At 60.7% G+C, this 93,455-nt stretch carries 89 protein-coding genes; 42 read left to right on the forward strand and 47 right to left on the reverse strand.

The window, feature by feature from the left end; translation table 11 throughout:
* Positions 1-46: 46 nt before the first annotated feature.
* Positions 47-1,291 carry a lytic murein transglycosylase gene (locus ACTZWY_RS09250; RefSeq protein WP_444790414.1) on the reverse strand — a complete coding sequence of 415 codons (1,245 nt, stop codon included), beginning with the start codon at positions 1,289-1,291 and terminating at the stop codon, positions 47-49.
* Between the two features lie 264 nt (positions 1,292-1,555).
* On the opposite strand from ACTZWY_RS09250, the gene ACTZWY_RS09255 reads away from it, so the two are divergent.
* From ACTZWY_RS09255 to ACTZWY_RS09265, 3 genes are all read left to right on the forward strand, one after another.
* Entirely contained in the window at positions 1,556-2,785 is a 1,230-nt protein-coding gene (locus ACTZWY_RS09255; RefSeq protein ID WP_444790415.1) for a lytic murein transglycosylase, read from the forward strand.
* Between the two features lie 75 nt (positions 2,786-2,860).
* Positions 2,861-4,072, forward strand: coding sequence for a zinc metallochaperone GTPase ZigA (gene zigA, locus ACTZWY_RS09260; protein ID WP_444790416.1), 1,212 nt, complete (start codon positions 2,861-2,863; stop codon positions 4,070-4,072).
* A 3-nt stretch (positions 4,073-4,075) separates the two neighbouring features.
* Positions 4,076-4,345, forward strand: coding sequence for a DUF6525 family protein (locus tag ACTZWY_RS09265; protein WP_444790417.1), 270 nt, complete (start codon positions 4,076-4,078; stop codon positions 4,343-4,345).
* Between the two features lie 289 nt (positions 4,346-4,634).
* On the opposite strand, the gene ACTZWY_RS09270 is transcribed toward ACTZWY_RS09265, so the two are convergent.
* The 4 genes from ACTZWY_RS09270 to ACTZWY_RS09285 all read right to left on the reverse strand — a co-directional run bounded on the left by ACTZWY_RS09270 (position 4,635) and on the right by ACTZWY_RS09285 (position 9,729).
* Positions 4,635-5,894 (reverse strand): glutamate-5-semialdehyde dehydrogenase, encoded by a 1,260-nt coding sequence (locus ACTZWY_RS09270; RefSeq protein WP_444790418.1) that lies wholly within the window; start codon positions 5,892-5,894, stop codon positions 4,635-4,637.
* Positions 5,891-7,006 carry a glutamate 5-kinase gene (proB, locus tag ACTZWY_RS09275; protein ID WP_444790419.1) on the reverse strand — a complete coding sequence of 372 codons (1,116 nt, stop codon included), beginning with the start codon at positions 7,004-7,006 and terminating at the stop codon, positions 5,891-5,893. The genes ACTZWY_RS09270 and proB overlap by 4 nt, the downstream gene beginning before the upstream one ends.
* Positions 6,994-8,019 (reverse strand): GTPase ObgE, encoded by a 1,026-nt coding sequence (obgE, locus tag ACTZWY_RS09280; protein ID WP_444790420.1) that lies wholly within the window; start codon positions 8,017-8,019, stop codon positions 6,994-6,996. Before obgE ends, proB begins: the two co-directional genes overlap by 13 nt.
* A 168-nt stretch (positions 8,020-8,187) precedes the next feature.
* The gene (locus ACTZWY_RS09285) at positions 8,188-9,729 is read right to left on the reverse strand and encodes a helicase HerA-like domain-containing protein (RefSeq protein ID WP_444790421.1); all 1,542 of its coding nucleotides are present in this window, start codon (positions 9,727-9,729) and stop codon (positions 8,188-8,190) included.
* 512 nt (positions 9,730-10,241) lie between these two features.
* Between ACTZWY_RS09285 and ACTZWY_RS09290 the strand changes: the two genes are divergently transcribed.
* The 3 genes from ACTZWY_RS09290 to ACTZWY_RS09300 all read left to right on the forward strand — a co-directional run bounded on the left by ACTZWY_RS09290 (position 10,242) and on the right by ACTZWY_RS09300 (position 13,763).
* On the forward strand, positions 10,242-10,847 hold the full coding sequence (locus ACTZWY_RS09290) for an invasion associated locus B family protein (protein WP_444790422.1): 606 nt from the start codon (positions 10,242-10,244) through the stop codon (positions 10,845-10,847).
* Positions 10,848-10,987: 140 nt separating this feature from the next.
* Positions 10,988-12,481 carry an L-piperidine-6-carboxylate dehydrogenase gene (gene amaB / locus ACTZWY_RS09295; protein WP_444790423.1) on the forward strand — a complete coding sequence of 498 codons (1,494 nt, stop codon included), beginning with the start codon at positions 10,988-10,990 and terminating at the stop codon, positions 12,479-12,481.
* The gene (locus ACTZWY_RS09300) at positions 12,471-13,763 is read left to right on the forward strand and encodes an NAD(P)/FAD-dependent oxidoreductase (RefSeq protein WP_444790424.1); all 1,293 of its coding nucleotides are present in this window, start codon (positions 12,471-12,473) and stop codon (positions 13,761-13,763) included. The genes amaB and ACTZWY_RS09300 overlap by 11 nt, the downstream gene beginning before the upstream one ends.
* Positions 13,764-13,869: 106 nt before the next feature.
* Here ACTZWY_RS09300 and ACTZWY_RS09305 read toward each other — a convergent pair whose 3' ends face one another.
* The 10 genes from ACTZWY_RS09305 to lepB all read right to left on the reverse strand — a co-directional run bounded on the left by ACTZWY_RS09305 (position 13,870) and on the right by lepB (position 23,142).
* Complete coding sequence (locus ACTZWY_RS09305; protein ID WP_444790425.1) at positions 13,870-15,132, reverse strand: amylo-alpha-1,6-glucosidase; 1,263 nt, start codon at positions 15,130-15,132, stop codon at positions 13,870-13,872.
* On the reverse strand, positions 15,129-16,166 hold the full coding sequence (locus tag ACTZWY_RS09310; protein WP_444790426.1) for an ABC transporter ATP-binding protein: 1,038 nt from the start codon (positions 16,164-16,166) through the stop codon (positions 15,129-15,131). The genes ACTZWY_RS09305 and ACTZWY_RS09310 overlap by 4 nt, the downstream gene beginning before the upstream one ends.
* A 12-nt stretch (positions 16,167-16,178) precedes the next feature.
* Positions 16,179-17,018, reverse strand: a complete 840-nt coding sequence (locus tag ACTZWY_RS09315) for a carbohydrate ABC transporter permease (RefSeq protein WP_444790427.1) — start codon at positions 17,016-17,018, stop codon at positions 16,179-16,181.
* On the reverse strand, positions 17,015-17,857 hold the full coding sequence (locus ACTZWY_RS09320; RefSeq protein WP_444790428.1) for a carbohydrate ABC transporter permease: 843 nt from the start codon (positions 17,855-17,857) through the stop codon (positions 17,015-17,017). Before ACTZWY_RS09320 ends, ACTZWY_RS09315 begins: the two co-directional genes overlap by 4 nt.
* 122 nt (positions 17,858-17,979) lie before the next feature.
* A complete protein-coding gene (locus ACTZWY_RS09325) occupies positions 17,980-19,239 on the reverse strand; it encodes an ABC transporter substrate-binding protein (protein WP_444790429.1) in 1,260 nt (419 codons plus the stop codon).
* Positions 19,240-19,272: 33 nt separating this feature from the next.
* Positions 19,273-20,313: a LacI family DNA-binding transcriptional regulator gene (locus tag ACTZWY_RS09330; RefSeq protein WP_444790430.1), complete on the reverse strand. Its 1,041-nt coding sequence runs from the start codon at positions 20,311-20,313 to the stop codon at positions 19,273-19,275.
* A gap of 99 nt (positions 20,314-20,412) precedes the next feature.
* Positions 20,413-20,739: a DUF1491 family protein gene (locus ACTZWY_RS09335; protein WP_444790431.1), complete on the reverse strand. Its 327-nt coding sequence runs from the start codon at positions 20,737-20,739 to the stop codon at positions 20,413-20,415.
* Positions 20,736-21,674 (reverse strand): GTPase Era, encoded by a 939-nt coding sequence (gene era / locus ACTZWY_RS09340; protein ID WP_444790432.1) that lies wholly within the window; start codon positions 21,672-21,674, stop codon positions 20,736-20,738. The genes ACTZWY_RS09335 and era overlap by 4 nt, the downstream gene beginning before the upstream one ends.
* A complete protein-coding gene (gene rnc / locus ACTZWY_RS09345; RefSeq protein ID WP_444790433.1) occupies positions 21,671-22,357 on the reverse strand; it encodes a ribonuclease III in 687 nt (228 codons plus the stop codon). The genes era and rnc overlap by 4 nt, the downstream gene beginning before the upstream one ends.
* Entirely contained in the window at positions 22,354-23,142 is a 789-nt protein-coding gene (gene lepB, locus ACTZWY_RS09350) for a signal peptidase I (RefSeq protein ID WP_444790434.1), read from the reverse strand. The genes rnc and lepB overlap by 4 nt, the downstream gene beginning before the upstream one ends.
* Before the next feature lie 325 nt (positions 23,143-23,467).
* Here lepB and ACTZWY_RS09355 point away from each other — a divergent pair, with 325 nt between their 5' ends.
* The 9 genes from ACTZWY_RS09355 (at position 23,468) to ACTZWY_RS09395 (ending at position 33,793) form a co-directional block, all read left to right on the forward strand.
* Positions 23,468-25,033 carry a 2-isopropylmalate synthase gene (locus ACTZWY_RS09355; protein WP_444790435.1) on the forward strand — a complete coding sequence of 522 codons (1,566 nt, stop codon included), beginning with the start codon at positions 23,468-23,470 and terminating at the stop codon, positions 25,031-25,033.
* A gap of 212 nt (positions 25,034-25,245) precedes the next feature.
* Positions 25,246-26,283: a rod shape-determining protein gene (locus ACTZWY_RS09360; RefSeq protein ID WP_444790436.1), complete on the forward strand. Its 1,038-nt coding sequence runs from the start codon at positions 25,246-25,248 to the stop codon at positions 26,281-26,283.
* A gap of 25 nt (positions 26,284-26,308) precedes the next feature.
* Entirely contained in the window at positions 26,309-27,244 is a 936-nt protein-coding gene (gene mreC / locus ACTZWY_RS09365; protein WP_444790437.1) for a rod shape-determining protein MreC, read from the forward strand.
* Entirely contained in the window at positions 27,237-27,821 is a 585-nt protein-coding gene (locus ACTZWY_RS09370) for a rod shape-determining protein MreD (RefSeq protein ID WP_444790438.1), read from the forward strand. Before mreC ends, ACTZWY_RS09370 begins: the two co-directional genes overlap by 8 nt.
* Positions 27,818-29,755, forward strand: coding sequence for a penicillin-binding protein 2 (gene mrdA, locus ACTZWY_RS09375; RefSeq protein ID WP_444790439.1), 1,938 nt, complete (start codon positions 27,818-27,820; stop codon positions 29,753-29,755). Before ACTZWY_RS09370 ends, mrdA begins: the two co-directional genes overlap by 4 nt.
* Positions 29,752-30,900 carry a rod shape-determining protein RodA gene (rodA, locus tag ACTZWY_RS09380; RefSeq protein WP_444790440.1) on the forward strand — a complete coding sequence of 383 codons (1,149 nt, stop codon included), beginning with the start codon at positions 29,752-29,754 and terminating at the stop codon, positions 30,898-30,900. The genes mrdA and rodA overlap by 4 nt, the downstream gene beginning before the upstream one ends.
* Positions 30,897-31,829: a 2-hydroxyacid dehydrogenase gene (locus ACTZWY_RS09385; protein ID WP_444790441.1), complete on the forward strand. Its 933-nt coding sequence runs from the start codon at positions 30,897-30,899 to the stop codon at positions 31,827-31,829. Before rodA ends, ACTZWY_RS09385 begins: the two co-directional genes overlap by 4 nt.
* An 84-nt stretch (positions 31,830-31,913) precedes the next feature.
* Positions 31,914-32,471 carry a hypothetical protein gene (locus ACTZWY_RS09390; RefSeq protein WP_444790442.1) on the forward strand — a complete coding sequence of 186 codons (558 nt, stop codon included), beginning with the start codon at positions 31,914-31,916 and terminating at the stop codon, positions 32,469-32,471.
* A 68-nt stretch (positions 32,472-32,539) separates the two neighbouring features.
* Positions 32,540-33,793: an NAD(P)/FAD-dependent oxidoreductase gene (locus ACTZWY_RS09395; RefSeq protein ID WP_444790443.1), complete on the forward strand. Its 1,254-nt coding sequence runs from the start codon at positions 32,540-32,542 to the stop codon at positions 33,791-33,793.
* On the opposite strand, the gene ACTZWY_RS09400 is transcribed toward ACTZWY_RS09395, so the two are convergent.
* The 3 genes from ACTZWY_RS09400 to ACTZWY_RS09410 are packed head-to-tail and all read right to left on the reverse strand — an operon-like array spanning position 33,772 to position 35,841.
* The gene (locus ACTZWY_RS09400) at positions 33,772-34,575 is read right to left on the reverse strand and encodes a metal ABC transporter permease (RefSeq protein WP_444790444.1); all 804 of its coding nucleotides are present in this window, start codon (positions 34,573-34,575) and stop codon (positions 33,772-33,774) included. The two genes, ACTZWY_RS09395 and ACTZWY_RS09400, sit on opposite strands and share 22 nt — an antisense overlap.
* Positions 34,565-35,326, reverse strand: coding sequence for a metal ABC transporter ATP-binding protein (locus tag ACTZWY_RS09405; RefSeq protein WP_444790445.1), 762 nt, complete (start codon positions 35,324-35,326; stop codon positions 34,565-34,567). The genes ACTZWY_RS09400 and ACTZWY_RS09405 overlap by 11 nt, the downstream gene beginning before the upstream one ends.
* Positions 35,323-35,841, reverse strand: coding sequence for a Fur family transcriptional regulator (locus tag ACTZWY_RS09410; RefSeq protein WP_444790446.1), 519 nt, complete (start codon positions 35,839-35,841; stop codon positions 35,323-35,325). The genes ACTZWY_RS09405 and ACTZWY_RS09410 overlap by 4 nt, the downstream gene beginning before the upstream one ends.
* A 70-nt stretch (positions 35,842-35,911) precedes the next feature.
* Between ACTZWY_RS09410 and ACTZWY_RS09415 the strand changes: the two genes are divergently transcribed.
* From ACTZWY_RS09415 to ACTZWY_RS09440, 6 genes are all read left to right on the forward strand, one after another.
* Positions 35,912-37,033 carry a zinc ABC transporter substrate-binding protein gene (locus ACTZWY_RS09415; RefSeq protein WP_444790447.1) on the forward strand — a complete coding sequence of 374 codons (1,122 nt, stop codon included), beginning with the start codon at positions 35,912-35,914 and terminating at the stop codon, positions 37,031-37,033.
* An 89-nt stretch (positions 37,034-37,122) separates the two neighbouring features.
* Positions 37,123-38,076, forward strand: a complete 954-nt coding sequence (gene ispH, locus ACTZWY_RS09420) for a 4-hydroxy-3-methylbut-2-enyl diphosphate reductase (protein ID WP_444790448.1) — start codon at positions 37,123-37,125, stop codon at positions 38,074-38,076.
* Positions 38,073-38,525, forward strand: coding sequence for a DUF3429 domain-containing protein (locus tag ACTZWY_RS09425; protein WP_444790449.1), 453 nt, complete (start codon positions 38,073-38,075; stop codon positions 38,523-38,525). The genes ispH and ACTZWY_RS09425 overlap by 4 nt, the downstream gene beginning before the upstream one ends.
* A gap of 37 nt (positions 38,526-38,562) precedes the next feature.
* Positions 38,563-39,186: a glutathione S-transferase family protein gene (locus ACTZWY_RS09430; RefSeq protein ID WP_444790450.1), complete on the forward strand. Its 624-nt coding sequence runs from the start codon at positions 38,563-38,565 to the stop codon at positions 39,184-39,186.
* A complete protein-coding gene (rnhA, locus tag ACTZWY_RS09435) occupies positions 39,183-39,650 on the forward strand; it encodes a ribonuclease HI (RefSeq protein ID WP_444790451.1) in 468 nt (155 codons plus the stop codon). The genes ACTZWY_RS09430 and rnhA overlap by 4 nt, the downstream gene beginning before the upstream one ends.
* Complete coding sequence (locus ACTZWY_RS09440; protein WP_444790452.1) at positions 39,647-40,270, forward strand: trimeric intracellular cation channel family protein; 624 nt, start codon at positions 39,647-39,649, stop codon at positions 40,268-40,270. The genes rnhA and ACTZWY_RS09440 overlap by 4 nt, the downstream gene beginning before the upstream one ends.
* A 126-nt stretch (positions 40,271-40,396) precedes the next feature.
* Here ACTZWY_RS09440 and ACTZWY_RS09445 read toward each other — a convergent pair whose 3' ends face one another.
* The 3 genes from ACTZWY_RS09445 to ACTZWY_RS09455 form a co-directional block, all read right to left on the reverse strand.
* Entirely contained in the window at positions 40,397-40,633 is a 237-nt protein-coding gene (locus ACTZWY_RS09445) for a GlsB/YeaQ/YmgE family stress response membrane protein (protein WP_444790453.1), read from the reverse strand.
* A gap of 1 nt (position 40,634) precedes the next feature.
* Positions 40,635-41,825 carry a 23S rRNA (adenine(2503)-C(2))-methyltransferase RlmN gene (gene rlmN, locus ACTZWY_RS09450; protein ID WP_444790454.1) on the reverse strand — a complete coding sequence of 397 codons (1,191 nt, stop codon included), beginning with the start codon at positions 41,823-41,825 and terminating at the stop codon, positions 40,635-40,637.
* Positions 41,826-41,917: 92 nt separating this feature from the next.
* Positions 41,918-42,457, reverse strand: a complete 540-nt coding sequence (locus ACTZWY_RS09455) for an invasion associated locus B family protein (RefSeq protein WP_444790455.1) — start codon at positions 42,455-42,457, stop codon at positions 41,918-41,920.
* A gap of 173 nt (positions 42,458-42,630) precedes the next feature.
* Here ACTZWY_RS09455 and ACTZWY_RS09460 point away from each other — a divergent pair, with 173 nt between their 5' ends.
* The 5 genes from ACTZWY_RS09460 (at position 42,631) to ACTZWY_RS09480 (ending at position 49,421) form a co-directional block, all read left to right on the forward strand.
* On the forward strand, positions 42,631-43,653 hold the full coding sequence (locus tag ACTZWY_RS09460; RefSeq protein ID WP_444790456.1) for an asparaginase: 1,023 nt from the start codon (positions 42,631-42,633) through the stop codon (positions 43,651-43,653).
* A gap of 98 nt (positions 43,654-43,751) precedes the next feature.
* On the forward strand, positions 43,752-44,054 hold the full coding sequence (locus ACTZWY_RS09465) for a hypothetical protein (RefSeq protein WP_444790457.1): 303 nt from the start codon (positions 43,752-43,754) through the stop codon (positions 44,052-44,054).
* A 147-nt stretch (positions 44,055-44,201) separates the two neighbouring features.
* Positions 44,202-45,494, forward strand: coding sequence for an O-acetylhomoserine aminocarboxypropyltransferase/cysteine synthase family protein (locus tag ACTZWY_RS09470; protein ID WP_444790458.1), 1,293 nt, complete (start codon positions 44,202-44,204; stop codon positions 45,492-45,494).
* 243 nt (positions 45,495-45,737) lie between these two features.
* A complete protein-coding gene (locus ACTZWY_RS09475; RefSeq protein WP_444790459.1) occupies positions 45,738-48,752 on the forward strand; it encodes a hypothetical protein in 3,015 nt (1,004 codons plus the stop codon).
* Positions 48,753-48,821: 69 nt separating this feature from the next.
* Positions 48,822-49,421: an inner membrane-spanning protein YciB gene (locus ACTZWY_RS09480; protein WP_444790460.1), complete on the forward strand. Its 600-nt coding sequence runs from the start codon at positions 48,822-48,824 to the stop codon at positions 49,419-49,421.
* Between the two features lie 58 nt (positions 49,422-49,479).
* Here ACTZWY_RS09480 and ACTZWY_RS09485 read toward each other — a convergent pair whose 3' ends face one another.
* From ACTZWY_RS09485 to ACTZWY_RS09510, 6 genes are all read right to left on the reverse strand, one after another.
* Positions 49,480-50,181, reverse strand: coding sequence for a glutathione S-transferase N-terminal domain-containing protein (locus tag ACTZWY_RS09485; RefSeq protein ID WP_444790461.1), 702 nt, complete (start codon positions 50,179-50,181; stop codon positions 49,480-49,482).
* A gap of 121 nt (positions 50,182-50,302) precedes the next feature.
* Positions 50,303-51,091, reverse strand: a complete 789-nt coding sequence (locus ACTZWY_RS09490) for an FAD binding domain-containing protein (protein WP_444790462.1) — start codon at positions 51,089-51,091, stop codon at positions 50,303-50,305.
* A 13-nt stretch (positions 51,092-51,104) separates the two neighbouring features.
* Positions 51,105-53,477, reverse strand: coding sequence for a xanthine dehydrogenase family protein molybdopterin-binding subunit (locus tag ACTZWY_RS09495; RefSeq protein ID WP_444790463.1), 2,373 nt, complete (start codon positions 53,475-53,477; stop codon positions 51,105-51,107).
* Positions 53,478-53,533: 56 nt separating this feature from the next.
* The gene (locus ACTZWY_RS09500; RefSeq protein ID WP_444790464.1) at positions 53,534-54,019 is read right to left on the reverse strand and encodes a (2Fe-2S)-binding protein; all 486 of its coding nucleotides are present in this window, start codon (positions 54,017-54,019) and stop codon (positions 53,534-53,536) included.
* A gap of 71 nt (positions 54,020-54,090) precedes the next feature.
* Entirely contained in the window at positions 54,091-55,104 is a 1,014-nt protein-coding gene (locus ACTZWY_RS09505; RefSeq protein WP_444790465.1) for a molybdopterin-binding protein, read from the reverse strand.
* Complete coding sequence (locus ACTZWY_RS09510; protein WP_444790466.1) at positions 55,101-56,090, reverse strand: XdhC family protein; 990 nt, start codon at positions 56,088-56,090, stop codon at positions 55,101-55,103. The genes ACTZWY_RS09505 and ACTZWY_RS09510 overlap by 4 nt, the downstream gene beginning before the upstream one ends.
* Positions 56,091-56,254: 164 nt before the next feature.
* Here ACTZWY_RS09510 and ACTZWY_RS09515 point away from each other — a divergent pair, with 164 nt between their 5' ends.
* Positions 56,255-57,016, forward strand: coding sequence for a glycerophosphodiester phosphodiesterase (locus ACTZWY_RS09515; RefSeq protein WP_444790467.1), 762 nt, complete (start codon positions 56,255-56,257; stop codon positions 57,014-57,016).
* A 2-nt stretch (positions 57,017-57,018) separates the two neighbouring features.
* Here the strand turns inward: ACTZWY_RS09515 and trhA are convergent, their stop codons facing one another.
* Positions 57,019-57,681, reverse strand: a complete 663-nt coding sequence (gene trhA / locus ACTZWY_RS09520; protein ID WP_444790468.1) for a PAQR family membrane homeostasis protein TrhA — start codon at positions 57,679-57,681, stop codon at positions 57,019-57,021.
* 168 nt (positions 57,682-57,849) lie between these two features.
* Here trhA and ACTZWY_RS09525 point away from each other — a divergent pair, with 168 nt between their 5' ends.
* The 6 genes from ACTZWY_RS09525 (at position 57,850) to ACTZWY_RS09550 (ending at position 61,721) form a co-directional block, all read left to right on the forward strand.
* Positions 57,850-58,461, forward strand: coding sequence for a ribonuclease D (locus ACTZWY_RS09525; RefSeq protein ID WP_444790469.1), 612 nt, complete (start codon positions 57,850-57,852; stop codon positions 58,459-58,461).
* A gap of 12 nt (positions 58,462-58,473) precedes the next feature.
* A complete protein-coding gene (locus ACTZWY_RS09530; RefSeq protein WP_444790470.1) occupies positions 58,474-59,097 on the forward strand; it encodes a hypothetical protein in 624 nt (207 codons plus the stop codon).
* A gap of 13 nt (positions 59,098-59,110) precedes the next feature.
* Positions 59,111-59,611: an LptA/OstA family protein gene (locus tag ACTZWY_RS09535; protein ID WP_444790471.1), complete on the forward strand. Its 501-nt coding sequence runs from the start codon at positions 59,111-59,113 to the stop codon at positions 59,609-59,611.
* Between the two features lie 7 nt (positions 59,612-59,618).
* Positions 59,619-60,419 (forward strand): LPS export ABC transporter ATP-binding protein, encoded by an 801-nt coding sequence (gene lptB / locus ACTZWY_RS09540; RefSeq protein ID WP_444790472.1) that lies wholly within the window; start codon positions 59,619-59,621, stop codon positions 60,417-60,419.
* A gap of 196 nt (positions 60,420-60,615) precedes the next feature.
* Positions 60,616-61,185, forward strand: a complete 570-nt coding sequence (hpf, locus tag ACTZWY_RS09545; protein ID WP_444790473.1) for a ribosome hibernation-promoting factor, HPF/YfiA family — start codon at positions 60,616-60,618, stop codon at positions 61,183-61,185.
* A gap of 71 nt (positions 61,186-61,256) precedes the next feature.
* Entirely contained in the window at positions 61,257-61,721 is a 465-nt protein-coding gene (locus tag ACTZWY_RS09550) for a PTS sugar transporter subunit IIA (RefSeq protein WP_444790474.1), read from the forward strand.
* Between the two features lie 195 nt (positions 61,722-61,916).
* Here the strand turns inward: ACTZWY_RS09550 and ACTZWY_RS09555 are convergent, their stop codons facing one another.
* The 6 genes from ACTZWY_RS09555 to cysQ form a co-directional block, all read right to left on the reverse strand.
* Positions 61,917-63,344 (reverse strand): nodulation protein NodH, encoded by a 1,428-nt coding sequence (locus tag ACTZWY_RS09555; protein WP_444790475.1) that lies wholly within the window; start codon positions 63,342-63,344, stop codon positions 61,917-61,919.
* Between the two features lie 22 nt (positions 63,345-63,366).
* Positions 63,367-65,055 carry a DUF5927 domain-containing protein gene (locus ACTZWY_RS09560; RefSeq protein ID WP_444790476.1) on the reverse strand — a complete coding sequence of 563 codons (1,689 nt, stop codon included), beginning with the start codon at positions 65,053-65,055 and terminating at the stop codon, positions 63,367-63,369.
* A complete protein-coding gene (locus tag ACTZWY_RS09565) occupies positions 65,052-66,065 on the reverse strand; it encodes a glycosyltransferase family 2 protein (protein ID WP_444790477.1) in 1,014 nt (337 codons plus the stop codon). The genes ACTZWY_RS09560 and ACTZWY_RS09565 overlap by 4 nt, the downstream gene beginning before the upstream one ends.
* A 149-nt stretch (positions 66,066-66,214) precedes the next feature.
* Positions 66,215-67,195 carry a glycosyltransferase family 2 protein gene (locus tag ACTZWY_RS09570; RefSeq protein ID WP_444790478.1) on the reverse strand — a complete coding sequence of 327 codons (981 nt, stop codon included), beginning with the start codon at positions 67,193-67,195 and terminating at the stop codon, positions 66,215-66,217.
* 178 nt (positions 67,196-67,373) lie between these two features.
* Positions 67,374-68,267, reverse strand: coding sequence for a UTP--glucose-1-phosphate uridylyltransferase (locus tag ACTZWY_RS09575; protein ID WP_444790479.1), 894 nt, complete (start codon positions 68,265-68,267; stop codon positions 67,374-67,376).
* Positions 68,268-68,426: 159 nt separating this feature from the next.
* Positions 68,427-69,233 (reverse strand): 3'(2'),5'-bisphosphate nucleotidase CysQ, encoded by an 807-nt coding sequence (gene cysQ / locus ACTZWY_RS09580; RefSeq protein WP_444790480.1) that lies wholly within the window; start codon positions 69,231-69,233, stop codon positions 68,427-68,429.
* 145 nt (positions 69,234-69,378) lie between these two features.
* On the opposite strand from cysQ, the gene ACTZWY_RS09585 reads away from it, so the two are divergent.
* Positions 69,379-70,200 carry an ABC transporter permease gene (locus ACTZWY_RS09585; RefSeq protein WP_444790481.1) on the forward strand — a complete coding sequence of 274 codons (822 nt, stop codon included), beginning with the start codon at positions 69,379-69,381 and terminating at the stop codon, positions 70,198-70,200.
* A 28-nt stretch (positions 70,201-70,228) separates the two neighbouring features.
* Here the strand turns inward: ACTZWY_RS09585 and pyrF are convergent, their stop codons facing one another.
* From pyrF to ACTZWY_RS09630, 9 genes are all read right to left on the reverse strand, one after another.
* Entirely contained in the window at positions 70,229-70,933 is a 705-nt protein-coding gene (pyrF, locus tag ACTZWY_RS09590) for an orotidine-5'-phosphate decarboxylase (protein ID WP_444790482.1), read from the reverse strand.
* Between the two features lie 205 nt (positions 70,934-71,138).
* Positions 71,139-72,767, reverse strand: a complete 1,629-nt coding sequence (locus tag ACTZWY_RS09595) for a peptidoglycan-binding domain-containing protein (RefSeq protein ID WP_444790483.1) — start codon at positions 72,765-72,767, stop codon at positions 71,139-71,141.
* 36 nt (positions 72,768-72,803) lie between these two features.
* A complete protein-coding gene (locus tag ACTZWY_RS09600) occupies positions 72,804-74,021 on the reverse strand; it encodes a phenylacetate--CoA ligase family protein (protein ID WP_444790484.1) in 1,218 nt (405 codons plus the stop codon).
* A gap of 53 nt (positions 74,022-74,074) precedes the next feature.
* Positions 74,075-74,899: an ABC transporter ATP-binding protein gene (locus ACTZWY_RS09605; protein WP_444790485.1), complete on the reverse strand. Its 825-nt coding sequence runs from the start codon at positions 74,897-74,899 to the stop codon at positions 74,075-74,077.
* Between the two features lie 65 nt (positions 74,900-74,964).
* Positions 74,965-76,257 (reverse strand): ABC transporter substrate-binding protein, encoded by a 1,293-nt coding sequence (locus tag ACTZWY_RS09610; RefSeq protein WP_444790486.1) that lies wholly within the window; start codon positions 76,255-76,257, stop codon positions 74,965-74,967.
* Between the two features lie 50 nt (positions 76,258-76,307).
* The gene (locus ACTZWY_RS09615; RefSeq protein ID WP_444790487.1) at positions 76,308-77,384 is read right to left on the reverse strand and encodes a branched-chain amino acid ABC transporter permease; all 1,077 of its coding nucleotides are present in this window, start codon (positions 77,382-77,384) and stop codon (positions 76,308-76,310) included.
* A gap of 4 nt (positions 77,385-77,388) precedes the next feature.
* Complete coding sequence (locus ACTZWY_RS09620) at positions 77,389-78,375, reverse strand: branched-chain amino acid ABC transporter permease (RefSeq protein WP_444790488.1); 987 nt, start codon at positions 78,373-78,375, stop codon at positions 77,389-77,391.
* 32 nt (positions 78,376-78,407) lie between these two features.
* A complete protein-coding gene (locus ACTZWY_RS09625; protein WP_444790489.1) occupies positions 78,408-79,232 on the reverse strand; it encodes an ABC transporter ATP-binding protein in 825 nt (274 codons plus the stop codon).
* A gap of 17 nt (positions 79,233-79,249) precedes the next feature.
* A complete protein-coding gene (locus tag ACTZWY_RS09630) occupies positions 79,250-81,232 on the reverse strand; it encodes an AMP-binding protein (RefSeq protein ID WP_444790490.1) in 1,983 nt (660 codons plus the stop codon).
* Positions 81,233-81,503: 271 nt separating this feature from the next.
* On the opposite strand from ACTZWY_RS09630, the gene ACTZWY_RS09635 reads away from it, so the two are divergent.
* The 4 genes from ACTZWY_RS09635 (at position 81,504) to ACTZWY_RS09650 (ending at position 85,596) form a co-directional block, all read left to right on the forward strand.
* Positions 81,504-83,399, forward strand: a complete 1,896-nt coding sequence (locus ACTZWY_RS09635; RefSeq protein ID WP_444790502.1) for a PAS-domain containing protein — start codon at positions 81,504-81,506, stop codon at positions 83,397-83,399.
* On the forward strand, positions 83,396-84,100 hold the full coding sequence (locus tag ACTZWY_RS09640) for a response regulator transcription factor (protein ID WP_444790491.1): 705 nt from the start codon (positions 83,396-83,398) through the stop codon (positions 84,098-84,100). The genes ACTZWY_RS09635 and ACTZWY_RS09640 overlap by 4 nt, the downstream gene beginning before the upstream one ends.
* 98 nt (positions 84,101-84,198) lie before the next feature.
* On the forward strand, positions 84,199-84,660 hold the full coding sequence (locus tag ACTZWY_RS09645; RefSeq protein WP_444790492.1) for a universal stress protein: 462 nt from the start codon (positions 84,199-84,201) through the stop codon (positions 84,658-84,660).
* Between the two features lie 90 nt (positions 84,661-84,750).
* Positions 84,751-85,596: a fumarylacetoacetate hydrolase family protein gene (locus ACTZWY_RS09650; protein WP_444790493.1), complete on the forward strand. Its 846-nt coding sequence runs from the start codon at positions 84,751-84,753 to the stop codon at positions 85,594-85,596.
* Between the two features lie 206 nt (positions 85,597-85,802).
* On the opposite strand, the gene ACTZWY_RS09655 is transcribed toward ACTZWY_RS09650, so the two are convergent.
* On the reverse strand, positions 85,803-86,048 hold the full coding sequence (locus ACTZWY_RS09655; RefSeq protein WP_444790494.1) for a YdcH family protein: 246 nt from the start codon (positions 86,046-86,048) through the stop codon (positions 85,803-85,805).
* An 83-nt stretch (positions 86,049-86,131) separates the two neighbouring features.
* Entirely contained in the window at positions 86,132-86,674 is a 543-nt protein-coding gene (locus tag ACTZWY_RS09660; RefSeq protein WP_444790495.1) for a gamma-glutamylcyclotransferase, read from the reverse strand.
* Between the two features lie 66 nt (positions 86,675-86,740).
* On the opposite strand from ACTZWY_RS09660, the gene ACTZWY_RS09665 reads away from it, so the two are divergent.
* Positions 86,741-87,697: a DUF2125 domain-containing protein gene (locus ACTZWY_RS09665; RefSeq protein WP_444790496.1), complete on the forward strand. Its 957-nt coding sequence runs from the start codon at positions 86,741-86,743 to the stop codon at positions 87,695-87,697.
* Here the strand turns inward: ACTZWY_RS09665 and ACTZWY_RS09670 are convergent.
* Together ACTZWY_RS09670 and ACTZWY_RS09675 are read right to left on the reverse strand one after the other, a co-directional pair.
* Positions 87,656-88,060, reverse strand: a complete 405-nt coding sequence (locus ACTZWY_RS09670) for a VanZ family protein (protein ID WP_444790497.1) — start codon at positions 88,058-88,060, stop codon at positions 87,656-87,658. The two genes, ACTZWY_RS09665 and ACTZWY_RS09670, sit on opposite strands and share 42 nt — an antisense overlap.
* 61 nt (positions 88,061-88,121) lie before the next feature.
* Positions 88,122-88,982, reverse strand: coding sequence for an RNA polymerase factor sigma-32 (locus tag ACTZWY_RS09675; protein ID WP_444790498.1), 861 nt, complete (start codon positions 88,980-88,982; stop codon positions 88,122-88,124).
* A 142-nt stretch (positions 88,983-89,124) separates the two neighbouring features.
* On the opposite strand from ACTZWY_RS09675, the gene ACTZWY_RS09680 reads away from it, so the two are divergent.
* From ACTZWY_RS09680 to trpE, 3 genes are all read left to right on the forward strand, one after another.
* On the forward strand, positions 89,125-89,676 hold the full coding sequence (locus ACTZWY_RS09680) for a MarR family winged helix-turn-helix transcriptional regulator (RefSeq protein ID WP_444790499.1): 552 nt from the start codon (positions 89,125-89,127) through the stop codon (positions 89,674-89,676).
* A 139-nt stretch (positions 89,677-89,815) separates the two neighbouring features.
* Positions 89,816-91,678 (forward strand): SurA N-terminal domain-containing protein, encoded by a 1,863-nt coding sequence (locus ACTZWY_RS09685; RefSeq protein ID WP_444790500.1) that lies wholly within the window; start codon positions 89,816-89,818, stop codon positions 91,676-91,678.
* A gap of 6 nt (positions 91,679-91,684) precedes the next feature.
* Positions 91,685-93,211: an anthranilate synthase component I gene (gene trpE / locus ACTZWY_RS09690; protein WP_444790501.1), complete on the forward strand. Its 1,527-nt coding sequence runs from the start codon at positions 91,685-91,687 to the stop codon at positions 93,209-93,211.
* Positions 93,212-93,455: the final 244 nt, after the last annotated feature.

Below are 93,455 nucleotides of genomic sequence, written 5' to 3' on the forward strand. Positions count from 1 at the left end.
AGGGGGCATATGCCCCCTTTTTTGTCCATGTTCCATCTCGCGCGCCTTACATCCCGCGCCGCAACCGTTCCAGCAAGTCGCGCGACGGCTCGCCCGTCACCGCCAGCCCCCGCGCGCGCTGATAGGCACTGATGGCCGATTGCGAATTTGGGCCAATCACGCCATCTGCCCCTTGGGTATCAAACCCCGCCCGCGTCAGCAGGCGCTGAATTTCCTGCCGCTCGCCCAGGCGCAGGCCGTAGCGGTCTGGCTGGAACGTGCCGCGGATGGGTTCGCCCCCGCGCAACCGGTCTGAAAGGTGCCCGATTCCAATGACATAAAATTCGGAATTATTGTAACGCGTTAAGCTTGTGAAATTGCGAAATGTCATGAAGGCTGGCCCGCGCGGCCCATCGGGTATGATGATCGAGGCCGGCCCATGATCGGGAACTGCACGCCCGTCCATATTGCGCACCCCCAATCCTGTCCAGTCCGACACTGCGCGGGAACTGCCGCGCCCGGCCAGCGCGGTGTTGAACCCGTCTGGCAGGCGCACTTCGACGCCCCAGGGCTGGCCGCGTGTCCAGCCCATGCGCGCCAGATAATTCGCCGCCGATGCCAGCGCATCAGTGGGATCTTCCGCCCAGATGTCGCGCCGCCCGTTGCCGGTGAAATCAACGGCATATTCCTGATATGTCGTCGGAATGAACTGCGTATGCCCCATGGCGCCGGCCCATGACCCGCGCATATTGGCCGCGCTGGTGTCCCCGCGCTGCAAGATGCGCAGCGCCGCCATCAGCTGGCTTTCAAAAAACGCGCCCCGCCGCCCGTCAAAGGCAAGTGTGGCCAGCGCCGAAATAACCGGAATATCGCCGCGTTCTGTGCCATAGCGCGATTCCAGCCCCCAGATGGCGGTGATCACCTCGGCCTCGACACCATAGCGCGCCTCAATGGCGCGCAAGGTGGCGCTGTGGCGCGACAAGGCCGCGCGCCCTGCCGACAGCCGTTCATCAGACACGGCGATGGACAGGTAATCTTCCAGCGTGCGGGTGAATTCAGTCTGTCTGCGGTCGCGCGCAATCACATCAGGCAGGAATCCCGCGCCGCGCAAGGCAGGGTCCAGCACATTGGCGTTTATCCCGCCTTGCAGTGCGCGGGCGCGAAACTGGGCAAGCCATGTGTCAAACGCGGCATTGGGCTGTGGTTGCATGCGGCTGGCGGGTGTCGTCGTCATCGGCACCCCCCCGCCCATACAGGCAGAAAGCGAGAATGCGGACAGTCCCGCAATACAGAAACGGCGTGTAAATAGCATGGCACTGCTCAACCCTTGTTGTAGTCTTGGCTTCATGCGCTTTCGGTGTTTCACTGACTTGCCGAAATGCCCGAAGCGTTCGTATGTCACAATTTCACCCCGAAAAAACCTGTCAGCTTTTCCTGAAACTGCCCCAATGCTAGGGGAAAATGCACGCACAGAAAAGCGGCCATCAGCAAAGCCCCGCATATTGTGAACGCTGACACCTTGGTTCCCCCCGTCAGGGTCGTTAGCATGACAGCCAGCATCATATCGGGGAACGCAATGTTACGTTGGACACCTGCCGCAGCCTTGGCCCTTGCATTGCCCGCATGTGGTCTTGCAAATATCGAAACGTCGCCCCGCCCAACGGCGCGCCCCGCGACGTTAAGCGCCCCCGATACTGGCAATTTTGACGCCTGGGTGGCGGCCTTCGCCCCCCGCGCACGCAACCGCGGCATAAGCCAGGCCACCTTGGACCGTGCCCTTCCCACGCTGCGCCACTTGCCCGAAACTGTTGCGCTGGACCGCCGCCAAAGTGAATTTGGCGCGCGCATATGGGAGTATCTGGACAGCACGGTTTCGGCCACGCGCATTTCGCAAGGTCAAGCCGCGCTGCGCCGCCACGCCGATATCTTGGCCCGCATCGAGGGCCGCTTTGGTGTTCCCCCGGAAGTTCTTGTGGCAATCTGGGGCATTGAATCCAGCTATGGGGCAAACCGGGGGGGCACACATATTCTGTCATCATTGGCGACATTGGCCAAGGACGGGCGGCGCGGCGAATTCTTTGAAGAACAATTGCTGGACGCGCTGCGCATCATACAGGCGGGCGATATCAGCGCGCAGGCCATGATAGGGTCATGGGCGGGCGCGTTTGGACATATGCAGTTCATGCCGTCCAGTTTTCTGACCTATGCGGTGGATTTCACCGGCGACGGGCGGCGCGATGTCTGGGCCGATGACCCCACAGATGCGCTGGCGTCGGCGGCGAATTATCTGACGCGGCGCGGCTGGACACGCGGCCAGCCCTGGGCGCGAGAGGTTGTTTTGCCCGACGGGTTTGATTTACGCCTGACGGGGCAGGCCCAACCCGCCGCAGACTGGGCGCGCGCAGGCGTGCGCGTGGCCGCAGGCGCACCCTTGCAGTCAGGTCAGGCGCGGCTGCTTCTGCCAGGCGGCGCGCGCGGCCCGGCGTTTCTGGCATATGGCAATTATGATGTTCTGAAGGAATATAACCTGTCGGACGCCTATGTTCTGGCCGTGGGCCATTTGTCCGACCGGTTGCGCGGGGGTGCAGCGCTGCAGGGCAGCTGGCCACGCGGTGACAGGCCCCTGACAGGGGACGAACGGCGCGCCTTGCAGCGCCGCCTGAACGCCCTTGGTCATGACACCGGCGGGATAGATGGGCGCATAGGCCCTGCCACTGTTGCCGCTGTGCAGGCCTGGCAGAAGTCACAGGGCCTTGCCCCGGATGGCTATGTCAACGCGGATTTGCTGCGCCAGATTTTGCCGTAACCCCCTTGTCGGAAAGCGGGGGATGCGGTAGATCGGACATTAATGTTATAATATATCATAACTGAAAGGTCCCCCATGTCCGTTTCCGACCCCCGCCTGCCCGTCACTGTGTTGTCGGGGTTTCTGGGCGCAGGCAAAACAACGCTGCTGAACCATGTCCTGAACAACCGCGACGGCCGCCGCGTGGCCGTCATTGTCAATGACATGTCCGAAGTGAATATTGACGCTGACCTTGTTGAGGCAGGTGTGGACCTCAACCGCGGCGAAGAGAAGCTGGTGGAAATGTCCAACGGCTGCATCTGCTGCACGCTGCGCGATGATCTGCTGGCCGAAGTGCGCAGACTGGCGCAGGAAGGGCGCTTTGACTACTTGCTGATCGAATCCACCGGCATTTCCGAACCGTTGCCTGTGGCCGCCACGTTTGAATTCCGCGATGAACAGGGCGAAAGCCTGATGGATGTGGCGCGGATGGATACAATGGTCACGGTGGTGGATGCGGTCAACCTGCTGCGTGATTTTTCCAGCCATGATTTCCTGTCGGATCGGGGCGAAACACTGGGCGAAGATGATGAACGCAGCCTTGTTGATTTGCTGACTGATCAGATTGAATTTGCGGATGTCATCATCCTGAACAAGGTCACGGATGCAGGGGCCGCGCAAGCCGATGCGGCGCGCAAGATCATCAAGGCACTGAACCCTGACGCACGCCTGATTGAAACCGACCAGTCGCAGGTGGCCGCAGACCAGATTTTTGACACTGGCCTGTTTGATTTTGACACCGCCCATGAACACCCGCTTTGGGCGAAGGAGCTTTACGGTTTTGCCGATCATGTGCCCGAAACCGAAGAATACGGCGTCACCTCGTTTGTCTATCGCGCGCGCAGGCCGTTTGATCCCGCCAGGGTGCATGCGGTGCTCAATGGCGACCTGCCCGGTGTGATCCGCGCCAAGGGGCATTTCTGGCTGGCAACGCGGCCCAATTGGGTGGCAGAATTTTCGCTGGCGGGCGCGATGTCCAGTGTCACGCCGCTGGGGGGGTGGTGGGCGGCGGTGCCGCGCGACCGCTGGCCCGACCACGCAGGGGCATTGGAAAAAATGCGCGAAAACTGGGTAGAGCCATGGGGCGACAGGCGGCAGGAACTGGTTTTCATTGGCGCAGGCATGGATCACGCCGCGTTGAGTGCCAAACTGGATGCCTGCTTGCTGGACACAGACAGTTTTACGCCTGAATTCTGGGCCGATATGGCAGACCCGTTCCCCGGATGGGGCCAGCGCAAGGCGGCGTAAGCGATGGCGTCGAACCTGCAATCCACTTTGCGCAGGCGGTCCAGCCCGATGGCTGAATTCGACCGCCTGCCCCCTGAGTTGCGCCACTGGCTGGCGCATGCCGCGCTGCCATGGTCAGCGCGGTCCGCGCTGCGGCTGTGGCACAAGGCGGCGCGCCGGGTTGGGCGGGACCCGAAGGTAATTCTGGCCCATCTGGCCCGCGCTGAAGCGCGCAGTCTTGCCAGGGATAGTCGCGCCATCTGGGGGGACGGGTATCCGCTGATGCGGGAGTAGAGAGGGTGCGACAGCGGGGGAGTATTGGCCTGAAGGGGACGTTCGCGGGAATGACCCAGTGCGGAATCAAGGCCGCAGGCCGCCGCACTATCGGCGGGCCGTCCCGCGGCCTGCCGATGACCCGAAGCTGTGCCAGGCGATTGAAATCAGGAATATTCCGCGTGGATAAAGTGCATTCCTAATATGTCGGATCGGCAGACCCCGGCCCGCCGACAGCGCGGGCTTTATCCAAGGGCGAAGGGCAGCTTAAGGCCAAAAGCGACAACCACATACTGCAAGCCAGGCCGTGTCAGGCGCGCACAGTTCCGTCCCCTGTGACCAGATACTTGAAACTGGTCAACTGCTCGGCGCCGACCGGACCACGCGCATGCATCTTGCCCGTCGCAATGCCAATTTCCGCGCCAAGGCCAAATTCGCCGCCATCGGCAAATTGCGTGGACGCATTGCGCATCAGGATTGCACTGTCCAGACCTGCAAAAAACCGCGCGGCGACTGTGTCATCTTCGGTCAGAATAGCGTCTGTGTGCTGCGACCCATAGGTGCGGATATGCGCCATAGCGGCATCCACATCATCCACCACAGCGGCGGCCATGATCTTGTCCAGATATTCCTGCCCGAAATCATCAGGCGCTGCAGCCGTGACGCCGGGCAAATGCTGCAAGCCTGCGCCAACCCGCATTTCCACCCCTGCGCCAACCAGATCCGCAATAATCTGCGCGCCCAGCCCGTCCACAATGTCGCGGTGCAGCAACAGGCATTCTGCCGCGCCACAAATCCCTGTGCGCCGCGTCTTGGCGTTCAGCACCACGCGGCGCGCTTTTTCAGGGTCGGCATGGGCATCTACATAGATATGGCAAATCCCTTCCAGATGGGCAAAAACCGGCACGCGCGCTTCGCGTTGCACCAGCCCCACCAGCCCCTTGCCGCCGCGCGGCACAATCACGTCAATATATTCAACCATGCGCAGCATATCGCCCACTGCGGCGCGGTCCGTGGTCTGCACCAGTTGAATGGCATCTTCGGGCAGGTCTGCGGCGCGCAACCCTTGAACAAGGGCGGCATGAATGGCGCGCGAGGAATGGAAGCTTTCAGACCCACCGCGCAAAATGACAGCATTGCCCGCCTTGAGGCATAACGCGCCCGCATCGGCGGTCACATTGGGGCGCGATTCGTAAATCACCCCCACCACCCCCAAAGGCGTGCGCACCCGCGCGATGTGCAACCCTGTGGGCTGGTCCCATTCCGTAATGATCTGGCCCACCGGATCATCCTGCGCGGCAATTGTGCGCAGCGCATCGCACATGGCGGAAATGCGCCCGTCTTCCAGCATCAGCCGGTCCAGCATGGCAGGCGACAGCCCTTTTTGCTGGGCGGCGTCCATATCAATGGCATTGGCGGCAATCACGTCCGCGCGCTGCGCCCAAAGCGCATCTGCGGCCGATGTCAGCGCGCGCGCCTTCGCGTCTGACGGGGCCATGGCCAGCACTTGCGCGGCGGCGCGCGCGCGGCGGCCCATATACTGCATTTCGGATGAAATCTCAGTGCTCATAACGCCATCTCGTCCCTGTGAATAAGGGCCACGCGGCCCGGATAGTTCAGAATTTCAGCAATCTCGCGGGAATGATGGCCCGCAATGGCCGTGGCTTCAAGACTTGAATAGCCCGCAAGCCCCAAGCCCAACAGCCCTGACGGGCCGTGAATTTCCACCGGGTCCCCGCGCTGAAACAGCCCGACAACATGCGTAACCCCCGCTGGCAATAATGACTTGCCTTGCTGCAAGGCGCGTTGCGCGCCCGCATCGACATGCACCACGCCCTTGGGCTTCATCGCGGCAATCCAGCCCTTGCGGGCGGAACGCGGGTCGCCTTGGGGGGCGAAGACGGTTGCATTCGCGCCCTTCAGCACGCCATCCAGCGCATGCATGGCAGCCCCTGCGGCAATAATCATGGCGCAGCCTGCCGCCGTGGCAGTCTTGGCGGCCATGACCTTGGTTTTCATGCCCCCCTTGGACAGGCCCGACACCGGATCACCGGCCATGGCCTCAATTTCCGGGGAGATGGTGTCGACAAAATCGAAGCGGCGCGCGGTCGGGTCGGTCTGGGGGTTGCTGGTATACAGCCCGTCCACATCTGACAGCAAAACCAGCACATCCGCGCCAATGGTCACGGCCACTTGCGCGGCCAGCCTGTCATTGTCGCCATAGCGGATTTCATCAGTGGCGATGGTGTCGTTTTCATTGACAATTGGCACCACCCCCAACCCCAGAAGGGTGGACAGCGTGGCGCGGGAATTCAGGTATCGGCGGCGGTCATGGGTATCTTCCAGCGTCAGCAGAACCTGGCCTGCGGTAATGCCATGGGGGGCCAGCGCTTCTTCATAGGCGCGCGCCAGCTGGATTTGCCCGACAGAGGCCGCTGCCTGACTTTGCTCCAGCGCCAGTACACCACCGGGCAGGCCCAACGCCCCGCGCCCCAACGCGATGGACCCCGACGACACGACAACAACATCCGCGCCCCGCGCGCGTAGCGCGGCCACGTCCTGCGCCAGCGCATGCAGCCATGCCGCACGCAAACTGCCCTGTTCCACCAATAGCGCCGATCCGATCTTGACCACGACCCGGCGCGCCTGTGACAGCGTCGCCGCTGCGGTCAGGGTTGCCATGGCTCGTCATCCTGTTCGACATGTTTGCCCTTGTCGATCCGCGCCAGCAGCGCGCGCAATATGGCGGGCATGCCTTCGCCTGATACCGCTGATATCATATGCACCTCGCGCCCGCAGGCCGCTTCCAGCGCGGCGCGTTTTTCGGCGCGTTCCTCCTCATCAAGGGCGTCAATCTTGTTAAGCGCAATGATGCGCGGTTTCAGCGCAACATCATGGGAATAGGCGTCCAGTTCCGTATCGATGATGCGCCAGTCTTCGGCCACATCATCAGCGGTGCCATCAACAAGTTGCAACAACACTGCGCAGCGTTCGACATGGCCCAGAAACTGGTCGCCCAGCCCGCGCCCTTCGCTTGCGCCCTCAATAAGGCCGGGAATGTCGGCCATGACGAATTCGCGCCCGTCAATGCCCACAACACCCAAATTCGGGTGCAGCGTGGTGAAGGGGTAATCAGCAATTTTGGGGCGTGCATTGGACGTGGCCGCCAAAAACGTGGATTTCCCCGCATTGGGCAGGCCCGCAAGCCCTGCATCGGCAATCAGTTTCAGGCGCAACCATATGGTGCGTTCCACACCGGGCTGGCCGGAATTGGCGCGGCGCGGTGCCTGATTGGTGGCCGATTTGAACTGCAGGTTGCCCCAGCCACCATTGCCGCCCTTGGCCAGCAACAACCGCTGGCCCAGTTCGGTCAGGTCGGCAATCACGGTTTCCTGATCTTCATCCAGAATTTCAGTGCCCACCGGCACGCGCAAGGTGACGGACGCGCCGTCCTTGCCGGTGCGCCCCTGCCCCATGCCCGGCTGGCCGGAATTGGCGAAGAAATGTTGCTGGAACCGGAAATCGATCAGGGTGTTCAGGCTGTCCACCACTTCGACCCAGACATCGCCGCCGCGCCCGCCATCGCCGCCGTCAGGGCCGCCATATTCGATGAATTTTTCGCGCCGGAAGGACACGCAGCCCGAACCGCCCCCGCCCGAACGGATATGGACCTTGGCCAGATCAAGGAATTTCATGTCTTTCTCATGCGCCCCGTGTGTTGTCATGCCCAAAAGCGCGCCAGTCCTTCAGGACATTGCGGCACGCTTTGGCATTTTGCTTCAAGCAATCCCGCCATGGGGCTATGCCCCTTGCTGCCGGATTTGATGTAGCGCTTACAGGGAATCGCGCGCGGCCTCAAGCACTCAGCGCCCTTTGAGCAAACCGCCCAGCACCCCGCGCATCAGGGCCTGCCCCGAACGTGACCCGATCTGGCGCGCGAAGGATTTGGCGAAAGCGTCCACAACGCTGTCGCCGCGCCGTGCAGGGGCCGTGGTCGGACGCGGGCGCGCACTGCCCCCGTCATAGCGGCGCGCGGCGTTGAACTCGCGGGTTTTCGGCGCCTCGGGGGCTTGGGCGGCGGCGACATGTTCGGCCTCCCTTGCGGCGGCCTCGGCGCGGCGTGCCAGCATTTCATGGGCGCTGTCACTGTCGATCATCTGTTCATATTTTCCCGCCAGCGGCGATTGCACCATCACCATGCGCCGCGCGCCATCGTCAATTGGTCCCATGGCGGATGCGGGCGGGCGGATCAGCGTGCGTTCGGCCATGCCCGGACTGCCCTTGTCTTGCAAAAACGACGTCACAGCCTCGCCCACGCCGACATCGCGGATGGCATCGGCAATGTCAAAACGCGGGTTGGGCCGGTAGGTTTGCGCCGCACGGCGCAAGGCTTGCTGATCGCGCGCGGTAAAAGCGCGAAGGGCGTGTTGAATGCGGTTGCCCAACTGCCCCAGCACAGTATCGGGCACGTCATCGGGGTTCTGGGTCACGAAATAGACGCCCACCCCCTTGGACCGGATCAGCCGCGCCACGCGTTCAATCTTGTCCACCAGCGCACGCGGCGCGCCATTGAACAGCAAATGCGCCTCATCAAAGAAGAACACCAGCTTCGGCTTGTCGGGGTTGCCCACTTCGGGCAGGTCTTCAAACAATTGCGACAACAGCCACAGCAGGAAAGTTGCATATAGCTGTGGTGTGCGCATCAGCCGCTCGGCATGCAATATGCTGACATAGCCCCGCCCGTCGGGGGCATGACGCAGGAAATCCGACAAATCCAGCGCGGGTTCCGAAAAGAACGGCGCAGCGCCCTGATTTTCCAACACCAGCAACTTGCGCTGAATGGCCCCGATGCTGGCCGTGGTGACATTGCCATATTGCAAGGACACCGCGCGCTGATTGTCGCCCAGAAAATTCAGGATGGCGCGCAGGTCTTTCAGGTCCAGTATCGGCAGCCCTTCGTCATCTGAAATGCGGAAGGCCACGTTGATGACCCCTTCCTGCGCTTCGGTCAGCCCCAGCATGCGCGACAACAGCAAGGGGCCAACCTCTGCCAGTGTTGCGCGCACGGGGTGGCCGAACTCGCCAAAGAAATCCCAGAAAATCACAGGGCTGGCGCGGTAGCCATAGCCTGCCAGCGCGATCTTTTGGGCGCGCGCCTGCAAAAACCCCTTGTCGGTCCCCGCAAGCGCCATGCCCCCCACATCCCCCTTGATGTCGGTCAGGAACACGGGAACCCCGGCGTTGGAAAATTCCTCGGCCAGAATTTGCATGGTGATCGTTTTGCCGGTGCCAGTGGCCCCCGCGATCAACCCGTGGCGGTTGCCATAGGCCAGTTTCAGCACCTGCGGGTCGCGGTAATCCGTGCCCCCGCCCCCGACCAGAACCCGCGCCACGCCATCTACCATAATCTTTACCCCGTTTACCTGAACCGTGGCAAAAGATTATTCCGAAACGCCCGCCGGTGGAAAGGCTATCTTAACCATTTTGGCCCATTTTCAACCCTGCGCACCCGGCTTGATGATCGGCGGGTGCGCGTCCTCCCTGTCAGACTGGCCGCACCTGTGGGTGCGGCCTTTTTTATGGCCCGGGCGCATGGGGCCATTGCGCTGAAACAAGCCCAAAAAAACATGTCACATTGCCGCGGTGCAGATGACAATCCAGTGAGGATTTCCTGTTGACGCAGTGTTTCTTTCCCCCTACGGTATGCGCAATCGTCGGCCGGTCCGACAGGGAGATAAAAACAAGAACCAACACGAATAGGGGCCTTCGGGCCCTTATTTTAATTGGCCCCGTCCCCGTGCATTTCTTAGCCCCCTTATGCCTGTTCACTGCTGCGTGTCGCCGTTTTTTTTCGACTGACACAAGGTGTGTGTCGTGCTAGGACGCATCAAGAAAACGAGCATCCAAGGATCAAGGCATGTCCAGAACCCATACCCTTTTTTCGACCATCGCATCTGTTGCGGCGTTTGCGGCACTGATGGGCAGCCCCGCAGCAATGGCGCAGACAACCACCACCACGGATTCGCCAAGTTCGGCCTTGTCCACCGGAGAGGTGATTGGCGAGGAAATGGGCGATGGCAGCTATATCGGCAACACGCATGGCGACTGGGAACTGGTCTGTGTGGAAAACCCCGATGGCGAAGACCCTTGCCAGATGTATCAGTTGCTGCGCGACGGCGAAGGCAACGCCACAGCCGAAATCACGCTGTTCCCGCTGCCCCCGGGCCAGGAAGCTGCTGCTGGCGCAACCATTCTGACCCCGCTGGAAACGCTGCTGACCGCGCAACTGATCATGCAGGTGGATGAAGGGTCGGCCAAGCGCTATCCGTTCACCTTCTGCACGGTTGTAGGTTGCATCGCGCGTGTGGGCTTCACCGCCGAGGAAGTGGACGCCTTCCGCCGTGGGGCACGCGCAGTGTGGCAGGTAGTGCCTGTGGGCGCGCCCGACCAGCCGATTGATTTGTCAATGTCGCTGACGGGTTTCACCGCAGCCTTCAACGAACTTTCGGAACAACTGCCCTGATCCAGGCGCAGCTTCCCGCCCGCAGACAGGCCCGGTCCCCAAGGACCGGGTCTTTTTGCTGACACCCCCTTGGCTTCCGGCGGGCAGGCCCGCTACAGTCGCGCATAATCCAAACGTGCGAAGAACCTGAAGGGGGGGCCATGACCAGTTCTGAAATCCTGAAACGCGCCGGGCTTGCGCACATGACAACAGGCGGCGATCTGGCTGTCCATTCGCCGATTGATGGCGCCGAAGTGGCGCGCGTCCAGCAAACCCCGCCACAGGACATGCCCGCAATCCTTGCGCGCGCGGCAGCCGCGTTCAAACACTGGCGCAGCGTGCCCGCGCCGCGGCGGGGCGAGTTGGTGCGCCTGCTGGGCGAGGAATTGCGCAACGCCAAGGACGCACTTGGCGCGGTGGTCACCCTGGAAGCAGGCAAGATCACCTCTGAGGGGTTGGGCGAAGTTCAGGAAATGATCGATATCTGCGATTTTGCCGTCGGCCTGTCGCGGCAATTATACGGCCTGACCATTGCCAGCGAACGCCCCGGCCACAGGATGATGGAAACCTGGCACCCGTTGGGGCCAACAGCTGTTATCACGGCGTTCAACTTTCCAGTGGCGGTATGGTCGTGGAACACGGCCCTTGCGCTGGTCTGCGGCAATCCCGTGATCTGGAAACCGTCCGAGAAGACACCGCTGACGGCCATGGCATCGATGGTGGCAATGCGCCGTGCGCTTGCGCGCTTTGGCGAGGATGCGCCCGACGGGTTGGTGCAACTGGTCATTGGCGGGCCGGAGCTGGGCGCGGCCCTTGTCGAAAGCCCGGATGTGGCGCTGGTTTCCGCAACCGGGTCCACACGCATGGGCCGCATCGTCGCGCCGAAGGTGGCGCAGCGGTTCGGGCGGTCCATTCTGGAACTGGGCGGCAATAACGCCATGATCGTGGCCCCGTCTGCTGATCTGGACATGGCGGTGCGCGCGATTGTGTTTTCGGCGGTGGGCACGGCGGGGCAGCGCTGCACGTCCTTGCGCCGCCTGATTGTGCACCGCTCCATTCGCGCCGAATTGCTGGAAAAGCTGAAGCTCGCCTATGCGACACTGCCAGTTGGTGACCCGCGCGATGCGGGCACGCTGGTTGGCCCGCTGATTGACATGGCCAGCCGCGACCGGATGCTGGACGCGCTGGCGCAGGCCCGCGCGCAAGGGGGCATTGTCCATGGCGGCACCCCCTGCGAAGGCGTGGCAGGCGGGGCCTATGTGACCCCGGCCATTGTCGAGATGCCCGCGCAAAGCGCCATTGTGAAAACCGAAACCTTCGCGCCAATCCTGTATGTCATGGATTATGAGACGCTGGATCAGGCGATAGCGTTGCAAAACGACGTGCCCCAAGGGCTGTCATCGTGCATTTTTACCCTGAACCTGCGCGAAGCGGAAACATTCCTGTCCGCAGTCGGGTCCGATTGCGGGATTGCCAATGTCAATATCGGCCCGTCAGGTGCCGAAATCGGCGGGGCGTTCGGCGGCGAGAAGGAAACCGGCGGCGGGCGCGAAAGCGGGTCGGACGCGTGGAAAGCCTATATGCGCCGCGCCACGAACACGATCAATTATTCCGCGCATCTGCCGCTGGCCCAAGGGGTCAAGTTTGACATCTGACGGGCCGGGGCTGTGGGCCGACACCGCCCCGCCAGCCCCCCACACCCCGGCGCTGACTCATGCGGCCCACGCCGATATCGCCATTATCGGGGCGGGGTATACCGGGCTGTCGGCGGCAGTGCATGCGGCGGCGCATGGGGTGCGCGTTGTCGTGCTGGACGCAGCCCAGATCGGGGCTGGCGGTTCGGGGCGCAATGTGGGGCTGGTCAATGCGGGGCTTTGGCTGGCCCCAGATGAGGTGATGTCGCGCGCCGGTCCCGACCATGGCGCGCGCCTGTTGCAGGCGCTGGCCGATGGCCCCGCGCTGGTCTGGCAGATTGCCCGAACCCACGATCTGCCCTGCGAAGCCAGCCCGACAGGGACATTGCACTGCGCCCCCGACAGCGCGGGACACCGTGCGCTTCAGGATCGCGCCGCGCAATGGCAAGCAAATGGGGCGGATGTCTGCGTGCTGGATGGCGCGCAAACCGCGCATAAAACCGGCAGCAGCGCCTATTGCGCGGCCTTGTTCGATCCGCGTGCCGGGACCATTCAGCCCCTTGCCTATGCACGCGGACTGGCGCGCGCAGCCCAACGGACGGGGGCACAGATCCACACAGACAGCCCTGTCAGCGCAATCACGCGCAGCCGCGATGGCTGGCGCATTGCAACTGCATACGGGTCTGTGCAGGCCGCGCGCGTCATCCTTGCGACCAATGCGGCCTCAACCGGGGTGGTGGGCCAGATACGGCGGGAACTGGCGATCCTGCCCTATTTCAATTTCGCAACGCCCCCCCTGCCCGAAGACCTGCGCAACACAATCCTTCGGGATCGCGCAGGGGCATGGGATACGCGCAAGATCCTGACATCGTTCCGGCTGGACGCGGCGGGGCGGTTCATCATCGGGTCGGTCGGGCAATTGGGGCGGCTGGACCATGCGGCACATCATGGCTGGGCCATGCGGCGTATGGCGCAGCTGTTCCCACAGCTTCAGGGGCAACGTTTCACGCATGGATGGTGGGGGCGTATTGGCACCACCCCCGATGCCCTGCCCCGCCTGCACAAGATAGCCCCTGATATCTGGTCGATTTCGGGCTATAACGGGCGTGGCATCGCACCGGGCACGGTTTTCGGGCAGATGCTGGCCAATCTGCTGCGCGACGCAGTATCCGTGCAGGATATTCCGCTGCCCCTGACAGAATGCAGGCCTGACCACCTGCGCAGCCTGCGCGAAATTACCTTTCGGGCAGGATCGGCGGTGATGCATATGGTTCAGGCCCGCGGGCCGCGCACTGGCCCGTAAGGCTAGCGCATGTAGCGTTCATTGGCATTCACCCCATGTGCGCTAGCTTATTGATTTCGCTGGTTCGAGAAGCTCAGAACCGGTTCCCACTTCTGAGCAACCTGCTTTAGCTGTCATGGGCCAGAAATTCCAGCACCATGGCGGCGGTCCATGTGAACTGCCCCCCGCCCAGGGCTTCGCCGGTCATGGGGTCATAATACTCGGCAAAGCCGCCCTTATGGATCAATTCCAGACTGTCGGCGGAAATGCGTGCGGCGGTGCGCCCCTGCCCCGCACGCGCCAGCCCATCAGCGATCATGTAATTTACCACCAGCCAGACAGGACCACGCCAGTAGCGTTTGGCGTCAAAACGCGCATCCTGCGGGGGGTGACTGGCCACAGTGTAACGGGTGCCGTGGCCGTCAATTGTTGCGGCAATGCGCGCGGCGCGTTCGGGGGGAATGGCACAGAACGCCGCCAGAATTCCCCCAACGGATGGACTGTCAATCAACTGCCCGGTGATACGATCGCGGCACAGATACTGCCCATGTCCATCTGACCAAAGGCTTTCCATCGCAGCCAGCCCCCGCGCTGCATAGCGACGGTTTTCATCTGCAAGCGCGTCATCGCCCACTTGTGCGGCCAGGTCGGCAAGGTCTGCGCAGGACCGGATAAGAATTGCGTTGAACCCGGGGTCCACCACCTGAAACGGGGACGCGTCATGCATTTTTGACGTGTCCCAATCCAGACTGCGGAAATGTTCGACAAGCCACAGATAGCGGTCATATTGTTCCTTGGTGGGCCGGTGCGACGGGTCTGCGTGCAAGGTGTCGCGTCGTGTATAAGGCGCGATGCCTTCGGTAGGAACCCGCGCAAACGGGTCGTCCCAGTCCACGGAATTGTCGCGCCCCGCTTCCCACGGGTGCAAAATGGCCACCAGCCCTTCGCCCTGCGGGTCGCGGGTCGCATAGAACCAGCGGTGCCAGGCGGCCACTTTCGGCAACAGGGCACGCACACGCGCGGTTGCGGCAGCTTGGTCCTGCGCACGGTCAAACAACCGTTTCAGTGCAAACCCGGCAACTGCGGGTTGCGTTATCCCCGATGTGGGCACAGGCCGGTTCGTCCCCCAGACCAGCGGGCCAGGGAAATAGCCATCATCCATCTGGTGGAAAATAATATGCGGCACCATCCCGCAGGGCCATTGATGGCCAAACAGCGTTTCAATTTCCGTCCAGGCGCGGGCTTCGTCAAAATGGCACTGGCCAAGGGCCGTCAGGCAGCTGTCCCAGTTCCATTGGAACGGATACAGCCCCTTGGTGGGCACAGTATACTGGCCCCTGTCGTTGATTTTCAGAATATCGATTGCGGCAGTGCGCAGCGCGTCTGTCATGCGATGGCCTTTTGTGTTGCAGGGTCAAACCAGCGAATGCGGTCGGGAACGGGCGCAAGGGTGATCACCTGCCCCGGGGTGATGTGGCGGTCGCTGTCCAGCACGGCGCGAAACGGCTGGCCTGCCACTTGCGCGGTCACCAGCGTATGCGGCCCAAGGGGTTCAACCACGCGCACCTCGGCGCGCAGGCCCGTGTCGGAGGGGTGCAGGTCTTCGGGTCGGATGGCGAATTCGGCAGCTGGCCCCTGCGGCCCCGCGAAACTCTGGCCCGCCACCTGCCAGCGCCCTGCCCCTTCGGGTTTGGCAGGCAGGAAATTCATCGGCGGGTTGCCAATGAAACTGCCCACAAACCGCGCGGCAGGGTTGCGGTAGACTTCGGTCGGGCGGTCGGCCTGCACGATATAGCCGCCATTCATCACACTGATCCGGTCGGCCAGCGACATGGCTTCGACCTGATCATGGGTGACATAAATAGTCGTGGTTTTCGATTCCGCCAACACGCCCTTCAACTCGGCGCGCATTTCCAGCCGCAGCAGCGCATCCAGATTGGACAGCGGTTCATCCATCAAAATAACATCCGGTTCCATGGCCAACGCGCGCGCCACAGCCACACGCTGGCGCTGCCCACCCGACAATTCCCCCGAATAGCGCTTCAGCAACTGCTCGATATGCATCAACCCGGCAGTGCGGCGCACACGGCGGTCCACTTCGGATGACGCGACCTTGGCCATGCGCAACCCGAAGGCGATGTTTTCAAACACTGTCAAATGCGGGAACACGGCGTAATTCTGGAACACCATCGAAATGCCGCGCGCGCGCGGTGGCAAATGGTCCACCCGCCGCCCCCCGATCCAGACCTCGCCCTGACTGGGGGTTTCCAGCCCTGCGATGATGCGCAAAAGCGTGGTCTTGCCGCAGCCCGACGCGCCCAGAAGCACCATGAATTCCTGATCGGCAATGGTCAGGTCCACCGAATGCAGCGCCGTGAAGGCGCCAAAATCCTTGGCCACACCTTTGATGACAATCTCGGCCATCGGCCCTCCTTTTCAACGATTGGCGATGCCCCACATCGCAAACAGATATTTGCGCACCGCGAAGATGAAGATCAGCGCAGGCATGACCAGCGCCGCACCGCCCGCAAATTTCAGCGGCAAAGGCGACACATTCAGCGATTGCAACAAAAACGCCGTCAGCGTGCGGTTCTCAATGGTCAGCACGGCCGCTGCGAACACTTCGTTCCACGAAATGACGAAGGCAAAAACCGCACTCGCCATGATGCCCGGCAATGCCAGCGGCAACACAACCTTGATGAAGGCCTGCACCCTGTTGCAGCCCAACGTCCAGGCGGCTTCCTCCAACTCCACCGGAATGCCCGAAAACAGCGAAAACGTGATCAGCACCGCAAAGGGCAGCGCCAGCATCGCATGCACCAGCGCCAGCCCCAGCACAGTGTCATCCAGCCCTGTGCGGATGAACATCACCGCCAAAGGCAGCGCCAGCAGCGGCAGCGGAAATGCGCGCGTCATGATGACCAGCACGCGGAAGAATTCCTTGCCGGGAAAATCAAACCGCGACAATGCATAGCCCGCCGGTGCCCCCATGCCGATGGCCAAAATCATCGTCAGAACCGCCACCTTCACCGAATTCCACAGCGCCTGCGTGACACCCTGAAACTGCAAGAAGAACTGCACCGAGGCCAGATCGAAACTTGGCCATAGCCGTTTTGGAAACCCCGTCACCTCGGACGGGGCCGACAGCGCATTGACGAACAAAAACCAGATAGGCACCAACACCCATAACACCAACAGCGCAACGCCCGCATGAAACAGGAACCGGCCTGCGCGCCGCGCTTCAAGCTGCGGCGCAGTTGGGGGCAACTCACTCATATCCGCGCTCCTTTGGGAACATGCAACAGCCGCAGAACCACCAGCGAAAACGCCACCGACAGCCCCAGAATGACCATCGCATAGGCGGCCGCCACGCCGCGGTCCTGCAACTGGAACTGCCACTGGAATGTCTCGCCCATCAGCACCGGCAGCGTTGTCCCCCCCAGCGCCATGACCACGGCAAACACCTCAAATGCCATAAGAATACGCAAGATCAGCGCAGTTTGCAGGCTGGGGCGCAACAGTGGCAGGGTCACGCGCCGGAAGCGCTGCCAGCGGCTGGCGCCAAACACTTCGGCGGCCTCGCTATATTCCTTCGGGATCAGCCCCATGCCCGCCACGATGATGACCATCATGATGGCTGTCGCGCGCCAGATCTCGGCCAGACAAACCGCCAGAAAAATGACCCACATGTTCTGATAGCCCAGATACAGCGTCGGGCGGTCAATAATGCCGAAACTGTGCAGCATGGAATTCAGAAACCCCGATTGCTCGAATATCGCAAGCCAGATCAACCCCGCGGCCAGATCGGAAATTCCCAGCGGAATAGCGAAAATATACAGCAGCCCCGACCGCCCGGTTTTCAGCTTCTGCACCACCGATGCCATGGTCAGCGCCATGATCAGTTGCACCGGCACCACAATCGCCGTCAGCCAGATCGTGTTCCAGAACGCGGGCGCAAACTTCCAGTGGCCCACCATGCGCGTGAAATTGTCAGTCGTCCATTCCCCGCCGCGGGTCAGGCTTTCAATCACCACCAGACCAAACGGATAGAAAAAGAACACCAGCAAAAACACCGACGCCGGCAACAGCAACAAATAGGGCAAGGCTCGTGGCATCATCGCCTCCTTATGCGCGGGCGCGCGCTCGCGCCCCCATGATTTTCATCTTGCCAGAAATACTCGCGGGGGGGTCCGGTCCCCGCAGGGGGCCGGACGGGGGCGGCAGCCCCCTGTCACCCTCAGTTGACCGGGCAAGGCCCCGCTGATGGCGCATCCGGTGCCCAGCACGGGGCGCCCGCTTCCTCCAGGATGCGCCGCAAGACATCGCCCTGATCATCCAGCACCGCGCGCACGGGCTGGCCTGCCAGAACGATACGTTCAAACGTGTCAGTGTAGACTTGGTTGAACTGCCCGCCCAAATCCCCAAGGCCCACGGGCAACAGCGCAGGCAATGCGTCATCCGCGCCCGACATGGCCGCAATCGCAGCCCCCGCCGCCTGGACCGAGGCGGGCATGTCATCAGGGAAATCCACATCAATCACAGGAAAGAAATTCGTGGCGCGCAAAGTCGCGATCTGCGTTTCGGGGGCCAGCATATAGTCGATCAACGCTGCCGCCGCGTCCATGTCAGGCGCTGTCGCGGGCACAGCAATCCCCGCCAGAACCGGCATGAAGCCCCGCCCCGCCGGACCAGAAGGCGCAGGAAAGGCCACGAAATCGTCGGGTTGCTGGTTGAACGCATCTGCCAGACGTGCAGTGTGGTCAAACACCACCCAGGCATCGCCGGAAATCAGCTGTTCCTGCATGAAGCTGTAATTGGTGGATGCAGGGTTTGTATGCTCCCACAATTCCAGAAACGCGGTCCAGGCCTGTTCTGCCGCATCAGACCGGAATTCCGTCACCATGGACCCGGTATAGGATGGCAGCAGATACCCCTGAAAAAAGCGGTGCTTCAGGCCCTGTGGGCCTGCCGGAAACCCGAAGCGCGGCTGGCCTGTGGCGTCATGCATATTGGCGGCCCATGCGATCAGATCGTCATAGCTTAGCGCCATCAGGTCAGCGTCGTCCGGCAGGTAGTCCAGCGCATTCCTATGCGCGGCCATCACATAGGTGGCTTGCATCCATGGAATATATTTCTGCTCGGTGGTGCCAAGCGTGCCCAGTTCCATGAAACCCGGGGACACGGCGCTGGCATCCACCCCCGACAGGTCGGCCAGATTGTCTGACAGCGGGGTGAAATCCCCGTGCAAGGCCCCCAGCACCCCGATGCTGCCACTGCCCGCACTCAGTTCGGCCTGTATGCGCGTCAGCCATGGGCCGGGATCGGCGGGTTGAAAGGACACATCCCCGTCGAACCCTGACAAGACCTGCTCACGCATGGCTTGGGTTTCTTCAATGGGGGTGGCCTGACTGGACCAGAACAAGGTCTCGGCATGGGCGCTGATAGAAATTAAAGCGCTTGCAGTGGCAAGCAAGCTTAGTTTCAGCGTGGTTTTCATTGTCGTTCCTCCCGTTTGGCGGTGATTGCGCGGTCAAGCCGCGCGTTGGGGTGCAACCCCGTGTGTGCCCCGCAACACAAGTTGCGGACGCACAAGCCGCTGGTCATGCGGCGAATTTGGCGCTTTTATCCGCGCCAGCAACATTTCAGCCAGTTGTGTCGCACTGTCTGCTATGCATGCATCAAATGTTGTCAATCCCGGCGTGACATGTGCCGCCGAGGGGATATTGTCGAACCCGATAATCGACAGATCCTTTGGAACCGACAGGCCTTGTGACTGGGCCTGCGCAATCAGTTCAAGCGCCAGCCCGTCCGCAATGGCCAAGACCGCTGTGGGGCGGTCCGGCCCCGCCAGAATGCCTGCAACCGCCTTCGCGCGCGCCTGCGCGTCATAGCGCGAACACGACACATGCCGCAATGTCAGCGCAGGGTCGCCATTTGCACCATAAGCCTTGCGCAACCCTGCTTCGCGTTTTTCCCGAAAGGTCAGCGGGTCGTCAATGCTTAGCAGACCGAACCGCCGGTGCCCGGCTGCATAAAGCAGATCAAACGCTTGCGCGAAGGCAAGTTCGCCATCCGTGTCAAGCCAGCTATAGCCCGCCTCGTCCTGTGCAAGACGGCCATGGGCGACGAAGGGCACGCCGCGCGACTGCAAAAGCGCAATGCGCGTGTCGTTGCATTCAATCCGGCTGACAACCACACCATCCACCCGGCCAGAGGTGATCAGCCGCTCCAGATGGCGGTCTTCCGATCCGTCGCGCGGAACGGCGGATAGCAGCAGTTCCACGCCCTTGGCGCCGAACCCTTCGGTCAGGGCGCTGACAAATTCCCCAAGGAACGGGTCGGCCAGCCCGCGCCCGCGCATGGGCAGCAAAAACCCCGCAAACCCCGTGCGACCTGATGCCAATGCCTGCGCGGTGCGGTTTGGCACATAGCCCAATTCCTGCGCGGCTTTCGCCACCCGTTCGCGCGTTTTCAGCGCGATCTGTTCATGCTGCGCCAAGGCGCGGGACACTGTCGCAGGTGACAGGCCCAGATGGCGCGCAAGGTCAGACAGGGTGCGGGTTTTGGTCACGATTCCCTCCATTGCAAATGTGTTAAAGCGCATTAAATTATAATGCAAGCGCTTTAATTAATGTTTTGCGGGCTGCGTGGTTCAGGGCTGTTGGGGGGATCAGTCCATGCTGTCCAGCAGGCTGCGCCCGCGTGCATCCTCGATTTCGATGACCCACAGATCGGGGTCATAGCTGCGCTGGCGCGCAATTGCGTCATCCACCACTGCTTCGGGGCCTTCGGTCAGCACCTGCCAGACGCGCGCACCGCTGTTCAGGTCGAACCCGCGCTGAAAGGCGCGCGCGGTTCCATCCATCAGGGCCAGTTTCACCAGCACCGCGCCCGCCGTATCATCGCCGCGCGCCATCACATAGGCCGGTATGCCGTCAATCTGCAGGCGTCGCAAATAGGCCGACACCCATATGCCGGATGCCAGCCGCGCGCTCATGCGGTTCCGTCGCGGAAATCCAGCCCCATTTCGGAATAACGCGCCGCTTCTTCCAGCCAGTTTTCGCGCACTTTCACTTGCAGGAACAAATGCACGGGACGGCCCAGAAATTCCGTAATCTCGGTTCGGGCGGCTTGTGAAATGGATTTGATGGTTTCGCCCTTGTTGCCCAGCACAATGCCCTTATGCCCGTCGCGGATGACATAGATGATCTGGTCAATGCGCACGGACCCGTCCTTGCGTTCCTGCCACATTTCGGTTTCCACCGTCAGCTGATAGGGCAGTTCCTCATGCAGGCGCAATGTCAGCTTCTCGCGCGTCATTTCGGCGGCGATCATGCGCAAGGGCAGGTCTGCAATCTGGTCTTCGGGGTATAGCCACGGCCCTTCGGGCAGGCTTTGCGCCAGCCAATGGCGCAGATCATCGACCCCGTGCCCGCGTTCGGCGGAGATCATGAAGGTTTTGGCGAAGGGATAGGCCGCGTTCAGCTTTTCGGATAAGGCAAGCAGGGCTTCGGCCTTCACGCGGTCAATCTTGTTGATGGCCAGTGCAACTGTCTGTTTCGGCGAAATGCGGTCCTTCAGGGCATCGATGATGGATTGCGTGCCGTCGGTCAGGCCACGATGCGCTTCCACCAGCAGCACCACCACATCCGCATCCGCGGCCCCGCCCCATGCGGCGGCAACCATCGCGCGGTCCAGCCTGCGGCGCGGACGAAACAGGCCGGGCGTGTCCACAAACACCAGTTGCGCGGCCCCTTCCATGGCGACACCGCGAATGCGGGTGCGGGTGGTTTGCACCTTATGGGTCACAATGCTGACCTTGGCGCCCACCATGCGGTTGGTCAGGGTGGATTTGCCTGCATTGGGTTCGCCGATCAGGGCAATGAAACCGGCGCGGGTCGGGCCTGTTTCGGGGGTTGGGGTGTCGGTCATGTCTGGCCCTCCAGCCGGTCAAGAAGCAGATGCGCGGCTTTTTGTTCTGCCTGCCGTTTGGAACCGGCGCTGGCTTGCGCACGCGCACCGTCAGACAGCTGCACTTCGATGGTAAATACCGGCGCATGGGGCGGGCCGCTGCGGTCGCGTTCAACATAGACCGGCGGGGTCTGCCCGCGTGCCTGCGCCCATTCCTGCAATGCGGTTTTCGCGTCGCGGGCGTCATCCTTGACAGTGGCAATGCGCGCGCCCCAAAGCCGCAGCACCATGTCGCGCGCCGCATCGAAACCGCCATCCAGATAAACGGCGGCAATCACCGCTTCCATCGCATCGGCCAGCAGCGCGTCCTTGCGCCGCCCCCCCGACAGCATTTCCGACCGCCCCAGCTTCAGCACATCGCCCAGATCAATGCTGCGCGCCACCTCGGCGCAGGCTTCCTTGCGCACCAATGCGTTGAAACGCGGGGCAAGCTGGCCTTCGCTGGCGGACGTGTCGGCGCGCAACAAGGCTTCGGCCATCACCAGCCCCAGAACGCGGTCCCCCAGAAATTCCAGCCGCTGGTTGTCGGGGCGTGACGGCGATGAAATGGAAGGATGCGTCAAGGCCCGGCGCAACAGTTCGGGGCGGGCGAAATCATGCCCGATCCGATTTGAAAACACCTGTAATTCCTTGGACAGGGTCACGGAAGCCTCGCGAAAAAGCGGTCACTGCGCCATGTCCAGAAGAAAAACAGCGACCGCCCCTCGGCGGAGAAGACGACATGGCGCGCGCGTCCGATCAAATGATCAAACGGCACCATGCCCACACCGCCCACACTGCGCGGCATGCGGCTGTCCAGCGAATTGTCGCGGTTGTCCCCCATGAAGAAGAAATGCCCTTCGGGCACAGTGAATACAGGCGTGTTATCTGCAGCCCCGCCATCTGTGATGTTCAACACCGGATAGCTGACGCCATTTGGCAGGGTTTCAATCGCGCGTGGTTTCAGGCATTGCCCCCCCTGCCCCACGGGCGCATTCGCGCAGCGCGGAAACTGGCCAGCGCTGCCCTGACGGTCATAGGTTTCGGCAAAATCACCATCAGGGGCTTGCGGCACTTCCTCATCGTTCAGATACAGGACACCATCACGCATCTGCACACGGTCACCGGGCATGCCGATCAGCCGCTTGATGTAATCTGCGCCCGTGCCGGGGTGGCGGAACACGACAATATCGCCGCGCTCGGGATCATTTGCGAACAGACGGCCCGTGATGGGGCATGCCCCGAACGGGCAGGAATAGCGCGAATACCCGTAAGCCATTTTATTGACGAACAAAAAATCCCCGATCAGCAAGGTTTCCTTCATGGACCCTGACGGAATCCAGAAGGGCTGGAAAAACAATGTGCGAAACAGACCCGCAATGACCAAGGCGTAAACGATTGTCTTGATATTTTCCCAAAGGCCGTCTTTCTTGCCGTCACTTGCTGCCATGCGCCCAATCCGCCTGTTGCCGTTGATTTACCGGAGGTGTCGCGCGCTTCATGGGCGGGGGCGGGCATGAAGTCAAGCTGTTGGCACATGACCTGCACATGAAAGTGACGGCAGTTTCGGGGTTTCCAAGCCTGCGGAACCTGCGTATACACAAGACATGTCATTGAACGCACATATTCCGGCAATTGCCGCATCGGCCTTGCAAATGGGCCTGCTTCTTCTTAGGGGCCTCTGAGCGTGTCCTGAACGGGCGCGCCGCTCAGAGGTTGCAAGCGCCCGGAAACCGCATCAGATAAAACCACACTCCGCTTACAGGACTTCCACAATGACGCAAACCACCCCCAAACAGGACCATGTCCTGATATTCGACACCACATTGCGCGATGGCGAACAATCCCCCGGCGCCACCATGAGCCATGCCGAAAAGCTGGAAATCGCCAGTCTTCTGGATGAAATGGGTGTTGATATCATCGAAGCGGGGTTTCCCATCGCATCAGAGGGGGATTTTCAGGCGGTCAGCGAGATTGCGAAGAATTCGCGCAATTCGGTCATTTGTGGCCTGTCGCGTGCCAATTTCAACGATATTGACCGCTGCTGGGAGGCCGTGAAACACGCCGCCCGCCCGCGCATTCACACATTCATCGGCACATCGCCCCTGCACCGCGATATTACCGCGCTGGACCAGGATGCGATGGTTGCGCGCATTCATGACACAGTCAGCCATGCGCGCAACCTGTGTGACAACGTGCAATGGTCCCCCATGGACGCCACGCGCACCGAACATGACTATCTGTGCCGCGTGGTGGAAACCGCCATCAAGGCGGGCGCCACGACAATCAACATCCCCGATACTGTGGGCTACACCTATCCGCGCGAAAGTGCGGACCTGATTGCCATGTTGCTGGAACGGGTGCCCGGCGCCGATGAAATCATCTTCGCCACGCATTGCCATAACGACCTGGGCATGGCGACGGCCAATTCGCTGGCCGCAGTGGAAGCGGGCGCGCGCCAGATCGAATGCACCATCAACGGGCTGGGCGAACGCGCGGGCAATACCGCACTGGAAGAAGTGGTCATGGCGCTGCGCGTGCGCAATGACATCCTGCCCTATCGCACCGGCATTGACACAACCAAAATCATGGGCCTTTCGCGCATGGTTGCGGCCGTGTCGGGCTTTCCGGTGCAGTTCAACAAGGCCGTGGTCGGCAAGAATGCCTTTGCGCATGAATCGGGCATCCATCAGGATGGCATGCTGAAGAATAAAGAAACATTCGAGATTATGCGCCCCGAAGACATCGGGCTGGCGGCCACCAATCTGGTGATGGGCAAGCATTCGGGGCGCGCGGCCTTGCGCGCGAAACTGTCTGAGCTGGGCTATGAATTGGGTGACAATCAGCTGAAGGACGTGTTCGTGCGCTTCAAGGCGCTGGCCGATCGCAAGAAGGAAGTCTATGACGACGACCTGATTGCGCTGATGACCGAAGCCAGCCTGAATGATGAGGACGCCTATCTGCAAGTGCGCAAGCTGCGCGTGATCTGTGGCACAGAAGGGCCGCAGGAAGCGGAATTGACACTTTCCATTGGTGGGGTCGAAAAATTTGTGGATGCCACGGGCGACGGGCCGGTGGATGCCACGTTCAATGCCGTCAAGATGCTGTTCGCCCATGACGCGAAGCTGGAACTGTATCAGGTGCATGCCGTCACCGAAGGGACCGACGCGCAGGCAACGGTCAGCGTGCGTCTGGCGCTGGATGGCGTGGTGTTTTCGGGCCAGTCCTCGGACACTGACACGGTGGTGGCGTCTGCAAAAGCCTATGTTAACGCACTCAACCGCATGGTGGTGCATCGCCACCGGGGCAATCTGTCCGCCCTGATGAGCAGCGCTAGCTGATATTCCCCGGACAGGCCGGGGCGCGGCAGGCGGGGCACATCATGCCCGGCCCGCCGCCGAAATCGCGGCTTTGTGCGGGCGCAGAAGCCATTTCCCGCTTATCTTGCAACTGCCCCCCCTTTACCGCGCGCCCTGCCCCGCCCTATAAGGCACGGGCGGGCTAGGCCTGCGGTTCCCAGCGCCGATTCCAAGTGAAGGACGGAAATATCCACATGCCCTTGTTTCCCAGTCTGTTTTCATCTGACATGGCCATCGATCTTGGCACGGCCAATACGCTGGTCTATGTAAAGGGGCGGGGCATTATTCTGAATGAACCCTCGGTGGTGGCCTATCACACCAAGGACGGGCGCAAGGCCGTTCTGGCGGTGGGAGAGGATGCGAAGCTGATGCTGGGGCGCACGCCTGGTTCGATTGAAGCCATCCGCCCCATGCGCGACGGCGTCATCGCGGATTTCGATGTTGCCGAAGAAATGATCAAGCATTTCATCCGCAAGGTGCATCGCAACACCATGTTCTCGAAGCCCAAAGTGATTGTATGTGTGCCCTATGGCGCAACCCCTGTGGAAAAACGCGCCATCCGTCAGTCGGTTTTGTCCGCAGGCGCGCGGCGCGCAGGGCTGATTTCCGAACCCATCGCCGCCGCAATCGGCGCGGGTATGCCCATCACGGACCCCACAGGCAGCATGGTCGTTGATATTGGCGGCGGCACCACCGAAGTGGCGGTTCTGTCGCTGGGCGATATTGTCTATGCCCGTTCCGTCCGGGTGGGTGGCGACCGTATGGATGAAGCGATTGTCAGCTTCCTGCGCCGCAACCAGAACCTGCTGATTGGCGAGGCCACCGCCGAGAAAATCAAATGCACCATCGGCACGGCCCGCATGCCCGATGACGGGCGCGGCCAGTCGATGATGATACGCGGGCGCGACCTGCTGAACGGTGTGCCCAAGGAAATTGAAATCACACAGGCACAAGTGGCCGAAGCATTGTCCGAAACCGTGACCACCATTTGCGAGGCCGTGATGATTGCGCTGGAAATCACCCCGCCTGATCTGGCCGCCGATATCGTGGACCGTGGCGTTATCCTGACGGGGGGCGGCGCGCTGCTGGGGGAACTGGACCTGGCCTTGCGTGAACAAACCGGCCTGTCAATTTCGGTCGCGGATGAAGCGCTGAACTGCGTGGCCATTGGCACCGGCAAGGCGCTGGAATACGAGAAACAACTGCGTCACGCCATCGATTATGAAAGCTGACGCTGCAACAGGCCGGGTGTGAACTTTGGCATCGGATCGTCAGACAGACCAGGATTATGTTCGACCGGTCAGGCGTATTCTGATCGGGGTCATGGTTGTATTTCTGTCAGCGGTGTTTCTGGTCTGGCGCATCGACAGCCCAAGGGTGGAACAGCTGCGCACCGACCTGATCGACACGATTGTGCCATCGTTTGACTGGGCCATGCGCCCTGTCACCCGGGTGGCGGGTATGCTGGAGAACCTTCAATCCTATGCCCGCATTGTTGAACAAAATCAGGAATTGCGCCGCGAATTGCAGCAAATGCGCGCATGGCGCGAGGCGGCATTGCAACTGGAACAGCGCAACGCGCAGCTTCTGGACCTCAATCAGGTCCGCATCGACCCGCAATTAACCCATGTGACCGGCGTTGTCATGGCCGATGGCGGGTCGCCCTTTCGCCGTTCGGTTTTGCTGAATGTGGGCGCGCGCGACGGGGTGCAGGATGGCTGGGCGGTCATGGATGGTCTGGGGCTTGCGGGCCGCATTGCAGGGGTTGGCAACCGGACATCGCGGGTTGTGCTGTTGACCGATACAGCCAGTTCCGTTCCCGTGCTTATCCAGCCGTCGGGACAGCGGGCCATGCTGTCGGGGGACAATTCTGTGTTTCCGCTTCTGGAATTCATTGAAACCCCGGATGAATTGCGCCCCGGTGACCGGGTCATAAGTTCCGATGACGGCGGTGTGTTTCCCGCCGGTCTGCTGATCGGCGAAGTTGTGCAAACCCGCGACCGGCGCTTGCGCGTGCGCCTTGCGGCTGATTTTGGACGGCTGGAATTCCTGCGCGTCATGCGCTCGCGTCCGGTCGAACAGATTTTGCACACTGGCTCCTTGATCGTTCCTGATCCGCAGCGCCTGCCTGACCTGCCTGATGGCGTGATCGCGCCTGCCGGTCCGGGCGCAGAAAGCCCTGTGGATGAGTAAGCACCGCCCCGCCGGAAAAGCGCTGTATGTGGTGCTGTTTCTGTCGCTGGCGGCATTGGTCACATTCTTGCGCCTGCTGCCGATGCATGATTACGGCGCGTTGCCGTCTGTGCCCACCGACGGGGGGGGCTTGGCCAATGGTCGTGACTGGCCCCTGCCCGACTTTTTGCTATGCCTGACATTGGCATGGGTTGTGCGCCGCCCGGACCTGTTGCCTGCACCTGTCATTGCGGCATATTTTCTGTTCGAGGATTTGCTGCTGCTGCGCCCGCCCGGCCTGTGGGCGCTGGTTGTTTTGGTGGCTACGGAATTTCTGCGCACGCGCACAGCGTCCCTGCGCGGATTCGGCTTCTGGCTGGAATATGCGTTGGTTTGCGGGTTGATGCTGGCCATGTTTCTGGCCAATCGCGCCGTGATCGCAATTGTGATGATGCCACAAGCCCCGCTTGACTTGAGCTTTGCGCAGTTTCTGGGCACAGTCCTTCTATATCCCGCTGTGGTGGCGCTGTCGCATTATGTGTTCAAGCTGCGCAAACCCGCCACGGGTGAAGTTGATGTTCTGGGACAGAAATTGTGAAACGCACAGACCGCGACAAGGAACTCAGTCAGGCCACAATCACCCGCCGCGGCCTGATCATTGGCGGCGCGCAGCTTGCTTTTGCCGGCGCGCTGGTGTGGCGGCTGCGCGATATGCAGTTGATGCATTCCGAACAATTCCATCTGCTGGCCGAAGAAAACCGCATCAACCTGCGGCTGTTGCCGCCCACGCGCGGGTTGATCTTTGACCGCAACGGGGTGCTGCTGGCGGGCAATGAACAAAATTACCGTGTGGTCATAAAACGCGATGATGCGGGCGATATTGATCTGGTTCTTGACCGCCTGTCGCAGCTTATCGCCTTGACCGAAGATGATCTGGACCGCGCGCGGCGTGATTTGCTGCGCAACCGGCCCTTCGTGCCTGTGACGGTGGCCGAACGCCTGAGCTGGGAAGAGATAAGCCGCATTGCTGCAAATGCGCCAGCCCTGCCGGGGGTAACGCCTGAAATGGGGTTGTCACGCGCCTATCCGCTGCGCGAGGATATGGCCCATGTGGTGGGCTATGTCGGCCCCGTGTCCGAACGCGATCTGGAAGCGCTGGAAGCCCCTGATCCGGTGCTGATGATCCCGCGCTTCCAGATTGGCAAAAGCGGGGTGGAACGTGCGATGGAAGATCGCTTGCGCGGCACGGCCGGGTCCCAACGCGTGGAGGTGAACGCCGTAGGCCGTGTCATGCGCGAACTCGACCGCGCCGAGGGGCAACCGGGCAGCAACCTTCATATGACGATTGACGCGCGTTTGCAAAACTACGCCCTGGAACGCATGCGCGGCCAAAGTGGCGCGGCGGTTGTGCTGGACACGGCCACAGGCGATATTCTGGCGCTTGCCTCGGCGCCCAGTTTTGACGCCAACCTGTTCGTGCGCGGGATTTCCAGCACGGATTTCAACGCGCTTTTGGACAATGACTACCGCCCCTTGCTGAACAAGACCGTGCAAGGCATGTATCCGCCCGGATCGACCTTCAAGATGGTGACGGCCCTTGCCGCGCTGGAGGCAGGTGAAACGGATGGCGAGGAACGCGTGTTCTGTCCCGGTCACATGGATGTGTCGGGCAACCGCTTTCATTGCTGGCGGCGCGGCGGTCATGGGCGCGTGGGCCTTGTGTCCGCGCTTTCGGAAAGTTGCGATGTCTATTTCTATGAAATGGCGCAGCGCTGCGGCATAGACAGGATCAATGCCATGTCCGAACGTCTGGGCCTTGGTATCCGCTATGATTTGCCCATTCCGTCAATGGCGGGCGGCTTGAACCCGACACGGGACTGGAAACGGCGCAACCGTAACGCGGAATGGCTGGTGGGGGATACGGTCAATGCATCCATCGGTCAGGGGTTTGTATTGTCGACGCCCCTGCAACTGGCCGTGATGACAGCACGGCTGGCCACCAACACAGCCGTTCTGCCCCGCCTGCTGCGTGACCCGCTGGCACAGGCCACACCGCAGGCCGCATCGCTGGACCTGCGCCCCGAATGGCTGCGCATGATCCGCCGGGGCATGGTGGATACCGTCAACCACGCTCGCGGCACGGCTTATTCATCGCGCGTGGTGGCAGAAGGTCAGGAAATGGCAGGCAAAACCGGCACCAGTCAGGTGTTTTCCATCACCCGGGCCGAACGCGATGCGGGCCTCCGCCAGCAAAGCGACCTGCCATGGAACAGGCGCAACCATGCGCTGTTTGTCAATTACGCCCCCATTGACGCACCGCGCATTGCAGTGTCGGTTGTCATTGAACATGGGGGCGGCGGGTCTTCGGCGGCGGCCCCCATAGGGCGCGACATCACGCTTGCCGCCCTGAATGATGGTATCCCGCCGCTTTCGGCCTATCCGGCCCCGCAACGCAACCGCATTCGCGCAGAACAGCTGGAATTGGAAGACCGCCTGCGCGACCCGCAGCTTTTGCGGATAAGCCGCGCATGAGTTACCTTGAATACAACACCAAACGCATGCCTTCGGGACTGTCAAAAGTGCTGTATGTCAACTGGCCGCTGGTGGTGCTGCTGGTTGCTGTGGCGTGCTACGGATTCATCATGTTGTATTCCGTTGCAGGGGGCAACACGCGGCCATGGATGGAGCTGCAATTGCGCCGTTTCGGGGCCGGGCTGGTGCTGATGATGACGATTGCGTTTGTCCCGCTGTGGTTCTGGCGGTCGATTGCCGGTATTGCCTATGGCCTGTCCATCCTGCTGTTGCTGGGGGTGGAATTTTTCGGAACAATCGGGATGGGGGCCAAGCGCTGGCTTGTTGTCGGGCCTGTGCGGTTGCAACCCTCGGAATTGGCCAAAATCACCACCATTCTGGCACTGGCGGCATATTATGACTGGCTGAGCATCAAGAAAACATCCCATCCGCTTTGGGTGGGTGTAGGGATTGCGATTGCGGCGGTGCCCGCGTTTTTGGTCCTGCGGCAACCGGATCTGGGCACAGCGTTGTTGCTGACAGTGGGGGGCGGTGTGGTGATTTTTGCCGCGGGCGTGCATTGGGCCTATTTCGCGGCGCTGATCGGCAGTATGGGCGCGGGGATTACCGCTGTCATGTCCTCTCGCGGGACGGAGTGGCAAATTCTGAAGGATTATCAGTATCGGCGCATCGATTCCTTCCTTGATCCGTCGCTTGATCCTTTGGGCGCGGGCTATCACATCAACCAGTCGATGATTGCGCTGGGGTCTGGCGGCTGGTCGGGGCGCGGGTTCATGGAAGGAACACAGGCGCGGCTGAACTTCCTGCCCGAGAAACACACTGATTTCATTTTCACCACATTGGCGGAAGAATTCGGGTTTGTCGGCGCTGTGTCGCTGCTGGTGCTGTATCTGATGATCATCGGGTTTTGCCTGTTGACAGCGTTTCGCACATCCAGCCGGTTCGGGGCGCTGCTGGTCGTGGGTGTTGTGGGCACGTTCTTTCTGTATTTTGCCGTGAATATGGCCATGGTCATGGGGCTTGCGCCCGTGGTGGGTGTGCCCTTGCCGCTGGTGTCCTATGGGGGGTCGGCGATGATAGTTCTGATGGTGGGCTTCGGGCTTGTGCAATCGGCACATATTCACAGACCAAGGTTACCCTCATGACGCTGACAGTTCTATTCGCCGCAGGGAAGCAGTTGTTCAACAGCTATCAGGCACCGCTGGAACAAGCATTCCATATGCATGGGTTAAAGGTGCATCTGCTGATGGATGCGCCGCCTGAACAGGTGGATTACATCATCTATGCCCCGTCCAGCGCGTTGCAGGATTTCACGCCCTATACTGCGTGCAAGGCGGTTTTGAACCTGTGGGCGGGGGTTGAGAAAATTGTCGGCAACCCTACGCTGACCCAACCACTATGCCGCATGGTGGACCCTGCCCTGACCCAAGGGATGGTCGAATATGTCTGCGGGCATGTGCTGCGCTACCATCTGGGAATGGATGCGCATATCCACGCCCGCCCCGGTGACTGGCAACCTGTGGAACCGCCGCTTGCGCAAGAACGCAGCATCGGCATTCTGGGCTTGGGCGCATTGGGGCTGGCGGTGGCGCAGGCGCTGGGCCGTTTCGGGTTTGAGCTTCACGGCTGGGCGCGCAGTCCCAAATCCGTTCCCGGGATCACCTGCCATCATGGGCCGAAGGGGCTGGAAACCTGCCTGTCGCGCGCACAGGTTCTGGTCACGCTGTTGCCACTGACACAGGACACGGAAAACCTGCTGGATGCGCGCGCATTGCAGCGTCTGCCCAAAGGGGCCGCACTTATCAATCCCGGCCGCGGTGGGCTTGTGGATGACAGCGCGCTGATTGCCGCGCTGGACAGCGGGCAATTGGGCCATGCCACACTGGATGTGTTCCGCACTGAACCCTTGCCCGCAGATCATCCTTTCTGGGCGCATCCGCGCGTGACTGTGACACCCCATATAGCCGCCACAACGCGCCCGAACACGGCCGCGCAGGTGATTGCGGAAAATATTGCGCGCGGCGAGCACGGCCAGCCGCTGCTGCATCTTGTGGACCGCCCGCGCGGATACTGAGAGGCCGCGATATTCATCCTTCCGAAAGGGTCCTGTGGCATTGTCCAGACGTAGCCTTCAGGCTGGGTTTCGCGCGGGGTCGCAATGTCGCAAATTACGCAAGGGGCCCCCAACGGCCCCATACAGGCCTGTGCATGTCCTGAACATGCCCCCATTCCGGCATGGATCACGCTGCCCGTCGGGGTGGTGCTGACCTTGGCTGTATTGATGCTGGCCAGTGCCCATCTGGACCATTGCGCGCGCAACCCGTTATTTTGCGCAGCGCCCATTGCACTACCTGTTGAGGATGCGCCCGCAATACCCGCAATACCCGCGCGCCCGGTGCTGGGCCACGCGTTCAGCGCGTTGCCACTGTCGCTTGGGGCTGGCGGGGACGCGCCGCGCTACACGCTGCCGCCGGGCGCCAACATGCTGGATGTCGCCACCCATCCCGGCGCGATTGCGCTGGACAAGATCAATCTGATTGCCATCGTGCAACAGGGCGACACGCGGCAGGCGCTGGTCCGTCTGGAAAACGGAACAATCCTGCGCTTGCGGCAGGGCGACAGGCTGGAGGGGGGCACCGTGGCCGCGATTGCCGATAACGCCATCTACCTGCTGCAACCCGACATGACCCCGCGCGCGCTGGTTCTTGGCGGCTGAGGGGGCTTGCATCCGCGCGGTGACCGCGCGACAAACTGCTGACGCAAATTGCAACGCCGGACCCCGCCATGACCCGACCAACCCCAGCCGAGACTTTTGAAATTGCCGTCATCGGGGCGGGCATAGTGGGGCTGTCCATCGCCCTGCGGCTGGCAGATCAGGGCCATCAGGTCACGGTGATTGCGCCGCCTGACGACGAAAGCGGCGCATCCTATGGCAATGCGGGCGTTATTGCCGATTACGCGGTCATGCCCGTGGGCACCCCCGATGTGTTGCGCAACCTGCCCGCCTTGCTGTTTGACCGCGACAGCCCTTTGGCCATCCGCAAGGCATCGATTCTGACACTTGCACCATGGTTACTGCGGTTTGCGCGCGAATGCCTGCCTGCGCGCATGCGTGCCAATGCGCAGGCCATCGCGGCCCTGCTGGCCCCCACGCCGGCCGCATGGCGGACACTGGCGCATCATATCGGGGGCGCGCATCTGCTCAAGCCGCAGGGATCGCTCTATCTGTTTGAAACACAAAAGGACCAGCGCGGCGCGGATTTTGCCCTGCAGCGCAGCCTTGGGGTAACTGTGGACTGCCTCTCTCGTGCGGAACTGGGCCAGTTGGAACCGGGCCTGCCTGCGCATGTGGGGCACGGGGCCGCGTTTTTTCCCAACACCGTCACCCTGCATGACCCGCGCGCCATGTTGCAGCTGTTGCGCGCCGCTGTGGACGCGGCTGGCGTGCAGCATATTGAGGCGCGCGTCACCGGGCTTGCGCGCGATGCGCAAGGGCATGTCACGTTGACCGGCGCGCAGACCAGATGGCACGCGCGCAAGGTGGTGCTGGCCGCGGGCGCATGGTCGCGCAATCTGGCGCGTCAGGCGGGGGACAAGGTGCCGCTGGACACGGAACGCGGCTATCATCTGGAATATGACATGGCCGCCCTGCCCCTGACCCGCCAGATGACGCCGGTTTCGCGCGGGTTCTATTTCTGCCCCATGGCGGGGCGGTTGCGGGTTGCGGGCACTGTGGAACTGGGCGGGCTGAACGCGCCTGCCGCGCCCAACAGATGGGCCGTGCTGGAGCGCGGCGCGCGTGCCATCTTCCCCGACCTGCCCGCCCCCGACCGCCATTGGCAGGGTTGCCGCCCGTCCCTGCCGGATTCGCGGCCTGTCATCGGCGCATCGCAGCGGGGGGCGGATGTCATCCATGCCTATGGGCATGGCCATCTGGGGCTGACACTTGCACCGGTTACAGCGCAGATCGTGGCGGACCTGATTGCCGCACGCCCCCCCGCGCTGGATATCGCACCCTACCGGCCCGGCCGTTTCTGAAGCACTGTTGCCACCAGCGTAAGCAGCGCAAATATCAGCGCGGTCACCACCACGATGGACGGGCCGGACGGGGTGTCGTGCCACAGCGACAATTGCAACCCGCCCCAGACCGCCGCCCCCCCTATGGCCACCGCGCACAGCGCCATCATTTCAGGGGTGCGCGCAAGGTTGCGCGCAGCGGCGGCAGGAACAATCAGCATGGCGGCAATCAACAAGGCCCCCACGATTTTCAGCGCCACAGCCACCACCACGGCCAGCGACAGCGTAAGCACCATGCGTTCGCGCGCAGGGCTAAGGCCAGAGGCATGGGCGAGATCCTCGTTCAGGGTGGCTGTCAGAAGCGCGGACCAGCGCCACAGGATCAACCCCAGAACCAGCGCGGACCCGGCCAGAATGATGGTCAGGTCCATGCGCGACACCGCCAGAATGTCGCCAAACAAATACGCCGTCAGGTCCACCCGCACCGCAGGCAGGAACGACACCGCCACCAGCCCGAAGGCCAGCGCCGAATGCGCCAGCACCCCCAGCGTGGTGTCCATGGCCCAGCCCCGCCCCGCCATGACCGACACAACCATCGCCATCAGCAGCGCCACCACCAAGGTGCCTGCAAAAATGCTGATCTGAAACCCCAGCGCCAGCGCCACCCCCAGAATGGCCGCATGCGATGTGGCATCGCCGAAATAGGCCATGCGCCGCCAGACAACAAAACACCCCAGCGGGCCTGTGGCCAGCGCCACCGCCAACCCCGCCAGTAGCGCACGCATCATGAAATCATCCAGCATGGGACGCATCTTTCTTCTGGTCGTGGTGAGGGTTGTCATGGTGGTCATGGTCGTGGTCGTGCTGATGCTGGAACAAGGCCAGCGCCCCCCCTGTGCCCATGCCAAACAGGGCGCGATATTCAGGCGCGGCGCGCACCACATTGGGGGTGCCTTCGCAGCAGATATGCCCGTTGATGCACACCACGCGGTCAGATGCACTCATGACGACATGCAGATCATGGCTGACCGACAACACAGCGCAGCCCATATCCCGGCGCACATCATCGATCAGGCGGTAAAAACTGGCAACACCGGGTTGGTCCAACCCGGCAGTGGGTTCATCCAGCATCAGAATATCAGGGGTCATCAGCAGCGCGCGCGCCAGCAACACGCGCTGGAACTGTCCGCCTGACAGCGTGGACATGTTCTGCCCCGCCACATCCGGCACACCGACACGGTCCAGAACCGCGGCCATGTCCGCCGCGCTGCGCCGTTTGGGCAGCGACAGGAACCGGCGCACTGGCAGCGGCAGGCCGGGGTCAATATGCAGCTGCTGCGGAACATAGCCCACCTGCAACCCGGCCTTGCGGCTGACAGTCCCGCGACTGGGCGCAACCACCCCCAGAAGCGCGCGCAACATCGTCGTTTTGCCCGACCCGTTCGGCCCCACAATTGTGACGATTTCACCGCGATTGATACTGAAATCAATGTCGAACAGCACACGCCGCCCGCCATAATGAACGCACATGCCCTGCGCCTGTATCAATGTCACGAAAGGTCCCCTTGCTGCGTCGGGGTGCCCTGCCGGCAGTCACGGCATTGGCCGACAGCTTCGATTGTCGCGCGCGACAGGTCAAACCCCATATCGCGCGCAGCCTTGCCAAGGGCGGCCCCGACTGCATCGCTTGGCGCTTCGGTCACGCTGTCGCAGGTTTCGCAAATCAGGAACGCTGCGCGGTGGTCATGTCCGGGATGGGCGCAGGCCGTGAAGGCGTTCAACCGCCGGATGCGGTGCGCCAACCCGTGATCCACAAGAAAATTCAGCGCCCTGTAGGCCACCGGTGGCTGTGCACCGAACCCGTCAGCGGCCAGTTTTTCCAGCACATCATAGGCGCCAAGCGCGCCATGCGCCTGCAGCAGAATTTCCAGCGTGCGCCTGCGCACTGGTGTCAGGCGCAGGCCATGCGCCTTCACGCGCGATTCCGCTTGCGCCAGAATCGCCTGTGCCGGGGCATGCCCGCTATGGTCGGGGCAACAAAAAGACCGGGTTTCGCTGCTGTTTGTCATGCGATGCGCCTTGACTGTTATGATATAACATAAGATATGTGTTGAAATACTATAACACAAGGAGTTCAGGATGCGCCACTCTCTCGCATTGGCCTGCGCCATGATGGCAACACCCCTCGCTGCGCATGATTTGAAGATTGTCACGGATTTTGCGGTCACGCATTCGCTGGTGTCGATGGTGCTGGGCGATCACGGCAGCGCGGATGTGTTGCTGGACCGCGGCGGTGACGCGCATTCCTTTCAATTGCGTCCTTCGCAAGCGCGCGCCTTGGCAGATGCCGATCTGGTTTTCTGGGTTGGCGAGGAACTGACCCCTTGGTTGGCCCGCGCGCTTGCAGGCACACAAACTGGCGCGGAAGTGGTGACATTGCTTTCGGCTGATGGGCTGACAGTGCAGGATTTCGCACATGGCCATTCGCATGACGATCATGGGCACGACCATGGGCACGACCACGCCCACGACCATGACGACCACGCGCATGATGACCACGCCCACGACCACGACGACCATGCACATGACGACCACGGCCACGCGCATGACGACCACGGCCACGACGACCACGCGCATGATGACCATGGGCACGACCATGACCACGCGCATGATGATCACGGACATGACCATGACCACGCGCATGATGATCACGGACATGACCATGACCACGCCCATGTTGGCACCGATCCGCATGCGTGGATGAACACAGGCAATGTTGAAATATGGCTGGATATCATCGCCGCTGAACTGGCCGAACATGACCCCGAACATGCGCAAACCTATCTGGCCAATGCCCAAAGCGCAAAAGCCGAAATTACCAGTCTTGCCAATGAAGTATCGGATATCCTTGAACCTGTCGGCACTGCCCCGCTGGTTATGTTCCATGACGCATATGGCTATCTGGCCGCGCAGTTTGGGCTGAATGTCGCAGGCACCATCGCGCTGGGGGATGCCGCAGCCCCCGGTGCGCAGCGCCTGAGCGAGTTGCGCGCCTATCTGCAAGGTGAAGGCGCCGTCTGCGTCTTTGCGGAAGTGAACCATTCCTCGCGCTATATCGATATTGTGGTGGAAGGCACACAAACCCGTGTTGGTGCGGAACTGGACCCTGCGGGCGTGACGCTGGACCCCGGTGCAGGGCTGTATCCCGCACTGATGCGCAGTCTGGCGCAAACGATTGCGGATTGTGTGACCGGCAGCTAGCGATGCCCCGCCCCCGCGCGGCGACCATTTGACTGGACGTCGCGCGGGGGAATGTTTAGGTCTGGTGTCAGGCAACAGGACCATGCGACATGACCGAAAAAACCGCCCTGACCCTTTATCTGGCCGCCCCGCGCGGCTTTTGCGCAGGCGTGGACCGCGCAATCAAAATTGTGGAACTGGCGTTGGAAAAATACGGCGCGCCCGTCTATGTGCGCCATGAGATTGTGCATAACAAATATGTGGTGGACGGGTTGCGCGCCAAAGGCGCGGTTTTCGTCGAGGAGCTGGCAGATTGCCCCACTGACCGGCCGGTGATCTTTTCGGCGCATGGGGTGCCAAAATCCGTCCCCGAAGAAGCGCAGGCCCGCCAGATGCTGTATCTGGACGCAACCTGCCCGCTGGTCAGCAAAGTGCATATCGAAGCCGAACGCCACCACGCAAACGGGTTGCAAATGGTCATGATCGGCCATCAGGGCCACCCCGAAACCATTGGCACCATGGGCCAGTTGCCCGAAGGCGAAGTGCTGCTTGTCGAAACCGCCAAGGACGTGGCCCAATTGCAGGTGCGCGACGCGCAGAAGCTGGCCTTCATCACGCAAACCACGCTGTCGGTCGATGATACCGCGGAAATTGTGGCGGCATTGCAGGCGCGCTTCCCCGCCATCATTGGCCCGCACAAGGAAGATATCTGTTATGCGACCACGAACCGGCAAGAAGCTGTCAAGGCGATTGCCGGAAAGATTGATGCGCTTTTGGTGATTGGTGCGCCCAATTCGTCCAATTCGCAGCGCCTTGTCGAAGTGGGCCGCGCCAAGGGCTGCGCCTATGCGCAACTGGTGCAGCGCGCACATGACATTGACTGGCGCGCGCTGGCAGGGATTGGCGCGATTGGCATTACCGCTGGCGCTTCAGCCCCCGAAGCGCTGGTCAATGAAGTTATCGACGCCTTTGCCGCGCGGTTTGATGTAACGGTTGAACTGGTTGAAACTGCGAAAGAACGCGTAGAATTCAAAGTGCCGCGCGCATTGCGCGAAACAGCATGACGCGGGTGCCCCGTGCTGCGCTGTATCTTGGGCTTGCGGGGCTGGTGCCCTTCATCTGGGGTGTGGCAACGCTGATGCTGCCCCCCTTGGCGGAGGCAACTCGCGCCCTGATCGGTGCGCGCTTTGTCGGGCATGGGGTTCTGATAAACTATGGCGTGGTCATATTATGCTTCATGTCTGGCGTGCTTTGGGGGTTCGTCGCGCGCGGGCGTCCCAACAGTTGGGCGGGCTACGCGCTGTCGGTCGGCCCGGCACTTTGGGCATTCTTTTTCGTCGGGGGCAGTGTCACGCAATCGCTGAACGCACTTCTTACGGGGTTCGTGGTTCTGCTGGTCATCGATTTTCAGTTCAGCCTTTGGGGGCTGACACCGCGCTGGTGGATGACGCTGCGGGTGATGCTGACGACCGGCGTTGTGGCCTGTCTGGCCTTGGGCCTGTGGTTGGGCTAGGGTGCCGCACCAGCACCGTTTTCAGGAATTTGTGCCTATGATCCTTTATTCCATGCCCTCATCCGGCAACAGCTACAAGGTGCGTCTGCTGCTGGCCCTGTTAGGGCGGCGGGATGTGAGCCTGATCAATGTAGAAGCCCAATCCGACGCATTGACGCGCGCCCGACAAGACCACCGCCTGCCCTTTGGCAAGGCCCCCGCGCTGATGCTGGAGGATGGAACACTTTTGCCCGAATCCAACGCAATCCTGTGCTATCTGGGTGAAGGCAGCCAGTTTGTTCCCGCAGATCCCGTCGAACGCGCGCAAATGCTGGGCTGGATGTTCTGGGAACAAAACCAGCATGAAGGCGTCATTGCCGTGCGCGCGGCCTTGCGAACATACCCGCACCGGCGCGCACAGGCCACGCCCGACCACATGGCCGATCTTCTGGCGCGCGGCCATGACCTGCTGAAGGTCATGGAAACCCATCTGCTGCAGCACGACTGGCTGACAGGCACCGGCCCCACCTTGGCCGATATCTGCCTTTTCGCCTATACCCACAGCGCGGGCGACCGCGGCGGTTTCGACATGACGCGGTTTCCCGGCATTCGCGCATGGATTGACCGCATTGTGCGGCTTGACGGGTTCGAGGGGCTTGAAGGGTCGCGGGGGCAGTCATGACCACGCTTGTTGCCTATACGGACGGGGCGTGTTCCGGCAATCCCGGCCCGGGCGGTTGGGGGGTGTTGCTGCGCGCCTATCAAGGGGAAAAAATCCTGAAGGAACGCGAACTTTCAGGCGGTGAAGGGAACACAACCAATAACCGCATGGAACTGATGGCCGCAATCTCAGCCTTGGAAGTGTTGGAACGCCCCAGCACAGTCACCATCGTGACCGACAGCGCCTATGTCAAAAACGGCGTAACAACCTGGATTCATGGTTGGAAGCGCAATGGCTGGCGCACCGCTGACCGCAAACCTGTCAAGAATGCCGATTTATGGCAGCGTCTGGACGCGGCCCAGCACCGCCACACAGTGACATGGACCTGGGTCAAAGGGCATGCGGGCCATCCCGAAAACGAACGCGCCGATGAATTGGCCCGCGCGGGCATGGCGCCTTTCAAACCAACAAAAGCTACCTCATGACATTGATACAAGGGCTTGATTATACATCCGTATTCATATTCGGCCTGACCGGCGCACTGGCCGCCAGCCGCGCCCAGCTGGATATTGTGGGGTTCCTGTTTCTGGCCTGTCTGACGGCGGTGGGTGGCGGCACGCTGCGCGATGTGCTGCTAAACCGCGACCAGGTGTTCTGGATTGCCGACCCCGGAATGATCATGTCGGCCTGCGCTGCCGCCATTTTGGTATTTCTGACGGCCCATCTGCTGGAGTCGCGGCTGCGCACACTTGAATGGCTGGATGCGCTGGCGCTGGGTGTTGCGGTTCCTGCCGGTGTGGGCGTGGCCATGGGCATGGGGCAATCCTGGCCGATTGTGCTGATCATGGGGGTTGCCACGGGCACATTCGGCGGTTTGATGCGCGATGTGGTGTGTAATGAACTGCCGCTGGTGCTGAAGAAAGGCGAACTTTACGCCAGCGCCGCGCTTGTCGGGGCCTGCGCGGCATTGCTGGTGGCACAGTTCACCACTGAAAACATGGTCATTCTGCTGGCTTGCGGGATGACAACCATCGCCCTGCGCGCGGGCTCAATTCGCTTTGGCTGGTGCCTGCCTGTCTATAAAAGCCGCCCCCCGCGCCAGTAGGTCCAACCGTTGCTTCATCTTGCCAAAAATACTCAGCTTGAAGTGGGCTTCCCAGACATCTGATTATATTAATTTTTTCGCAAACACGTCCCGCGATCCGGCGGTTCCGCTTATATACACGCAAACTCAGCGCCCCTGAAACCGCTGCCATATCCACAACAGTGCCAGCGACCCCAGCAGCGCCAGAACAAACCCGCCGACCCAGCCAGCCGAACTTGCCAGAAAACGAAAGCCCAGTCCGCCGACAACTGCGCCAAGAACACCAATGACCATGGCCGTGGGCAAATCCGTGTTCATGCGCATCAATCGCGTGGCCAGCACCCCTGCCAGCGCCCCCAGAACAATCAGCGCGACAACGGGCATGTCAGGCGCCCTGTCCGGTGGCAAGTTGGGCAGCAATTTCAGCGCGCGACTGGCGGCCGCGTTCGGTGGCGGATTTCAGCTGTCCGCAGGCGGCCATGATATCCTCGCCGCGGGGGGTGCGAATGGGGCTGGCATAGCCCGCCTTGTGGACGATGTCGGAAAACGCCTCGATGCGCGCCCAGTCACTGCGTTGATAGGGGGCACCGGGCCATTCATTGAACGGGATCAGGTTGATCTTGGCAGGAATACCCGCGATCAGTTTGACCAGACGCCGCGCATCGGCATCCGAATCATTCACATCCTTCAACATGACATATTCAAATGTAATGCGTTCGGAATTGGACAGGCGCGGGTATTCGCGCAAAGCGTCCAATAATGTCTTGATATTCCAGCGTTTGTTTATGGGCACCAGTTTGTCGCGCACCTCATCTGTGGTGGCATGGAAACTGATTGCCAGCAAACAGCCGATTTCCTGCGCCGTGCGCGCAATTTCGGGCACAACGCCGGATGTGGACAAGGTGATGCGCCTGCGCGAGATCGACAGACCTTCGCCATCCATGACAATTTTCATGCCGTCGCGGACATTGTCGAAATTATAAAGCGGCTCTCCCATGCCCATAAGAACCACATTGCTGACAAGGCGCGTTTCATCCTTCGGCGCGCCGGGTTCGGGCCATTCCCCCAGATCATCACGCGCGACCAGAACCTGGCCCACAATTTCCGCAGCCGTCAGGTTGCGCACCAGTTTCTGGGTGCCGGTATGGCAGAAGGAACATGTCAGCGTGCAGCCAACTTGCGAAGAAATACAAAGGGTTCCACGGCTTTCTTCAGGTATGTAAACCGCTTCCACCTCGTGCCCGCCAGCGATACGCAGCAAATATTTGCGCGTGCCGTCATCGGATATCTGGCGCGTTACAATTTCGGGGCGCGTGATTTCAAAATGCTCGGCCAGTTGCGCGCGATAGGCTTTGGCCAGATTGGTCATCACAGCGAAATCCTGCACGCCCCAATGATAGATCCATTGCCATATCTGCCCCACACGCATTTTCGCCTGCCGTTCGGGCGTGCCAGTGGCCACCAATGCATCGGCCATTTGCGCACGCGTCATGCCCACAAGGTTGCGCTTCCCCCCTTCGGGCAGGCGGCGTGGAAGTGTCATGACATCCTGCGTGATCGGGGCTGTGATGGCCATTTGCGGTATCCTTGGAAACAAGCTTTGGTCACATATAACAAGACCGCCCGGAATTTACAGCCCGGGCGGTCACATTCGGGTAAAATGCGGGATCACTCAGCGCATTGACGCTGCGCTTCTTCGGTTGCGGCGGTGAAGCCGAACAGCGAAAATGTGTCGCGCGTGTTGGTCCCGCGCGACGAACGCGCCCGCACCACAGCGTCTGTGCCCGCGCGCATGGCCGCGAAAATGCGCTGGTCTTCTTCCGGTGACCCGGCCCAGGCCCATTCCCCTTCTACGAAAAGCTGGAATTCATTGGTGCCGATCGTCACATCAACAGTTGAATCCGGCGCGAACGGGTAGCCCCCGGTAAAGGACACCTGCGGGGTGCCGCTGCCCCCACGATAGGTTGCAAACAGCAATATATCACCGCGCCGCACCTCGACGGGTTGGCCGCCGCGGGTGTTCAGGGTTTCGCGCGGGGCGGACACGGCCCAGCACTCCTTTGGTTCTTCTTCCACGAACACGCTCCAGGCCGTATCAGCGGCAACGCGGTTGGTGGATTCCTGCGCGAATGCGTTATTCGCGAACCCGCCCGCACACATCATCGCCACACATGCGAGTGTCGTTCCGTTCAGCCGTATCGACGCCATCTGCTTTCTTGCCTCCACTTGGTCCGGGCTTTAGACTGGTATTTGCGCGTCGCGGGTGCGCAAGGCCCTAGCGCCTTTTATCGCCAAGGGTCAGGAATTTCAAAGCCCTCATCGTAAAAAATCGCGCAGGCGTGAATGCGTTTTGCGTCCGAATCATGGAATTGAGCGACAAAATGCCGAAATCCAACAAGATACATGACAATGCAGTGCCGCTGATCGAACTTTGGCGCGGGGATCTGCTGGAAAGCGTGCATCTTGGGCATGCTGTCGTGATGCGCGCCAGTGGCGAGATTGTCGAAAGCTGGGGCCAGCCTGATGTGCTGATCTATCCAAGGTCCAGTTGCAAAATGGTGCAGGCCCTGCCGCTTCTGGAAACCGGGGCCGGGCGCGACCTGACCGCGGCGCAACTGGCGCTGTGCTGCGCGTCACATCAAGGGGCGAGGATCCATGTTCAAGGTGTGGCGCGCTGGTTGTCCGATCTGGGGCTTTCGGAACCTGACCTGCGCTGCGGCATCCAACAAGCCGAAGATATTGAAGAACGCAACCGCCTGATTGTCGCGCAGGAAAGCGCCTGCCAGATGCACAATAACTGTTCGGGCAAGCATGCGGGGTTTCTGACACTGAACCGCCATCTGGGCGGGCATAGCGAATATGTGGACATGGACCACCCTGTGCAACGCGCCGTGCGGCAGGCATTTGAGGAGGTGACTGGCATGACCTCGCCGCACTATGGCATAGACGGGTGTTCTGCCCCGAATTTCGCCACCAGCCTGCAAGGGCTGGCGCTGGCCATGGCGCGATTTGCGGGCGCGTCCGACAGTGGCGACGCGCGTGCCCGCGCCATGGTTGCGCTGCGCAACGCCATGATGGCACACCCTGACCTTGTGGCAGGCGAAACGCGTGCCTGCACCGAATTGATGCGCGCCATGGGCGGCAAGGGCGCTGTCAAAACCGGGGCCGAGGCCGTTTTCGTGGCCATCCTGCCCGAAGCGGGGCTGGGCATCGCGTTGAAAATTGTTGATGGCGGAACGCGCGCGGCAGAAGCTGCCATAACTGCGCTGTTGCTGCGCTACGGGGTGCTGGATCGCGGCCATCCGGTGGTCGCGCGCTACCTTGGCGACATGCGCAACCGGCGGGAACTGGTGGTGGGGCAGACGCGCTGCGCACCCGGTTTTTGCGCACATCCGCTCGGATGACCCGTCAATTGCGCTGCAGCGCGGCACAACGCTTTGCGCAGGTGTTGTAAATGCGCTATCCCACGTGGCAGACATTTCATGAAAAGGACCAGCACAGGATGTTCAAATTTCTTTTTGGGAAATCCGCCAAGGAACCAGAGGTGATTATTCGTGAAACACAACGCGAGACGGTGGAACGTGCGCTAAAGGAAATGAATGACATTCTGACCGCACTAAGCCCCCGCGCGGCGGTGACGGTCGATATGCAGCACGGCACAGTTTCAATTCAGTTGCCCGAACAAATGCCCGACGAGGCCAAGGCCCTGCCCGCCCCTGCCCCCGCGTCAGATGACACGGCCCAAATCCCACAGGGCGACACGCCCGCCCTTGACACTGACGCGCCGCGCGCGCCCACGCAATAAGGCCCCTGGGACACCCCGCCGCCAATTCCTCCCGCGCCGGGTGTCCAGTCTTTTGGTGTTAAGGGCCGGCAGACGGGATGCAATGCTTGCACGGTGGCAAACACTGTCGTAGCGTCCCGTCAGCAATTCACACAAAGGACGGATATCATGGCCGAGTCATCCCCGCGTTTCGACACATTGCAAATTCACGCAGGGGCACGGCCGGACCCGGCCACTGGCGCGCGTCAGGTGCCCATCTATCAATCAACCGCGTTCGTGTTCCGCGATGCAGACCATGCGGCGGCATTGTTCAACCTGCAAGAAGTCGGCTATATCTATTCCCGCCTGACGAACCCGACTGTTTCAGCCCTGCAAGAACGCATGGCCACATTGGAAGGGGGGGCTGGCGCTGTCTGTGTCTCCTCGGGGCATTCGGCGCAGTTGCTGGCGCTGTTTGCGCTGATGGGACCGGGGTTGAACATTGTGGCGTCCAACCGTCTGTATGGGGGCACAGTCACCCAATTCAGCCAGACGATACGCCGCTTCGGCTGGTCGGCCACCTTCGTGGATTTCGATGATCTGGACGCGCTGGATGCGGCGATTGACGAAAACACGCGCGCGGTATTTTGCGAATCCATCGCCAATCCGGGCGGGTATATCACCGATCTGGACGCAGTGTCGGCCATTACGGACCGGCACGGGATTCCGCTGATCGTTGATAACACCACCGCGACCCCCTATCTGTGCCGCCCCATTGAACACGGGGCCACGCTGGTGGTGCATTCAATGACCAAATACCTGACCGGCAATGGCACTGTTACTGGCGGCTGCGTGATTGATTCGGGGAAATTCGACTGGTCGGCCAATGACAAGTTCCCGTCCCTGTCCCAGCCCGAACCTGCCTATCACGGGTTGAAATTCCACGAAACCTTCGGGCCGCTGGCCTATACGTTCCATTCCACGGCCGTGGGCCTTCGGGACCTTGGCATGACGCTGAACCCGCAGGCGGCGCATTACACACTGATGGGCATCGAAACGCTGTCGTTGCGGATGGAGCGCCACTGTGAAAACGCGCTGAAAGTCGCACAATGGCTGGAAGCCGACCCGCGTGTGGCCCATGTCACCTATGCGGGCCTGCCATCCTCGCCCTATCATGGGCGCATGGCCCGGATTTGCCCCAAGGGGGCGTCGTCGCTGTTCACCTTCGCGTTGAAGGACGGGTATGAAGCCTGCGTCAAGGTGATCGACAGTGTGGATCTGTTCAGCCATGTCGCCAATCTGGGGGACACGCGGTCGCTGATCATCCATTCGGCCTCCACCACGCACCGGCAATTGTCACCTGCGCAACAGATTGCGGCAGGGGCTGCGCCCGATGTCATTCGTCTGTCGATCGGGCTGGAAGATCCCGCTGATCTGATTGCCGATCTGGATCAGGCAATGACCAAGGCCTGTTCGGCATAACGCGCGACAAACCAGCCTTCTGGTAGCGACCTTTCGGGGCGGAACACCCCAATCCGAAAGGTCGCGGCCTGCGCCTGATCACCATTATGGCAAAAGGACAAAGCCTGCTTGCCGTTGCAGGGCACAGACGCTAGCTAAACTGGAAGTGTCATATCGGGGACCTTGGCGATTTTTCGCTTTAGCGCGAACAGATCGTGGAAATGGGACTCCCTTCAAACCTGATGGATGTGCTAAAGCCGCAACATGAAAACGAATTTCGCTCTTGGCATTACGCAGTCCGGTGTCACCTTGTGGCAGCGGGGTGAACGTGGTTGGTTACGCGTCGGTGCGGTTGCACTGGATCACCCGGATATGGACACCGCTGTGGCGGATCTTGTGAAAACCGCGAAATCGCTGGTTTCCGACACCGTGCTGACCCAGCTTGTCATTCCAGAAGATCAGGTGCTTTACACCCGGATCACGGCCCCCGGTCCGGGTGTGGATGCGCAGCGCAGCCAGATTCGCAAAGCCCTTGAAGGGCGCACGCCGTTTCCAGTGGAAGAACTGGATTTCGACTGGACAGGCGCAGGGCCGGATGTGGATGTGGCTGTTGTCGCCCGCGAAACCCTGATCGAAGCCGAAGATTTCGCCAAGAAGCACGGGTTGAACCCTGCCTGTTTTGTGGCGGCCCCTGTCGGGGGGGCGTTCAACCACGCCCCGTTCTTCGGTCACAGCCGTATTTTACGCGCCCTTCTGGGCGACCCCGCCACACTGACCCGCGACCGGGAAATCCTGCGCGAAACGGGCGCTGTGCCCCCCCCCGCCCCGGTTGCGCAGCCCGCAAAACCGGCCAAAGCTGACGCGCCCGCGCCCAATGTGCCCGCCGACAGTGCCAGCGCGGCCAGCCAGTCCCCAAAACCCGCTCAGGCACCGCAAGACGCGGTAGCGCCGCGCAAAACCGCCAAGCCGGATGTGACCCCCACCCCCGCCCCCGTGGCAACGCCAAAAGCCAAAACAGACACCAAAACCCGCCAAGACACGCTTATTGACGCAGAACCAAAATCCACCAAAACCGCCACGGTCGGGCCTGCCATGTCCCCCATCGCGGATGTGCCTGTTCCTACGGCCCCTGTCGCGCCCAAAAACGGGCCAGAGCAGGTGTCCATCGGGTTCAAAAGCCGCCGCACCCCCCCGCCGCTTCAGGATGCAATAAACGCCGCCCCCCCCGCCGCCCCCCTCGCTACAAAGGACGCCAAAACGCTAAGCGCGCAAAAGCAAAAGCTGGCGGAACTGGGACTTGCCGCGCGCAGCGCGCCTGCCGCCGTCACAAACAGGCTTGGCGAAGGGTTCCGCAGCAAATATGCCAGCGCCAATGCGCGCATTTCCGAAAGCATGGGGCAATTACGCGCGCGGCTGCAATCAGCAACCAAAAAAACGCCGCCATCCCCTGTGCCGGATGCCGCTGCCTTGCGCGCCGACACCCCGAACACTGGCGCAACCCCACCAGCTGGCGCGGTTGCGCCCGCCCGCGGTGCGGCCCAACCGACAACCACGCGGGCGGCAAGCCCCGCCAAGGCGCCCAAACCCGCAACGCCAAAGGATGAAACGCCCCCCACCGCAGCGCCCGCCGCCAAGACCGCGCTGGCCGGGGCGATTGCATGGCCCAAAGCCGCAGACAACGCCGCACCCGCGCGAAAAACCCCGCTGGAAACGCTGCGTAGCCTTGGCCAGAACGCCGCCGCTGGCACCGCGAAAAGCACAGACCCCGAAGCGGAACGGCTGACGGTTTTCGGGGCGCGCGGGAATTCCGCAGGCCCGGGTCAGGTGTCATCCGGACAGGGCACATGGGCGCTGATTGGCGGTGGTGTGCTGATGATTGCGGTGGCAGCCGGAATATACGCGTTTTACTTCGCCCGTCCTTCCCCCTTGGACGCGCCTGTGACGCTGGCCCCCCCCCCCGAAGCCGCCTTGGACACGCCTGAAACATTATCCGATGACCTGATCACCACCGATGCTGATGACATCGAAGCTGCGCTTGGCCTTGAGGATGTGGCGCAACGCGGTCCGGCTGCCGACACGTCCGTGATGAATGAAGGTGCCCCAACCGAAAGCCCGGGTGACACCGCCGTTGACGCCGATCAGGGCAGCGCCCCCACCCCGGAGCGCGAGCAAGGCCGCATTGCCGGGCTGCGGTCGCCTGCGTTGATCATGCCGCAGGACCTTTCGCCCTTGCCTGAACGTCCTGCAACGCCCGACCCGTTCGGCACAGTGCCCCTGCCGCCCTTGCGCAGCGAACTGGCGCAGAGCGACGCCCCGGCACCCGTTCAGGGTGATCCTGCCACCAATGACGGCGCCCAAAGCGCCTTGCCCACGGGCGAGGATGCGCTGGAAATTGACGTCACCCAAGGGCGTCCCGGCACGGCCCCACCCGAAAAACCCGTGCGGTTCACCTTGCCGGAACCCCCCGCGCAGGCCCCGGCGGACGCCCCTGACCCCGACGCAAATACCGCGGACATGCCTGCCCGCCAAAGTTCTGCCGCCGCAAGCACCTTCGCACCATCCCCCGATATTGTCCCGCCCAACGCCCGCCCCGATGAACGTGACCTGCAAATTGGCGTCACGCCCGGCAGACCGCCCGTTGTGCCCCCTGCGCGCCCCGAAGGCTTGGCCCCACAAAGCGATCAATCGCAAGATCAGGGACTGCCTGCCGAGGGGCAGACCCAACAGGCGGCAGCCCCCGCCGCATCTGCTGGCGGGCTTGCCCTGACGGCCCTGCGCCCTGCAAGCCGCCCCAGTGACCTGACGGCGCGTGCGGGCCGAACGCAGGACGCTGCGGCAGCGCAAATTCAGAACACCACGCCACAGGCTGTTGCCGCATCCTTGCGCCCCTCAGACCGGCCCAGCAAATTCGCCTCTACGGTGCAGCGCGCGCTAAGTGCATCGACTGCGGCTGCGCCAGCATCCACAGCAGGCAGTGGCGCGCAGCGACAAGACCCCGTGCAAACGGCAAGCGCTGCGGCAATGCCGCGCATTCCCACATCAACCTCTGTATCGCGCGAAGCGACGCAGGCGCGCGCCATCAACCTGCGGCAAGTCAACCTGATTGGTGTCATGGGCACCGCATCAAACCGGCGCGCGCTGGTGCGGCTGTCCAATGGACGTGTCATGACCGTGCGCGTGGGCGAAAGCCTTGATGGCGGACAGGTCACGGCGATTGGTGAAACCGAATTGCGCTATAACCGGCGGGGTCGTGATGTTGTGTTGCGCATTGCATCCTGACCCGGCCCGCGTGATAACAACCCCCAACAGCGTCCTGCGCGCGATTGCGCCTGAACACAGGAAAGAATGATGTCCGAAAAGCAGGTTTCGCCCGCCATCAAGCTGGTGTTGGAATTTGGCCCGGTTTTTGCGTTTTTTGTGGGGTATATTGCCACACGCGGGCAAAGCTACATGATTGGCGGCACGGAATATGACGCCTTCATCCTGATGACTGCCGCCTTCATTCCGGTGATGGGAATTGCCACATTCGCCTTATGGAAGCTGTCGGGCCGCCTAAGCCGGTTGCAGCTTGTAACGCTGGTCATGGTGGTGGTGTTTGGCGGGCTGACGGTCTGGCTGAATGATGAGCGTTTCTTCAAGATGAAACCCACCGCCGTGTATTCCATATTCGCCATTCTACTGGGCATTGGTCTGGCGCGGGGCCAAAGCTGGCTGCAACTGGTCATGGAAGGGGCGCTGCCGCTGACGCATGACGGCTGGATTGTGTTGACCAAACGTCTGGCCATCATGTTTGCCGCGATGGCCCTGGCCAATGAACTGGTCTGGCGCAGCATGTCCACAGATGCGTGGGTCAATTTCCGCACCTTCGTTCTGCCGTTCGCGCTGTTTGTGTTTTTCATGGCGCAAGCAAAACTGTTTGAACGCTACAAGCCCGCGCCCGACAAATAGCCTGCAGGAGCGCCCCTGCAGGCCCGACCAAGGGGTGGCCGGGCCGCAGGTCTACAGATCAGTCACGCTTGCCGAACAGAACCTTCTGCGCATCGCGGTCTTTTTGCAGGTTGGCACGGTGTTCTTCGCCAAGTGCGCGGCCCTTCACAACAGCAGGGCGGGTTCCGACAGCATCCAGCCAGCGGGCCAGATGGGGCTTGTCCGACAGGTCTTGTTCCTGACCTTCCCACAGCGTGGCCCATGGCCAGATCGCCATATCCGCGATGGAATAATAGCTGCCCGCGACATAGGCGTTTTCGGCCAGTTGCCGGTCCAGCACCCCATACAGGCGCGTCACTTCATTGCGGTAGCGGTCCTTGGCATAGGGCAAATCCTGCGCCGGTTCCAGCGCGGGCGCGTATTTCAGGAAATGATGCGCCTGCCCGGCCATTGGCCCCACGCCGCCCATTTGCCACATCAGCCATTGGTCCACGGCCACGCGGTCGCGTTCGCTATCGCCGTAAAACTGGCCGGTTTTGCGCGCCAGATACTGCAAAATCGCGCCCGATTCAAAGATTGAGATCGGTGCGCCATCCGGCCCGTCAGGGTCCACAATCGCAGGCATGCGGTTATTGGGCGCGATTTTCAGGAAATCCGGCTTGAACTGGTCGCCCGCGCCAATATTGACGAAATGGACATCATAGGGCAGGCCCATTTCTTCCAAGGCGATGGAAATCTTCCAGCCATTGGGGGTGGGCCAATAATGCAAATCGATGCTCATGTATGCTCCTGTCATAAGTCATTGCTGCACAAGCTAAGCATTTCACGCCAAATGCCAAGCGCCAAACGTGAAAAAGGGGGCGCGCACGCCCCCCTTCATTTTCGCACAGATCACGCAGTGGTCAGCCAGCGGCCATAACCGCGCGGCGGGTCATCACACCCACCAGATGCGCGCGATAGTCAGGGCTGCCGTGCAAATCGGCAATCATGTCATCTGCGGGGCAGGACAGGCCCGACACCGCATCAGGTGTGAAGCTGGACGACAGCGCCGCTTCCGCTTCGGCCCAGCGGAACACCCCGTTCTCAGACGCACCCGTTACGGCGACGCGCACGCCCGACGCATATTTCGCCACAAACACCCCCGTCAGCGCGAAGCGCGACGCCGGTTGCAGGAATTTCGCATAGGCCGAGGCTTGCGGGATGGGAAAGCGCACAGCAGTGATGATTTCGCCTTCTTCAAGGGCGGTGGTGAACATGCCCTGAAAATAGTCATCCGCCGCAATTTCGCGGGTGTTGGTGATGATGGTTGCCCCCGTTCCCAAAGCCGCCGCCGGATAACACGCTGACGGGTCATTATTGGCCAGACTGCCGCCGATGGTGCCCCGGTTGCGCACAGCCGGGTCGCCAATCTGGCCCGCCAGCGCCGCCAGGCCCGGAAAATCCGCCGCCGCCTGTTCGGCGACAGTCGCATGTGTGGTGGCCGCGCCGATGGTCAGGCTGTCGCCATCGCGCGCCACCCCCTTCAGTTCGGCAATCCCCGTCAGGCTGACCAGTGTTTCGGGCGCGTTCAACCGGGCCTTCATGGACGGAATCAGCGTTTGCCCCCCCGACAGGGGTTGTGCGTCTTCATTGGCCAGCGCGGCAACCGCTTCGGCCACACTCGACGGTTTGACCAGTTCGAAATTATACATGGCTTATGCTCCCTTAGCCGTTGATCGCTGCCCAGACGCGCGCGGGCGTCAGCGGCATGTCAATATGGGTGACATGGGTATGGCCTGCGCGGTGCAGGGCATCAATGGCTGCATTGACCACCGCAGGCGGTGAGCCGATGGCGCCCGCTTCGCCGCACCCTTTTACGCCCAGCGGGTTATGCGTGCACGGTGTGATGCAACTATGGTCCACAGTGAAGCCCCGCACATCATCGGCGCGCGGCATGGCGTAATCCATGAAACTGCCCGACAGCAATTGCCCCTGATCGTCATAGGCGCAGTTTTCCATAAGCGCCTGTCCAATCCCTTGGGCCAATCCGCCATGCACCTGCCCTTCAACAATCATCGGGTTGACGATATTGCCGAAATCATCTGCGGCAATGAAACGCAGGATGTCGATTTTGCCAGTTTCGGGGTCCAGCTCGATCTCGCACCCGTAAGCGCCCGACGGATAGGTGAAGTTCGACGGGTCGTAGAACGCCGTTTCCTCCAGCCCCGGTTCCAGATCTTCCAGCGGGTAGTTATGGGGCACATAGGCCGCCAGTGTCACGCCTGACCAATCCACCGATTTGTCGGTGCCCGCCACGCTGAACTTGCCGTCCTTCAGCTCGATATCCTCCGGCGCGGCTTCCAGCAGATGGGCAGCGATCTTCTTGGCCTTGTCGATAATCTTGTTCGTGGCTTTCACAATGGCCGACCCGCCCACCGCAAGGCTGCGCGACCCGTAAGTGCCCATGCCCATGGGGGTGTTGGACGTGTCGCCGTGGTGAATTTCAATGCTGGTCGCATCAATCCCGATCATGTCCGCCACCACTTGCGCGAAGCTGGTTTCATGCCCCTGCCCGTGGCTGTGGCTGCCAGTATAAACGCTGATGGACCCGGTGGCATTCACCCGCACGGACGCCGATTCATAAAGCCCCGCCCGTGCGCCCAACTGGCCCACAAGGTTGGACGGTGCAATGCCGCAGGCTTCGATATAATGCGCAATGCCAAAGCCGCGCAGCTTGCCGCGTGCTTTGCTGTCTTCCGCGCGTTTGTCGAAATTGGCGTAATCCGACAATTCCAGCATCTTATCCATCGTGGCATCATAATTGCCCGTGTCATAGACCACCGCAACCGGCGTCTGATACGGGAACTGGTCAGGCTTGATGAAGTTCTTGCGCCGCAACTCAATCGGGTCCACGCCCAGTTCGCGCGCGGCCTTGTCGACCAGCCGTTCAATCTGGAAGGTGGCTTCGGGCCGCCCTGCCCCGCGATAGGCATCAACCGGCACAGTATTGGTGAACACTGCCTTGACGTTGACGTAAATCAGCGGGGTTTTGTAGTTCCCCGCCATCAGCGTGCCATGCAGCCATGTGGGAATGGACGGCGCGAAAGTGGACAGATACGCGCCCATATTCGCATAAGTTTCGGTGCGCAGCGCGGTAAAATTATGGTCCGCATCCAGCGCCAGTTCAATCTTCGTCTTGTGGTCGCGGCCATGCGCATCAGAAATAAACGCTTCAGACCGCGAGGATGTCCATTTGACGGGCCGCTTCAGCACCTTTGCCGCATAGGTGCAAAATGCTTCTTCGGCATAGTGATAGATTTTCGAGCCAAAACCCCCGCCCACATCAGGGGCCACCACGCGCAGCTTGTGTTCGGGAATGTTCAGCACGAATGCGCCCATCAGCAGCCGGATGACATGCGGGTTCTGGCTGGTGGTATACAGCGTATGGCTGTCATTCCACGGGTCATAATCGCCCACAGCCACGCGCGGTTCCATCGGGTTGGCAACAAGGCGGTTATTCGTCAATTCCAGCGACACAACATGCGCGGCACTTTCAAACGCCGCATTCACCGCGTCCTTGTTTTCCTCAACAAAGCCCCAGTCATAGCACAGGTTGCTGGTCAGTTCGTCATGAACCTTGGGCGCACCTTCGGCCAGCGCGGCTTTCATGTCGACCACGGGTTCCAGCGTTTCGATGTCAAGCTCGATGGCCTCGGCCGCATCGCGGGCCTGTTCATAGGTTTCGGCCACCACAGCCGCAATCGGGTCGCCCACATGGCGCACCTTGCCTTCGGCCAGAATGGGGTGTTTGGGTTCCTGCATCACCTGCCCGAAACGGTCCGTCACCTGCCAGCCGCAGGGAATGCCGCCCGCGCTTTCGAAATCAGCAGCGGTAAACACCCGCAGCACACCGTCCATCCCTTCGGCGGCGCTGGTGTCAATGCCCCTGATGCGCCCATGCGCCACATCTGATCGCAGGAAATGCACGAAGCTTTGCCCACGCAGGTTGATGTCATCCGTATATTTGCCGTTCCCGGTCAGAAACCGCACATCCTCGCGCCGTTTTGTGCTGGCGCCAATGCCGTCATCTTTGGGCATTTCTTCCTCCTCAAGAAATCTGGTGGCGGCGCATGCGTGACATGCACCAAATGGGTTTATTCGGCAGCAAGCGCGCCCGCATCCTGCCCCGATGCGGCCATCACAGCGCGCACAATGTTCTGATAGCCGGTGCAGCGGCAAATATTGCCTTCCAGATAGTGGCGCACTTCTTCTTCGGTGGGGGTGGGGTTGTCGGCCAGCAGGGCGGCTGTGGACATGACCATGCCGGGCGTGCAGAACCCGCATTGCAGCCCGTGATAATCCTGAAACGCCTGCTGGATCTTGCCCAGACTGCCGTCAGGGTTGGTCATCCCTTCAACTGTTGTCACCGCTGCCCCGTCCAGATCAGCGGCAAACGCGGTACAGGATTTCACGGCCTTGCCGTCCACCAACACCACACAGGCCCCGCATTGGCTGGTATCACAGCCCACATGCGTGCCCGTCAGGCCCAGCAAATCGCGCAGATAGCTGGACAGCAATGTGCGCCCTTCGGTATCTGCGGACATTTGCCGGCCGTTCACTGTCATTGTTACCTTGGTCATCTGGCTCCTCCCATTCGTAGCTGAGCGTAGTTAAACACGAATTATTCCCGTTGGCATATGCCACCTTAGGCTTAGTCTGGTGCAGCGTTTTCGCCATGGCGGCGCGGGCGCGGGCGGGTGGGAATTTCCTTAAGCAAACCGCCGACCCCCATGCCCATGATGTCGGCCGCACTGACATCAAGCCCGCACACAACCCGTTCCAAAACCCAATCGGCCCCGTTCAGGGCAGGGCTTTTCGCGCAACCCGGCAGGCCGATGACCGCGCGCGCCCCCAGCTGCCCGATAAACAACAGATTGCCCGGATCAACCGGCATGCCGAAATGCACCACCTGCCCGCCCGCACGGCGCAGCGCTTCGGGGGCGGTGTCGTGCAGGTCCGATGTTGCTGATCCTGTCAGGATCAGCACAATGTCGGCTTTTGCCTGTGCGATGGCCTGCGCAAGCGCGTCAATCCTGTGGGGCACCATCCCGCCATCATGCAATGCAACCCCCAGCCTGTCCAGCCGCGCCGCCGTGACCGCAAGCCCCTTCTTGCCATCCGCCGCAGGGTCCACCCATGTCTGAATCAGACTGGCCGAGGCCAGAACCGGTGCCGCCACGCGCAACGCGCCCTGCCCCGCCACACAAGCCGCCCCCACCGCCGCGCGCGCCACGCCATAAGCAATGATTTTCACCGTGGCGACCATGCCGCCGGGATCAAGGCGCGTGAAATCATGCAGGGTCGCGCAGGTGACGGCAGGGTCAACAGCATTCAGCGCGTCAATCTGCGGCCCCGCCACGCGCAGCACACCCGCGCCCGCAGCCACAATATTGACCCGCCCTGTGCCCACAGGTTTCAGCACCAACCCCGCCGCAACTGGATCTGGCACAAGTGCGCACGCAACCGCAAGCGCTGCCGCATCTTCATCCAGATCATCCGCATCAAGGCGCGCAACCGTTACAGTGTCCAGCCCCGCCGCCAGCAACAGGGCAATTTCATCATCGCCAAGGCAGGTGCCCTTGCGCAAACGCCCCTGTCCATGGGTTAGCGAATGCGCCAGAATGGCCCCTTTCGCCAGAGAGACCGGAACCGGGCCGAATTTCATGCGCGCGCGCCCCGCAGCGCCTGTGTGATCTGCGCCAGCGTTGCCACCGCGATTTCCGCAGGCGTTCTGGCCCCGATATTCAAGCCCACGGGCGCGTGAATGCGCGCCAGTTGCGCATCCTCCAGCCCTGCCGCGCGCAGACGCTCCAGCCGCTTGGCATGGGTGCGCGTTGACCCCAGACAGCCCAGATAAAACACATCTGATTGTAGCGCGGCAATGATGGCGGGGTCATCCAGTTTGGAATCATGCGTCAACGTGACAACCGCACTGCGCGCATCCAGCCCAAGGGTGGCCAGCGCCTCATCAGGCCAGTCGTGGTTTATGGTTTCGCCCGGAAACCGCGCTTGCGCGCCAAACGCTTCGCGCGGGTCCACCAGCACGGGATCATAGCCCGCCAGCCGCGCCATGGGCAAAAGCGCCTGCGCGATATGCACGGCGCCTATGACAATCAGGCGCAGCGGCGGATTGTGCAGCGTCACCAACTGCCCGGCATTATTCAGGCCCGAGCGGTCCGCGCGAAATTGCGCGGCAAGCTTACTGTCATTGGGGCCTGCCAGCCAGCGTGCCCATGTCGTCAGATCGGTGACGCAGGCGACTGCTCGGCGCGCAGCGCGGGCGGCCACAATATCGGCCAGCATGAATGGCGACAGCGCGGGCGCGGCATCTGCAACAGGTTCCACCAGAATGCGAATCGTGCCGCCACAGGCCAACCCCACTTCAAACGCAGTGTCGTCGCTGACACCGAATTCCAGAACGCGCGGGGTGCCATCGCGCAACGCGTCCAGCGCGTCCATCACCACTGCCCCTTCGACACAGCCGCCCGACACGGACCCCATGATTTCGCCATCCCCCGAAATGGCAAGCTGGCTGCCCGCCTGACGCGGCGCAGACCCCCATGTTTCAATCACAGTGGCAAGCGCGGCACCGCGCCCGTCCTTATGCCAGCCAAGGGCGATTTCGGGAATCTGGTCGTGGCGATAGGTCATGATCTTGGCCTTGCTTGCTGCGATGTTGCCATACCATTGCACCGACTGCGCCGCTTGGCAAATCCGACCTTTGGCATAGCAGGCACATTCGGTTCACCTAGCTTTATGCAGGGGCGCAGTTTGCGCCTACTCGACTCCGGGCGCGAAATACGCACAATGCCGCCATGGCAAGGTTAAGCACACACCCCTTTCTGACAAGTCCCGGCGCACAGCGCTTCGCCCATCGTGGTGGCGCATTGGAGGGCGAGGAAAACACCCTTCCCGCGTTTCGTCATGCTGTGTCGCTTGGCTATACGCATGTCGAACTGGATGTGCATGCCACCCGCGACGGGGTGGTGGTGATTCACCATGACGACACCTTGCAGCGTCTGTGCGGTGACACCCGCGCCATCGCCGCCATGGACTGGGCAGACTTGCAGACCATCCGCACCCATGGAGGCGCGCCCATCCCGCGCCTTGAACACCTGCTTGAGGAGTTTCCCCACCTTTTCATTGCGATAGAGGCCAAATCGCAAAACGTGATTGCCCCGCTGGCGCAGATCATAACTGATATGAACGCGCTGGACCGCATCTGCATCGGGGCCTTCGACCCTGCACGCACCCGGCAGGCGCGCGCGTTGCTTGGCCCCAACCTGCTGTGGTCGCCCGCGCATGGACAGGTTGCGCGGCTATGGGCGGCAGGATGGGGGCTGCCGCTGCCGCTGGATGATTTCGCAGTTGTGCAAGTGCCGCAACGCTGGCGGGGCATTCCACTGGTGACGCCGCGTTTCCTGCGCGCCGCCCATCAGCGTGGAATACATGTGCAGGTCTGGACGGTGAATGACACTGCAGACATGCAAACGCTGCTGGATTGGGGCGTGGACGGGCTGATGACGGACCGGCCCACAGTGCTGAAGGATGTCTTGGCGCAGCGGCACACGCCCTGATCTCAGGACACGACCCCGTTGACAACCAGCACCATGACAGCGGCATAAAACAGAAATGACGCCGCCAGCACAAACACATGCCAGATCGCATAATGGAACATCAGCCGTGTGGACAGGTAGAACCCCACCCCCAACGTATAGACCACCCCGCCCGCAATGATCAGAACAACCGTGGCCATGGGCAGGCTGGCCAACATTTGCGGCAGAATCAAAACCCCGACCCAGCCCATGCCCAGATACAGCGCCAGCGCCGCCCAGCGAAACCGTTCAGGGGACACGCATTTCAAAACCACCCCGCAACACGCTGCGCCCCAAAGCCCGGCCATTAACCAAAGCCCTTGCCCCGGTATCAGCGTAAAAGGCGTATAAGTGCCCGCAATCTTGATATAAATCGCTGAATGGTCCAGTCGGCGGAACAGCCAGTTCAGCCCCGCTTTCGGGGTCAGGTTATACAAGGCTGACGCCCCGATCATGGCAAGAAACGCCAGACCGTAAATCAGCACTGCCCAGAATGCGCGCGGATTTTCAGTGTCCTGCGCCATCATCAGCGCAACGCCAATAATCAGCGGAACCGCCACAAGCGCCCCTGTCACACCAATAACATGCACCACCGCATCCATGCGGTGTTCTGCGCGCGAATAGTCATCACTTTTACGAAGCAGCATGTTGTGCCCGGAAACTGTTATCTTGCCCATCATACAGGGCCTTGACGGGACACAAAGCACAATTCACATCACGACCAGATGACCTTGGGGCACAATGCGCTGTCATATGTCTTGATTTCCGCGCCATTCCCGCCTAGCCCCGCAGAATGTTCGAAGGAAAGGTTGCCGATGACTGTTCACCTATACGCCCATGACCTGCCCGATGGTCTGACGCTTGGCCCGGTCGTGGCCATCGATTGCGAATCAATGGGGTTGAACCCGCATCGTGACCGGCTGTGTGTGGTGCAATTGTCAGATGGGAACGGGCATGCGCATCTGGTGCAGGTTGCGCGCGACATTCAGCCAGCGCCCAACCTGACACGGGTGTTGACAGACCCTGATACGCTGAAACTGTTTCATTTCGGGCGCTTTGACATTGCGCTGTTGCGCCACAGCTACGGGGTGACCACGGCCCCGGTCTATTGCACCAAGATCGCGTCCAAACTGGTGCGCACCTATACCGACCGCCACGGGTTGAAAAACCTGCTGACCGAATTGTTGGGGGTGGATATTTCCAAACAACAGCAAAGTTCCGACTGGGGCGCGCCGCGGCTTAGTCAGGCACAACAGGATTATGCGGCGTCAGATGTCTTGTATCTGCACCGTTTGCGCGATGTGCTTGATGGCATGCTGGAACGCGAAGGCCGCACCGATCTGGCGCAACGGTGTTTCGACTTCCTGCCAACGCGGGCGGAACTGGACCTGACAGGTTGGCCAGAAACAGACATTTTTTCGCATTAGGGGTGTTCGGGAATGTCGCGCCCCCCAAGAAGCTGGCGCTCCGCGCTGTCGCTTGCAATGCGTCTGGTGCTGCCCTTTGGGGCGTTGGTTTTGCTGTCCACCATCTTTTTGGCCTCGCGCAGTGTTGATCCCAGTCAGGCGGTTGCGCTGGCCAATCTGGATATTGACGAGTTGACACGCGAACCCCGCATAGGGACCGCGCGTTTTGCCACCGTGACGTCGGACAATACAGCCATTGCCATCATGGCGCGCACAGTGCGCTCGCCTGCGAACCCGCAGCCGGATGACCCTGTTGAACTGATGCTGGAATACCCCGAAGGCACGGCGCTGTTCGGGGCTGGTGGGGACATTACCTTTGGGGCGGAAACCGGCCATCTTGACCAGATGGCGAATATGCTGACCATGACGGGCACAGTGCGCCTGACAGATGCCAGCGGCTATGTGGTCACAATGGAGGTGCTGCAAACCCGTCTGGACAGGTCCAGACTGGACGGCACCGGCGGTGTTTCAGGCCATGGACCAGCGGGCGAAATTTCGTCGCAATCCTTGACGATTACACCACTGGGGGGCGCCGAAAACGGATATCTGCTTGATTTCATCGGTGATGTCAGGCTTCTATACACCCCAACAGAATGAAGGAGCAAGCAGAGTGCACACGCGCAACAGCATGGCTTTCGCCTTGGGGCTTGGACTTGTGGTCCTTGCCCCCCTGCAGGTTCTGGCGCAGGGCACAGGGCTGAATTTTTCAGGGCTGCAAAATGTGCGCGGTCTGCCGGTCGAAATCAGGGCCGACAACCTTCAGGTCAACAACCAGACGGGCGAAACGGTGTTCTCGGGCAATGCGGTTCTGGGCCAAGGGGACATGCGGCTGGCCGCGCCTGAAATCATAATCATCTATGCCGCCGCCGGGGATGGCACGATTGAACGGCTGGAAGCATCGGGCGGGGTCACATTGGTCACCGCCGATGAAGCCGCCGAAGCGCAGACCGCCATTTATGACGTTGCCGCCGCCACTGTGCGCATGCGCGGGGCGGTGTTGCTAACGCAAGGGCAGAATGTGCTGTCCGGGGACAGCCTGTTTGTGGATCTGCGCACGGAACAGGGCCGGATGGAAGGGGGTGTGCGCACCCTGATCCAGACCAACCCCTGACGCCGCGATGACAGATCACCCCATATTCGACAAGGCGGCGCGCCCGCCCCCCGCACAAAAGGCCACCAAGGATGCGCAAACCAGCCAAAAGCTGGAAATCACGCATCTGCAAAAACGCTATGGCAAGCGCGTCATCATCAAGGACGTCTCGCTGATCTTGCATCCCGGCGAGGTTGTGGCCCTGCTTGGCCCGAACGGTTGCGGCAAGACAACCTGCTTTTACTGCATTGCTGGCATCGTCAAACACGAAGGCGGCAGCGTGCACATTGACGGGCAGGATGCGACCGGTCTGCCGCTGTTTCGCCGCGCGCGGCTGGGGCTGGGCTATTTGCCGCAGGAAATGTCCATTTTTCGTGGCCTGAGCGTGGCACAGAATATCATGGCCGTTCTGGAACTGCGCGAACCCGACAAGCGGCGCAGGCGCGACCGGCTGGAAGACCTGTTGCAGGAATTCTCCATTGAGCACTTGCGCGACCAGCCCGCGCTGGCATTGTCAGGCGGGGAACGCAGGCGGGCAGAAATCGCGCGGGCACTGGCTGCAAGCCCGCGCTATGTGCTGCTGGACGAACCCTTTGCAGGGGTTGACCCCATCGCCGTGGGTGAGATTCGCGCCCTGGTGGCGGATCTGAAAACGCGCGGGCTGGGTGTGCTGATTACCGACCATAACGTGCGCGAAACATTGGCGATCGTGGATCGTGCCTATATTTTGCATGATGGTCGCGTGCTCAAAAGCGGGTCGCCTGCGGATGTCGTTGCCGATGAAGATGTGCGCCGCGTCTATCTGGGCGCGGAGTTCCGGCTGGACTGAACTGCTGGTTGCAAACCCCGGTGCAGACTTCATCGAAAGCATTGACAACACGCCCCGATTAAGCGCCAAATGGGGAAAACAGGCAATCCGCCACTGGCCCCAGATGGGAAAAACCTGTTCGGCTGGCGGTGCGAAAAGCGCGTAATTACCCCGCGGGACAGGCCCCGCCTGCCCGCTTTACAGCAAGGAGAGGCGCATGCGCTATCAGATCAGTGGCAGACATATTGAAATCGGCGAAGCCCTGCAGACACATGTAAAGTCTGAATTCGGGGAACTGGTCGAGAAATACCAGCAACGCCCCACCGAAGCCGTTGTCGTGTTTTCCAAGGATGCCCATCTGTTCGTCTGCGAATCCACCTTCCACCTGTCCACAGGCCTGACCGCGCAAGCCAAGGCGCAAGCCACGGAAATATATGCGGCTTTTGAAGCGTGCCGCGAAAAGCTGGACAAACAGCTGCGCCGCTACAAGCGCAGGCTGAAAGACCATCACCGCGACCGCACAAGCCCGGTTGAATTTGCCGGCGCACCCTCGTATATCCTCGCTTCAGATGAAGATGAAGGCGCGGTCGAGGCAGACTCGCTTCAACCGATTATCATTGCCGAGATGGAAACCCGAATTCCATCATGTTCCGCAGGGGAAGCCGTGATGCAGATGGAATTATCGCACACCAATGTTCTGGTGTTCCGCAACGAACGTCATGGTGGCGTGAATGTGGTTTATCGGCGCGAAGATGGCAATATCGGTTGGATTGATCCGCAGAACTGACCCCCGAATTCCGGCACCACCGCGCCTGACATCGGCGTCAGGCGCGGCTATCTTTTTGACGGAGCATGATTATGGACATGTCGACCCTGCTAGCCCCCGGCGCTGTTCGCGTGCTTGGATCAACGACCAGCAAGAAGCGCCTGCTGCAAACCCTGGGCGACATGGCAGAGAGTGTCTATGGGCTGGAGTCCGATCTTGCGATCGAGGCATTGCAGGAACGCGAAAGCCTTGGGCCGACAGGGGTTGGCCATGGCGTGGCCCTGCCGCATGCCCGCCTTGAAGGGTTGGACCGCGTTGTGGGTGTTTTCCTGCGGCTGGGCAAACCGCTGGATTATGCATCAGTCGACAAGGTGCCGGTCGATCTGGTATTTGCGTTATTTGCGCCGCGGTCTGCCGGTGTGGAGCACCTGAAGGCGCTGGCCTATGTGTCCCGCACCTTGCGCAACCCCGACATTTGCAACAAGTTGCGTTCAAATGATGACACGACCAAGCTGTTTGAAATTCTGAACAGCGAAAAATCCATCAAAGCGGCCTGACTTCCGCGCCTGTCGCGCAAGAACACGCGGACACACAGGGTTGGGATGGGTTGCGCTAAAGCGTGCCCGCGTTCATTCGCAGTCACGCGATCAACTTTGACCTTATGGAGTCGCATGTCTTTTTGCGCAAAACCAGGTCCCACTTTTGCGCGACATGCCCTAAGACCCCATCACCCGCACCACAGGCGCGCAGTATCAGGGCGCGCGCCAGTCACCATACCCAAGACGCGCATAATCTTCGCCATAGGCTGCGCGTCCCAGCGCCTCAATCTCGGGGTCATAGATATTGGCAAGCGTCAGTTTGTGGCGGCGGCGTGCGGCGCGGAATTCGGGCAATGCCCGCCCACATGTCTGGCCCAACAGATGCACGCTGTTCTCAAGCCGGTCATCGCGCAGCACATGGCGAATTGGCCCGCGCGCGGCAATATCGGCAATAAGGTCTGATTGCAACGCCCATGCAGGATGGGTGGTCATGCCCGTTTGGCCATTCAAATTCGCATGCAAGAAGCGTAAGAACGCTGCAAAACCGCGTTTGTGGTCTGCGGGGCTGTAGTCACCCGGAGGGCTGTCGTTCTGTGGCAGGGTAATGTCATATGTGCGTATCAGGAACTGGCACAGATTTTTGCGTGCCCCCTGCAGAACCTGCCTGCGATAGACCTCATGCGCCCGATCCAGCGGGTGACGGGTTACCGTGAAGGAAATATGGCCGGAATTGGCGCGCAACCACTCCTGCCAGCTGTCCGGGCTGAACGCGCCCAGCAGGGTGTCGCGCGTGGTGTCATCGATGGCCGCCATCCAGTCCAGCACATCCGTATCATCGCCCCCCGCCAAGGGCGCATAGGCCAGCGCAACATTGCGGCACGCCCGATACGCCCAGACCATGCCGCCACGCGCAGGATCGAAGGACGGGGTGCGCGACAGGTTGAAACGGTCCAGCCGCGCCATACCCTCGCGCACGGCATGAAAATTCGTGAGTTTCTGTTCCAGTGGTTCGGGGTTCTGGCGCTTCAGCTTGTCAGATGTTTTGTCAATCCGCGCCGGGCTTCCCAGCCATTTTGCCAGCCCGTTCAGAACTGCCAGATCATTGGCATCATCATAGGCAATGTAGAATGCCGACTGCCCAAATGTTTGCAACATGCGCTGAATGCGCAGTTGGAACGCCTGAAGTTGCGTGACGTGATGTTCAAATTCCACCGGATCAAACGTAACCTGCGCGCTGCGTTTCGTCTTTACATCGCCCAGTTTCCATTGCTGCGTGGTCTGCGCAATTTTCAGCGACACATAACTGTCCAGCGGGTTGCGGGTCAGAACAATCTTGGCGCAACGCGGGTCTTCCATGATCGTGTTCAGAATGCGCGGGTCATGGTCGTGGAAATACCGGAACCCCGCCAGACCGTCATGCTGGCGAATGGCATCCAACAAGAAAAGGGGGTTCGTGTCGCGCTGTGCCTGCGAAATGCCCAGCAATTCGTCACACCCCTGATGACCCATAAAGGCCGGGTTGAACACTTCGCCCAGACAGGTCAGCCCCTCAAACTCATTCAGGTTGGATTCCAACAAGTTGGACCCAGTGCGCATTTCTGCAAGCACAACGAAATAGGTGACCTCATGCGGGGCTGTCATGTCCACTCCAAAAACGTTGCGGTTACCGCTTGTAGTCTTGCAGCAAGACTGGCGGTAATCCAAGATTGCGCAAATGCGCCAGATAATCCTCAAATCCGTCCAAAGGCATGGTTTCAGGCAGCCCGGTCAGCGCCCCTGCAACATCTGGAAAGGCCGCGCCGACAGTCTGTGACAAATAGCGCTGCGGGTCTTCCAGAAACTCTGCCAGCGTCCAGACACGAATATCTGCAGCCGCCCATTTCGATTGCAAAATGGCAATGAAATCCTGTTCGCGCCGTTGCAGCCAGCCAATATGCCCCAGCACATCATCAACCGTATACTCGCCGCGAAACAGCGGCAGGATGAAACACCCGCTGATAACTGAAATCTGCGCGTTGCGGTCGGTGGCCATAAACCAGTTCAGGTCCGGGGTCATTGCGTCGCGGCTGTTATAGGAAAAACACTGCCGTTCGCCCCGCGTGGCCCAGATAAGATTGGCCAGAAACATGCGCGGGTTATAGTCGCGCAGCGCTGCTGAATTGCTGATTGCGCCGTGATATACCTGTGCGCCGCCGTGGAATTCTACCTTCTCGGGGGCGAAAATATGGCCATGCACGCGGCAATTCGTGGTCTGGCCCAGCCAGAAATCAAAATTGCGGAAAAGCTGCTGAAACCCGCAAAACACCGAATAGGGCGCCGCAGTCTTGGCGGTTGCGCTGTCGTCCAGCGGAAAGCGGCTTTGCATATACAGCCCGGCGCGCCCGTCACTGCGCTGTTTGGCAGCAAGTTCAAAATAGCGGTCAATCTTGGTGGGTTGCGGGTCCACAGGTGTTTCGCGCGCAGGGTGATCAGACAGGAAGAAATCATACAGCGCCTGCGCATCAGGCCATAATTTGCGCGCAACAAAGCAATCAGACCGACGCAAAAGCTGCAAGTGGTCGTCGTAAAACAGGTTGGGCCGGCCATTGCGGTCAAATTTCACCAATGTGAGCGACCGGCTTTCTATACGGTCGGACACCATGCGCACCATGGTCTGGAAATAGCTCTCATCGGGAATCCAGGTGCCCTTGAAATAGCGGTCATAGCGCGCGCGCTTGGGGTGGGTCAAAATGCCCTGCAGGGTTTTACGCGACAAACACCACCATTGCGACCCCATATGCGGCTGCAACGGGCGCGGAACCGCCCGGCTAATGCCAAACCGGCGCTGAATGTCCACCAACGCATCGAACGCCCATTTATGGCGCTTCCATGACAGGGGAAAATGCAGCGTGAAACGTTCTTCGGACAAACCGCCCTTGATCCATGCGGCATGACCGATGGACACGGATTCAATGAAATCCACATCGCGGCGTGTGGCCAGCCAGTCCACCAGTTCCGCCGCCGGGCGCAGGGGAATGCATGCCCCCGAGGTCAGCAACACATGCTCGACCTGCGCGAAGTCGCGCAGCATCTGGTCTGATGCGGCCTGCGTGGCGGCCACGATGGGCCATGTGCCCCATTCGCAGCGGAACCGCGCGCTGAAACGCAACAAGGGATGATTGCCAAGGTCCTGTTTGAACGCATCCATCTGTGCGGCACTGACGGCGCGATCCACATGAATGACCACCGGACAATTCGCAGCCAGCCAGAACCGCGCCACTTGTGCAGCGCGGTGCAAGGCGGTGTGACACAACATGACAATACCAAGCGATGATGTCCCGGCTGCGGGTGCGGGGCGGGGGTCGGTGCTCATGCCCAGTCTCCTTTTGACATCAATCCAAGGATTTCAAGCTGGCGCCAGTTGATATACTCGGTCGAGAAATCGCACCACAAATCCCCCTGATCCTGCAGCCCCCGGTCATAGGCCACATATTCACGACTGCCCGCATAATGCTGGCCGCGCACCAGTTCCTCGCGGGCTTTGGCCACGATGGTGTCCAGAAACTTGGCATGCAACAATACCCCCGAGGCCTGCTCGCCGCCATTGTCGTCATACACCTTGTTCAGCCCGCGCGGCAGCAGCATATGCGTTGAACTGACATAGGCGTATTTGCGCGACCAGTGCACAAGCGGCGTTTTGTTCAGGGCGGGGGCCTGTTCGGGCCGACCCCCGTGAAATGCACGCGCGCGCACGCCGCCCTGTATCCACAGGTTTTGCAGCTTGGCGTTGCGTTTGATCGAATAGTTGCACGCATCAAACCAGCGCGCAATTTCAAACGGGTTCTGACCGCTGGCATAGGGATGGGCGGTCACTGGCCCCTTTGGATACATGTCCAGCAACATGGCAGAAAATGACCGCCGCCCCTGACTTTCCAGCCAATCGGTCAACGCATGCAAGGGGCGCGTGTCACAAAACGGATAGACCAGAAACTCATCGACATCGACAACAAGTGTCCAATGCCCTGCCCCATAGCGCCATTGCAGATGGTTCAACCAGTCAACCCCGAAGCACGACGCCTTGTAGCTGGCCCCGGTCACCCACAGCGACACGTCTTTCTGACCTTCCAGATATTCTGTCGTGCCATCATCAGACCCATTGTCAACCATCAGGAAATGGCCAACCCCCTGCGCGCGGTAATAGTCCAGAAAATACGGCAACCGCACCAGTTCATTGCGCAGCGTCGTAAACGCCAATATGTCCCCGTCCCGAATATGCGAGGTGCGGTTGACGCGGGCTTTCAATTCCAGACTTTTGCGCAAGGCCCGCATCAGCTTTACCTGACGTTGCGCACGCAGTTTCAATTGCGCCTTCAATGCCTTCATTCTGTCCACTCATACAACACTTGCGCGGCATTGCCCTGACAATAAGTCGCGCACCGCGCTACATTTACCCCGGCACGTTTGCCCAGCCAGACAGAAACATGCAACATTTCTTCCAACCAAAACTTAATAAAACGACAATCCGTGTTCAATCAGGCCCACCCCCCGCGCGATATCAGGCCAAGTTGCTCCAATTGCTGCCAGCCTTCGAACCGGGTGGATGCCGCGCACCAAAGATCGGGTGCCTGTGCCACAGCATCATAATAATTGTCAAACACTGCAGCATTGCCGAAATGCTGCGCGCGCACTTTCTCAACCGGGGCTTTTTCAACGATCGTATGCATGAATTTTGTGTGCAGCAATGCGCCTGCAATCCCCTCGCCGCCCGCGCGGTCATAAAAGCGGTTCAGTGACCGTGGCAGCGCGGAATGCGTCGAATTCACCCATGTATTATGCCAGCTCCATTTTACCAGCGGCAGTTTTGTCAGGGTGGGGGCGCGGTTGGGGGTGTCGTGGAAAAACGCCCTTGCGCGCGGGCCGCCCTGTATCAGCAGGCAATCCAACAAGGGTTTATGCGCAATGACGTAATTGCCCGCATCAAACCAGTTCAACACCTGCAGCGGGTCCGCGCCCGCAGGACAGGCCACACCATCCAGTGGCCCCTTTGGATACAGGTCCAGCATCATGGCGGGCAGGCTTTGTTGGCCTTGAGTGTCCAGCCAGTCGGCCAGCGCCCCCAACGGGCGGGTTTCCCAATGCGGATAGATCAGCAATTCATCCGCATCCGCCACCACGCACCACCGCCCCGACCCGTAGCGCAGCATCAGCGCATTGATCCAGTCCATACCAAAGCGCGATGCCTTGTAGCTGGCCGAACTGCCCCAGACAGAGGTGTCTGCCTGATCCAGCAGCACTTGGCGCGTGCCATCGGTGCTGTCATTGTCGACAAACAGGAAATGCCCGACACCCAGCCTGCGGTAATGGTGCAAAAACCAGTCGATACGCTCGCGTTCATTGCGAATGGTGCACAACAGCAAGATGTCGTTGCGCGCCCATGTCCCGCGCTTCACCACCTTCAATTCCCGCGCCTTGACAATGGCGCGCGCGCGCAGACGGCGGCGTTTCCAGCGCATTCGAAAATCAAACCAGCGATCTTGAGACAGGGGAATTGGGGTCAGCATATGCCAGTCATGCGCCAAGGGTCCGCAGCAAGGCAAGAGCAAACACATCTGCGCCACGACATCGCGCGCCACAGGGCAAACGAAAAAAGGGGGCGCGTGCACCGCACCCCCCTTTATAGCCATGTCGTCGTTACTGCGCGGCCTGCCGCTGTGCCATCATGTCCATCAGGAATTCATCAAGTTCGTCGCGCAATTCATCCCGCGCCAGCCCGAAGGCAACAGTGGCCTGCAAGAACCCCGCCTTGGACCCGCAATCATAGCGCTGCCCCTCGAAGCGGAAGCCATAGACATTGCGTTTTTCCTCAATCTCGCGGGCAATCGCATCGGTCAACTGGATTTCACCGCCCACCCCCGGTTTGATCTGGTCCAGATGGCGCATGACATCAGGCGACAGGACATACCGCCCGATCGCGGCCAGATTGGACGGTTGCGTGCCCGGCGCAGGTTTTTCCACCATTCCCGACATAGGCAGAATTGGCCCGATTGCGGGCGGGACGTCCATAATGCCATAGCTGGACGCCTTGTCAGGGGCCACTTCCATGGCCGCAATCATGTTGCCGCCGGTTTGCGCGTAAGCTTCGATCATTTGCTGCAGACAGGGCTTGTCTGCGGCGATCACGTCATCGGGCAACAGCACCGCGAAGGGTTCGTCCCCCACCAGATGGCGCGCGCACCACACCGCATGCCCCAGCCCCAGCGCCTGATGCTGGCGCACATAGGCAATTGCGCCACTGTCCATATTCGTGGCCTGCAGGGTTTCCAGAAGTGCGGTCTTGCCCTTGGCTTTCAACGAATTTTCAAGTTCCGGGGCGTGGTCGAAATAATCTTCCAATGCACCCTTGCCGCGCGATGTCACAAAAATGAATTCGGTGATGCCTGCAGCGCGTGCTTCGTCAATGGCGTATTGAATCAGCGGGCGGTCCACCAGCGTCATGATTTCTTTCGGAACTGATTTGGTGGCCGGAAGAAATCGTGTGCCCATGCCTGCAACGGGGAATACTGCTTTTGTAACCTTGCGCTTCATTTTTTCCATCCTGTTGTGCCTGTGAAGGTTAACGAATGGTTAACAATGAAAATGCGGCAGGTTTTGGGTCAAATCAGGGACAGTGCATGGCAATTGGCTTTTTTCCCGCAGCAGGGCCGTTTGACCGGCCCTGCCTGCCTTGGCGAACAGGCATTGACGCTATGCCGGCAACAGCTCAACTGTTGGACTGGCCGCAATGAAGAAAGGGTTTTCATATCCCGCTTTGCCATAGGCAAGAACCGTGTGGTCGGAAAAAGTCACCACACGCCCGCCAGCCCCGCGCAAGACCGCATCCCCCGCGGCCGTGTCCCATTCCATTGTCCGCCCCAGTCGGGGGTAGAAATCCGCCTCCCCCGAGGCGACAAGACAGAATTTCAGCGATGACCCGGCGCTGCACAGATCCGCGACATTGTATTGGTCGATGTAATCATTTGTCGCCTGATCCCGGTGGGATTTCGACGCGACCACCAGCAACGCGCCCATATCGGCCTTGCGCAGCTGCAAGTCACGCAAACTTCCTTGTGCCGTGTCGTGAAAGGGTCCGGCCTCCTCTACGCTGCGCCCGTCGGCGCGGGTATAGAACATGCGCCCCTTGGCCGGGGCATAGACTACCCCGCGCAACGGCACACCGTTTTCGACATAGGCGATGTTGACAGTAAAATCCCCACGCCGGTTGATGAATTCCTTGGTCCCGTCCAGCGGGTCCACGATAATGAACCGCTCCGCGCTGACACCATGGCTGTTTGCCTGTTCTTCCGTCACGACGGCCACGCCGGGAAAAGCGCGCGCCAGCCCTGCGGAAATGACCGCATCGGCGGCCTCATCGGCTTCGGTGACCGGGCTGTCATCGGATTTGGTGCGAATCTCGAAATCGGGGCGGTCGTAAATGGCCATGATGACCTTGCCGGCCTGCAAAGCAAGCGTGCGGAATTCGGTTTCGATCTTCTGGAAATCAACAGATGCCATAATGCTATCCTTTTGTGGTCGTCGCGTATTCAATGATCTGGCCCCGGTTCAAGGCCGATTGCCCAAATCGGTGTTTCGGGTTATGCATGGGTTTGACCTGACGGACGTGGCGACGCAACCCACACCTGAACAAAGAGCTTGGAAAATGTATTCTTCCCCCGGGCGCAGCTCGATTTGGGCGCAGTTCTTCACAACACTGACCCTGATTTTCAATCAAGGGGTGCGCAATGTGCGCAAAAGCCATGGCAATGCAATCATCGGGCTTTTGCTGAACATTACGCAAACGCTGATCCTTGTTGCCGTGTTCATGGTGATATTCCTGTTTGCAGGAATGCGCGCGGGGGCGGTGCGCGGGGATATCTTGCTGTATCTTATGACCGGGGTGTTCATGTTCATGGCCCATGTCAAGGTCATCGGTGCCGTTGCCGGGGCCGAAGGCCCTGCATCTGCGATGATGAAACACCGCCCCATGAACCCCATTGTTGCCATTGGTGGCGCCGCATTGGGGGAATTGTATATTCAGGTTGTTACAGTCGTTGTCTTGTTGTTTTTGTATCACGCCTTATGGACGCCGCTAACCATTTACCAACCCATCCAGACCTTTGCGGTCTTTCTGAGCGTGTGGTTCGCTGGGCTGGCCATCGGCATTGTGATGTATGCCATCAAGCCATGGGCGCCCAGTGCCAGCAAGCTGATAACCATGTTTTACACGCGGCTAAACATGGTGGCGTCGGGCAAGTTCTTTCTGGCCAATACGCTGCCTGAATCCGTGCTGCCCTATTTCATGTGGAACCCGCTGTTTCATGCCATCGATCAGGCGCGCGGCTATGCGTTCATCAACTACAACCCCATGCATACATGGGTGTACTACCCGCTGGTGTTTGGCGGCTGCGCACTTGTTCTGGGGCTTATGGGCGAATTCTACACCCGGTCGCGCGTGTCCATGAGCTGGTCTGCAAAACACTGACGCAGACCAGCGCCACAAGCATGGACGGCTACGGCGCAGTGATGTCGCGCAAGATGGACCGAACGGCACTTGCAGGGTCAGTGGCCTGCCAGACGGGCCGCCCGACGACAATATGATCAGCCCCTGCCTGAAGGGCGCGCGCGGGCGTGGCCACGCGTTTCTGGTCGCCCAGATCAGCGCCTGCGGGTCGCACGCCGGGCGTGACAATCAGTTTTCCCGCAGCTTCTGGCAGTGCGCGGATGGCAGCCGCTTCTTGCGGGCTGGCAATCACACCATCAGCCCCCGCCGCCAGGGCGCGCGCGGCGCGTTCCAGCGTAATTTCAGTCACGTCGCCGGGCCGGATCATGGCCGCGTCCAGATCGCCCCGATCCAGCGATGTCAGCACCGTGACAGCCAGAATTTTCAGCCCGGACCCGCCTGCACCTTCTTTCGCAGCGCGCACCACATGCGGATCGCCATGCACCGTCAGAAAATCCAGATCATATTGCGCAATCCCCCGCACCGCCGCTGTCACAGTCGCGCCAATGTCAAAGAACTTCATGTCCAGAAAAATGCGTTTGCCATGTTCCTGTTTCAACTCATTGGCCAGCGCCAGCCCGCCGCCCGTCAGCATGCCCAGCCCGATCTTGTAGAAGCTTACGCTATCGCCAAGCTGCCGCGCCAGTTCCAGTCCGGCAAGGGCATTGGGCAGGTCAAGGGCAACTATAAGGCGGTCATCGCTGGTCATGGTCATGGCGCGGCATCCTTTCCGGGGTTGGGGTTGACCGGCCCTAGCGGATTGCGCCCGCCCTGACAAGATGGCGCAACGTGAAAGCCTGCGGCGCGCGGCGGGTGCATTGCGCATGTCGCGCATAAGTAGCAACCGGTTCTGCGCAAAAAGACATGCGACAACAAAATGTTACGGTGGGCCGCGTGAATGCGAATGAACGCGACACGCTCTAATCAAACAAGCTGCGCAATGTATCGCTGAGCATGCGTGTAATCAGGTCTTGGGTGACGTATCCGGTGGGGTTCAGGTCAAAATGCGCCTGCGCGCGCGCAATTGCCTGACGCGATTGCCTGTCAAAGGTCCCGTCCGTCGCGCCCGGTTCAAACCCCATCCGCGCCAGCCGCTGTTCGATCAGAACGCGTGTCGGCCCGGTCAGGCCAAGCGCGGATTCGGCGGCGCGGGCATCCGCATCGGCCTGCGTGTCGGGGCTGTCGGTCGCGGGCGGGTCCAGCATGTCGATGCGGGCAATCGCTTCTGTGGCGTAATCGCCCTCGGGCCATGCCACCAGATAGCGTTCATAGGCGTCCACGCTGTCGCGCCCGCGCGCCTGTTCCCACGCTGCGCGGTCACGCCGCTGGCGCTGCGTGGTTTCCATCTGCGCCAGCCGGTCGCGCGCCAGACCGGCAAATATGCCTTGCGGGTAGCGTTCCAGATAGCTGCGCAGCCCGGCTTCATCAGCGCCCGCGCCCGTTGCATCCCAGAATGCGCGATCGGCGCGCTCAGCGGCTTCGCGGCGCGCGCGTTCCTCGGCCTCGCGGGCGGCGGTGCGGCGGGCGGCATCTTCGGCAAGCTGCATCACCTGGCCGCGCGTCAGAAACCCCGTTTCGGCCAGATCATTGCCACTTTGCCAGCCGCGAATGGCCGCGCGCGTGCCCGGCCCGAATATGCCGTCAACCCCGCGTGTGTTGAACCCCATCGTTGTCAGATCGCGCTGGATGGCGCGGCGCTCCTCGCGCGTCAGGGCCAGTGCCTGCTCCACACGTTCGGGGGAATTGCGCAAACGTTCCAGCGCGGCGCGTGCGGCCTGCGCATTCAGACCATTCGGGAAACGGTCCAGATACGCGCGATAGGCATCTTCTGTGTCGCTTTGCTGCGCCTGTGCCCAGGCCTGACGGTCAGCGCGCGCCAGCGGCGCAAAACCGGCGGGCAAAAAGGGAACAAGGGGTGAAATCGTGCCTTCGCCCGACAGGCCGCGCGTCTGGTCCACCACATCTGACAAGACAGCACCGGGGCGCAATATGGCGCGTGTGCCCTGCACAACCTGAGGCACAGGTCCGCGCACAACGCCCACCCCTTGCGGCACCAACAGGCGCGGCGGAAGCCCCCCATCCAGCCCGTCCCCATAGCTGCCGCGCGACAAATCCGCCCCGCCAAGCCAGATTTGGGCACCATCACTGGCCGCGCTTGCTATTTCAAAAATAGTGTCCAGCCGCAGGCCCGCCCCGTCGGCCAGCGCAAGGCCCGGCGCGTCAGCATCGACCCCCAGAAACCACGCCCCCGCACGCGACTGCGCAAAATGCCCCGCAAGCACGACGATCACCCGCTCTGCGCCCGCGCGGTGCAATTGCGCATGCATGCCCGCCAATTGTGCGCGCATTTCTTCGGTGGTCAGGTTGCGCCCTGACACAACCTGGAACCCTGCGGTTTCCAACGCTGCGGTCAGCTCAAGCACCTGTTCCGCGCCGCGCAAACGGGCAGCATGATCATAGCTGTCATTGCCAATGACCAAGGCCAGCCCGCCCGCATGGACAGGCTTGATCGCCAGCAAAACGCATAGAACCACAAACCCAAAGCGCATGATGACACCCCGCTGTTGACACGAATCAGGGGCAGCTTAGTCGTAGCGGCGCAAATCCTCGATCACCAGCCCGTCATTGGGCAGTGACCCCGGCGGCACCAACTCGACCTCGCCCCTGAGTTTCAGGGTAGACAGCACACTGGCTTCATACAATGCCGGATTTGAGGCGCGGGTTTCAATTCGCACAGTCATCACGTCCTTTTCACCGTCGCGCGTGGCAATCACGCGGGCGCGGTGAATTTCCTCATGATGGGCGACAAGGGCGGCCACCTGTTCGGGGCGCACGAACATTCCCTTGATTTTCGTCGTCTGGTCGGCGCGCCCCATCCAGCCCTTGATGCGCATATTGGTGCGCCCGCACGCGCTTGTGCCGGGTAAAACGGCGCTAAGATCCCCGGTGGCAAAGCGGATCAACGGATAATCGGTGTTCAGTGTGGTGACAACAACTTCGCCCACCTCGCCTTCGGGGACCGGCTCGCCTGTGCCGGGACGCACGATTTCGACAATCACGCCTTCATCCACCACCATGCCGTCCATGGCATCGGTTTCATAGGCCACATTGCCCAGATCGGCGGTTGCATAGCACTGGCGGCAGGTAATGCCGCGCATGGCATAGAAATCACGCAAGGACGGGAACAGCGCGCCCCCGCCCACAACGGCCTTGGTAATCTGCAGCGCGACGCCCATTTCATCGGCCTTTTCCAGAATGATCTTCAGGAAATCGGGTGTTCCCGCATAGGCCGTGCTGCCAATATCGCGCGCGGCGATCACCTGCAATTCGGTCTGGCCGGTGCCTGCGGGCAACACAGTGGCGCCCACAGCGCGCGCGGCATTTTCAAACATCATGCCCGCGGGCACCAGATGATAGGAAAAACAATTCTGCACCACATCCCCGCGCCCAATGCCGCTGGCGTGCAAAAACCGCCCCAAGCGCCACCAATCCGGCGCGACACGCCCCGGTTCATAGATCGGGCCGGGGGATTGAAACACATGGTCGAATTCCGCCAATGGCCGTGCGGACAACCCGCCAAAGGGGGGATGCGCCGCCTGCGCCCCTGACAGGTCGGATTTGCGCAGCACCGGCAACCGCGCAAGCGCCGCGCGATCCATGATCGTGGCTGCATCCTGCTGGCCCAGATGGGCCGCAAGTGCGGGCGCCTGCAGCGCTGCCGCAACCACCCTTGGCAGGGCAAGGGCATGATCGGCGCAACGCGCATCCTGTGATCGGGTTTCCAAAGGGTCAAACGGGGTCATGGCGGTGCCTTTTGGGGGGCTGGGCGGCGGGGGGACTGACTGAAGGGCCGGCATCAGGCCAACCAGCGTTTGCGGCGGCGGTAGCTGCGCACATCACGGAAACTTTTGCGGCCCTTGTCGGACATTCCCAGATAAAATTCCTTCACATCGGGGTTTTCGCGCAGATCCTGCGCCTTGCCTTCCATCACGATACGCCCGTTTTCCATGATGAACCCGGTTGTCGCGTAACGCAGCGCAACATTGGTGTTCTGCTCGGCCAGCAGGAAGGTAACGCCCTGTTCGCGGTTCAGGCGGGCAACAATCTCGAAAATCTGTTCGACCAGTTGCGGGGCAAGGCCCATGGACGGTTCATCCAGCAAAATCATGGATGGGCGCGACATCAGCGCGCGCCCGATGGCCGTCATCTGCTGTTCCCCGCCTGAGGTGTAGCCCGCCTGACTTTTGCGGCGTTCCTTCAGACGGGGGAAATATTCATATACAAGGTCCAGTTCCGCAGCCACCGCCCCGCGCCCGTCGGTGCGGGTATAGGCGCCGGTCAGCAGGTTTTCTTCCACTGTCAGATGTTCGAAACAATGGCGACCTTCCATGACCTGCACGACACCGGATTTCACCAGTTCCGCGGGGTCCAGCCCCACGACATTGCGCCCCTCATACAGGATGCTGCCTTTGGTGACTTCGCCGCGTTCGGAATGGATCAGGTTTGAAATCGCCTTCAATGTGGTCGATTTTCCCGCGCCATTGCCGCCCAGAATGGCCGTGATACCGCCCTTGGGCACATCAAGGCTGACACCCTTCAGCGCAAGGATGACGTGGTTATACAGCACTTCGATATTGTTGACTTCCAGAAGGGTGGTCTGCGTGGGGCTTGCATCAAGCATGGCATGGGGCCTTCGCGTTCAAGGTGGGGCAAGGTCCCGGGCAAGGCCCGGAACCTTTGGGGTCATCAGTTCAGACAGGCCGGGGTGATGTCGTTTTCAGCCGCGTAAGCAAGGCTGTCATCCATGGCCATTTCCATGATCAAGTCACGATCAGGCGAAATCCAGTCGGTGATCAGGTTCCATTCACCGGCTTCTGCGTCCCATTGCTGGATCATCGCTGCGCCAGAACCACCATGGTTTTCACACGCCACCGAGAAGGCAGGGCCGAAATTCGGCAGGCCCAGTTCGGCCATCAGTTCTTCGGTGATTTCCAGATTGGCCATACCATCGCGCATCATTGCCGGGGTAATGGCGGCCACACCGTGGATTTCCTGCGCTTTCTTCGCGGCCTCGACCGCCAGCATGGCCGCATACATCCCGCGCGAATACAGCACTGTGCCCACCTCGTCGCCGGTGCCCGCATATTTGCCGGTGTCGATGACATATTGCTGCATGTCAGCATAGATCGGGTAATCTGTGCCTGTGCCGTGCATCGCCAGCGCCTTGTAGCCATGCGCGCCCGCGCCCACGGGCCGCACGTCCTGCTGCGAGCCTGACCACCACACGCCGATGAAATTTTCCATCGGGAAGCGAATATTGGCAGCTTCCTGAATGGCAGTCGGGTTCATCACGCCCCAACCCCACATCACCACATAGTCAGGCCGTTCACGCCGGATCTGCAACCACTGGCTGCCCTGTTCCTGACCGGGGCTGTCCACACCGATGGTCACCAGCTCATATCCGTGGCTTTCGCCAAGCCGTGTCAATGTGGGGATGGGTTCGCGCCCATAGGCCGAATTGTGATACAAAAGCGCGATTTTCTTGCCCTCAAGGCTGCCGTCATTTTCGTCCAGCAAGTAGTTGATGATCACGCTGGCCCCGTCCCAGTAATTGGCCGGGTAGTTGAAGGTCCAGTTGAACACCTCGCCATTCACGGCCGATGTGCGACCATACCCCATGGTATGCATGGGAATTCCATCTTCCATGGTGCGCGGGATCAACTGATATGTGATGCCAGTTGACAGGGGCTGCAACACCAGCGGGTTGTCATCGCGGATGGACTGGTAGCATTCAACCCCGCGTTCGGTGTTATAGGCAGTTTCGCATTCGGTCTGGCGAATGGGCACCCCCCCGATGCCACCATCACGTTCATTGATCAGCGTCAGGTAATCGGAATACCCGTCCGCAAAGGGAATGCCCCCTGCCGCAAACGGCCCTGTCCGGTAGCTGAGGGACGGAAAATGCAGGGTATCTGCAAGGGTTGGCCCTGCTGCTATCATGGTTGCCGCAAGTGTTGCGGCCAGTTTGGTCATCTTCATTCGGTTCTCCTCCCATATGGATGACAGTTCAGTTTGGCCTGCCCCCGGTGTCAGTAAGGGAACGGCCACAGGCGCAATTTCTCTTTTATCGTGCGCCACAATGCCGCGATTCCGTGCGGTTCCACGATCAGGAAGGCCAGGATCAGCGCCCCCACAATCATGATTTCCAGATGCGCGGCCAGATCAGTGGGCCAGCCCAATGTGTTGACCAGCAACAGCTTCAGCAAAACCGGCCCCACGATCAGAAACGCCGCCCCCGCAAACGCCCCGAATATCGATCCAAGCCCGCCAATGATGACCATGAACAGAACAAGGAACGACTTGTCGATGCCGAACGCCTCGCCGGCCTCGGCCGCGCCCAGATAGACGGCGAACAGCAACGCACCGGATATGCCCACAAGAAAGCTGGACACAGCAAAAGCCGTCAGCTTGGCAATCAGCGGGTTCACCCCGATGATTTCTGCGGCAATGTCCATATCCCGAATGGCCATCCATTTGCGCCCGATGCTGCCGCGTGTCAGGTTGCGCGCAAGCCAGGCGCTTGCCACCAGAAAGCACAGACAGATCATATACATCGATACCGCTGATGCGCGCGGCCCGGTGACCGGCACCCCAAAGAGTTCGCGCGTCGGCGCCGAAATCATGCCAGTGGGCGAATAGTTGTAAAACCATGCCGTGCGCGTGAACAGCCAGATCAGGAAGAACTGCGCGGCCAATGTGGCCACGGCCAGATAAAACCCCTTGATGCGCAAACTGGGCAGGCCAAACAACACGCCCACACCGGCGGTCACGATGCCCGCAAGGATAATGACGAAAATGATGTTCAGGTCGGGAAATGCTGTCATCATCTTGTAGCTGGCATAGGCCCCCACCGCCATGAACCCCCCTGTGCCCAACGACAACTGCCCGCAATAGCCAATCAGGATATTCAGCCCCAATGCCGCAATCGCATAGATCAGGAAGGGCACGACAATTGAATTGGCCCAGTAATCATTGATGATCAGCGGCATGACCAGAAAGGCGAAGCCCAGCAGGATGTAATAGCCGTAACGATCGAACTTTATCGGAAAGGTCTGGCTGTCAGCGACATAGCTTGTCTTGTAATCGCCCGCTTCACGGTAAAGCATATCCCTAAACCCTTTCGATAATACGTTCGCCAAACAGGCCCTGTGGCCTGAACAGCAGGAACACCAGCGCCAGCATGTAGGCAAACCAGTTCTCGGTCGCGCCGCCGATGATGGGGTTCATGAAGAAGTCGAACAGCTTTTCCCCGACCCCGATGATCAGCCCGCCCACAATCGCGCCGGGGATGGATGTGAACCCCCCCAGAATAAGCACGGGCAGCGCCTTCAGCGCGATCAGCGACAGGGAAAACTGCACCCCTGATTTCGACCCCCACATGATGCCCGCAACCAACGCGACAATTCCCGCGATGGACCATGTAAGAACCCAGATGAAGCGCAGTGAAATTCCCACCGACAGCGCCGCCTGATGGTCGTCGGCCACGGCGCGCAGCGCGCGGCCCTGTTTGGTGTATTGCGAAAACACTGTCAGCACGGCCACCAGCACCGCAGCAATTCCCGCAGCCCAGACTTCCAACCGGTCAATATAGAAGCCGTAACCGAACCAGGCGAAGGTTGCTTCATCCACCGCCGAAGACATACCCTTGGGCAGGCCCACATCCAGCGCCTTGACCTCGGCGCCCCACATGATGTCCCCGACCCCTTCCAGAAAATATGCAAGGCCAATGGTTGCCATGAACAGAATGATCGGTTCCTGATTGACAAGGTGTTTCAGGATGAACCGTTCCACCAGAATGGCCAGCGCGATCATCACCAGCACTGTGGCCGGAATGGCCAGCAGGGTGGGCATGTTCCACCCGAAATGATGAAGCCGCGTGCCAAACATGGCATTGATCAGATGCGAGAACGGAATTTGCCCCGACTGGAACCCCACCAGCGTCAGCGCTGCAAACAGCGCCATCACCCCTTGGGCGAAGTTGAAAATGCCGCTGGCCTTGAAGATCAGCACGAAGCCCAGCGCCACCAGCGCATACATCACACCGGCAGTCAGCCCGTTAAGGGACGCTTCCAGCGCAAAAAGTAACGTATCAGACATGTCTGCCCCCTCCCCCGAGGTCTGTCGCCTGCTCAGTCATGGGCAACCCCAAGATAGGCGTTGATCACTTCTTGATTGTTGCGCACCTCCTCAGGGGTGCCGTCCCCGATTTTCTTGCCGTAATCCATGACCACCACGCGGTCGGACAAGTCCATCACCACGCCCATGTCATGTTCGATCAACACTGTGGTGGTGCCGAACTCGTCATTCACATCCAGAATGAAGCGGCACATGTCCTCCTTTTCTTCGACATTCATGCCCGCCATGGGTTCGTCCAGCAGCAGGATGCTGGGTTCGGCGGCCAATGCGCGCGCCAGTTCCACACGCTTCTTCAGCCCGTAGGGCAAGCGTGCCACCGGCGTTTTGCGGATATGCTGGATTTCAAGAAAATCGATGATCTTTTCGACCTGCGCGCGGTTCTGGGCTTCTTCGCGCGCGGCGCGGCCCCACCAGATGGCCTGCTGCAGCATATTGGCTTTCATGTGGTGCAACCGCCCGGTCATGATATTGTCCAGAACGCTCATCCCTTCAAAAAGCGCGATGTTCTGGAAGGTGCGCGCGATCCCTTGTTGCGCCACCTGATAGGGGCGCATGCGCGGGCGCTTGTATCCTTTATAGATCACCTCGCCTTCTTGCGGATGATAAAACCCTGAAATCACATTCAGCATGGACGATTTGCCTGCGCCATTGGGTCCGATGATGGCGCGGATTTCCCCCCAGCGAATATCAAAACTGATGTCCTTGATGGCCACAACCCCGCCAAATCGCAGGGTGATGTTGCGCATTTCCATGGCAACGCCCCCGATCTTGCGCCCGTCTGAAGTGGTATACCCCTCATCGGAATTTGTATCGAGCATCTCTCCCCCCTGCCCGTTCATTCTGCGGCCACCTGTCGGGCGATTGTGCCAAACACTTTTGCATCGCGGATTTCCAGCGTCGCTTTCAAAACGCCCTTGCGCCCGTCTTCATAGGTGACTTCGGTTTCGGTGTAGATGCTGCCCTTGCCCGCATAGAGGGCGTCGATCAGATCGGCGTATTTCTCCTCAACGATGCGGCGGCGCACTTTGCGCGTGCGGGTCATTTCGCCGTCATCTGCGTCAAGTTCCTTGTGCAGCACCAGAAAGCGGTGAATCTGGCAACCCGACAGGAACCTGTCCTGTGCAACACTTTCGTTGACCTGTTCGACATGTCCCTGAATTGCGTCCAGCACGGACTTCAGCCCGGCCAGTTCCTGATAGCTGGAATAGGCAATATTGTTGCGTTCCGCCCAACTGCCCACAGCACTCAGGTCAATATTCACGAAGGCCACGCAGCGGTCGCGCCCGTTTCCGAAAACCACCGTTTCCAGAATGTTGGGAAAGAATTTCAGCTTGTTTTCCACATATTTGGGCGCGAACATGCCGCCATCGGCCATTTTCCCCACATCCTTGGCGCGGTCGATGATGCGCAGATGGCCGGTGCCTTCCTCGAAGAACCCCGCATCCCCCGTGGCCACCCACCCTTCTGCGTCTTTGGTCGAGGCCGTGCTTTCAGCGTTCTTGTAATAGCTTTCAAACGTGCCCGGGGAGCGGTAGAATACCTCGCCATTCTCGGCAATGCGCACCTCTACGCCCGGTGAGGGGACACCCACTGTGTCGGACCGCACTTGCCCGTCAGGCTGCTGGGTAATGAACACGCTGGCTTCGGTCTGGCCATAAAGCTGCTTCAGGTTGATGCCGAGCGCGCGGTAGAAATCAAAAATCTCCGGCCCGATAGCCTCGCCCGCGGTATAGGCCACCCGGATACGCCGCAGGCCAAGCGTGTCTTTCAACGGGCCATACACCAACAGAGTGCCCAGCGCGTATTTCAGCCGCTGCATTGCCCCCACAGGCTTGCGGTCCAGCAGCTTCGGGCCAGTGTCGCGTGCAAACTCCATGAAATGGTGGAACAACCGCCGCTTGATGGGCGATGCATCTTCCATGCGGATCATTACTGTGGTCAGCATGGTTTCAAAAATGCGCGGCGGGGCGAAATAATAGGTTGGTCCGATCTCGCGCAAATCCGTCATCATGGTTTGCGCGGATTCAGGGCAGTTGACGCAAAATCCCGTCCAATAGGCCTGCCCGATGGCAAAAATGAAATCCCCCACCCATGCCATGGGCAGATAGGCCAGAATTTCATCGCCGGGGCGCAGATTGTCGAATTCCGAACTGTTCTTCGAGGTGATGATGATGTTGCGATTGCTGAGCACCACGCCCTTGGGCTTGCCGGTGGTGCCCGATGTATACAGCATCACACAGGTGCTGTCCCAGCCCAGTGCCGCGATACGCGCGTTCAGTTCCGGTTCCAGCCGGGTTTGCGCCGCGCGCCCTTCGCGCATGACATCGTCCAGCCAGTTCATATGGCTGTGGTCGTATTTGCGCATGCCGCGCTTGTCCAGATACAGGATTTCATCGATGCAATGCACCGTTTCCTGAACTTCCAGCACCTTGTCGACCTGTTCCTGATCACCGCAAATGACAAAACGCGCGCCGCAATGGTCCAGCACATAGGCCATTTCTTCGGCAACCGCGTCCTGATACAGCGGCACGGGAATGGCCCCAACCGATTGCGCCGCGACCATGGACCAATACAGCGCCGGGCGGTTGCGGCCAATGATGGCAACATAATCGCCCTGTTTCATGCCCAGCGCCACAAACCCCAGCGCCATGGCGCGCACATGGTCATGGGTCTGCGCCCATGTCCATGATTGCCAGATGCCGAATTCCTTTTCGCGATAAGCTGTCTGGCGGCCGTATTGTGTTGCATTGCGTGCCAAAAGTGCAGGGATGGAACAAAGCCCGTCCAACGCTGCGTTGGGTGCTGCTGTAGTGGTCACAGACATCCTCCTCATTGTGTCGGTCACTGCAGGCAAGCCAGCCCTCCGCTGCTGCCTTGCTGCACATGCGCGCGCGCATCCCGAACGTGTGTGGTTATGTGGTCGTGCGATTCTTGCGGCAGTTTTACCCAAACCTTACGAATTGTAACGCGCGATGTTCTGGGCTTCCGAACGGCACAGCGACAGTCTAGGGTTCAGACAAGGACGGGCGTTTGACCGGAACAGGGGGGGCGCAGGCGTGGCATTGACAGAAAACACCCGCATCAACCTGATGGCGGCGGGGTTGAACATGATCCAGCAGGCGCTGTCAATTTTTGACAGCAACCTGCGGCTGTCGGTCAGCAACCAGCGCTATCAGGAAATGTTCGAACTGCCCGAACATCTGGTGCAGCCCGGCGTCGCGTTTGAAGATACAATCCGCTATCTGGTGTCGCGCGGCGAATATGGCCCGGTTGACGACGACGAACAGGCGGTGCGCACCCGCGTGGAGGCTGCGCGCGCCTTTGTCCCCCATTACATGGAACGCCTGCGCGCCAATGGCCGCTGGATCAGCGTCGAAGGTGCGCCGCTGCCACAGGGCGGCTGGGTGACTGTCTATACCGACATTACCGAAGTGAAGCTGCAAGAAGGGTTGCTGCGCGCGCGGTCAGAAGAATTGTCGGACGAGTTGCTGGCCCATGCCGAACGGCTGGCCGCCACCAACCGCGCGCTTGCCGCAAGCAACGCGGCCCTTGAACAGGCCAAGCGCGAATTGACGGAAATGGAGGCCCGCACCCGACTGACCACCGAAATGATGCCCGCCCATATCGCGCATATGGATTGCGATCTGCGCTATACGTTTTCCAACCGGCGCCTGTCGTCCATCTTTCCGGGATTGCCGCGCAATGTTGTGGGCCACCCCGCTAAGGCAGTTCTGGGCAGCATGTATCAAAAAATACTACCGCTTCTGGAACGGGCACTGGGCGGGGAAAACGCGGTGCATGAATTCACCCATGACGACAGCGGGCGGCGTATTCGGCTGGCGCTGACACCTGACCGCGTGGGCTGCGGGCCGATCAACGGTATTTACATCATGTCCATGGACGTGACCGAGGAAACACAGGCCCGCGCCGCCCTGGCCCAGACGCGCAAGCGCGAACTGGCCGCGCAGCTGTCATCTGGCATGGTGCATGATTTCGGCAACCTGCTGACCATCATTCTGGGGCTGCAGGGGCAGTTGCTGCGCGCAGGCGCCCTGCCTGCGCAAGTGGCGCAACTGGCACAATCCACCATTGCAGCCGCACGCCGCGGCGGCGTGTTGCTGGACCGGCTTGCGTCCATTTCAGGCCACAGGGAATTGCAGCTGCGCCCGACAGATCTGTGCGCGCTGTTGCATGACCTGTCGCTGATGGCAGGCCCTGCCCTGCCCGACAACATGCACCTTGAGATGCAGGTTGCCCCTGACCTGCCGCATCTGATGCTGGATCAGGGGGTTTTGCAGGACAGTTTGCTGAACCTTATTCTGAATGCCCGCGATGCCATGGCGGGCATGGGCGGACAGGTCACGCTGACGGTCACCAGCGTGGCCAGCACATGGCTGGAACTGACCCTGACCGACACGGGCAAAGGGTTCAGCGACGAAGCGCTGCACAAGGCCCTTGATCCGTTCTTCACCACAAAAGGGGCGGACGGGTCGGGGTTGGGGCTTGCCATGGTCTATGACCAGATCACCCTGTCGGGGGGCACTGTGCGGCTGGCAAACCGCCCCGGCGGGGGGGCGCAGGTCACATTACGCCTGCCGTTCAAACCCGTGCCGCGCGGCCGCGCGCGCACCAGCGCCGGGCTTGTGTTGCTGGTGGAAGACACCCAAAGCATTCGTGAATCCGTGCGCGAAATGCTGTGTGACATGGGCCATAGCGTGATTGAAGCAACCACTGCGGATGAAGCGCTGGCGCTGGCTGATCTGCCGGATCTGGACATGATGCTGTCTGACATCAACCTGCCCGGCACATTGTCGGGTCTGGACCTTGCGCGCGCCCTGCGCGCACGCGGGCGCATGCGGCTGTGCCTGATGACAGCGCTGCCCGCCCATGACCATTTGCACCGCGAAGCGGCGGCGGAATTTCATGTCCTGACAAAACCGTTCCGCCCCCAAGACCTGCGCTTCACACTGGAAGGGATTTCATGACCGCCGCCCATATTGCCATTCTGGATGATGAACCCGAAATCCGGCAAATTCTGTCGCAGACCTTGCAGGATGCGGGGTTTGCGACCTCCTGTTATGCGCGCGCGACCGAATTTGAAGCGGCGCTGCGCAAGATCACCCCGGATGTGTGTCTGGTGGATCTGGGCCTGCCAGACCGCGACGGGCTGGCACTGGTGCACCGGCTTGCGCTGGAATCGGGGGCGACGATCATCATCATATCGGGGCGCGCACAGGTGCAGGACCGCGTTACCGGGCTGGAACTGGGGGCGGATGACTACATCATCAAACCCTTTGACCCCGCCGAAGTTGTGGCGCGTATCCGCGCGCGTTTGCGCAAACCTGCGGGTCCGGGGGCCAGCAGTCCGAAAACCGCGCATTTCAACGGGTGGGTTGCGCAGTTTGACCGCTATGTGCTGATTGATGAACAGGGTCAGGAAACCCCGTTCAGCCATGCCGAGGGGGAAGTGTTGCGCCTGTTTCTGGAAAGCCCCAAACGCCTGATTTCACGCGCCCAGATGCTGGACACTCTGGGCGGGGGCGCTGGTGAAAGCTTTGACCGCGCCATGGATGTGCGCATTTCACGGCTGCGCACCAAACTGTGCGAAGACCCGCGCAACCCGCGCCTTATCAAAACCATCTACGGGGCAGGCTACATCTTTCTTGGCGATGTCAGCTGGGGATGAAACACCGGGGCGGCGCTGGCACAGGTTGCTTTGTGTTTACAGCGCAGCCTGCATCGTTCAAGATATGGCAGATCTGACTTCAGCACAAAGGGGGGACGATGCGCAAATTTCTTGTCATTCTGGATGACAGCCGCGAATGCCTGAACGCCATCCGCTTTGCCGCGCTGCGCGCCGCCAAAACCGGCGCCGAGGTGCAGATACTGTCCATCATCAGCCCTGAAGAATTTCAGGGCTGGATCGGTGTTGCCGATGTCATGCGCGCCGAAACCCGAGAGCGGATCGAGGCGCATTTCGAAGTGTTCGCCAAATGGATGCGCGACCGGCAAGGGTTGCACCCCGAACTTGTCATCCGCGAAGGCGACGCTGTGGAAGAAGTGCTGGCCCAGATACATGATGACCCCGATATCGGGTTTCTGGTTCTGGGGGCGGGAACCGAAGGCAACAGCCCCGGTCCCATCGTCACGCAGCTGGTGCGCAATTCCGGCACGCTGCCAGTGCCCATCACAATTGTCCCCGGCGAACTTGACCGCGACAAGCTGGAAGCCATCGCCACGGGATAGCGCATGTCCCGTTCATGCCCCCCCTTTGCACATGTGACCAAATGCGGCTAGGTCTGATGCCAGATCGCACAAAACACAGGGAATGCCACCATGAAATTACTGCGCTTCGGCCCGAAAGGGCAGGAAAAACCGGGATGTCTGGATGAACAGGGCAATCTGCGGGACCTGTCAGGGGTGACCGATGATTTCGGCGGCGACACTGTGGCGCTGGACGCGCTGGCCAGACTGGCACAAATTGACCCCCGGACCCTGCCGCTTGTGGACCAGGGCACCCGCCTTGGCGCGCCACTTGCGCATGTGCCCAATTTCTATTGCATCGGGTTGAACTATGCCGCGCATGCCGCTGAAACCGGCGCGGAAAAACCCAAGGAACCGCTGGTGTTTTCCAAAGCCACATCCTCGCTTGCTGGTCCGCACGATCCCATCATCATTCCCAAAGGGGCCACGCGGACCGATTGGGAAGTGGAGCTGGGCATCGTAATCGGGAAACGGGCGCTGTATGTCGATGAAGCCGACGCATTAGGCTATGTTGCAGGCTATTGCGCGGTCAATGACGTGTCCGAGCGCGATTTTCAGAAAAATCGTGGCGGGCAATGGATCAAGGGAAAATCCGCGCCCGGTTTTGGCAAGATCGGCCCGTGGATTGTGACAGCGGATCAGGTGCCCGACCCACAGGGGTTGCGATTGCAGCTGTCAGTCAACGGGCAAACACGACAGGATTCGACCACCGCAGATATGATTTTCACGGTCGCGCAGATCATTTCCTATATGTCCCATTTCATGGAACTGGTGCCGGGTGACGTGATCGCTACGGGCACCCCGTCGGGCGTGGCGGCGGGCATGTCGCCCCCGCAATTCCTGCAACCGGGCGATGTTGTGTCGCTAAGTGTCGAGGGGCTTGGAACCCAAAACGCCCATGTCATAGCTGCCAGCTGAACGGCGCGCTGTGTCGCGGGAATTTTCATCCCCGCGACACATGTTGACAGCATCACGCAGCGGCCGCGCCCAAGGTTCCTGGAGCGTGTCGCGTTCATTCGCATTCACGCGACCCACTCTTACTTTATGGTGTCGCATGTCTTTTTGCGCAAAACCGGTCCCCACTTTTGCGCGACATGCTCTACAGGGGGCGTGCGTTATGGCCGTTATGTGACCGCATCTTTGAGCAGGCGCGCAATTTCGTCTTTCAGGGCCAGACGCTTGCGCCGCAATTCCACCTCATGATCCTCTGAGACAGGTTCCACCAATGTCTCTGCGCGATGAATGGCGCGGTTTATCTCATGATACTGCTCCGAAAGCTTCAGGAAATGCGCATCTTCCAGCTTCAGGCGGTGAATCAAATCTACGGAACCGGGAAATTCTTCGGCCAGTTCATGGGGGGTGTGCGACATGTACGACTCCTGTTTTTTTATCGTCCAGTCAACAATAATTCAAACAGCGATCGAAAACATTGATCTGTCGCAAATGAATTGAGCTAACCTGCCATTATTTCGCGCACACGTTGTGCCAGCCAGTCCAGTTGTGCATCGCGCAATCCCAATTCGCCCAAGTGGGCGGCAGTATTGATCAAATATTCGCTGTTCGGCCCGCGCCCGCCCCCTGCGCGCGCAATGATGCGCGCCTGTTCTTCCAGTTCCAGCCCGCCACAATACTGTTCGTGGTCGCGGTCAATAACATATGTCACAGCGTCCAGTTGCCGCCCGTCGCGCAAAGACAGCGTTTCGCGGCGTTCAAGATAGGCGGCTGAAACCAGTTCGCGCGCGCGCAGGTATTCCAGCGTTTCCTCGGCAATACGCGCGGGAATTTCAAAGGCGATCCCCTCGCAATGGCCCGCCCCCCTGTCCAGCGCCAGAACCAACCCCGGTTGTGCAATGGTGCCGCGATGATGGATCGAGCGCATGCAAAACGACCGCGTATACCCGTCCAGCCGCGCAATATGCCGACTGGACCACGCAAAGCCCGGATCCCATATCAGCGACCCATACCCGAATACCCAAAGTGAACTATGCCGCCGCATGTGACTGGTCCTTTTCCATGGGCACGGTGTAAACATGTTTTGTGCGATATTGAAAAGGGGCAAGTGATGCGCGTTTTATTGGCAACTGTGGTGTTGGCGGCGCTGGGGTATGGCGCATACTGGCATATTGCGGCGCGCAGTCTGGATGCACAGATCACCGCGACACTGGCACATGGTCAGGCCATAAATGTTGCCGATTACACATTGGGCGGGTTCCCCCACAGGTTTGATGTGACGCTGAACGCCCCCCGCCTGCACCTGCCCAACACCACAGTGACATGGCAGGGCGATGTTTTGAACATTCACGCCCTCAGCTACCAGCCCCATCATGTGATTGCCGTGTTTCCCGCGCAACAGAATGTCACCTTGTTGCGCAAGGACTGGGTTGTGCGCAGCCCTGATGCACGCGCCAGCCTTGTTGCAGCCCCCATGCGCGGCGGGGCGCTGGACCGCGCCAATCTGGTGTTTGACGCGCCCGAATTTACGCAGGACATGCAAGTGCACAGGGCCGATTCCCTGCGCGCCGGCCTGACCCATATCAGCGATGCGCAATATCAGCTGGCGCTGGACCTGCCGGGCCTGCGCCCCGATCCGGCAGTGCGCGCGGCGCTGGGGGACACCGACACGCTACCGCCGCTTCTGGCGCGCAGTCGTATCATGGCAACACTGGAATTTGACGCCCCCTTGCAGGTGAACAGACCGCTTCCGGCGGTGCAGGACATCAACGTGACCGACGCGGAAATCATCTGGGGGGAAATTGGCCTTCAGGTGACGGGGCGCTTGCAGCCTGACCTTGATGGCACATTATCGGGGCAGTTGGACCTGCATATCACCAACTGGGATCAGGGGCTTGCGTTGCTGGTTGCAGGCGGCCTCATTGACAGCGACGCCGTGCAAATGGCCCATATGATGTTGACCGCGATGAGTGATCGGGAAACAGGCCAGCTTCAGGTGCCAGTGCAGGTGCGCCAGTCCGTCATGTCACTTGGACCGCTTGTTCTGGGCCAGCTGCCGCGCCTTTGAGTGTTTGCGATAGCGAAACCAGATTGCGCAAGGCAGGGCCGCCACCACGCCCAGACTGTTGGCAATAAAATCCGCTACTTCAGCCGAACGCCCGAAATGCGGCTGGATCAGTTCGACCGCCCCGCCATAGGCCACAAGCCCCACCAGTATAACGGGCCAGAATCGCATACGCGCCACATAGGCGGGACAGGCCACCGCGAAAAACACCCCGAAATGCACCAGCTTGTCCACATGTTCGGGAAAGCGCCCTTCGTTTTCGGGCACGGGCATCAACAAAACCACAGTCACGACAAGCAGCAACAAACCCGAGATGACCAGCGCGATACGGCGCTGGCGCGCTGAAATAACAGGTGGTTTGAACATGTGTTGCGGCGTCCCGGTCCGTGGCAAATGCTGCCGTCCGTGACAGAAACGCCCCGCAGGATCAAGCCCGCAGCCGCTCTCGGGGGGGGTCTTGACGCAACTGTGCGGTGATTCTGCCCATTGCCCGTTCTTCCAGCTGGCGAACACGCTCTTTCGAGATACCCAGATCCACGCCAATTTCGGCAAGGGTGCGGGGCACGTCCAGCAAGTGGCGTTCAGTGATGATGCGCTTTTCACGCGCGGGCAGGTCATCGACTGCGGAATACAACATCCGCCGCCTGCGCCGCGTTTCCATATCCTCCAGCACAAAATCTTCGGTGGCGGGGCTGTCATCCTCGATTGTGTCCAGCCAGTCGCGCCCGTCATCTTCGCCGCTGCTTTGGGGGGAATTCAGCGACAGATCCTGCCCGGACATCCGCCCCAGCATGATTTCAACCTGCGCTTCGGGGACGTCCAGTTCACGCGCGACCGATTTTGACAGCGCCTCGTTGCGGGTTTCGCCATCATCAAGCTTGGACAAGGTTTTGCGCAGATGGAAGAACAGCTTTTTCTGCGATGCATTGGTGGCGGTGCGCACCACCGACCAGTTGCGCATGACATATTCCTGCATGGATGCGCGGATCCACCACGCCGCATAAGTCGAAAACCTTGCGCCGTTTTCAGGGTCATATTTTTCCGCAGCGCGCATCAGGCCCAGATTTCCCTGTTGAATCAGGTCATCCAGCGGCATGCCGTAGCGGCGAAACCGTGTCGCAACTGACACGGCCAGACGGCTATAGGCGTTGATCAGGCGGTGCAAGGCGGCCTCGTCGCGCTGGTCGCGCCAGGCGATGGCAAGGTCGTGTTCGGTCTGCGGGGCCAGCATTTCGCGCTTCATGGCGTTGCGGATAAACTGGCTTGTTCTGGGGTCTCGTTGTTCCATGGCGTCCTCTTGTTCGCCGGTATGTATCGACTCGAAACTATAGCGTATCGCTATCAGTTTCCGCGCGGGCTTGTCAATGGCCCGACTGCGGATTACCTGCTGCGTATCACTGTGCATTCGCAAACGGGGCAATGGCACCAACATGACCCAGGATATGGCCGATCTGATTGTGCATCTTGCACGACTGGCGCAAAATACCGGACGCACCGAACTGACGGCGGCGCAATGGACGGCACTGCGGTTTTTCGCGCGCGCCAACCGTTTTTCGCGCACGCCGTCCGCATTTTCGGAATTCCACGCAACCACGCGCGGCACCGCGTCGCAAACGGTCAAATCCCTTGTCAGCCTTGGCCTGCTGCAGCGCCAAAGCAACGCGTCAGATGCGCGGTCAACCTTGATAGAGGTCACACAGGCCGGCCATGACATGCTGTGCCATGACCCGCTGGGCGACTTGCGCCGCGTGCTGGCCGCATTGCCCGCGGATTTGCGCCAGACCCTGTCTGTTGCCCTGCAGCGCGCGACCACGGACCTTGCCAGAATGCGGCAGGTTCCGACATTTGGCACATGCGCAGATTGCAGCCATTGCAAGGAAGGGACCGACACCGCGTATTGCCACTGCACCGAAAGCATGTTGACCAAACCTGAAATGGGCGCCTTCTGCATTGATTTCCAGCCAACAGACCGCGCAGGCTGATCGTCCGCGCGCAGGATCGGCATTATTTCTGCCTGTGCGCGTGCAGGGCTATGGTCTGCTGATCTGAACACTTGCCCCTTCTGACGGCTTTCCTTACACAGGGCGCCAACCCTATGGGAAACGTGGAAAGAGTTATCGCATGTCGAAGCCCAAACCCAAATCCGGCCAGAAATTTTCGGCCAAGAATATAGCCGCAGGCTTCCTGATGGGGCTTTTGGCGCTTAGCCTGCTTGGCTTCGGTGTCGAAGGGTTCGGCGGCAGTGCGCGCAGCATCGGCAGCGTGGGCGGGCGTGACATTTCCACCAATGAATATGCGCGCGCCCTGCAAAATGAACTGCGCGTCCTGCAAAGCCAGACGGGACAATCCATCACCATGGAACAGGCGCGTCTGTTCGGGCTGGACCAGATGGTGCGCGAACAGCTTGTCACCACTGCCGCGCTGAACAATGAAGCGCAACGTCTTGGGGTCTCGGCAGGGGATGAAACCGTGCAGCGCGAAATCCTGCAAGTCAGTGCGTTTCAGGGCCTTGGCGGGCAGTTTGACCGCGAAGCCTATCGCTTTGCGCTGCAAAATGCGGGCTTGAACGAATCCGAGTTCGAGGACTCAATCCGCGAGGATGTCAGCCGCAGCATTTTGCAGTTGGCTGTCATCAGTGCTGCGCGCGCCCCTGACATGCTGGTAACGCCCTTGCTGAACCATCAGGCCCAGACCCGCGATTATTCCATCCTGAGCCTTGGGGCTGATGATCTTGAAACCCCGGTGGGCATGCCAGATGACGCAGAATTGCAGGCGTTCTATGACGCTAATATTGATGACTACACCCTGCCGGAAGGCAAGCGCATCCGCTATGCGTGGCTGACGCCCGACATGCTGATCGACACAGTTGAAATTGACGAAGCTATCTTGCGCGACGCCTATGAGGCACGCGCGCAGGAATTCCGCCAACCCGAACGCCGCCTTGTTGAACGGCTGGTCTTTGCTGATATGCAGCAGGCCGAAGACGCCATGGCCCGCCTGACTGCCGGTGACATCAGCTTTGTGGACCTTGCAGCAGAACGCGGCCTGAGCATTGAAGACACCGATATGGGCGATGTGACGCGCGCCCAGCTTGGCACTGCCGCTGACGCTGTATTTGCGCTGACAGAACCCGGATTCGCGGGGCCTGTGGAAACATCCCTTGGGCCGGCAGTGTTCCAGATGAACGCCATATTGGCCGCGCGCGAAACCCCGTTCGAAGACGCGGCCCCGCAATTGCGCGAAGAACTGGTCGCGGACCGCGCGCGGCGCATCCTGTCAGATGATCTGGACCTGTTCGAAGACCTGCTTGCAGGGGGCGCCACAGTGGAAGAACTGGCCAGCGAAACCGACATGCGCGTCGGTGAACTGGACTGGCGCACAGGCGAAACCGCTGGCATTGCCGCCTATGAAGCGTTCCGTTCAGCCGCGCGCAACGTCGAGGCAGGCGATTTTCCCGAAATCCAGATTCTGGATGATGGCGGCCTGTTCACCCTTGAACTGATTGAGGACCTGCCCCCCCTTGCCCGCCCGCTGGATGATATTCGCACACAGGTAACAGGCGACTGGCGGCGCGCGCAAATCGTTGAAAACCTGCAGCTTCAGGCAGATGGCATCGTGCAGGCGCTTGAAGATGGCGCGGATTTTGCGACGCTGGACCTGACGCCTGATCGTTTTGAAGGAATGCGCCGGAGCGATGTGTTGCCTGACCTGCCGCGCGACCTTGTCGGAACAGCCTTCGATATGGAAACGGGCGATGTGCGAAGTGTCGCAGGTGCGGACCGCGTTTTCGTCATCGCGCTTCATGCGGTATCTGACCCTGACCTGATGATGGACGATGTTGCGCGCTTGCGCGATGCGCTGTCGCAACAGCTGGCGCAAAGCGTCGCCCAAGACCTGTTCACCTATTTTTCATCGGCCTTGCGCCAATCCCAACCCATCCAGTTCAATCAACAAGTGATTGATGCTGTGCACGCGAATTTCTGAACGCCCATGGCCACCCTTACCCCTGAATACCAACGCTTCGAGGCGGGCTGGGCACGCGGTGAAAACCAGCTTGTCTATACCCGCCTTGCCGCTGATCTGGATACGCCGGTTTCATTGTATATGAAACTTGCCGGTGCCAGCCGCGACAGTTTCATTCTTGAATCGGTCACGGGTGGCGAAGTGCGCGGGCGCTATTCCATCATCGGGCTGAAACCAGACCTGATCTGGGAATGTCACGGCACCCGAAGCCGCATCAACCGCGATGCGCGCTTTGACCCCGACAGTTGGCAAGACATGCAAGGTCATCCGCTGGACACATTGCGCGCAGTGCTGGCCGAAAGCCGGATCGACATGCCCGACGATCTGCCGGCGGCGTCTGCAGGGTTGTTCGGGTATCTGGGCTATGACATGATCCGCCTGGTTGAGGATTTGCCCAATATCAACCCGGACCCAATTGGCGTGCCCGATTCCATCATGCTGCGCCCGTCAGTGGTGGCCGTGCTGGACGGGGTGAAGGGCGAAGTGACTGTGGTTTCGCCCGCATGGGCCGGGTCCGGGCTGTCGGCGCGCGCGGCCTATGCGCAGGCCGCTGAACGGGTCATGGATGCCGTGCGCGATCTTGAACGCAGCGTGGCGCAGGCCCCGCGCGAACTGGGCCATCAGGCCACCCCCCTTGGCGCGCCCGTGTCAAATTTTGCCAAACCCGATTATCTGGCAGCAGTCGGGGCCGCGAAGGAATATATCCGCGCGGGCGACATCTTTCAGGTCGTCCCCTCGCAGCGGTGGTCGCAGAAATTCGCGCTGCCGCCCTTTGCGCTGTATCGCTCGCTGCGGCGCACGAACCCGTCGCCCTTCATGTTCTATTTCGATTTTGCCGCGCAATCGGGGGGGTTCCAGATTATCGGGGCCAGCCCAGAAATTCTGGTGCGCCTGCGCGATGGCGAAGTGACCATACGCCCCATCGCCGGAACCCGCCCGCGCGGGACAACGCCGGAGCAGGACCGCGCCTATGAGGCCGATCTTCTGGCCGACCAGAAGGAACTGGCCGAACATCTGATGTTGCTGGACCTTGGGCGCAACGATGTGGGGCGTGTGGCGAAAATTGGCACTGTGCGCCCGACAGAAGAATTCATCATCGAACGCTACAGCCACGTCATGCATATTGTGTCCAACGTGGTGGGCGAACTGGCCGAAGGGCAGGACGCGCTTTCGGCCCTTCTGGCGGGGTTGCCAGCGGGCACAGTCTCGGGTGCGCCCAAGGTCCGCGCGATGGAAATTATCGATGAGCTGGAACCCGAAAAACGCGGTGTCTATGGTGGTGGCGCAGGGTATTTCGCGGCAAACGGCGAAATGGACATGTGCATCTGTTTGCGCACAGCCGTCCTGAAAGATCAGACGCTTTATATTCAGGCAGGCGGCGGCGTTGTCTATGACAGCGACCCGGAATCCGAGTATCTTGAAACCGTCAACAAATCCAACGCCTTGCGCCGTGCAGCGGAAGATGCTGGTCGGTTTTCCGGTGGGAATGGCTGAACTGGAGTTACGGCTGCGTTGTGGCCTTTTGCGGACATTGGGAATGTCCCAAGGCGCGGAATCAAGGGCGCAGCCCGCCGCGCCATCGGCGGGCCGTCCCGCGGCCTGCCGATGCCCTGAAGGCGCGCCAAGCGATTGAATTCAGGGTAAGTATTCGCCGAGGGCCGTCTGGATTGGTTTGCGCTTTTCAAGTTATCGAGTGTCCTTATGGACGCACACGAAGACACCCCCCGCATTCAGGTTT

The sequence above is a fragment of the Roseinatronobacter sp. NSM genome, from assembly GCF_052379845.1.
Taxonomy (GTDB): Bacteria; Pseudomonadota; Alphaproteobacteria; order Rhodobacterales; family Rhodobacteraceae; genus Roseinatronobacter.

Bases quoted from the DNA above. Each gene is read 5' to 3' on its own strand.
- ACTZWY_RS09500 (WP_444790464.1), bottom strand. From the start codon at position 54,019: ATGACCAAGGTAACAATGACAGTGAACGGCCGGCAAATGTCCGCAGAT.
- ACTZWY_RS09255 (WP_444790415.1), top strand. From the start codon at position 1,556: ATGTTACGTTGGACACCTGCCGCAGCCTTGGCCCTTGCATTGCCCGCA.
- ACTZWY_RS09510 (WP_444790466.1), bottom strand. From the start codon at position 56,090: ATGACCTATCGCCACGACCAGATTCCCGAAATCGCCCTTGGCTGGCAT.
- ACTZWY_RS09430 (WP_444790450.1), top strand. From the start codon at position 38,563: ATGATCCTTTATTCCATGCCCTCATCCGGCAACAGCTACAAGGTGCGT.
- ACTZWY_RS09555 (WP_444790475.1), bottom strand. From the start codon at position 63,344: ATGACAGCCCCGCATGAGGTCACCTATTTCGTTGTGCTTGCAGAAATG.
- ACTZWY_RS09585 (WP_444790481.1), top strand. From the start codon at position 69,379: ATGTATTCTTCCCCCGGGCGCAGCTCGATTTGGGCGCAGTTCTTCACA.
- rnhA (WP_444790451.1), top strand. From the start codon at position 39,183: ATGACCACGCTTGTTGCCTATACGGACGGGGCGTGTTCCGGCAATCCC.
- ACTZWY_RS09650 (WP_444790493.1), top strand. From the start codon at position 84,751: ATGAAATTACTGCGCTTCGGCCCGAAAGGGCAGGAAAAACCGGGATGT.
- pyrF (WP_444790482.1), bottom strand. From the start codon at position 70,933: ATGACCATGACCAGCGATGACCGCCTTATAGTTGCCCTTGACCTGCCC.
- ACTZWY_RS09570 (WP_444790478.1), bottom strand. From the start codon at position 67,195: ATGCGCTGGAAACGCCGCCGTCTGCGCGCGCGCGCCATTGTCAAGGCG.
- ACTZWY_RS09425 (WP_444790449.1), top strand. From the start codon at position 38,073: ATGACGCGGGTGCCCCGTGCTGCGCTGTATCTTGGGCTTGCGGGGCTG.
- ACTZWY_RS09595 (WP_444790483.1), bottom strand. From the start codon at position 72,767: ATGCGCTTTGGGTTTGTGGTTCTATGCGTTTTGCTGGCGATCAAGCCT.
- ACTZWY_RS09625 (WP_444790489.1), bottom strand. From the start codon at position 79,232: ATGCTCGATACAAATTCCGATGAGGGGTATACCACTTCAGACGGGCGC.
- trpE (WP_444790501.1), top strand. From the start codon at position 91,685: ATGGCCACCCTTACCCCTGAATACCAACGCTTCGAGGCGGGCTGGGCA.
- ACTZWY_RS09685 (WP_444790500.1), top strand. From the start codon at position 89,816: ATGTCGAAGCCCAAACCCAAATCCGGCCAGAAATTTTCGGCCAAGAAT.
- ACTZWY_RS09400 (WP_444790444.1), bottom strand. From the start codon at position 34,575: ATGCTGGATGATTTCATGATGCGTGCGCTACTGGCGGGGTTGGCGGTG.
- ACTZWY_RS09320 (WP_444790428.1), bottom strand. From the start codon at position 17,857: ATGCCACGAGCCTTGCCCTATTTGTTGCTGTTGCCGGCGTCGGTGTTT.
- ACTZWY_RS09460 (WP_444790456.1), top strand. From the start codon at position 42,631: ATGCCGAAATCCAACAAGATACATGACAATGCAGTGCCGCTGATCGAA.
- ACTZWY_RS09610 (WP_444790486.1), bottom strand. From the start codon at position 76,257: ATGAAGATGACCAAACTGGCCGCAACACTTGCGGCAACCATGATAGCA.
- ACTZWY_RS09355 (WP_444790435.1), top strand. From the start codon at position 23,468: ATGACGCAAACCACCCCCAAACAGGACCATGTCCTGATATTCGACACC.
- proB (WP_444790419.1), bottom strand. From the start codon at position 7,006: ATGGCAACCCTGACCGCAGCGGCGACGCTGTCACAGGCGCGCCGGGTC.
- ACTZWY_RS09515 (WP_444790467.1), top strand. From the start codon at position 56,255: ATGGCAAGGTTAAGCACACACCCCTTTCTGACAAGTCCCGGCGCACAG.
- amaB (WP_444790423.1), top strand. From the start codon at position 10,988: ATGACCAGTTCTGAAATCCTGAAACGCGCCGGGCTTGCGCACATGACA.
- lepB (WP_444790434.1), bottom strand. From the start codon at position 23,142: ATGGCAGCAAGTGACGGCAAGAAAGACGGCCTTTGGGAAAATATCAAG.
- ACTZWY_RS09290 (WP_444790422.1), top strand. From the start codon at position 10,242: ATGTCCAGAACCCATACCCTTTTTTCGACCATCGCATCTGTTGCGGCG.
- rlmN (WP_444790454.1), bottom strand. From the start codon at position 41,825: ATGGCCATCACAGCCCCGATCACGCAGGATGTCATGACACTTCCACGC.
- ACTZWY_RS09640 (WP_444790491.1), top strand. From the start codon at position 83,396: ATGACCGCCGCCCATATTGCCATTCTGGATGATGAACCCGAAATCCGG.
- ACTZWY_RS09370 (WP_444790438.1), top strand. From the start codon at position 27,237: ATGAGTAAGCACCGCCCCGCCGGAAAAGCGCTGTATGTGGTGCTGTTT.
- ACTZWY_RS09315 (WP_444790427.1), bottom strand. From the start codon at position 17,018: ATGAGTGAGTTGCCCCCAACTGCGCCGCAGCTTGAAGCGCGGCGCGCA.
- ACTZWY_RS09305 (WP_444790425.1), bottom strand. From the start codon at position 15,132: ATGACAGACGCGCTGCGCACTGCCGCAATCGATATTCTGAAAATCAAC.
- ACTZWY_RS09325 (WP_444790429.1), bottom strand. From the start codon at position 19,239: ATGAAAACCACGCTGAAACTAAGCTTGCTTGCCACTGCAAGCGCTTTA.
- ACTZWY_RS09410 (WP_444790446.1), bottom strand. From the start codon at position 35,841: ATGACAAACAGCAGCGAAACCCGGTCTTTTTGTTGCCCCGACCATAGC.
- zigA (WP_444790416.1), top strand. From the start codon at position 2,861: ATGTCCGTTTCCGACCCCCGCCTGCCCGTCACTGTGTTGTCGGGGTTT.
- ACTZWY_RS09525 (WP_444790469.1), top strand. From the start codon at position 57,850: ATGACTGTTCACCTATACGCCCATGACCTGCCCGATGGTCTGACGCTT.
- era (WP_444790432.1), bottom strand. From the start codon at position 21,674: ATGACCGACACCCCAACCCCCGAAACAGGCCCGACCCGCGCCGGTTTC.
- ispH (WP_444790448.1), top strand. From the start codon at position 37,123: ATGACCGAAAAAACCGCCCTGACCCTTTATCTGGCCGCCCCGCGCGGC.
- ACTZWY_RS09395 (WP_444790443.1), top strand. From the start codon at position 32,540: ATGACCCGACCAACCCCAGCCGAGACTTTTGAAATTGCCGTCATCGGG.
- ACTZWY_RS09665 (WP_444790496.1), top strand. From the start codon at position 86,741: ATGCGCGTTTTATTGGCAACTGTGGTGTTGGCGGCGCTGGGGTATGGC.
- obgE (WP_444790420.1), bottom strand. From the start codon at position 8,019: ATGAAATTCCTTGATCTGGCCAAGGTCCATATCCGTTCGGGCGGGGGC.
- ACTZWY_RS09615 (WP_444790487.1), bottom strand. From the start codon at position 77,384: ATGCTTTACCGTGAAGCGGGCGATTACAAGACAAGCTATGTCGCTGAC.
- ACTZWY_RS09645 (WP_444790492.1), top strand. From the start codon at position 84,199: ATGCGCAAATTTCTTGTCATTCTGGATGACAGCCGCGAATGCCTGAAC.
- ACTZWY_RS09270 (WP_444790418.1), bottom strand. From the start codon at position 5,894: ATGAGCACTGAGATTTCATCCGAAATGCAGTATATGGGCCGCCGCGCG.
- ACTZWY_RS09530 (WP_444790470.1), top strand. From the start codon at position 58,474: ATGTCGCGCCCCCCAAGAAGCTGGCGCTCCGCGCTGTCGCTTGCAATG.
- ACTZWY_RS09680 (WP_444790499.1), top strand. From the start codon at position 89,125: ATGACCCAGGATATGGCCGATCTGATTGTGCATCTTGCACGACTGGCG.
- ACTZWY_RS09390 (WP_444790442.1), top strand. From the start codon at position 31,914: ATGTCGCAAATTACGCAAGGGGCCCCCAACGGCCCCATACAGGCCTGT.
- ACTZWY_RS09310 (WP_444790426.1), bottom strand. From the start codon at position 16,166: ATGGCCGAGATTGTCATCAAAGGTGTGGCCAAGGATTTTGGCGCCTTC.
- ACTZWY_RS09550 (WP_444790474.1), top strand. From the start codon at position 61,257: ATGGACATGTCGACCCTGCTAGCCCCCGGCGCTGTTCGCGTGCTTGGA.
- ACTZWY_RS09285 (WP_444790421.1), bottom strand. From the start codon at position 9,729: ATGGTAGATGGCGTGGCGCGGGTTCTGGTCGGGGGCGGGGGCACGGAT.
- ACTZWY_RS09505 (WP_444790465.1), bottom strand. From the start codon at position 55,104: ATGAAATTCGGCCCGGTTCCGGTCTCTCTGGCGAAAGGGGCCATTCTG.
- ACTZWY_RS09600 (WP_444790484.1), bottom strand. From the start codon at position 74,021: ATGACCCCGTTTGACCCTTTGGAAACCCGATCACAGGATGCGCGTTGC.
- cysQ (WP_444790480.1), bottom strand. From the start codon at position 69,233: ATGGCATCTGTTGATTTCCAGAAGATCGAAACCGAATTCCGCACGCTT.
- rodA (WP_444790440.1), top strand. From the start codon at position 29,752: ATGAGTTACCTTGAATACAACACCAAACGCATGCCTTCGGGACTGTCA.
- ACTZWY_RS09465 (WP_444790457.1), top strand. From the start codon at position 43,752: ATGTTCAAATTTCTTTTTGGGAAATCCGCCAAGGAACCAGAGGTGATT.
- hpf (WP_444790473.1), top strand. From the start codon at position 60,616: ATGCGCTATCAGATCAGTGGCAGACATATTGAAATCGGCGAAGCCCTG.
- ACTZWY_RS09250 (WP_444790414.1), bottom strand. From the start codon at position 1,291: ATGCTATTTACACGCCGTTTCTGTATTGCGGGACTGTCCGCATTCTCG.
- ACTZWY_RS09475 (WP_444790459.1), top strand. From the start codon at position 45,738: ATGAAAACGAATTTCGCTCTTGGCATTACGCAGTCCGGTGTCACCTTG.
- ACTZWY_RS09655 (WP_444790494.1), bottom strand. From the start codon at position 86,048: ATGTCGCACACCCCCCATGAACTGGCCGAAGAATTTCCCGGTTCCGTA.
- ACTZWY_RS09385 (WP_444790441.1), top strand. From the start codon at position 30,897: ATGACGCTGACAGTTCTATTCGCCGCAGGGAAGCAGTTGTTCAACAGC.
- ACTZWY_RS09495 (WP_444790463.1), bottom strand. From the start codon at position 53,477: ATGCCCAAAGATGACGGCATTGGCGCCAGCACAAAACGGCGCGAGGAT.
- ACTZWY_RS09335 (WP_444790431.1), bottom strand. From the start codon at position 20,739: ATGAGCGCGCGGCTGGCATCCGGCATATGGGTGTCGGCCTATTTGCGA.
- ACTZWY_RS09470 (WP_444790458.1), top strand. From the start codon at position 44,202: ATGGCCGAGTCATCCCCGCGTTTCGACACATTGCAAATTCACGCAGGG.
- ACTZWY_RS09635 (WP_444790502.1), top strand. From the start codon at position 81,504: ATGGCGGCGGGGTTGAACATGATCCAGCAGGCGCTGTCAATTTTTGAC.
- ACTZWY_RS09575 (WP_444790479.1), bottom strand. From the start codon at position 68,267: ATGAAGCGCAAGGTTACAAAAGCAGTATTCCCCGTTGCAGGCATGGGC.
- ACTZWY_RS09360 (WP_444790436.1), top strand. From the start codon at position 25,246: ATGCCCTTGTTTCCCAGTCTGTTTTCATCTGACATGGCCATCGATCTT.
- ACTZWY_RS09265 (WP_444790417.1), top strand. From the start codon at position 4,076: ATGGCGTCGAACCTGCAATCCACTTTGCGCAGGCGGTCCAGCCCGATG.
- ACTZWY_RS09660 (WP_444790495.1), bottom strand. From the start codon at position 86,674: ATGCGGCGGCATAGTTCACTTTGGGTATTCGGGTATGGGTCGCTGATA.
- ACTZWY_RS09565 (WP_444790477.1), bottom strand. From the start codon at position 66,065: ATGAAGGCATTGAAGGCGCAATTGAAACTGCGTGCGCAACGTCAGGTA.
- ACTZWY_RS09670 (WP_444790497.1), bottom strand. From the start codon at position 88,060: ATGTTCAAACCACCTGTTATTTCAGCGCGCCAGCGCCGTATCGCGCTG.
- lptB (WP_444790472.1), top strand. From the start codon at position 59,619: ATGACAGATCACCCCATATTCGACAAGGCGGCGCGCCCGCCCCCCGCA.
- trhA (WP_444790468.1), bottom strand. From the start codon at position 57,681: ATGCTGCTTCGTAAAAGTGATGACTATTCGCGCGCAGAACACCGCATG.
- ACTZWY_RS09605 (WP_444790485.1), bottom strand. From the start codon at position 74,899: ATGCTTGATGCAAGCCCCACGCAGACCACCCTTCTGGAAGTCAACAAT.
- ACTZWY_RS09490 (WP_444790462.1), bottom strand. From the start codon at position 51,091: ATGTATAATTTCGAACTGGTCAAACCGTCGAGTGTGGCCGAAGCGGTT.
- ACTZWY_RS09415 (WP_444790447.1), top strand. From the start codon at position 35,912: ATGCGCCACTCTCTCGCATTGGCCTGCGCCATGATGGCAACACCCCTC.
- ACTZWY_RS09675 (WP_444790498.1), bottom strand. From the start codon at position 88,982: ATGGAACAACGAGACCCCAGAACAAGCCAGTTTATCCGCAACGCCATG.
- ACTZWY_RS09620 (WP_444790488.1), bottom strand. From the start codon at position 78,375: ATGTCTGATACGTTACTTTTTGCGCTGGAAGCGTCCCTTAACGGGCTG.
- ACTZWY_RS09445 (WP_444790453.1), bottom strand. From the start codon at position 40,633: ATGCCCGTTGTCGCGCTGATTGTTCTGGGGGCGCTGGCAGGGGTGCTG.
- ACTZWY_RS09455 (WP_444790455.1), bottom strand. From the start codon at position 42,457: ATGGCGTCGATACGGCTGAACGGAACGACACTCGCATGTGTGGCGATG.
- ACTZWY_RS09560 (WP_444790476.1), bottom strand. From the start codon at position 65,055: ATGAGCACCGACCCCCGCCCCGCACCCGCAGCCGGGACATCATCGCTT.
- ACTZWY_RS09480 (WP_444790460.1), top strand. From the start codon at position 48,822: ATGTCCGAAAAGCAGGTTTCGCCCGCCATCAAGCTGGTGTTGGAATTT.
- ACTZWY_RS09440 (WP_444790452.1), top strand. From the start codon at position 39,647: ATGACATTGATACAAGGGCTTGATTATACATCCGTATTCATATTCGGC.
- ACTZWY_RS09485 (WP_444790461.1), bottom strand. From the start codon at position 50,181: ATGAGCATCGATTTGCATTATTGGCCCACCCCCAATGGCTGGAAGATT.